The 115,343-nt window shown below is 70.9% G+C and carries 98 protein-coding genes and 3 pseudogenes (2 of these 101 running past the window's edge); 67 read left to right on the forward strand and 34 right to left on the reverse strand.

Annotation, left to right across the window (positions count from 1 at the left end; genetic code table 11):
• Both NYF13_RS13685 and NYF13_RS13690 read left to right on the forward strand, forming a co-directional pair.
• Positions 1–449 carry the 3' portion of an AAA family ATPase gene (locus NYF13_RS13685; protein WP_315656727.1) on the forward strand. 2,422 nt of this gene lie to the left of the window's left edge, so the window shows 449 of its 2,871 coding nt (coding positions 2,423–2,871); its start codon lies beyond the left edge, outside the window; its stop codon occupies positions 447–449.
• A 99-nt stretch (positions 450–548) separates the two neighbouring features.
• Positions 549–1,460: a LysR family transcriptional regulator gene (locus NYF13_RS13690; protein ID WP_315656728.1), complete on the forward strand. Its 912-nt coding sequence runs from the start codon at positions 549–551 to the stop codon at positions 1,458–1,460.
• 4 nt (positions 1,461–1,464) lie between these two features.
• Here NYF13_RS13690 and NYF13_RS13695 read toward each other — a convergent pair whose 3' ends face one another.
• Positions 1,465–1,884: a tautomerase family protein gene (locus NYF13_RS13695; protein WP_315656729.1), complete on the reverse strand. Its 420-nt coding sequence runs from the start codon at positions 1,882–1,884 to the stop codon at positions 1,465–1,467.
• Between the two features lie 173 nt (positions 1,885–2,057).
• Here NYF13_RS13695 and ligA point away from each other — a divergent pair, with 173 nt between their 5' ends.
• The gene (ligA, locus tag NYF13_RS13700; protein WP_315656730.1) at positions 2,058–4,049 is read left to right on the forward strand and encodes an NAD-dependent DNA ligase LigA; all 1,992 of its coding nucleotides are present in this window, start codon (positions 2,058–2,060) and stop codon (positions 4,047–4,049) included.
• Between the two features lie 864 nt (positions 4,050–4,913).
• Here ligA and NYF13_RS13705 read toward each other — a convergent pair.
• The gene (locus NYF13_RS13705; protein WP_315656732.1) at positions 4,914–5,447 is read right to left on the reverse strand and encodes a DUF4232 domain-containing protein; all 534 of its coding nucleotides are present in this window, start codon (positions 5,445–5,447) and stop codon (positions 4,914–4,916) included.
• Between the two features lie 377 nt (positions 5,448–5,824).
• A complete protein-coding gene (locus NYF13_RS13710; protein ID WP_315656733.1) occupies positions 5,825–6,316 on the reverse strand; it encodes a MarR family transcriptional regulator in 492 nt (163 codons plus the stop codon).
• A gap of 54 nt (positions 6,317–6,370) precedes the next feature.
• On the opposite strand from NYF13_RS13710, the gene NYF13_RS13715 reads away from it, so the two are divergent.
• The gene (locus NYF13_RS13715; RefSeq protein ID WP_315656734.1) at positions 6,371–7,219 is read left to right on the forward strand and encodes a DNA-3-methyladenine glycosylase 2 family protein; all 849 of its coding nucleotides are present in this window, start codon (positions 6,371–6,373) and stop codon (positions 7,217–7,219) included.
• A gap of 128 nt (positions 7,220–7,347) precedes the next feature.
• The gene (locus NYF13_RS13720; RefSeq protein WP_315656735.1) at positions 7,348–7,830 is read left to right on the forward strand and encodes an Asp23/Gls24 family envelope stress response protein; all 483 of its coding nucleotides are present in this window, start codon (positions 7,348–7,350) and stop codon (positions 7,828–7,830) included.
• Between the two features lie 211 nt (positions 7,831–8,041).
• On the opposite strand, the gene NYF13_RS13725 is transcribed toward NYF13_RS13720, so the two are convergent.
• From NYF13_RS13725 to NYF13_RS13735, 3 genes are all read right to left on the reverse strand, one after another.
• The gene (locus NYF13_RS13725) at positions 8,042–9,787 is read right to left on the reverse strand and encodes a CocE/NonD family hydrolase (protein WP_315656737.1); all 1,746 of its coding nucleotides are present in this window, start codon (positions 9,785–9,787) and stop codon (positions 8,042–8,044) included.
• Positions 9,788–9,956: 169 nt separating this feature from the next.
• Complete coding sequence (locus NYF13_RS13730) at positions 9,957–10,544, reverse strand: TetR/AcrR family transcriptional regulator C-terminal ligand-binding domain-containing protein (protein ID WP_315656739.1); 588 nt, start codon at positions 10,542–10,544, stop codon at positions 9,957–9,959.
• Between the two features lie 92 nt (positions 10,545–10,636).
• Entirely contained in the window at positions 10,637–11,668 is a 1,032-nt protein-coding gene (locus tag NYF13_RS13735) for a S1 family peptidase (RefSeq protein WP_315656740.1), read from the reverse strand.
• 316 nt (positions 11,669–11,984) lie between these two features.
• On the opposite strand from NYF13_RS13735, the gene NYF13_RS13740 reads away from it, so the two are divergent.
• Both NYF13_RS13740 and NYF13_RS13745 read left to right on the forward strand, forming a co-directional pair.
• On the forward strand, positions 11,985–12,362 hold the full coding sequence (locus tag NYF13_RS13740) for a MerR family transcriptional regulator (RefSeq protein ID WP_315656741.1): 378 nt from the start codon (positions 11,985–11,987) through the stop codon (positions 12,360–12,362).
• A 106-nt stretch (positions 12,363–12,468) separates the two neighbouring features.
• Complete coding sequence (locus NYF13_RS13745) at positions 12,469–13,392, forward strand: NADP-dependent oxidoreductase (RefSeq protein ID WP_315656742.1); 924 nt, start codon at positions 12,469–12,471, stop codon at positions 13,390–13,392.
• A gap of 36 nt (positions 13,393–13,428) precedes the next feature.
• Here the strand turns inward: NYF13_RS13745 and NYF13_RS13750 are convergent, their stop codons facing one another.
• The 3 genes from NYF13_RS13750 to NYF13_RS13760 form a co-directional block, all read right to left on the reverse strand.
• A complete protein-coding gene (locus tag NYF13_RS13750; protein ID WP_315656744.1) occupies positions 13,429–14,148 on the reverse strand; it encodes a hypothetical protein in 720 nt (239 codons plus the stop codon).
• 184 nt (positions 14,149–14,332) lie between these two features.
• Positions 14,333–15,031 (reverse strand): ceramidase domain-containing protein, encoded by a 699-nt coding sequence (locus NYF13_RS13755; RefSeq protein ID WP_315656746.1) that lies wholly within the window; start codon positions 15,029–15,031, stop codon positions 14,333–14,335.
• A 184-nt stretch (positions 15,032–15,215) separates the two neighbouring features.
• Positions 15,216–16,094: a C1 family peptidase gene (locus tag NYF13_RS13760; protein WP_315656748.1), complete on the reverse strand. Its 879-nt coding sequence runs from the start codon at positions 16,092–16,094 to the stop codon at positions 15,216–15,218.
• 328 nt (positions 16,095–16,422) lie between these two features.
• On the opposite strand from NYF13_RS13760, the gene NYF13_RS13765 reads away from it, so the two are divergent.
• The 7 genes from NYF13_RS13765 to NYF13_RS13795 all read left to right on the forward strand — a co-directional run bounded on the left by NYF13_RS13765 (position 16,423) and on the right by NYF13_RS13795 (position 22,911).
• A complete protein-coding gene (locus tag NYF13_RS13765; protein ID WP_315656750.1) occupies positions 16,423–18,447 on the forward strand; it encodes an alkaline phosphatase family protein in 2,025 nt (674 codons plus the stop codon).
• A 55-nt stretch (positions 18,448–18,502) separates the two neighbouring features.
• A complete protein-coding gene (locus NYF13_RS13770; RefSeq protein ID WP_315656752.1) occupies positions 18,503–19,150 on the forward strand; it encodes a TetR/AcrR family transcriptional regulator in 648 nt (215 codons plus the stop codon).
• A gap of 36 nt (positions 19,151–19,186) precedes the next feature.
• Positions 19,187–19,693, forward strand: coding sequence for a VOC family protein (locus NYF13_RS13775; protein WP_315656753.1), 507 nt, complete (start codon positions 19,187–19,189; stop codon positions 19,691–19,693).
• Positions 19,694–19,798: 105 nt separating this feature from the next.
• Complete coding sequence (locus tag NYF13_RS13780) at positions 19,799–21,652, forward strand: GAF domain-containing SpoIIE family protein phosphatase (protein ID WP_315656754.1); 1,854 nt, start codon at positions 19,799–19,801, stop codon at positions 21,650–21,652.
• A gap of 88 nt (positions 21,653–21,740) precedes the next feature.
• On the forward strand, positions 21,741–22,274 hold the full coding sequence (locus NYF13_RS13785; protein ID WP_315656755.1) for a hypothetical protein: 534 nt from the start codon (positions 21,741–21,743) through the stop codon (positions 22,272–22,274).
• 3 nt (positions 22,275–22,277) lie between these two features.
• Positions 22,278–22,619, forward strand: coding sequence for a DUF3253 domain-containing protein (locus NYF13_RS13790; protein ID WP_315656756.1), 342 nt, complete (start codon positions 22,278–22,280; stop codon positions 22,617–22,619).
• A complete protein-coding gene (locus tag NYF13_RS13795; protein ID WP_315656757.1) occupies positions 22,612–22,911 on the forward strand; it encodes a hypothetical protein in 300 nt (99 codons plus the stop codon). The genes NYF13_RS13790 and NYF13_RS13795 overlap by 8 nt, the downstream gene beginning before the upstream one ends.
• A gap of 65 nt (positions 22,912–22,976) precedes the next feature.
• Here the strand turns inward: NYF13_RS13795 and NYF13_RS13800 are convergent, their stop codons facing one another.
• Positions 22,977–24,185: a DUF1501 domain-containing protein gene (locus NYF13_RS13800; protein WP_315656758.1), complete on the reverse strand. Its 1,209-nt coding sequence runs from the start codon at positions 24,183–24,185 to the stop codon at positions 22,977–22,979.
• 6 nt (positions 24,186–24,191) lie between these two features.
• A complete protein-coding gene (locus tag NYF13_RS13805) occupies positions 24,192–25,493 on the reverse strand; it encodes a DUF1800 domain-containing protein (protein WP_315656759.1) in 1,302 nt (433 codons plus the stop codon).
• 119 nt (positions 25,494–25,612) lie between these two features.
• Here NYF13_RS13805 and NYF13_RS13810 point away from each other — a divergent pair, with 119 nt between their 5' ends.
• The 3 genes from NYF13_RS13810 to NYF13_RS13820 all read left to right on the forward strand — a co-directional run bounded on the left by NYF13_RS13810 (position 25,613) and on the right by NYF13_RS13820 (position 28,357).
• Complete coding sequence (locus tag NYF13_RS13810) at positions 25,613–26,293, forward strand: response regulator transcription factor (RefSeq protein WP_315656760.1); 681 nt, start codon at positions 25,613–25,615, stop codon at positions 26,291–26,293.
• Positions 26,290–27,597 (forward strand): HAMP domain-containing sensor histidine kinase, encoded by a 1,308-nt coding sequence (locus NYF13_RS13815; protein ID WP_315656761.1) that lies wholly within the window; start codon positions 26,290–26,292, stop codon positions 27,595–27,597. The genes NYF13_RS13810 and NYF13_RS13815 overlap by 4 nt, the downstream gene beginning before the upstream one ends.
• A 94-nt stretch (positions 27,598–27,691) precedes the next feature.
• Positions 27,692–28,357, forward strand: coding sequence for a maleylpyruvate isomerase family mycothiol-dependent enzyme (locus NYF13_RS13820; protein ID WP_315656762.1), 666 nt, complete (start codon positions 27,692–27,694; stop codon positions 28,355–28,357).
• Between the two features lie 303 nt (positions 28,358–28,660).
• On the opposite strand, the gene NYF13_RS13825 is transcribed toward NYF13_RS13820, so the two are convergent.
• On the reverse strand, positions 28,661–29,581 hold the full coding sequence (locus NYF13_RS13825; RefSeq protein ID WP_315656763.1) for a winged helix-turn-helix domain-containing protein: 921 nt from the start codon (positions 29,579–29,581) through the stop codon (positions 28,661–28,663).
• A 73-nt stretch (positions 29,582–29,654) separates the two neighbouring features.
• Here NYF13_RS13825 and NYF13_RS13830 point away from each other — a divergent pair, with 73 nt between their 5' ends.
• On the forward strand, positions 29,655–30,113 hold the full coding sequence (locus tag NYF13_RS13830; RefSeq protein ID WP_315656764.1) for a nitroreductase/quinone reductase family protein: 459 nt from the start codon (positions 29,655–29,657) through the stop codon (positions 30,111–30,113).
• A gap of 112 nt (positions 30,114–30,225) precedes the next feature.
• On the opposite strand, the gene NYF13_RS13835 is transcribed toward NYF13_RS13830, so the two are convergent.
• Complete coding sequence (locus tag NYF13_RS13835; RefSeq protein ID WP_315656765.1) at positions 30,226–30,585, reverse strand: EthD domain-containing protein; 360 nt, start codon at positions 30,583–30,585, stop codon at positions 30,226–30,228.
• A 369-nt stretch (positions 30,586–30,954) separates the two neighbouring features.
• Between NYF13_RS13835 and NYF13_RS13840 the strand changes: the two genes are divergently transcribed.
• The gene (locus tag NYF13_RS13840) at positions 30,955–31,590 is read left to right on the forward strand and encodes a DUF1684 domain-containing protein (protein WP_315656767.1); all 636 of its coding nucleotides are present in this window, start codon (positions 30,955–30,957) and stop codon (positions 31,588–31,590) included.
• A 24-nt stretch (positions 31,591–31,614) separates the two neighbouring features.
• Here NYF13_RS13840 and NYF13_RS13845 read toward each other — a convergent pair whose 3' ends face one another.
• The gene (locus NYF13_RS13845) at positions 31,615–32,520 is read right to left on the reverse strand and encodes a hypothetical protein (RefSeq protein ID WP_315656769.1); all 906 of its coding nucleotides are present in this window, start codon (positions 32,518–32,520) and stop codon (positions 31,615–31,617) included.
• A 307-nt stretch (positions 32,521–32,827) separates the two neighbouring features.
• On the opposite strand from NYF13_RS13845, the gene NYF13_RS13850 reads away from it, so the two are divergent.
• The 4 genes from NYF13_RS13850 to NYF13_RS13865 are packed head-to-tail and all read left to right on the forward strand — an operon-like array spanning position 32,828 to position 37,911.
• Positions 32,828–35,245: a HAMP domain-containing protein gene (locus NYF13_RS13850; protein WP_315656770.1), complete on the forward strand. Its 2,418-nt coding sequence runs from the start codon at positions 32,828–32,830 to the stop codon at positions 35,243–35,245.
• Positions 35,242–36,420: a poly-gamma-glutamate synthase PgsB gene (gene pgsB, locus NYF13_RS13855; protein ID WP_315656771.1), complete on the forward strand. Its 1,179-nt coding sequence runs from the start codon at positions 35,242–35,244 to the stop codon at positions 36,418–36,420. Before NYF13_RS13850 ends, pgsB begins: the two co-directional genes overlap by 4 nt.
• Entirely contained in the window at positions 36,420–36,902 is a 483-nt protein-coding gene (locus tag NYF13_RS13860; protein WP_086857797.1) for a poly-gamma-glutamate biosynthesis protein PgsC/CapC, read from the forward strand. The genes pgsB and NYF13_RS13860 overlap by 1 nt, the downstream gene beginning before the upstream one ends.
• Before the next feature lie 7 nt (positions 36,903–36,909).
• On the forward strand, positions 36,910–37,911 hold the full coding sequence (locus NYF13_RS13865; protein WP_315656774.1) for an NlpC/P60 family protein: 1,002 nt from the start codon (positions 36,910–36,912) through the stop codon (positions 37,909–37,911).
• Between the two features lie 62 nt (positions 37,912–37,973).
• Here NYF13_RS13865 and NYF13_RS13870 read toward each other — a convergent pair whose 3' ends face one another.
• The gene (locus NYF13_RS13870) at positions 37,974–38,591 is read right to left on the reverse strand and encodes a TetR/AcrR family transcriptional regulator (protein ID WP_315656776.1); all 618 of its coding nucleotides are present in this window, start codon (positions 38,589–38,591) and stop codon (positions 37,974–37,976) included.
• 1,187 nt (positions 38,592–39,778) lie between these two features.
• Between NYF13_RS13870 and NYF13_RS13875 the strand changes: the two genes are divergently transcribed.
• From NYF13_RS13875 to NYF13_RS13925, 11 genes are all read left to right on the forward strand, one after another.
• Positions 39,779–42,694 (forward strand): BTAD domain-containing putative transcriptional regulator, encoded by a 2,916-nt coding sequence (locus NYF13_RS13875; RefSeq protein ID WP_315656777.1) that lies wholly within the window; start codon positions 39,779–39,781, stop codon positions 42,692–42,694.
• Between the two features lie 423 nt (positions 42,695–43,117).
• On the forward strand, positions 43,118–43,906 hold the full coding sequence (locus NYF13_RS13880) for a class I SAM-dependent methyltransferase (protein ID WP_315656778.1): 789 nt from the start codon (positions 43,118–43,120) through the stop codon (positions 43,904–43,906).
• Between the two features lie 13 nt (positions 43,907–43,919).
• A complete protein-coding gene (locus NYF13_RS13885; RefSeq protein ID WP_315656779.1) occupies positions 43,920–44,633 on the forward strand; it encodes a 7-carboxy-7-deazaguanine synthase QueE in 714 nt (237 codons plus the stop codon).
• A gap of 37 nt (positions 44,634–44,670) precedes the next feature.
• Positions 44,671–45,033, forward strand: a complete 363-nt coding sequence (locus NYF13_RS13890) for a 6-pyruvoyl tetrahydropterin synthase family protein (protein WP_315656780.1) — start codon at positions 44,671–44,673, stop codon at positions 45,031–45,033.
• A 43-nt stretch (positions 45,034–45,076) separates the two neighbouring features.
• On the forward strand, positions 45,077–45,661 hold the full coding sequence (gene folE, locus NYF13_RS13895; RefSeq protein WP_315656781.1) for a GTP cyclohydrolase I: 585 nt from the start codon (positions 45,077–45,079) through the stop codon (positions 45,659–45,661).
• Positions 45,662–45,695: 34 nt separating this feature from the next.
• A complete protein-coding gene (locus NYF13_RS13900) occupies positions 45,696–46,679 on the forward strand; it encodes an aspartyl/asparaginyl beta-hydroxylase domain-containing protein (protein ID WP_315656783.1) in 984 nt (327 codons plus the stop codon).
• Between the two features lie 84 nt (positions 46,680–46,763).
• On the forward strand, positions 46,764–47,453 hold the full coding sequence (locus NYF13_RS13905) for a 7-cyano-7-deazaguanine synthase (RefSeq protein ID WP_315656785.1): 690 nt from the start codon (positions 46,764–46,766) through the stop codon (positions 47,451–47,453).
• Positions 47,450–48,475, forward strand: a complete 1,026-nt coding sequence (locus NYF13_RS13910; RefSeq protein WP_315656787.1) for a 2-oxoglutarate and iron-dependent oxygenase domain-containing protein — start codon at positions 47,450–47,452, stop codon at positions 48,473–48,475. Before NYF13_RS13905 ends, NYF13_RS13910 begins: the two co-directional genes overlap by 4 nt.
• Positions 48,476–48,509: 34 nt before the next feature.
• The gene (locus NYF13_RS13915; protein ID WP_315656788.1) at positions 48,510–50,330 is read left to right on the forward strand and encodes a BTAD domain-containing putative transcriptional regulator; all 1,821 of its coding nucleotides are present in this window, start codon (positions 48,510–48,512) and stop codon (positions 50,328–50,330) included.
• 52 nt (positions 50,331–50,382) lie between these two features.
• On the forward strand, positions 50,383–51,651 hold the full coding sequence (locus NYF13_RS13920; protein ID WP_315656790.1) for an ATP-grasp domain-containing protein: 1,269 nt from the start codon (positions 50,383–50,385) through the stop codon (positions 51,649–51,651).
• 51 nt (positions 51,652–51,702) lie between these two features.
• Complete coding sequence (locus tag NYF13_RS13925; RefSeq protein WP_315656791.1) at positions 51,703–52,557, forward strand: hypothetical protein; 855 nt, start codon at positions 51,703–51,705, stop codon at positions 52,555–52,557.
• Positions 52,558–52,698: 141 nt separating this feature from the next.
• Here NYF13_RS13925 and NYF13_RS13930 read toward each other — a convergent pair whose 3' ends face one another.
• The 6 genes from NYF13_RS13930 to NYF13_RS13955 all read right to left on the reverse strand — a co-directional run bounded on the left by NYF13_RS13930 (position 52,699) and on the right by NYF13_RS13955 (position 61,854).
• Positions 52,699–57,627 (reverse strand): non-ribosomal peptide synthetase, encoded by a 4,929-nt coding sequence (locus NYF13_RS13930; protein WP_315656792.1) that lies wholly within the window; start codon positions 57,625–57,627, stop codon positions 52,699–52,701.
• Positions 57,628–57,640: 13 nt separating this feature from the next.
• A complete protein-coding gene (locus NYF13_RS13935) occupies positions 57,641–58,378 on the reverse strand; it encodes a thioesterase domain-containing protein (RefSeq protein WP_315656794.1) in 738 nt (245 codons plus the stop codon).
• Positions 58,375–58,572 (reverse strand): MbtH family protein, encoded by a 198-nt coding sequence (locus tag NYF13_RS13940; RefSeq protein WP_315656795.1) that lies wholly within the window; start codon positions 58,570–58,572, stop codon positions 58,375–58,377. Before NYF13_RS13940 ends, NYF13_RS13935 begins: the two co-directional genes overlap by 4 nt.
• A gap of 5 nt (positions 58,573–58,577) precedes the next feature.
• Positions 58,578–59,597 (reverse strand): 2,3-diaminopropionate biosynthesis protein SbnB, encoded by a 1,020-nt coding sequence (gene sbnB / locus NYF13_RS13945; protein ID WP_315656796.1) that lies wholly within the window; start codon positions 59,595–59,597, stop codon positions 58,578–58,580.
• Positions 59,598–59,620: 23 nt separating this feature from the next.
• Positions 59,621–60,637, reverse strand: coding sequence for a 2,3-diaminopropionate biosynthesis protein SbnA (sbnA, locus tag NYF13_RS13950; protein ID WP_315656797.1), 1,017 nt, complete (start codon positions 60,635–60,637; stop codon positions 59,621–59,623).
• Positions 60,638–60,708: 71 nt separating this feature from the next.
• The gene (locus tag NYF13_RS13955) at positions 60,709–61,854 is read right to left on the reverse strand and encodes a hypothetical protein (RefSeq protein ID WP_315656798.1); all 1,146 of its coding nucleotides are present in this window, start codon (positions 61,852–61,854) and stop codon (positions 60,709–60,711) included.
• Between the two features lie 225 nt (positions 61,855–62,079).
• Between NYF13_RS13955 and NYF13_RS13960 the strand changes: the two genes are divergently transcribed.
• From NYF13_RS13960 to NYF13_RS13980, 5 genes are all read left to right on the forward strand, one after another.
• Positions 62,080–63,480, forward strand: coding sequence for a hypothetical protein (locus NYF13_RS13960; RefSeq protein WP_315656799.1), 1,401 nt, complete (start codon positions 62,080–62,082; stop codon positions 63,478–63,480).
• Positions 63,481–63,489: 9 nt separating this feature from the next.
• Positions 63,490–64,776 (forward strand): MFS transporter, encoded by a 1,287-nt coding sequence (locus NYF13_RS13965; RefSeq protein ID WP_315656800.1) that lies wholly within the window; start codon positions 63,490–63,492, stop codon positions 64,774–64,776.
• An 88-nt stretch (positions 64,777–64,864) separates the two neighbouring features.
• On the forward strand, positions 64,865–65,731 hold the full coding sequence (locus NYF13_RS13970; protein ID WP_315656801.1) for a hypothetical protein: 867 nt from the start codon (positions 64,865–64,867) through the stop codon (positions 65,729–65,731).
• A complete protein-coding gene (locus NYF13_RS13975) occupies positions 65,722–66,165 on the forward strand; it encodes a nuclear transport factor 2 family protein (protein WP_315656802.1) in 444 nt (147 codons plus the stop codon). The genes NYF13_RS13970 and NYF13_RS13975 overlap by 10 nt, the downstream gene beginning before the upstream one ends.
• Before the next feature lie 37 nt (positions 66,166–66,202).
• A complete protein-coding gene (locus NYF13_RS13980) occupies positions 66,203–67,606 on the forward strand; it encodes an aldehyde dehydrogenase family protein (RefSeq protein WP_315656803.1) in 1,404 nt (467 codons plus the stop codon).
• Between the two features lie 141 nt (positions 67,607–67,747).
• Here the strand turns inward: NYF13_RS13980 and NYF13_RS13985 are convergent, their stop codons facing one another.
• From NYF13_RS13985 to NYF13_RS14005, 5 genes are all read right to left on the reverse strand, one after another.
• Positions 67,748–68,425, reverse strand: coding sequence for a DUF1345 domain-containing protein (locus tag NYF13_RS13985; protein ID WP_315656804.1), 678 nt, complete (start codon positions 68,423–68,425; stop codon positions 67,748–67,750).
• 99 nt (positions 68,426–68,524) lie between these two features.
• The gene (locus NYF13_RS13990) at positions 68,525–68,989 is read right to left on the reverse strand and encodes a vitamin K epoxide reductase family protein (protein ID WP_315656805.1); all 465 of its coding nucleotides are present in this window, start codon (positions 68,987–68,989) and stop codon (positions 68,525–68,527) included.
• 36 nt (positions 68,990–69,025) lie between these two features.
• On the reverse strand, positions 69,026–70,855 hold the full coding sequence (locus tag NYF13_RS13995; RefSeq protein WP_315656806.1) for a hypothetical protein: 1,830 nt from the start codon (positions 70,853–70,855) through the stop codon (positions 69,026–69,028).
• Positions 70,856–70,913: 58 nt separating this feature from the next.
• On the reverse strand, positions 70,914–71,276 hold the full coding sequence (locus NYF13_RS14000; RefSeq protein WP_315656808.1) for a hypothetical protein: 363 nt from the start codon (positions 71,274–71,276) through the stop codon (positions 70,914–70,916).
• A 177-nt stretch (positions 71,277–71,453) separates the two neighbouring features.
• Positions 71,454–71,744: a hypothetical protein gene (locus tag NYF13_RS14005; protein ID WP_315656809.1), complete on the reverse strand. Its 291-nt coding sequence runs from the start codon at positions 71,742–71,744 to the stop codon at positions 71,454–71,456.
• Between the two features lie 706 nt (positions 71,745–72,450).
• Here NYF13_RS14005 and NYF13_RS14010 point away from each other — a divergent pair.
• Positions 72,451–73,239: a thioredoxin domain-containing protein gene (locus NYF13_RS14010; RefSeq protein ID WP_315656810.1), complete on the forward strand. Its 789-nt coding sequence runs from the start codon at positions 72,451–72,453 to the stop codon at positions 73,237–73,239.
• Between the two features lie 166 nt (positions 73,240–73,405).
• Here NYF13_RS14010 and NYF13_RS14015 read toward each other — a convergent pair whose 3' ends face one another.
• Genes NYF13_RS14015 through NYF13_RS14025 form a run of 3 tightly spaced genes read right to left on the reverse strand, consistent with a single transcriptional unit; the run spans position 73,406 to position 76,131 of the window.
• Entirely contained in the window at positions 73,406–74,059 is a 654-nt protein-coding gene (locus NYF13_RS14015) for a cutinase family protein (protein ID WP_315656811.1), read from the reverse strand.
• 60 nt (positions 74,060–74,119) lie between these two features.
• Positions 74,120–75,232 carry an alpha/beta hydrolase-fold protein gene (locus NYF13_RS14020; protein WP_315657335.1) on the reverse strand — a complete coding sequence of 371 codons (1,113 nt, stop codon included), beginning with the start codon at positions 75,230–75,232 and terminating at the stop codon, positions 74,120–74,122.
• A 32-nt stretch (positions 75,233–75,264) separates the two neighbouring features.
• Complete coding sequence (locus NYF13_RS14025; RefSeq protein ID WP_315656812.1) at positions 75,265–76,131, reverse strand: hypothetical protein; 867 nt, start codon at positions 76,129–76,131, stop codon at positions 75,265–75,267.
• A 461-nt stretch (positions 76,132–76,592) separates the two neighbouring features.
• On the opposite strand from NYF13_RS14025, the gene NYF13_RS14030 reads away from it, so the two are divergent.
• The 6 genes from NYF13_RS14030 to NYF13_RS14055 all read left to right on the forward strand — a co-directional run bounded on the left by NYF13_RS14030 (position 76,593) and on the right by NYF13_RS14055 (position 83,638).
• Positions 76,593–78,968, forward strand: coding sequence for a helix-turn-helix domain-containing protein (locus tag NYF13_RS14030; protein WP_315656813.1), 2,376 nt, complete (start codon positions 76,593–76,595; stop codon positions 78,966–78,968).
• A 470-nt stretch (positions 78,969–79,438) separates the two neighbouring features.
• Complete coding sequence (locus NYF13_RS14035; RefSeq protein WP_315656814.1) at positions 79,439–79,687, forward strand: hypothetical protein; 249 nt, start codon at positions 79,439–79,441, stop codon at positions 79,685–79,687.
• Positions 79,688–79,784: 97 nt separating this feature from the next.
• The gene (locus tag NYF13_RS14040) at positions 79,785–81,185 is read left to right on the forward strand and encodes a DUF4331 domain-containing protein (protein WP_315656815.1); all 1,401 of its coding nucleotides are present in this window, start codon (positions 79,785–79,787) and stop codon (positions 81,183–81,185) included.
• A gap of 87 nt (positions 81,186–81,272) precedes the next feature.
• A complete protein-coding gene (locus NYF13_RS14045) occupies positions 81,273–81,620 on the forward strand; it encodes a hypothetical protein (RefSeq protein ID WP_315656817.1) in 348 nt (115 codons plus the stop codon).
• A gap of 66 nt (positions 81,621–81,686) precedes the next feature.
• A complete protein-coding gene (locus tag NYF13_RS14050; RefSeq protein ID WP_315656819.1) occupies positions 81,687–82,025 on the forward strand; it encodes a Sec-independent protein translocase TatB in 339 nt (112 codons plus the stop codon).
• Positions 82,026–82,582: 557 nt separating this feature from the next.
• The gene (locus tag NYF13_RS14055; RefSeq protein WP_315657336.1) at positions 82,583–83,638 is read left to right on the forward strand and encodes a HoxN/HupN/NixA family nickel/cobalt transporter; all 1,056 of its coding nucleotides are present in this window, start codon (positions 82,583–82,585) and stop codon (positions 83,636–83,638) included.
• A 1,194-nt stretch (positions 83,639–84,832) separates the two neighbouring features.
• Here the strand turns inward: NYF13_RS14055 and NYF13_RS14060 are convergent.
• Positions 84,833–86,140: a lanthionine synthetase LanC family protein gene (locus NYF13_RS14060; RefSeq protein WP_315656821.1), complete on the reverse strand. Its 1,308-nt coding sequence runs from the start codon at positions 86,138–86,140 to the stop codon at positions 84,833–84,835.
• A 1,456-nt stretch (positions 86,141–87,596) separates the two neighbouring features.
• Here NYF13_RS14060 and NYF13_RS14065 point away from each other — a divergent pair.
• From NYF13_RS14065 to NYF13_RS14115, 11 genes are all read left to right on the forward strand, one after another.
• On the forward strand, positions 87,597–87,998 hold the full coding sequence (locus tag NYF13_RS14065) for a hypothetical protein (RefSeq protein WP_315656823.1): 402 nt from the start codon (positions 87,597–87,599) through the stop codon (positions 87,996–87,998).
• Entirely contained in the window at positions 87,965–88,225 is a 261-nt protein-coding gene (locus NYF13_RS14070; RefSeq protein WP_315656824.1) for a hypothetical protein, read from the forward strand. The genes NYF13_RS14065 and NYF13_RS14070 overlap by 34 nt, the downstream gene beginning before the upstream one ends.
• Before the next feature lie 469 nt (positions 88,226–88,694).
• Positions 88,695–88,847, forward strand: coding sequence for a hypothetical protein (locus tag NYF13_RS14075; RefSeq protein ID WP_315656825.1), 153 nt, complete (start codon positions 88,695–88,697; stop codon positions 88,845–88,847).
• 431 nt (positions 88,848–89,278) lie between these two features.
• Positions 89,279–89,950, forward strand: coding sequence for a DUF2637 domain-containing protein (locus NYF13_RS14080; protein ID WP_315656827.1), 672 nt, complete (start codon positions 89,279–89,281; stop codon positions 89,948–89,950).
• A 51-nt stretch (positions 89,951–90,001) separates the two neighbouring features.
• The gene (locus NYF13_RS14085; protein ID WP_315656829.1) at positions 90,002–96,850 is read left to right on the forward strand and encodes an RHS repeat-associated core domain-containing protein; all 6,849 of its coding nucleotides are present in this window, start codon (positions 90,002–90,004) and stop codon (positions 96,848–96,850) included.
• Positions 96,847–97,143 carry a hypothetical protein gene (locus tag NYF13_RS14090; protein ID WP_315656831.1) on the forward strand — a complete coding sequence of 99 codons (297 nt, stop codon included), beginning with the start codon at positions 96,847–96,849 and terminating at the stop codon, positions 97,141–97,143. Before NYF13_RS14085 ends, NYF13_RS14090 begins: the two co-directional genes overlap by 4 nt.
• A gap of 268 nt (positions 97,144–97,411) precedes the next feature.
• Positions 97,412–97,618, forward strand: coding sequence for a hypothetical protein (locus tag NYF13_RS14095; protein WP_315656833.1), 207 nt, complete (start codon positions 97,412–97,414; stop codon positions 97,616–97,618).
• A 591-nt stretch (positions 97,619–98,209) separates the two neighbouring features.
• Positions 98,210–98,443, forward strand: coding sequence for a hypothetical protein (locus NYF13_RS14100; RefSeq protein ID WP_315656835.1), 234 nt, complete (start codon positions 98,210–98,212; stop codon positions 98,441–98,443).
• A 38-nt stretch (positions 98,444–98,481) separates the two neighbouring features.
• Positions 98,482–98,886 carry a hypothetical protein gene (locus NYF13_RS14105; protein ID WP_315656837.1) on the forward strand — a complete coding sequence of 135 codons (405 nt, stop codon included), beginning with the start codon at positions 98,482–98,484 and terminating at the stop codon, positions 98,884–98,886.
• Between the two features lie 132 nt (positions 98,887–99,018).
• Positions 99,019–100,101, forward strand: coding sequence for an XRE family transcriptional regulator (locus NYF13_RS14110; RefSeq protein WP_315656839.1), 1,083 nt, complete (start codon positions 99,019–99,021; stop codon positions 100,099–100,101).
• Positions 100,098–101,258 (forward strand): hypothetical protein, encoded by a 1,161-nt coding sequence (locus NYF13_RS14115; RefSeq protein ID WP_315656840.1) that lies wholly within the window; start codon positions 100,098–100,100, stop codon positions 101,256–101,258. The genes NYF13_RS14110 and NYF13_RS14115 overlap by 4 nt, the downstream gene beginning before the upstream one ends.
• On the opposite strand, the gene NYF13_RS14120 is transcribed toward NYF13_RS14115, so the two are convergent.
• On the reverse strand, positions 101,233–101,811 hold the full coding sequence (locus NYF13_RS14120) for a hypothetical protein (protein ID WP_315656841.1): 579 nt from the start codon (positions 101,809–101,811) through the stop codon (positions 101,233–101,235). The two genes, NYF13_RS14115 and NYF13_RS14120, sit on opposite strands and share 26 nt — an antisense overlap.
• A 492-nt stretch (positions 101,812–102,303) precedes the next feature.
• Here NYF13_RS14120 and NYF13_RS14125 point away from each other — a divergent pair, with 492 nt between their 5' ends.
• From NYF13_RS14125 to NYF13_RS14140, 4 genes and pseudogenes are all read left to right on the forward strand, one after another.
• A complete protein-coding gene (locus NYF13_RS14125; protein WP_315656842.1) occupies positions 102,304–102,432 on the forward strand; it encodes a hypothetical protein in 129 nt (42 codons plus the stop codon).
• A gap of 75 nt (positions 102,433–102,507) precedes the next feature.
• Positions 102,508–102,948: a hypothetical protein gene (locus NYF13_RS14130; RefSeq protein ID WP_315656843.1), complete on the forward strand. Its 441-nt coding sequence runs from the start codon at positions 102,508–102,510 to the stop codon at positions 102,946–102,948.
• Between the two features lie 222 nt (positions 102,949–103,170).
• Positions 103,171–103,398 (forward strand): three-helix bundle dimerization domain-containing protein, encoded by a 228-nt coding sequence (locus tag NYF13_RS14135; protein ID WP_315656845.1) that lies wholly within the window; start codon positions 103,171–103,173, stop codon positions 103,396–103,398.
• A 240-nt stretch (positions 103,399–103,638) separates the two neighbouring features.
• Positions 103,639–103,842, forward strand: a pseudogene (locus NYF13_RS14140) (YybH family protein); the annotation flags it as partial.
• A 51-nt stretch (positions 103,843–103,893) separates the two neighbouring features.
• Here the strand turns inward: NYF13_RS14140 and NYF13_RS14145 are convergent.
• Positions 103,894–104,646 (reverse strand): hypothetical protein, encoded by a 753-nt coding sequence (locus NYF13_RS14145; protein WP_315656846.1) that lies wholly within the window; start codon positions 104,644–104,646, stop codon positions 103,894–103,896.
• Positions 104,647–104,980: 334 nt separating this feature from the next.
• On the opposite strand from NYF13_RS14145, the pseudogene NYF13_RS36690 reads away from it, so the two are divergent.
• From NYF13_RS36690 to NYF13_RS14170, 6 genes and pseudogenes are all read left to right on the forward strand, one after another.
• Positions 104,981–105,115 (forward strand): annotated as a pseudogene (locus NYF13_RS36690) (hypothetical protein); the annotation flags it as partial.
• A 140-nt stretch (positions 105,116–105,255) separates the two neighbouring features.
• Positions 105,256–106,542, forward strand: a complete 1,287-nt coding sequence (locus NYF13_RS14150) for an MFS transporter (protein ID WP_315656847.1) — start codon at positions 105,256–105,258, stop codon at positions 106,540–106,542.
• A gap of 5 nt (positions 106,543–106,547) precedes the next feature.
• A complete protein-coding gene (locus NYF13_RS14155; protein WP_315656848.1) occupies positions 106,548–107,288 on the forward strand; it encodes a class I SAM-dependent methyltransferase in 741 nt (246 codons plus the stop codon).
• Between the two features lie 45 nt (positions 107,289–107,333).
• On the forward strand, positions 107,334–108,242 hold the full coding sequence (locus NYF13_RS14160; protein ID WP_315656849.1) for a phytanoyl-CoA dioxygenase family protein: 909 nt from the start codon (positions 107,334–107,336) through the stop codon (positions 108,240–108,242).
• A 454-nt stretch (positions 108,243–108,696) separates the two neighbouring features.
• Positions 108,697–109,137, forward strand: a pseudogene (locus tag NYF13_RS14165) (IS701 family transposase); the annotation flags it as partial.
• Between the two features lie 647 nt (positions 109,138–109,784).
• Positions 109,785–111,125: a cytochrome P450 gene (locus NYF13_RS14170; protein WP_315656850.1), complete on the forward strand. Its 1,341-nt coding sequence runs from the start codon at positions 109,785–109,787 to the stop codon at positions 111,123–111,125.
• 7 nt (positions 111,126–111,132) lie between these two features.
• Here NYF13_RS14170 and NYF13_RS14175 read toward each other — a convergent pair whose 3' ends face one another.
• Together NYF13_RS14175 and NYF13_RS14180 are read right to left on the reverse strand one after the other, a co-directional pair.
• A complete protein-coding gene (locus NYF13_RS14175; RefSeq protein ID WP_315656853.1) occupies positions 111,133–112,188 on the reverse strand; it encodes an IS630 family transposase in 1,056 nt (351 codons plus the stop codon).
• A gap of 520 nt (positions 112,189–112,708) precedes the next feature.
• Positions 112,709–115,343: the 3' portion of a BTAD domain-containing putative transcriptional regulator gene (locus tag NYF13_RS14180; RefSeq protein ID WP_315656855.1), read on the reverse strand. The gene runs 221 nt beyond the window's last position; only the last 2,635 of its 2,856 coding nucleotides appear in the window; its start codon lies off the right edge, out of view — the gene reads right to left on this strand; it ends in the stop codon at positions 112,709–112,711.

Consider the following 115,343-nt stretch of genomic DNA (forward strand, 5'->3'; position numbering starts at 1 on the left):
ACCGGGGTTCCCTGCCGGAGGCGGTCCAGTCCTTTGAGGACGCTCGCGCCCGGTACGAAGGACTGCCGGCCCCGTACCACGCGGCACTGGTGGCGGAACGGATCGCCCGCTGCCGGCTGTCCTGCGGGGACGGTGCGGCGGCGACGTTCAGCGCACTGGCCGCCGTTTTCGACGCACTCGGCGCGACCCGGGACGCGGCCCGCTGCCGGCACGCGTTCCGTTCGACGGGTGCGAAGGCGCCTTCGCGCCGAGGCCGCCGGGGCTACGGCGACGAGCTGTCGCCGCGCGAACGCGACGTCGTCCAATTGCTGGCGGACGGCCACACGAACCGGGAGATCGCTGAGGTGCTGTTCCTTTCGCGCCGCACGGTGGAGCAGCACGTGGCCAACGTCCTGCGCAAGCTCAAGGTGCGCTCACGCGGGGAGCTGATCGGCAGCCCGCGCGGCTGAGGCACCGGCAGGCGGGCCGGGACCGGGGAGAGGGCCCGGCCCGGTACTCCCCGCTGTGCGGAAACCACGTGGAGCGGGCGGTGGGTATGTTGTTCGCTCATGGAATGGTCTTCGACCACGCTGCGGATGTACCGGGCGCTCGCCGAGACCGGCTCGTTCACCGCCGCCGCGGCCTCCCTCGGCTACAGCCAGTCCGCGGTGTCCCGGCAGATCGCCGCCCTCGAGCGCGCGGCGGGGGAGCGGCTGGTCGAACGGGGAGCCGCCGGGGCCCGGCTGACCGCGGCCGGTTCGGTCCTGCTGCGGCACGCCGCCGCGGCGCTGGACGAGCTCGACCGCGCCGAACGCGCGCTGAGCGGGACCGCGCCCGGCACCGTTTCGATCCGCCTCGGCGTGTTCACCAGCGTGGGCGCGGCCCTGATCCCCGAGACGCTGGCGTTGATGCGGCGCCGCGCTCCGGAGGTGGAGGTGACCACCCGGGAAGGGTCCACGCCGGCGCTCACCCGCAGCGTCCGGGCCGGGACGATGGACGTCGCCGTCCTCTCCTCCCGCCTGCCCGCGAGGCCGCTCGACGACCAGGAGCCGCCGCTGGCGGTGGAGACGCTGCTCGAAGGCGACCTGCTGGTCGCGGTGCCGGCGCGCGGGGACCTCGGTCTCGGCGGTTCGGTCACGCTGGCCGAACTGGCCGCCGCGCCGTGGATCGCGAGCCCGTCGACGGCGGGCGAGCCGGCCATGGGGGTGTGGCCGGCGCTGCCCCGCCGGCCCGTGGTCAGCCACGTGGCCCGCGACTGGCTGGGCAAGCTCGCGCTGGTCGGCTCGGGCCACGGGGTCACGACCATCCCGCCCTACCTCGTGGGGACGGCCCCGGCCGGGGTGCGGTTCGCGCGGGTCGCCGACGGCGACCCGGTCACCCGGCGGGTGGTGATGGCCCGCCGGCCGGGCCCGGCCGGCGCCGCGACGTCCGCGCTCGGCGAATGCCTGCGGGCGGCCGCGGCCGGGCTCCCGCTGGCCTGAGGTCTCAGCCCGGGATCTTGTCCGCGGCGATGCGTTCGTCGAAGCCGGTCTCCGGGTCGAGCACCCGGCCCTCGATCCACCAGTTGGCCGAGGGCGACTCGATCACGTTGAGGGCGAGGTCGCGCCGCTGCAGGCCGGCGTCGCGGGTCAGGTTGGTGACGATCGCGGAGTACAGCGCCCGCAGGGTTTCCACCGGTCGCGGGCCGAAGTGGAGCTGGAGCGCGATGGTCTCGCGCCGTCGTTCGAGGCCGAACATGACGGGTTCGGTGACGAGGTCCTCGTCGGCCAGCTCGTGGAAGACGTGGAACCGGTCGTCCTCGGGGATGCCGAGCACTTCGACCAGGGCCGCGTGCACGGCGTCGGAGATGGCTCGCTTGTCCTCGGGCGTACGGCCCGAGCGCAGGTAGATCTTGGTCATCGGCATGGTGGGCCCTCTTTTCCTGGTACCGCGGCCGGTTTCCGGTGGCCGCCCGGCCACCGTAGGCCCGGGTTCACCGATGGGTCCAACGCATGATGTTCATGGTCGGTATGCAATTTGCGCATGGTTCGGTCCGCGTCGCCGGGTTTTGTCGGTGGCGGTGGGTAACGTCTGGTCCCGTGAACGTCGGGGAGCGCATTCAGGAGCTGGCGGACCGGATCGTGGTGCTGCGGGACGGGTACTACCGGGGTTCGCCGGTGGTGGCGGACGCGGAGTACGACGCGATCGAGGACGAGCTGAGGGGGTTGATCGAGGCGAATCCGGGGCTCGCCCCGGAGCCGAACCCGCTGGACCAGGTGGGTGCGCCGGCGGTGCTGCACGCGCCGATCCGGCACTCGCGCCCGATGCTGTCGCTGGACAAGGCGACCCGGCCGGAGCAGGTGGCGGCGTTCTTCGACCGGTTCCCCGGGCAGCCGGTGGTGGTGATGCCGAAGCTGGACGGGCTGTCCCTGGCCTTGGTCTACGAGGACGGCCGGCTGGCCCGGGCGGTCACCCGCGGTGACGGAACGACCGGCGACGACGTGACCGTGCTCGTGCGGGCGCTGGCCGAAGGGGTCCCGGAGCGGGTCGGCGCGGCCGGGCGGGTCGAGGTGCGGGGCGAGGCGGTGATGCTGCGGTCCACCTTCGCCGCCTACAACACCGCGCACCCGGGCAAACCGCTGATCAACCCGCGCAACGCGGCGGCGGGCACGCTGCGGGCCAAGGACCCGGCCGCGGTCGCCGAGCGGCGGCTGCGGTTCTTCGCCTTCGACCTGGACACCGAGCCCGACAGCGCCGAGACCGATCTGAACCGTGCACTGGACGCGCTCGGGTTCACCGCCGCCGACATGCGCCGCTGCGCCGACGCGGAGGGGGCGCAGGCGGTGATCACCGCGATCGAGCAGCGGCGCCACGAGCTGGACTACGACCTCGACGGCGCGGTGCTGCGGCTGGCCGACCGGGGCGCGTACGCCGCGGCGGGCACCCGGTCGAGCTCGCCGCGGGGCGCGCTGGCGTACAAGTTCGCCGCCGAGGAGAAGACCACGGTGCTGTCCGATGTGGTCTGGGACGTGGGCAAGACCGGCAAGATCGCCCCGGTGGCCCGGCTGGAGCCGGTGTTCGTGGGCGGGACCACGGTCACCCGCGCGACCCTGGCCAACCAGGAGGTGATCCGCGCCCGCGGCGTCATGATCGGCGACACCGTGCTGGTGCGCCGCGCCGGTGACGTGATCCCGTTCGTCGCCGGGGTGCTGGACGCTTCGAAGCGCACGGGCGCGGAGCGGGAGATCGTGCCGCCGTCGGCCTGTCCCTCGTGCGGGCAGCCGTCGACCGAGCAGGGCAACAGCCGGGAACTGTTCTGCACCAACGTCTCCTGCCCGGCCCAGACCGTGCGGCGGCTGATCCACTGGGCGTCGCGGGCGGCGGCGGACATCGACGCGATCGGCGGGGTGTGGATCGAGCGGCTGGCCGAGTCGGGCGATCTGGAGCACCCGTCGGACTTCTACCGGCTGACTCAGGGGCGGCTGCTGGAGTTCGACCGCATCGGCGAGGTCTCGGCCGCACGCATGGTCGAGTCGATCGCCGCGAGCCGCCAGGTCGGCCTGCGCCGCGCGTTGATCGGCCTGGCCGTCCCGCTGGCCTCCGACGGCACCGCGGCCCGGTTGTGCCGGGCCGGTTTCGGTTCCCTGGAGGAGGTCGCCGCCGCGGGCGTGGACGGGCTGGTGGCGGTGGAGGACATCGGCCCGAAGGTCGCCGCCTCCCTGATCGAGCACCTCACCCGGCTGCGCCCCGAGCTGGAGCGCCTGCGCGAACGCGGGGTCTCCCTGGACGTGCGCGAGGAGGACCTGCCCCCCGTGGTCGCGGCGGGCGCCCCCCTGGCCGGCCGGACCGTGGTGGTCACCGGCGCGATCAGCGACCCGAGATCGGGCGAGAAGGTTCCCCGCCCCACTTTCCAGCGCCTGTGCGAAAAAGCCGGCGCCACCATCGCCTCCTCGGTCTCGGCCGCCACCGACCTGCTGATCACCGGCGCCGAGGTGGGCGCGAGCAAACTGGCCAAGGCCGAGAAGTTCGCAGTGGAGGTGGTGGACCAGAGCACGGTCTGGGACCAGCTGATCGCCGCCGGGGTCGTCTGAGCCATCCGACCGCCCCGGGCCTGCGGTGGACCTGCTCGCCGAACCTGCGGCGGACCTTGCCGCCCCGGGTCTGCGGAGGGCTTGCGGCGCCGGGCCTGCGGAGGGCTTGCGGCCTTGGGTCTGCGGTGGACCTAATGGTCCGGGCCTGCCGCCTCAGGCGCCCGAAAGACCTATCGCTCCCGGCGTGCGGCAGACCTGCCGCCGGAGTCTGTTACCCCAGGTCTGCGGAGGGCCTGCCGCCTTGGGTCTGCGGAAGCCCTGCCGCTCCGGGTATGCGACGAGCCTGCCGCTTTAGGCACGCGAAAAACCTATCGCTCCGGGCGTGCAGCGGACCTGCAGCCGGAGTCTGCGGCGAGCCTGTTGCCCTAGGTCTGCGTTGGACCTGGCGCCTTGGGTCTGCGGTGGACCTGCCGCTCCGGGTCTGCGACGAGCCTGTTGCCCCAGGTCTGCGTTGGACCTGCCGCCTTGGGTCTGCAGAGGACCTGCCGCTCCGGGTATGCGAATAGCCTGCCGCTTTAGGCGCGCGAAAGACCTATCGCTCCGGGCGTGCGGCGGGACCTTGCTGCGCCGGGTTCGCGAAGGGCCTATTGCTCGGGCCCACGGAGGATCTGCCGCTTCGGGTGTGCGGTGGAACTGCTGTCCCTAGCCGGTGGGCGGTCTATCGCCCTGGCCGCCTGGAGCCGATTCCCGGGTGCGCTCCGGCCGGGTGGCGCGGCAGCGGGAGCCGGCCGTTCGGGCGGTTTGCTGTGCCGAGGACGCCGGAGCGGGGCGCCGCGATCGTCGTCCGGCTGGTGGTGCTGCCGGACGACGGACCGCGGGGCGGATTTTCGACGACGACGGGGTCGTCGCCTGGTGAACCGGGGATCAGGCGGCGTCGGTGCTCGCAACGTCGGTGACCTCGGCCGTGGTGCCCTTCAGCGGGGCGTCCGCGGGCCACGCGACGGTGGTGGAGTCACCGTTCGGCCCGGTCGGCAGGTTGAGGTTGACCACGGTGGGCTGGAAGGTGGCCGGCGCCGCCGAGTCCTGCAGGATGCGGGATTCGGCCGGGTGCCCGGCGCGCAGGTTCACCGGCTGGGCCGGGCTGCCGTCGGTGCGGTCCGGGGTCACGACGGTGTTGCTCGCGTCACCTTCACCGTGGCCGCGCGTGAAGGTGACCGCGGTGGGCACGCCCTCCAGCTTGCAGTTGGTCGTGGGGTTCGCGGCCGTGTAGTTCAGCACGAACGCCTCCTGGCCGGCGGAGTGCGACTGGTCCGGCGTGACCGTCACGACGACGTCGCCGGAGCCGCACGGGGTGTCGGAGGGCATGGCCGAGGCCGCGCCGCCGGTGAGCAGCAGGCCGCCGGCCGCGATCCCGCCGGCCACGGTGATCGAGGCGAGGGTCTTCAGCTTGGTGTTCATCAGCTCTCCTTCAGGTAGGGGCACGGCGGTGGTGCGGCCGCGCCGCTCGAACTGCCGGATGGTGCACCGTCTCGGCTCTCACTGGTAGAGATCCCTGAACGGGGCCCGGCGATGCGTCATCGTGGTATGGACCTCTCCGACGCAACCTGGAGCCGCCCCGCACGTCCGTACGGGCGGAACCCGGACGATCAGCCGGTGCCGCACCGGCGAATCGCCGATGCAGCTCGAAACGGACACCGATGCCCGCGCCGCATTGTCCAAAATGGACCCTTGCTGTCGGGCTTCGTCACCCGGCGCCGCTTGTGGGCCGCGCGATCAGGGGAGACCGGCGGCAACGCTGCACCGCCGCGCCCGAGCGTGAGCGCTCCGGTCTTCGCCTACTCCCGCTCCATCCGGGTCGGCCCACCCGGCGACCGGCCGGGCTCCTGCGGGGTGAGCGCGGCGGCGCACGAGGTGAGGTCGTGCAGCAGCCGGCTCTGCTGGGCGGCGGAGAACGGTGCGAGCATCCGCTTCTCGACCGCCCGCACCGCGGTGCTGGCGGCCAGCAAGTGCGTCCGGCCGGTGGGGGTGAGCCGGCTCGGCCGGGCCCGGCCGTGGTCCGCGGTGGCCGGGCGGGCGACCAGGCCACGGTCCTGCAGTCCGCGCAGCACCAGGTTCATCGACTGGCGCGTGACGAACGTGGCCCGCGCCAATTCCGCGTTCGACAGCCCCGGCTGCTGTGAAAGCACTTCGAGGCAGGAGTACTGCGGGACGGTCAGGTCCAGCGGGCGCAGGGCGGCGTCCATGGCCGTGCGCAACGCGGTCGCCGCTTGTTTCAGCACGTAGCCGACCGCCTGGTCCAGGTGTCCGACCGGTTCGCCTTGACTCATGTCAGCAGCATGACATACTTTCTGTGTGTCAGTATATTGACATCGAGGAGGGTCATGACCCGCCATGAGGTGACCGTCGAGGTGCTCGGGCCGTGGACGCTCGAGACCGGCAAGCGGTTCTGGGAGGGTTTCGCGCCCGCCGCGCTGCCCGTACGGGACGATCCGGGCGAGCTGCGGACGACGTTCCGCGTCGAGGGCGACTGGAGCCGGGCCGAGGTCGTGGTCACCCAGCAGGACGCGGCGGCGCGCATCGTCGTGACCGGTGACGGTGATCTCGGCCGGGCGGCCGCGCAGGCCGGCCGCTTCCTCTCCCTGGACGTCGACGCCCGCGGCTGGCCCGGCCTCGCCCGGCGCGACCCCGTCCTCGCCGATGCCCAGGCCCGGTGGCCCGGCCTGCGGCCCTGCGGTTTCCATTCGCCCTACGAGGCCGCGGTGTGGGCCGTGCTGTCCCAGCGGGTGCAGATCGCCCAGGCCGCGCGCCTGCGCGAAGACCTGATCAGCCGGCACGGCGAGGACGGCGCCCTCCCCGCCCCACACCGGTTGCGCGCCGTCGAACTCGATCTGCCCGGACGCAAGGCCGAGTACCTGCACGCCGTCGCGGAGGCCACCTTGGACGGTCTGCTCACCACGGAGTCCCTCCGGGCCGAAGAGGCCGGGGAAGCGGTCCGCCGGGTCCAGCAGGTGAAGGGCCTCGGGCCGTTCGCCGCCGAACTGGTCGTCCTGCGCGGCGCCAACGCCCCGGACGCCGTCCCGGCCCACGAGCGCCGGCTGGCCCAGGAGGTCGCTCATCGTTACGGCGCGGGTCGCACGCTCGCCGAGGTGTCCGAGGCCTGGCGGCCGTTTCGCACCTGGGCCGCGGTGCACCTGCGGATCCTGCGCGAGGAGCGCACCCACGCCCGGTAGCGGAAGGAGACGGGGAACACAGAAGCGGCCCGTGACGATCTCCGGTCGGCCGGGTCCTAGGGGGTGTGGAAGCGAAACGGGACACCGCGAGCTTCCACCCCTGAACCCCGAAGAACCGAGGAGGCGTCATGACGAACCCGAACCCGAGCCCGGCCGCCGCCAAGACCCCGGCCCACTCGACCGAGGTCGAGAAGGCCACCACCGGTGCCCTCGTTTCGAAGCAGGGCACGACGACCATCGCCGACAACGTCGTGGCCAAGGTCGCGGGTCTCGCCACTCGTGAGGTTTCCGGGGTGTACGACCTCGGCGGCGGTGCGGCGCGGGCGTTCAGCGCCCTCCGCGAGCGCATTCCGGGTGCTTCCGCTTCGGTCGCGCAGGGGGTTTCGGTCGAGGTCGGCGAGAAGCAGGCCGCCATCGACCTGCAGATCCTGGTCGAGTACGGCGTCTCCATCGCCGACCTGTCCCGCTCGGTGCGCAAGAACGTGATCGGCGCGGTGGAGCAGATCACCGGGCTCGAGGTCGTCGAGGTCAACATCAACGTCTCCGACGTGCACATCCCGGGCGACGACGAGGGCGACGAGCCCCGGGTCGACACCGGCCGCGTGCAGTGACCCCCGGCGTCGAGCCCGACGCCGATCGCATCGCCGGTGCGGCGACGGCCCTCCCGGACGTGGCGGGCCTGCCCCTCGGCCGGTTCGCCGGGGTCAGGGCCTGACCTCGGGGGGCACGCCACCCTCGCCGCTCGGCGGCGGCCGCGGTCGTCCGTGCCGAGCCGGACGGCGAACTCACCGCCCTCCGCCACCGGCCCGGCACCGAGGAGCCCTACCGAGCCGGAACGACCGGCAGCAGCAGTACCGGCCGCTGCCCGTCCCGGCTGGTCAGTGTGCTCACCCCGGAGTAGGCCGGCCGGTCGCGGTCGCCCGGCAGCTCGTGCCAGTAGGCGCCGCTGCCGCGCAGCTCCCGCCCGTAGGTCCGCTCGTGGGGGCCCGGGAGGTGGTGGGTGTAGTCCTGGCCTCGCACCGAAAGCCCGATGCGGTACCCGGCCGGGGCGACGATCGAAAGCGGCCAGATCTCCACGTCCGCCTCGTAGACCTCCCCGGGGTTCACCGGTGCCGCAGCGGTGTGGGCGTGCCACGGGCGGTACGGCCGGGAGCGCTCCGGGTCCGGCGCGCGCTGCGAGAGGCGCAGCCAGCCCTGGCCGAGCGGGCCGTGGGGTTCGAACGCGGTGGGGAAGAGCACTTCGTCGCCGTCCGGGGCGAACAGGTGCATCGTCACGAAGAGGTCCGCGTCCTCGGTGGTCGAGGCCACGAACAGCTTCACCGCGGCGGGGCCGGTGATCTCCACCTCGTGCTCCAGCGCGGGCAGGGTGAACAGCACGCCTTCGGACCGGGCCTCGAACGAGATCTCCTGCTCCCCGCCCGGCGCCGACCCGGTCAGCGAGCCCTCGTCGAGATCGAGGTGGTAGGGGGTCCAGCCGGTGCGGGCGAGCGGCCACTCCTGCTCCGGGCGGACGAAGAAGCCGTCCGGGGTGCGGACCTTGAGCTGGACCGGGGGCCGCCGGTCCCAGCCGTTGTCCTCGCCCTTGAGGAAGTGGTCGAAGAACGCCCGCTGCAACCCGACCCCGTAGTCGGTGTAGAACTCGGTCCAGTGCTCCAGTCCGTGGACCTCCAGCCACTTCCGGGGCGAAGCGATCCGGGAGTACGCCTCGAAGTTGCCCCGTGAATGCAGGCCCATGCCGCCCCAGTTCGAGGCCGACAGCGTCGGCACGGTGATCTTCTCCAGCACCGCGGACCGGCGGCGGTAGTAGTCGTTCTCGTACGGGTTCGCCCGCAGCACGTCACCGATCGCGATGGCGTTCGCCGCCAGTTCCCCGGGGGTCCGCACCGGTTTCCCGGACACGCGGCGGCCGGTGTGCGGGTTCAGCGGCGCCGCACCGCGGCCGTGCTGGACCCGGGTGACCTGGTACGGCATCCAGCTCGGCAGGAACTCGGTCGGGATGCCGCCGTGGTGGGTGTACTCGCGGTAGTAGTCCGAGGCGCCTTCCCACGGGCAGATCGCGGCCAGGTGCGGCGGCGCGAGCTCGGCCACCTGCCACTGGTTGCTGGCCAGGTAGGAGATGCCGAGCATCCCCACCTTCCCGTTGCTCCACGGCCGGGTGCCGGCCCATTCGACGCTCTCGTACAGGTCCTGGGTCTCGCGCGGTGAGAAGAAGTCGATCGCGCCCTCGCTGCCGCCGGCCCCGCGGGTGTCGATCCGCACGCAGGCGTAACCGTGGGGCACCCAGCGCTCGGGGTCGGGGTACTCCCACACCTGGTAGGCGTTGGTCGAGTGCTCGCAGACCTCGGGGTGCTCGGTCAGCAGAGCTTGGAACTGCGAGGGAAAGCCCTCCTGGAACGACAGCCCCTTGCCGTACGGGCCGGCCGCCAGCAGCACGGGGTGCGGCGCGTCGTCGTCGGGGCGGAAGACGTCGGCGGCCAGGGTCACGCCGTCGCTCATCGTGATGCGGACGTCCCAGTCGACGCGCATACCGTCGCGCAGCTCGCTCCGGGGTGGGTAGTGCTCGGTCACGAGAGGTCCTTTCGTCGGGCTCGAACGACTCGGCGGGCCGGGAGGCGATCAGGCCGCCGTTCGATCGGCGGGGTCCGAGCCGCATTTATGTAAGAAAACTTGCGTTAAGCGAGTATGGGCGCGCGGAAGCCACTAACGCAATATTTCTTGCAGAACTGTGGTGCGGGGCTCAGTGCTGCCCGAGCAGGCGGTCGACCAGCACGTCCAGGGCTTCGCCGGGTGGCTGGTACCCGAAGATGGCGCGCAGGTAGATCGGCGCGAGCACGACGTCGAAGACCTCGGCGACCGTCGGCGGGTTCGCGCGGCGGGTGGAGTCGTGGTCGATCGCCCGCTGGATCTGGCTGGTCCGCTCGAGCAGGTAGGCCGCGGCTTCCTCGCGGTGGGGGGAGGCGTTCGGCTGCTGGAGGGCCGAGCCGGCCGCGGCCAGCGCGCGGTAGAGGGCGAAGCCTTCGTGGGTGCTGACCTGCTCGGCCACCGACCGGGCCCAGTCCAGCAGGTCCGCCCGCAGGTCGCCGGTGTCCGGGAACGGCGACTCCTCGTTGAGGTGCGTCACGGCCACGTCGAGGACGAGGGACTCGATGGTCTTCCAGCGGCGGTAGACGGTGACCTCGTGGACGCCCGACCGTTCGGCCACCTCGCGCACGGAAATCGGGTCGCGCCCCTCGCCCAGGAGCGTGCGCACGGCCGCGTGCACGGCGAGCCGGGTGCGCGCGGTACGCCCTCCGGGCCGGGCGCGGTCCCCGGATGCCTCGGTCATCCCGGCAGATTAGCCGAGGTGGGCAGGAGGAGGTGGGTACAGCACTGAGGCCGCCTCCGGTTTCCCGGAAGCGGCCTCAGCCGATCTTCAGCTCACGCCAGGGTGAGGCCGTAGGAGGAGAGCTCGCGGGTCAGCGGGTAGAAGTAGCTGACCGACGGGCTGCCCCCGGAAAGGGTGCCGAGGCCCTTCGAGCCGTCGTAGGCCGGGCCGCCCGAGTCACCGTGGTCGGTGTGGGCGGTGGTGCCGAACTCGTGGTTGAGCACGCCGACGTCGAAGTTCACCGACTGGTCGACCGAGGTCACCTGGCCGGTGCCGCCGCCGGTGGTCGAGCCCTGCTTGGAGATGCGCTCGCCCACCTTCGGGGCCGCGGCGCTGGTGATGGCCTGGCCGGTGTTGATGCGGCCGGGCCCGCTGCCGTTGGGCCGGGTCAGCAGGCCGGAGTCGGCCCCGGGGCAGTCGCTTTCCACGACCCGCGCACCGCTGACGTCGCCGCCGCTCCAGGTGCCGCCGAGGTTGGTGCAGTGCCCGGCGGTCAGCAGGTAGGGGGTGCTGCCGCGCTTGACGTTGAAGCCGAGCGAGCACCGGGCCTGGCTGTTCTGGATGGCGTCGCCGTCGGCGATGTAGAGCTCGAGCTTGCCGGTCCGGTGCTCGATTCGCACGCTGTCGCCGTACTGCTTCGCCGCGGTGGTCACCTTTTCCGCGGTGGCCGGAGTGGCCGCCGAATAAACGGTCACCACGACCTGGTTGGTCGAGGTGTCGATGCCCCAGGCGGTCTGCGGGACGTCACGGACGGAGTCGAGCTTTTCCTTGACTCCGGTCAGCGCCGCGAAACTGTGGCTGACCTTTTTCGCGGTGAGGCCGGCGGCCTGGACTTTCTGCGCTCCGGCGTCGTTGAGCACCGTGACGACGGCTTTACCGTTGTCGAGGTAGTAACCCCCGGACGCGTCCCCCAGCGCGGCCAGCACCTGGTCGGCCTGCGCGATGGCGGTGTTCTGGGCCTGGGCGAACGCGGCCTCGGCCGACATCGGCGCGGGGGCGGCGCCGGCCGGGGCGGCGCACAGCGCGCACGCCAGCGCGCCGGCGGCGAAAGCGGTCAAACCGGCGAATTTCTTCCGTGCGGTCATCAACATCCTCCGAGCAGGGTTTGGGAAGACGAAAGAGAGCTGCGGTGCGCACACTGGGGGAAGCGAGGAGAACTATCCCCAGCATCGGAGTGGGACACCACCGACGAAAGTCGGCTTTTCACCGGGATCTCACATTGTTTTTCCGGTGACCGGAATCATCGGTGAAGACTCAGCCGGTAACGGAATGCAGCCGCGATTTACCACGGTCGGCGGAATGTTGGTGCATTGGCGAGCCGGCCGTTCACTACCGGTGGCCGGGAACCTCGCGGTGCCCGTTCGCCGGTTCACGCCCGCGCGCGGGCGTAAAGTTCCCGGTATGCGGATCGGCGAGCTGTCCCGGCGCACGGGGGTGAGCGCGCGCTCCCTGCGGTACTACGAAGCTCAGGGCCTGCTGGCCAGTTCGCGCTCCGAAACCGGCCAGCGGCACTACTCCGACGCCGGGGTCGAGCGGGTCGCGCTCATCCGCCGGCTGTTCGACGCCGGCCTGTCCAGCCGGGTGATCGCCAGTGTGCTGCCGTGCGTGGACACCCCCGGCGACGTGGACGTGGTCGAGTCGGCGTTCGAGACCATGGTCCGCGAGCGCGACCGGATCGACGCCGACATCGCGCACCTGGTCGAAACCCGCGACGCGCTCGACGGGCTGATCCGCGCCAACGGCCGGCACCAGGCGCACCTGTCCGCCCAGCCCGCTTAAGACGGTGACCCGCGTCTCAGCGGCTTGCCCCTGACACCGGTGTCAACGCCCAGCATGGCCACAGCGCCCGGGAACCACCGGGCCCGGTGCTCCGGGAGGACGTGAAATGGGACAGGCGTGGGGTTTCCGCCGTTACGGCGGACCCGAGGTGCAGGAGTCGTTCGACCGGCCCGATCCCACCCCCGGGCGCGGTGAGGTGCTGATCCGGGTCGCCGTCGCCGGGGTGAACCCCCTAGACCACCTGCTGCGCGCCGGGCTGGTGCCCGGGCTCGACGGCGGGCGCCCGTTTCCCCGGGTGCTGGGCATGGAAGCCGCGGGAACCGTGCTCGCGCTGGGCGAGGAGGTCGACGGGCTCGAGGTGGGTGACGCGGTCTTCGGCTTCGCCCTGACCGGCGGCGGCACCTACGCCGAGACGACGGTGCTGACTGCGGAGAACACCGCCCGCGTCCCGGCCGGTCTGTCCACGACCGTGGCGGCGGCGCTGCCCGTGGCCGGGACGACCGCGGTGGACGCGCTCGACCAGCTCGACCTCCCCGGCGGCGCCGCGCTCCTGGTCAACGGGGTCGGCGGCGGGGTCGGCCTCGCCGTGGCCCGGCTGGCCGTCGCGCGCGGGCTGCGGGTGACCGGCACCGGGAGCGCGGGCAAGCGCGAGCCCGCCGAGGCCGCCGGGGCCCGGTTCCTGGACTACCCCGCCGCCGACGTCGTCGAAGCGGCCCGGGAGCTGGTCCCGGACGGGTTCGACGGGATCGTCGACCTGGTCGGCGGCGCCTCGCTGCGGGCGGTCGCCCCACTGGCCCGCGATCCCCGCACCGTCATCTCCGTGGGTGACGCGTCGGTGTCCGGACTCGGCGGTCGTTTCGTCGAACGCCGTCTCGATCGCGGCAACCTGGAGCGCTCCGCCCGGCTGGCCCTCGAAGGGGACCTGGCGCCCGTGATCACCGCGGTCCACCCGCTTTCCGACGCCCCGGCCGCCCTGGCCGCGGTCGAGCACGGTCACCCCTCCGGCAAGGTGGTGATCAGGGTGTCCTGAGCGGTCCTCCCGCCCCGGCGGCCGCCCGGCCCCCGGTCAGTGGGCGAGGACGAACTGGTGCCCGTCCCACCGCCACGACTTCTTCACCGCGCTGGTCCCGCATTCGGCCAGCGGCTGGTCCGGGTTGCAGTCCTCGGTCTGCAACTGCCCGCCGGTCAGGGCCAGGCCGTGGGAGACGCCGCTGTTGCGGCTGTCCACGGTCGGGCCCGCCGGGGCGAGGTTGCCGCCGGGCTGGGCGGTGATGATGCCCCACCCGGAAGAGCCGTCGGTGTAGGCGATGGCGTTGCCGGTGCTGTCCTCGCTGAAGGCGCCGTTCAGCACGAAGGTGGCGTGCTTCATCCCGGACAGCACCGCGCCGGTCGCCTTGGCCCCCGGCGGGGCGTGGTGACCGGGGGTGTAGGGGTAGGAGCCGGTGCTGTCCTTGTGCCAGCCCTCCGGGCTGTCGGTCCAGAAGCCGACGTGTCCACTTTGGTCGTAGGTGATGGCCTCGAACCCGGTGGGGACGGCCACCACGAGGGCCTGCTGACCGGGCACCTTGGCGAGCAGCTGCGCCTTCGACTGCTGGGCCGGCGCCGAATCCCCGGTGGGCGTGGAACTCGGCGTGGGCTGGGTGGCCGCCGACGAGGCGGTCGGCGCGGCCGGCGTGGACGGGGCGCCCGCGGAGGCGTCCGGACCACCGTTGCCGCACCCGGTCAGGACGACCCCCGCCGCGGCGAGCAGCACCCCTGCCGTCGTCGCTTTCCTCGCGTGCCTCATGAGCTGACTCCTCCCGTTCCGCTTGGCTTGCCTCTACCCGGGAAGACGTGCAGCGAGTCTTCAGGTTGGCCCGCTTGCCCGAAAGGGCCGACCGGCGTCCTCCGTCCACTGAGGACCCCGCCGGGCCGCCGCGCGCGGTGATCGTGGGCCCCGCGGCGCGCGGCGACCGTCCGGTGGCACCCGATCACGCCGGCCCGGGGCCGCTCCCGGTCCGGCTGGTGACCTGCCGCCAGCGCCGGGTCAGCGCCCGGCCCAGCACGAACAGCACGGCACCGTTGAGCAGGTGCCAGAGGAAGTGGGTGCCGAGCGGGAACCAGGCGCAGATGCCGGTGTCGACGCTGCGGAACACCAGGGCGCCGGCGAACAGGATGGCCGCCGAGGCGAACGCGGGCCAGTGCTCCGCGCGTTCCGGATCAGCGGATCGGGCGAGGGCCACCGTGAGCCCGGCGAGGGTGGCCAGCACCGGGAGGTAGGGCAGCGAACCGTTGAGGCTGTGGCTGCCGAACCCGGCGGCGGTCACCCCGCAGAACGTCGCGAACCCCAGCACCGCCAGCCCGGCGCGCCGCCACCTCCACTGCCAGAACCAGTGGAAGTACGCGGCGAGGTAGCAGCAGACGAAGAGGCCGATCGGAGCCACGTCCAGCCCCTGCGACCACCGGGTGGCCAGGGTGTGGAAGACGAAGCTGCCCACCCCGATCGTGGCCATCAGCCCGGTGAGCACGGTCAGATCGACCGGAACCGGCGGCCCGGCCCGGCGTTGCGCCCGCCAGAGCAGCACGGCCGCGAGCAGGAACACGGCGTTGCTCAGCGCGTTGACCGGTTCGGCCCAGAACGCCGGTGAGACCCGCTCGCAGTAGTCGTCCAGGTGGTCCGGCCAGGGCATTCCGTCGGCTTCCGTCCTCGGTGGTCTTCCCGGCCAGGCTACGGGAGCGTTCCGGGGGCGGGTTCACGCGGATCGGCTTTTCGCCTCCACCGCTGGGCCGGGCCGGCGCGTTTCCGGGGCGGAAACGCCGGAAACCGTGGTGCGCCCGGCGATCGGTGCGCACCACGGTCCACGGTCGCGGGTATCAGCTCTGGGAGAGCGCACCCATCGCGTTGATCTCGTCGACGTCGCCGGTGCTGAAGAAGTCCCACGGGACGGTGACGAAACCGCCGTCGCCCCAGCTGTTGCCCCAGCTGTTCTCGATCTTCACGCCCTGGGAGTTGTAGGCCACGATGGTGACCTCGTGTCCGCCGACGACCGGGTCGCTGGAGGAGTCACCGGGCAGGTAGGAGTAGTCGCTCGCGCTCGAGCTGTCGAGGTCCATGAAGCTCTGGTGGACGTTGAACCCGATGGCGACGGGCTGGCCCTGGGAAATGGCGTTCTCGATGGCCTTCTTGGCGGAGCTGCCACTGGTGGGGAGCTCGGTGAAGCCGGAGATCCGGTAGTGCGCGGCGTTGGTCCGCTCATTCCGGTCGGGCTGGGTGGTGTAGTCGAAATCGCCCTGCCAGTAGTCGGATTTCGTGTCGATTCCCTGCTTCTGCTCCATCGGCAGGGCGACCGAGGCATTGGTGCCCTCGTCCTGGCCCTTGGCGATCTGGGAGTAGATGAACATCGGCGCCATCGGCTTGCCGCTGATCTTCTGCTCGTTCATGAGCACGCCGTAACCGGTGTAGCCGGTGGCCCAGGTCACGCAGGAGCCGACCTGGCCCTGGTCGCCCGGCGAGAGCGCGTACTTCGTCAGGTCGTAGCTGGTGGGCGCGGCCCCGGCCCGGTTCCGCACCGGGAGCGCGGCGGAGTGCGCGGTGGCGCTGTGCGCCGCCTTGGCTTCCCGCAGTCCGGCGAGGTTGAGTCCCATGCCGTGCTTGACGCCGTGGTGCGGGGTGGCGGCCGACGCCGGGGCCGCGGCCGCGGCCAGCCCGGCCGCGAGCACGACCGCAACAACCGACGCTTTTTTGATCTGCATCCTCGACTCCTTCGGACATGCAGAAAATAAAATGGGGGTTTGGGGAGAATTCGCGTTCAAGTGAACAACGCGTAGACAATGTAGGACCAGCGATCTGAGCGCTACCACCTACGAACGGATGGTCTGGATCATGGGACCCGCAGATCGCCGGGAATATCGAGTAACCCACCAAAAAGGACTTAGGGGACGGGTGCCCGCGATCCGGTCGGCGCCGGGTGGCGCGTGCGCACGATCGTCGGTCTCCGGCCGGGGGAAGTTCACGCGGAGTTGGTTTCGGCTGGATTGGATGGGCCGGACCCCACCACCGGCGCCGCACCGAGGAGCACCCATGCCCACCGATCCCCCCACCCCGGCCCCCGGCCCCTCGCGCCGCCGCTTCCTGCAGGGCGCGGGCGCCGCCGCCGGGGCGCTGGTGCTCGGCGGGATCGCCGAGCCGGGCTCCGCGAACGCCGCGGCGGACCCGCGGTACCGGCTGCCCCGCGGATTCCGGGGCGACCTGTCCGACCTCCGGCACGTGGTGATCCTGATGCAGGAGAACCGTTCCACCGACCACTACTTCGGCACGCTGCCCGGCGTCCGCGGGTTCGGCGACCGGCAGGCGCTGCGGTTCCAGGACGGCACCAGCGTGTTCCAGCAGAAGGACGCCTCCGGCGCGATCGTGACGCCGAAGGTCGACGACGGCCGGTGGGGCAACGACCACGGGGCGTGGGGCGACGCCGAGCACCGCAAGTGGGACCTGTGGGTGCAGCACAACGGTCCCAGTTGCATGAACTACCACAGTGACGCGTACATGAGCTTCTACCACTCGCTGGCCGCCCGGTACACGATCGCCGACCAGAACTTCTGCTCCGAGTTCGGGCCCACCGACCCCAACCGGAAGTACCTGTGGAGCGGCACGTCCGGCACCGAGACGGGCAACACCGACGAGTCGAACTACAGCCGGCCCTGGATCACGGTGCCCGAGCAGCTCCAGGAGGCCGGCCTCGGCTGGCGCCTGTTCTCCGACAACAGCGGCAACGGCCGCCAGGGGTACCTCAGCTCGTGGATCGGCGACTACGGCGACAACGAACTCAAGTACTTCAAGGGTTTCGACCCGCGGGGCCTGCCGGCCGACGACCCGAAGCTGCGGCCCGGCACGGGGCTGATCTGGCGGGGCAACGCCACGTACTACTCCGGCGCGACCTCGCCGGACGACGACTCCGAGGCCAACCTCGACGCGGTCCTCGCGGACTTCCGCGAAGCCTGCCGCCCGGGCGCGGAACACCCGCTGCCCGAGGTTTCCTGGCTCGTCGCGCCCTACGGCTGGTCCGAGCACCCGGACGCGGACACCCGCCACGGTGAGCGCTACACCAAGCGGGTGCTCGACATCCTGCAGGGCAACCCGGAGATCTGGGACCACACGCTGTTCATCCTCGACTACGACGAGAACGACGGGAAGTTCGACCACGTGCTGCCGCCGTTCCCCGAGCCCGGTACCGCGGGGGAGTACGCGGGCTCGTACCCGCTCGGCTTCGGCCCGCGCGTGCCGATGCTGCTGGTCTCCCCGTGGACCCGGGGCGGGTACGTCGCCTCGGAGGTCTTCGACCACACCTCGACCATCATGTTCCTGGAGAAGTGGGCGGCGCACCTGGGAAAGCCGTTCCGCTGTCCCCACATCACCGGCTGGCGCCGATCGATCTCGGGCGACCTGACCAGCGCGATCGACTTCGCCCACCCGAGGACCGGACCGGTGCCCCTCGCGGACCCGGCCGCCGAGCAGCCGGTGCGGATCGAGGCCGGCCACCTGAAGCCGCGGCCGCTGGGCTTCCACCCGCACGCGACCGTCTCGGCGGACCGCCGGGGCCGGGTCACCGCGAAGATGACCCTGGCCGGCGGTCCGGCGGGCAAGGCGGTGAGCTTCCAGGTGTTCCCGGACAAGCACAAACCGTTCTCCAGCACGCCGTTCACCGTCTCCGGGACCGAGCCCCGCGAGTACACCTGGGACACCGGGGAAACCGGCGGCGAGTACGCGTTCTCCATCTACGCCAACGACGGCTTCGTGCGCTCGTTCGCCGGGAAGGTCTCGCCCACCGGCCGTGACCCGCGGGTGGACGTCGACCTGCTGCGGCCGAACTTCCTCGAACCCGAGGCGCGCGTGCGGTTCATCCTGCACAACAACACTTTCAAGCCCCTGCGCTACCGGCTGACCGCGAACGACTTCGGCGGCGGCCCGCGCACCGTCACGGTGCCGGCCCTGCTGCCGGCGATCCTGACGTGGCCCACCGAAAACGGCTACTACGACGTGATCGTGACGGTCGAAGGCGACGACACCTGGCAGCAACGCTACGCAGGCCGGATCGCCACAGCCCGCTGACGCCCGGCGATATCGATACTTGCCAATATCGATATCGAGCAGTATCGTTTTTGGCATGGCACCGAGCGAGGCCGGGAAGGACCCTCCGGCGAAAGCGGGACGCAGGCGGGACCACGCCCGGGACGCGGTGATCCTCGACGCGGCCCTGGAAGTGCTGGCCGAGACCGGGTACGAGGGCATGACCATCGACCTGGTGGCCGCGCGGGCGGGGATGGCGCGGGCCACGGTGTACCGGCGCTGGGCGAGCAAGACGGACCTGGTGCTGGCCGCGGCGGCCCGGTTGAGCGCCACCGACGCCGACCCGGACCGGTTGCCGGACACCGGCAGCTACCGGGACGACGCGATCGCCGCGTTCGTCCCGGACGGCGCCGGGGACCAGCGGCTCCGGCTGCAGGTCGTGTCCGGTCTGCTCGCGGTGGCCCGGACCGATCCGCGGTTCGCCGAGGCCGCGACCCTGGCCGGGATCGAGCCCTGGATCGAGCTCAACCGGAGGCTGATGCGCCGCGCGGTGGACCGCGGGGAGTTCCCCCCGGGCGACATCGACACCCTCGCGCAGGTCATCCCCCTGCTGTGCCTGAGCCGCGCGCTGCAACAGAAGCCCATCACCGCCGAGTTCTCCCGGACCCTGCTCGACGGCGTGATCATCCCGGCGCTGCGGGCCGGGAGCCGACCCGCGCAAGACCGGCCGGGGCCGCACCGCTGAAACGATCGTTTTCCCTTCCACACCAGGAGATCTCCGATGAGCGTCACCACCACCACCCACCTCAACTTCCGCGGCGAAGCCCGCCAGGCGCTGGAGTTCTACCAGTCCGTGTTCGGCGGCCGGCTGATGATCGCCACCTACGGCCAGTTCGGCGTCCCCCAGGACGACCCGGACGGCGGCCCCTCCGGGTTCGCCCCCTTGCCGCCCGGCGCCCCGGACGCGGACCGGGTCGCCTTCGGGGTCGTGACCGGTGAGAACGGCTTCCGCGTGGCCGCCTACGACGTGTTCGGCAGCACCGGCGAAGGGCTGGCCGGGACCGGCGCGGCCACCGGGCGCCGGGCCGGCGGGCTGACGCACGACGAATCGCTGTTCCTCATGCTCAACGGCGACACCCTCGAAGACCTCAGCGGGCCGTGGAAGGCGCTGTCCGAAGGCGGCACCGTCATCGCGCCGCTGCCGTCCGCCGGCGAGACCTCGCCCTACAGCATGCTCACCGACCGGTTCGGCGTCACCTGGATCTTCGGCGTCACCCCGGCGCACTGACCTCGCCGCACCGGCTCGCGCCCAGGCCCGGCGCTGGTGGCCGGGTCGGTCGATTAGTCTGCCGTCACCATGGTTGACGGCGGGTGGATGGCGAGGGGTGCCCGGGTGCCCGAAGGTGGGAGCCCCCGGGCCGGCGAGGCGGGCCGGCTGGCGGCGTTGCGGGACACCGGGCTGACCGCGGCGCCCGATCCGGGCATGGAGCGGTTCGCGCGGCTGGTGGCCGGGGTGCTCGGTGTCCCGGCCGCCCTGGTTTCGCTGGTCGAGCCGGATCGGCAGGTGTTCCCCGGTCTGGCCGGGCTCGCCGGTCCGTGGGCCGCGGACCGGAGCACCCCGCTGACGCACTCGCTGTGCCGGCACGTGGTCCGGTCCGGAGAACCGCTGGTGCTGCCCGACACCCGGCGCGACGACCGCTGGTGCGCCGACCCCGCCGCCGGCGACCTGACCGTCGCCGCCTACGCGGGGGTACCGCTGACCGACGCCGACGGCCACGTCCTGGGATCGTTGTGCGCGATCGACACCAGTCCCCGCGAGTGGAGCGCGGCGGAGCTGGACTACCTGGAGGACCTGGCCGCGGCCTGCTCGGCCGAGCTGCGGCTGCGGATCGTGTCCCGTCGTTCCGCCCTCGCCCAGCGGCACGCGCAGGAGGCCGGGCGACGGGCCGACGAGTCGACCGCCCAGGCCAAGATCGCGCTGAGCCGCTCGGAGCTGCTGCTGCGCGCGGCGGAGGACCTCGGCGGCACCTCGAGCCTGGCCGATGTGCGCAGGCAGGTCCGGGATCTGGTCACCAGCGACCTCAAACCCAGCTACGTCGGCCTGATCCTGGTCGACGGGCACCGGCTGCGCCGCCTGGTCGACCTCGACCACGAAGCCGGGTCCGCGGTGGAGCACACCTACGAGCACTACGGCCTCGACGACGCGTGGCCCACCGCCCGCGCCGCCCGGGACAACACCACCGTCATCGTGCAGGGCGCCGACGACCTGATCGAGAGCGGTTACAGCGCCGAAGCGGCCGCCGCCTGGGCCGCGCTGGGGCTGTGCACCGCGATCTGCGTCCCGCTGCCCGGTACCCACATCCCCCTCGGCACCCTGGTCATCGGCTGGGACACCAGCCACGAACTCGACGTGGTCGAGCGGGCCGTGGTCACCGCGCTGGCCGGCTACACCGCCCGCGCGGTCGAACGGGCCCAGTTCCTCGACGATCGCGTCAGCGTCGCCCGGCAGCTGCAGGAAGCCATGCTCACCGAGCTCCCGGAACTGGAAGGGCTCGACGTCGCCGCGCTCTACCGGCCCGCGGCCAGCGGGGAGCTCGTGGGCGGCGACTGGTACGACGCCTACCCGCTGCCGCCCGCGGCCGGGGACGGCGGGGCCGCGGCGACGGTGGCGATCAGCATCGGCGACATCACCGGTCACAACATCCGGGCCGCGACCCTGATGGGGCAGTGGCGCAGCATGCTGCGCCAGGCCGACCTCGACCACCCCGGGGCCGGGCCCGCCCGGATCGTGTCCGCGCTCGAGCACGCCAACCGCGCCCTCGGCCTCCACGCCTCCGGCACCCTGGTCCACGCCCACCTCCGGCCCGCCGGGGACGGGAGCTGGCTGCTGAGCTGGACCGCCGCCGGGCACCCGCCGCCGCTGCTGCGCCACCCGGACGGCACCGTCGAGCAGCTCGACCGCGGCGACCTGATGATCTTCCCCGACTTCCGCACCCCCCGCCGCGGCGAGCACCAGGCCGTCCTGCGGCCGGGGGCGACCCTGTTGCTCTACACCGACGGCCTCGTCGACCAGCGCGGACGCGACCTCGACGCCGGCATCGCCCGGGCGGGGCAGCTGCTGGACTCCCTGCGCCGGCGGCCGCTCCCGGACCTGCTCGACCTCATCGCCGACGAGGTCGGCGGCCGGGCCCCGGAGGACGACGTGGCGCTGCTGGTCATCCGGGTGCCGGCGGCGTTCGGGCGGTAGGCTGAGGATTCCCCTGCCGCAGCGGCAAGGGCCTGCCGTTCCGCCCGGCCCGCCGGGGGCGGGACGCACCCCGACGGAAGGCCCTCTTGTGCCGACCCCCGCCGCGCACCCGTGGCACACCCGCATCGACCAGCTCCACGAGCAGGCGAGCGCGTTGTGCGCCGAGCTCTCTTCCGCCCCGATCGCCGAACGCCTCACCGCGCTGGCCCACGTCGACCGCACCTTCACCCACCTCTACCTCGACGCCCTCCGCGACACCGCGATCGAAGCCCGGTCCGCCGGGTGGGGCCTGCGCCGCATCGGCGCCGCCACCGGCCGCTCCCACGAGCGGATCCGCATCCTGACCACCCGCACCCGGCACCACCCCGCTCCCGGCGGTGGTGCCACGGGGGCCGGACCGGAGCGGGGCCCGGGGGCGCGGGCGCCCGGTGCGGAGCCGGGGACCGGCCCGCAGCCCCTCGCCCAGGAAACCGGTGGCGCGGTCCCGGACGGGGTCACCCTGGCCCGGACGCCCGGGCCGATCGGCGAACCGCCGCGGCGGACCCGGACGAAGGCCGGTGCGAGCCCGAGCCGGCCCGGCCCGGCGCCGGAGTGGCCGGTGTCGCCGCGGGGAAGGGCGTAGGCGATGGCTGCTCAGTCCGGGCCCAGACGGGAGCTGGAGCGGATCGGGGAGGGCAGCGGCCCCGGTGCGGACCAGGCCCGGACCGCGCTGCGCGCCGGGCCCAGCGCCGAACGGCTGCGGTCCGCCATTCTCGCGTTCGCCCGCGCGCGCGGCGCGGACAGCAGCACCTGTCCCTCCGATGCCGCCCGGGCGGTGGCCGACGACTGGCGCCCGCTGCTGCCGCGGGCCCGGGAGCTGGCCCGGCAGCTCGCCCGAGCCGGTTCGGTGCGGCTCACCCAGCGGGGCCGGACCCTCGATCCGGACGGTGCGTGGCAGGGCCCGATCCGGATCCACGCGGATGGCTGAGCCGGAACGCACGGCGGACGGGCACTTCATCGTGATCCGCGGCCGCCGCTGGCGGGCCACCGACCCCGAAATCCCGGAAGAGGCCGCCGCTCGGCTGCGAAGCCTGCTCATGCACGCCCGCCGCGACGTCGGCGCCGCTCTCCGGCACGAGGACAGCGAAGCCGAACGGGACGCCCGGGCTCGCGTGCACGCCGCGAAACTCGCGCTGGGCGAGCGCGGCACCCCGTGGTGGGAACAGAGTTCCGCCGAGCGGCGGCAGCGCTGGCAGCAGGGATTGGACGCCTTGGACTGAACCCGGACCGGGCGCGGCCCAGGCGGCTGCGCGGCCGCACCGGTGCTTGCGCCGCCGGGCCCCGCTCAGGTGAACAGGCCGGTCATCCGGCCGGTGTGGCCCGGCAGCACCTGGCCCGCGTCGGTGCCCAGCACGTCCTCCACCAGGGAGGCGTAGACGTCGCGGAAGTCGGTGGTGAGCTTGAGGTCGCCGTCGTCGAGGTCGGTCAGGCTCGGCTCGGCGCCGTGGAAGCCGCCGCGGACCCGGGTGCCCAGGACGAACACCGGTCCGGCCGTGCCGTGGTCGGTGCCCTGGCTCGCGTTGGCCGTCACCCGGCGGCCGAACTCCGAGTAGACCACGACCGCGGCTTGGCGCCCCCGGTCGGTCCGGCCCATCCGCTCCACGAACGGGGACAGCGCGCCGTCCAGCTCGGCGAGCAACCGCTGCTGGGTGCCTCGTTCGTCCGCGTGCGTGTCGAAGCCGCCCAGCGACACCGAATAGACCCGGGTGGGCACGCCGGCCTCGATCAGACCGGCGACCACGTCGAGCTGGGCCGCCAGCTCGCCCTGGCGCGGCTCGGCCCGGTCCCCGTCCGCCGGGGCCCCGACCAGGGTGTGCGCGGCGCGGTGCAGGTCGTCGACCGACCGCGCCGCCCGGGCCTGCCAGACGCCCTCCCCGGGCTGGACGGCCCCGAGCCCTTCGAACCCGGTGCCGAGCGCGCCGGAGGGCAGGTGCAGCCCGCCGACCGGCAGGGTCGCGGCGGCGGTCCGCTCCCCGGCCAGCAGCGGCGGCAGCACCGGCTCGACCGACACCGCCCGCAGCGGGTCCTCCCCGGTGGCGTCGAGCCAGCGGCCGAGCCAGCCGGAGGGCACGGCGGTCTCCGGGGAGGCGGTCTGCCAGATCGCCATCGAGCGGAAGTGGCTGTGGTCCGGCTTCGGATAGCCGACCCCGCGCAGCACGGCCAGCCGGCCGCTGTCCCACAGGCCCTTGAACCCCTTCAGCCCCGGGTTCAGCCCCAGTCCCTCGCCCAGGTCGAGGACGTCCTCGGCCCGGTAGGCGAGATCGGGCCGCGCCTTCTGGTAGGCGGGGTCGGCCGCGGGGACGACGGTGTTGAGACCGTCGTTGCCGCCGTAGAGCGTGACCACGACGAGCACCCGGGAGCCCGGGTCGATCGGGCGGTCCTGCGCCGCCGACATCAGCCGGCCCCAGTCGACCTGGGTGGCCCCGGCGGCGAGCGCCGCCGCGGCGGTCACCCCGGTCGCGGTCAGGAAGCGGCGTCGGTTGAGCTGCTGCACGATCGTTCACCCGCTCACTACGTATTCGGGGGCACAGGCGGCCAGTGCGGACAGCTCACGAACGTCTCCGGTGACGTGCGCGAGCGCGGCGCGGGTCCGGTCGGACCAGCGGTCGACGCCGAGCCGGTCACCGATCGCGGCGGCCCGGTCGTGCGCCGTGGCCACGGCGGGGAGGTCGGCGTGGGCGGCCACCAGCCGGGCCAGTTCGAGCCGGGCGACGCCGGAGGAGGAGGTGAGCCAGGCCCCGCCGGCCGCCCAGCCGCCCACGCTGGGGGGCTGGAACGGGATCTGGCCCATCGCGCGCAGTCCGGACAGCAGCCGGGCGCGGGTCTTGGCGTCGAGCGAGCCGGGACGGACACCGAGCGCGCGCAGCAACCCGGCCAGCCATTCGACCGGCTGCTTGACCAGCGACGTCGCGCTGTCGTGGAACGCCGGTTCTTCGGTGATCGCGCGCAGCAGCGAGCGGATGTCGCGGGCACTGCCGTAGGCGGCCACCAGCCGGTTGAGCGTGTCCGCCGGCGGCGGGGCGGCCGACACCAGCCGGAACCAGATCCGCCCGGCCACGAACGGCGCGGACTCCGGCCGGTTCAGCACCAGGTCCACCAGGGACTCGGCGGAGAGGTCGCCGCTGACCCCGAGGACCTGCTTCACCCCGTCGTCGTGGCGCTTCGGGATCAGCCGGGCGCCGGTGGCGCCCCGCGCGGCGGTCCAGCCGGTGAGCGCCCGCGCCGCCTCGCGGACGTCGTCCTCACGGTAGTGCCCGACGCCGAGGGCGAACAGCTCCATGAACTCCCGCGAAAGGTTCTCGTTCGGGCTGCCGGTCCGGTTCTTGTTGCCGTCCAGCCACAGCAGCATCGCCGGATCCACCACCATGGCCCGGGCCAGGTCGGTGAAGCGGCCGAGCGCGTGCTCGCGCTGGGTCCGGTTCTGGGCGAGCATCAGCCACGGGCTGCGGACCTTCTGCTCCCCGGTGGCGAAGTGCCCGTGCCAGAACCAGGTCAGCCGCTCGACCGAAGCGAGGTCGGCGGCGGCCATCCGGTCGAGCCACCAGCCCGCCGCCCGGTCGGCCTGGGCCCGCACCTCGGCGCCGTCCTGCTTCTTCGCCATCGCGTCGGCGTTCTGCCCGGAGGATCCCGCCGGGGGCCCGAGCTCGGGCGGGGGCGTCCCCGCGGCCCCGGCGTCCGGTCCGCCGCCCAGCAGCCGGTCCCGGGTTTCGGTGAACCCGCGATCGAGGTCGCCGGGCCGCGGGCCGAAGCCGAGGCGGTCGTGCAGCCGCCGGACGGACGCTCGCTCGGAAAGCACCACCATGACCTCGATGCTGCCCGCCCCGGTCCGGTTCGGACGATGCCGGCGCGGGCTTCTTAAGCCGATCCACAGGGAGGCGGACCGCGAACCCGGCCGCGAACCGGTCCCCTAGTCTGGGCCGCGTGGACGAGCCGGGCGCTCCGCGCATCCTGGTGATCGAAGACGCGGAAGCGATTCGCGTGTCGATCGAATCGGCGCTGACCGGCGCCGGCTTCTCCGTGCGGACCGCGCCCGACGGCAGCGGGCTCGAGACCGAGCTCGGCCGGAACCGGCCCGACCTCGTCGTCCTGGACATCATGCTGCCCGGCCGCGACGGCTTCGCACTGCTGAAGCTGATCCGGCGGCACTCCGCCGCGGGCGTGGTGGTGCTGACCGCGCGGGACGGCGTGGAGGACCGGTTGCGCGGCCTCGGGGACGGCGCCGACGACTACGTGGTCAAGCCGTTCGTGCTCGCCGAGCTGGTCGCCCGGGTGACCGCGGTCCTGCGCCGGACCGGCCGCATCCGCCCGGTCGTCGAGATCGGCGAGCTGGCCATCGACTTCGAAGGCGGCCTCCTGCGGTACGGCGCCGCCGAGATCGAACTGACCTCGACCGAGTGGAAGGTGCTGAGCTACTTCGCGCTCCACCGCGACCGGGTCGTCAGCAAGACGCAGGTGCTCACGGCGGTGTGGGGCTACGGCGACTACGCCCCGAACCTGGTCGAGGTCAACGTCAGCACCCTGCGCCGCAAGCTCGAAGCGCACGGCCCGCGGGTACTGCACACGGTGCGGGGACAGGGCTACGTCCTGCGGGGCGGCCCGTGACCGGCCTCCGCACCACCTCGCTGCGCCGCCGGGTCACCGCGGCCGTCCTGGTGGTGCTGGTGCTGCTGCTGATCGCCATCGGTTTCGTCGTCGACACGGTGTTCCGCGCCCAGGCCGAACGGGACGTCAACTCCGTGCTCACCGCGCGCGTCCAGCTCGCCCAGCAATGGGCGAAGCAGAAGGTCCCGCCGCGAAACCTCTTGCGGCGCCTGGGAACCCGTGGTGTGCAGGCGGCGCTGGTGCTGCCGGACGGCACGGTCCTCGGGGAGCCGGACCCGCCCCCGGACGCCCGGATCCGGCAGGTCCGGGCCACGCTCACCGGCCCCGCCGGCATCGACGGGGCCCGGCTGACGCTCACGGCGGACGAATCGCTCATCGCGACCGCGGAGCACAGCCTGCGCTGGGTGCTGGTGATCAGCAGCCTCGCCGCGCTCGTCGTGGCCGCGATCGCGATCCTGCTGGCCGTCCGCTTCGCGCTGGCCCCCCTGGACGCGATGACGCGCCTGGCCCGCTCGATCGTCTCCGGCGGACGCGGCGGACGCCTGGCCCCGGAGCGGACCGGCACCGAGCTGGGCCGTGCGGCGGCGGCGTTCGACTCGGCGCTGGATGCCCTCGAAGGGGCCGAGAAGGCCGCGCGAGCGTCCGAGGCGCACCTGCGGCAGTTCGTCGCGGACGCGGCCCACGAGCTGCGCACCCCCCTGGCCGGGGTGCAGGCCGCGGCCGAAGCCCTGCTGCAGCAGTCGTCGGCCACCTCCGTGGCCCAGCGGGAACGGCTCCAGCTCCTGGTGGTGCGCGAATCGCAGCGCGCCGGGAAGCTCGTGACCGATCTGCTGGACCTGGCCCGGCTCGACGCGGGCGCGGAGCTGGAGCGGGTCCCGGTCCCGCTGCGGGAGCTGGTGCAGGCCCAGGCCGACCAGGTCCGGCTGACCGCCCCGGACGTCATCGTGGAGGTCGGCGGGCCACCGGCCCGGGTGCTCGGGGACCCGGCCCGGCTCACGCAGATCCTGGCCAACCTCACCGGCAACGCCGTGCAGGCGATGCACGGCCGCGGCCGGCTCACCCTGGTGGTCGCGGGCGACGGGGTGACGGTGACCGACACCGGCCCGGGCGTGCCGGACGCCGAGCGCGAGCGCGTCTTCGACCGGCTCGTCCGCCTGGACACCGCCCGCGGCCAGCACGCCGGATCAGGTCTGGGCCTGCCCATCGCCCGCGGTTTCGCCCGGGCCCTCGGCGGCGATCTGCGGTGCGAGCCCGGCCCCGGGGGCGGGGCCCGCTTCCGGCTGGACGGCCTGCCGCCCGCGTGAGGGGCCGGACCCCACTGCGTGGACGACGCACCCGGTGCCGGTCTCCGGGCCCGCACAACGAGCGGCGGCCGGGCGGGCGTGGTGCACTCGACCGGTGGAACCGATCGAAGAGTGGACGAACGGCCGGCACCGCGTCGCCGAGCTGACCGCGGGCATCTCCGGCGACGAGGCCGGGCGGCCGGTGCCCGCCTGCCCCGACTGGACCGTCCGGGAACTGCTGGCGCACATGATCGGCCTGAACGCCGACGTGCTGGCCGGCGACGAGCCGGACGACCACAACCAGGAGTGGACGCAGGCCCAGGTGGACCGGCGCGCGGACCGGACGGTGGCCGGGCTGCTGGCCGAGTGGCGGGAGCTGGCCGGCCCGATGCGGCAGTGGATGCGCGAGAACAACACCCGGCCGCTGGGCGACCTCCTCATCCACGAACAGGATCTGCGCGGCGCCCTCGGCGTCTCCGGCGGGCAGGAGGCGGCCGGACTGGCCGCGCTGCGCGAAGACTTCGCCGAACGGTTCCGCGCCGCGGTGCGGGAGCAGCCGCCCATCCGGCTCGACGGCGACGGCTGGCAGTGGACCTCCCAGGGACCGGCCGAGGCGGCGGCGGTGGTCGTCGAGGCCGGTACCTTCGACCTCACCCGCGCCCTGATGTCCCGCCGATCCCCCGGCCAGCTGCGGTCCTGGACGACCCGCGGCGACGTCGGCCCGTACCTGGCCGGCTTCGCCTCCCTCGGGGACCTGCCGGACCGGGACCTCACGGAGTAGCCGACGCCGGTCCGCCGGATGCGTGATCACGGGTGGACGGGTTTTCGCCGGGCCTGCCGACCTCTCCCTGACCATGGTGGTCGCGCCGTGCGGCCGTGGCGTCGAGCCCTCCGCGCGTTCACCGTGGACGACATCTGAGCCGTCATCGAGGCCGCTGCTGAGCGCGTGCTGCCGGAGGACCGCGGTGCGCCCGGCCGCGGCGGGGGGTCAGCAGCCGTGCCCCGCCTCCGTCGTTCATCGCGTCCTGTGCGCTATCCGGCGAAGGCCCTTCCACGGGCGCGGTCGGGGCGGTGCTGTGCTAGGTCAGGTGATGCCGTCGAGCAGGGTGGTGAGGCCGGTGTGGAAGATCCGGTCGAGATCGTGGACGTAGGGTCCGGCGCGTCGCAGAGCCGGTCCGGCGAAGCGGTGCATCTCCCGCCGCAGCCGGGGATCGTGGTCGACGAAGTGCTCGGCGTCGACGCCGGTGTCAGCTCGGGCCTCCTGTTCCGCGGCGAGGGTGACGGCCATGCCCCGTACGTAGCCGAAGAGGACCAGGTGCAGGTCGAACCGCCGCTCGCGGTCGGTGACGATCTCTTCCAGGGCCGAGAGGTTCCACTCAGCCAGGGCGAGCAGGGCCGGTACCGGGTGTGGCCGGTGCAGCGACACCGCCCGGGCGGCCCACGGATGGGCCGAGTAGATCTCCCACTGGTGGCGGGCCGCTGCGGCGAGCTGGTGCCGCCAGCCGGTACCCCGTGCCGGTCGCGGTCGAACTTCGCTGAACACGTGCTCCAGCATGGCCGTGAGCAACTCGTCCTCGCCTCCGGCGATCCCGCGCACGGTCGTGGTCGCGAGCCCCAGATCGGTGGCGATCCGGCGCATCGACACCGCAGCCAGTCCGTCGACGTCGGCGAGTTCCACCGCCAGCGCCACCACCGTCTCCCTCGACGGGTTCTCCCCGCTCCGTCGTACCCGCTGCGCTGCGCCGCGCCGGGCGACGACGGTGCCGACGCGGGGCATCGACTGGACCAGCCCTTCCGCTCGCAGCAACGCCACCGCCCGTGACGCGGTCGCCGACGCGACCCCGAATTCGCCGACCAGAGCGCGGATCGAAGGCAACCGCTCGCCAGGGGCCATGCCTGCGACGCGGTCGCGCAGCGCCGCCGCGATCCGCCGGAACGGCGCGCCGGCGCCCGCGTCTTCCGCGATCCGGCCGGTGCCGGTGCCGGTGCCGTCCTGTCCTGCCACAGGATTGTCCTTCCGATCGTCTCCGGGCACGGTCTGCGGTGTTCGTACACCATCCACGGAAGCGGGGCCCGACGTGCAACGGTTCATCGACCGGGATCGACGGCGGCGATGGGTCACCGCGGTCAGCCAGGTCCTGCCCGTCCTGGCCAAGCTCGGCATCACCACCGGCCGGGCGCAGGTGCTCACCACGACCGGGAGGCGTTCCGGGCAGCCGCGCACCGCGATGGTCGGAGTGGTCCCCATCGGCGGGCAGCGCTACATCTTTCAGGCCTACCCCCGATCGGCCTGGGTGGCCAACGTCCGTGCCGACCCCCACGCCACCTTGACCCGCGGGCGGCGCTCGTCGGCGGTGCTGCTGATCGAGGTACCCGTCGGGCCACGCCGGGGGCTGCTGCTGCGGCAACTGCGCAACGACCCCGGCACCGGCCGGCTGCTCGTGGCGAGCGGCCTGGTCACCGGCCCCGCTCCGGAAACCGTCGCCGCGGCCGCCGACCGCATCGCGGTCTTCCGCGTCGAGCGGCAGCGGCGGTGACGGCCGCGGGACCCGGCTCCACCGGGGTGGTCCGGTCACCCACGACCAGGTCTGCGCCGGGCCGTCCGGGATGGCCGATCCGGTTCCGGCCCACGGCGGCCGCGGCCCGCTCCTACGGTGCCGCCGGGACCGGGCTTCCCGTAGTGCCGGTGAACTCCCGGACGGTCCAGGAACGGGTGCGGCCGCGGTCGAGGAAGCGGGCCTCGTCCTCGGCCACGCCCGAGTCTTCGGCCAGGACCAGGTCCAGCCAGCTCCGCCGGGCCTCCTCGTCGGCGAAGGACACGGTGGTCACCACGTCGAAGTCCGCTTCGTCCTCGCGCTGATCGCGCGGGGGCAGGTAGTGGCGCGTGTAGCGATCGGGCGCGGGCGCCCGGCTGAGGACCAGCGGGACGTGGTGGTGTTCGTAGTGGTCGACGAACTCGTCGTGACCGAGGTCATCGCGGCGGGTCAGCAAGGTCACGGTGGTGATCACGGGGGTTTCCCTTCCGGGCGGTCGTGGGCCGTCCCGCCGTCCGGTTTCGTTATTGTCCTCAGTGGACAGTGCGGTTCGGGTCTGGGTTTTGCCGTATTCGCAACGAATTTTGACGATGGGACGGGTGGGGGCCGATCCTTCACGGGGGCAGGGAGGGTCTCGGCCCCGGAAGGGGAGGTTACCGTGCCGGGTATCGGGGCCGAGGGTGGCGAGCGGGGTGAGCACGGCCGGTGGTGCCGGCGCCGGTGGGCGGAGGTGGCCGGGCCGGAGGGGAGAGCGGGTGTGGTCGCCTATCGGCCGGTGACGGGCCGGGACCAGCGGTTTCCCGAGGTGGGGGGCCGGTGGAGGCCGGCCGGTTCGACGGGGGGCGTGATCGTGACCGCGGCGCGGGCGGAGGGGGTGTCGGTCGGGGGACGGGTGGTGGACGGTGAGGTGGAGGTGGCGCGGGCCGGTCGGGTGGTCTTCCCCGGTGGGCGCTGGGTCAGGGTGGAGGAGCTGGCCGGTTCGCCTGCGGTGGTGGTGTGGGATCCGGGCGCTCCCGCACTGGCCGGGCTGCGGGGGATCGGGGTGTGGCCGTGGGATCCGGGGTGGGTGGTCGAAGCGGAGTACCGTCCGGCCGAGCCTGGGCGGGTTCTGCCGGTGCGGCGGTTGACGGTTCCGGTGTCGCCGGACCGGATGTCCGCTGCGGGGGACGTCGTGGTCGATCTCGACGGGGAACGGTGCACGCTTGCGGCGTTCGATGTGGGCAGCGGTGTGGTGCTGGTCGCGTTCACCGACGAGACCAGTGGCCGGGGCACCCCGGCGATGGGCCGGTGGCTGATCCTGCCCCGGCCGGTGGGGGCGCAGGCCCGGATCCGGGTGGACTTCAACCGGGCCACCCTGCCCCACCACGTCTTCTCCGCGGTCTTCCCCTGCCCCCTGCCGCTGCCGGGCAACCACCTCCCCCGGCGGATCGAAGCCGGAGAACGGGCCCCGATCACCACCGGCCGCGCCGGAACCACCTGAGACGGCCCGGTTAGCCCGATGGGCTCAGGGGCGGCGGAGGTCGGCTTCCGCCAAGGCCCGGACCACCTCCGCGCGGCGTTCGGGTGACTCGCGGATCGTGCGGCTCATCTCGACGTGCAGGAACGCCGTGCTGTCCGTGGCAGCCGCTTTGCCCTGGACGTTCGTCGTCCCCTCCAAGCCCTCGCAGCGGTCCTCCCAGCCCACGCAGACGGCGAATCCGGCCGCGGTGAGGCGCTGGGCGGCGCGCCGGGCCGCGCCGCCCGCCGGCGTCGCCCCCGAGGAGAGCACGATGTCGGTGTCGGGCTGGTTCTGGTCGTGGAAGCCGTGCAGCTGAACCTGCGTGAGGCCGCGCGCGGCCAGCACCGTGGCGATCACGTGGAACACGGAATTCACTTCGTGGGCGACGTCGGCCTGGTCGTCGTCCGCCTTCCGGTGCGCGCCCGCGATCAGCAGCACCGCGCCGGGCACCCGGTGGAACAGGTCGACCCCGAACAGCTCGGTCCGCAGGTCGAACGCCGGGTGCGGCACCTCGACCACCAGCGACGGCGGCGCCGACCGGTCGATCACGTACATCCCCCACGCGCGGCCGGTGCCGGGCTCGTTGGTCGCGATCGTGTAGGGCCGCCCGGTCGCCGGATCGACGCCGTCCCGGACGGAAAACCCCAGTTTCTCGAAATCGGCCGGGCCCCGGCCGTCCACGAGCGCGGCGAAACCGTTCGCGGCGGTACGACGTTCGTCGGGTTTCGGCGGGCGGTAGTCCTGGTCCGCGGACAGTGCGGACGTGAACTTGGTTACCACGGAATCGAGGGTCGGCCCGGGTGCGGGCGGCGATGACTCGTCGTCACCGAGGACCAGCACCAGCGTCAGGACCAGGGCCAGCGCAACGACGGTGCTGATCACGCTGAGCAACATCTGCGGGCGCTTGATCATTACGCGGAGTGTACTAGTACCACCTTGTGGCCTCACTTACTTCAAGTTTGTCACTCGATGGACGTAGTTGTAACGTGACCGACTGCTTCGCTGATAGCTACACGTGACCCGAACGGGTTGATATTTCGCCACCGGCCTTACCGGGCCGGCGACCCCCCGGGGTCGTGACACCCGAAAGGGCCTGGGGGAGCGGTTGAACCGGCCGAAACAGCACGACCTGCCGGCCGCGCGATTGCGCGAGCAGATTCCGGAAGCGGGTTTCCCCCGTGGCGCCGGTGTCGCGTCCGCGACGGTTTTCGTTCTGCTGTTGTTCATCACTGCCTTTACCGCTCTTTACCTTTCGACGGCCGGGCCGCTTTCCCTGCTCCGGGCGAACGACAGCTCCGGGCGCGTTCCCGACGAAGTCGCCACCGGTCAGCAGCGGACCACCGCCGGCCTCGCGAAGAGCATCGCGCCCTCGGTGACGGGTGCCGCCAGCGACCTGCGGGTCGCGGACGGCTCCGGGGTGTTCGACACCGCGGACGACACCGCACTGCTGACCAGCCTCAGCGAGACGTACCCGGACTGGCGCGGCGTCGCCGTGTACGACCCCGTCGCGCGGAAGGTCGTCGCCACCCGGGGCGAACCCGTGCCGGTGCAGAACCTCGGCGGCGTCGCCGTGGCGAACCTCACCGTCCGCCCGGTCGCCCGCACGGGCGACACGCCGCTGGTGCTGACCGCGGTTCCGCTGACCGGCGCCCGCGCCGGGAAGCTCCTGGTCGTCTCGACGGCGTTGCGCGGCACGCGCGGCGAACTGAACGAAGCGACCCGGCAGCAGATCCGGCTGGTCACCGCCGACGGTGCCGTTCTCTACTCCCGCGGCGCCGACGTGCCCGCGACCGACCGCGCCGCCCAGGACCTGTTCGCCCGCGCCGCCGCCGCGGCCGCCGCCGCGCAGACCGGTGTGCTCACCGGCGACGCCGCGGCCGACCCGGCCAAGAAGGGGCAGCAGCTCGCGCCGGTCGTCTCGTACGCGCCGGTCACGCCGTCCGGCATCGGCGGCAGCCTCGGCCTGTCGGTCGTCTCGTTCAGCCGGGTCCCGGTGGAAGCGGTGCCGCGCCGCTGGCCCGGCCTGATCCCCGCGGCCGCGTTGTCCGCCCTGGCCGTCCTGGGGTTCGTGCTGCTCCGGCGGACGATCGTCGCGCCGATCCGCCGGCTGCGCACCGACGCACTCGCCGTCGCGGCCGGCGCGCTCGACGAGCCGGTCCGGCAGTCGCGGATCCGCGAGGTGAACCGGGTGACCGGCGCCGTCGAGCGGTTCCGCGCGAAGCTGCGTCGCCGCAAGCCCGCGGCGAAGGTCCGTGCTCTCGTGTCGGCCCAGCTCGTCCTGGCTCTGGTCACCCTGGCGCTGCTCGGCTGGTCGGTGGCGGTGGCCGCCACGCTGGGCCGCCAGTCGGCCGAGGTCTCGCCGACGATGCTGAGCGAGCACGGTCTCCGCGTCACGCGTTCGGCCGACACCTTGCGCCGCAGCCTCGCCGAAGGTCTGGCCGACCTGCAGTCCGTCGCGCGCCTCGCCCGGGGCAAGCAGCCGGACCAGCTCAGCGGCATGCTCGACCGGCTCACCGGCGACGGCAGCCGGTTCCGCAGCGTCTACGTCGCCGACGCGCAGGGCGCGGCGGTGCAGCAGGCCGGGCGGGAATCGCTGCGCGACTTCGGGAAGCTGCCCGGCGGCGAGGGACTGCGCCAGGGCAACACCAGCGGGCGCGTCCCGGTCGTCTACGCCTTCACCCCGCTGCCGGGTTCGAAGAACGTCCTGGTCGGCGAATACGACGTGCCGCGGATGGCGGAGCTGCTCGACACCGGGGGCGGGCGCGTCCGGGTCGTCGACGAGGGCAAGCGCACCATCGCCGACACCGAGGGCTACCTCGCGTTCAGCCCGCTCACCGACCCGGCCCTGGTCGGGAACGTCGAGGCGGCCCAAGCGGGCAAGCCGGCCCGGGAGACGACCCCGGCGGCGCTCGTCGCGGCGCAGCGGCTGGCGGACAAGGGGCAAGCGGCCACGCTGAAGTGGGTGGTCGTCGCCGAGCAGCCGATCGAGTCGCTGGGGGCCGCGGACAACACCGTCCGCTCGGGGGCCCGGGTCGCCGCGCTGCTCACCGCCGTCGTGGCGCTGCTGCTGTTCGCCTGGCACTTCCTGCTCGTCCTGCGCCCGCTGCGCCGGATCGGCGACGAGGCCGAGCGGATCGCCGGCGGCGCCACCGGTGCCGTCGTCTACCCGCAGCGCCAGGACGAGCTCGGCACGATCGCCTCGTGCGTCGAGATCTGCCGCCAGGCCTTGACCGACGGACACGGCCGCCTGGGTGAGGTCCGCCGCCCGGTGGGCGCGGCGACCGACCAGACGGTGCTGATCCAGCGCGTGGAGGACGAGCCCGGTTCGCCGGTGCGCGACCGCCCCGCCGCGCACCGGGCCGCAGAGCCCGAGAGCCCTTCGAAGCCGTCGATGGAACGGCGCGGGCCGGCGCGGCGATCCGCGGAACCGGCCGGCGCCCCGCGGAATCCGGCGGGACGGCCCACCGGCCGGCCGGAGCCCGGTGAGCGATCCCGGCCGCAGACCCCGTCGCGCCCGCCCGTCCACAGCGCCGGGGGACACAGCACCGGGGAACACAGCACCGCAGAACACAGCGCCGGGGAACGAGCCGAGGGCGAACTGCCGGAATTGGCCGGACGGGGCCGGGGCCGGACGTGACGTTCCTCTACGCCGTGCTGGTGGTGGCCGCGGTGGCGATGCTGGCCGCCGGGATCGCCGAGCAGCGCCAGCACTACCGGCACCTGCACAGCATCCCGACCCGGGTGCTGGTCAACGGCATCCGCGGCAAGTCGTCCATCACCAGGTTGTGCGCGGGCGCGCTGCGGGGCGGCGGCCTGGTCACCACCGCGAAGACCACCGGCACCGCGGCCCGCTTCATCCACCCGGACGGCAGCGAGGAGCCGGTCTACCGCAAGTTCGGCATCGCCAACGTCGTCGAGCAGATCGGCATCGTCCGCCGCGCCGCCGCCTACCGGCCGGACGCCCTGGTGATCGAGTGCATGGCCGTCATGCCGGACCTGCAGGAGATCAACCAGAGCAAGCTGATCCGCTCCACCATCGGGGTCCTGTGCAACGTCCGGGAAGACCACCTCGCCGAGATGGGACCGACCCTCGACGACGTCGCGCGGTCGCTGTCGCGGTCGATGCCGGTCGGCGGGATCTGCCTGACCGCGGAGAAGGACCGGCTGCACATCCTGCGCGAAGAGGCCGCGAAGCGGGACTGCGAACTCATCGCCGTCGACCCCGAGACGGTCACCGACGCCGAGATGCGCGGCTTCGGCTGGATCACCTTCAAGGAGAACGTCGCGATCGCCCTGGCCGTCGCGGACCTGCTCAAGGTCAACCGGCAGCTGGCCCTGCAGGGCATGTGGGACGCGCCGCCGGACCCGGGTGTGCTGCAGGTCCACCACTACCGCACCGGCCGCCTCCACCTGCGCTTCGCGAACGTCTTCGCCGCCAACGACCCCGAATCGACCCTGATGAACATCGACCAGCTCCGCCGCCAGGGCGCGATCGAGGATCCGCTGCACGTGGTCATCAACTGCCGCCCCGACCGCGTCGAACGCAACGGGCAGATGGGCGCGCTGATCCCGAAGATCGCCCCGGAGCGCGTGGTGCTGATCGGCGAGCCGACGCGCAGCGCCCGCGCCGCGATCCCGCCCGAGTGGCACGACCGCGTCGTCGACCTCGGAGGATCGCGCCCGCCGCGGGACCTGCTGAGCGGGATCGTGGCCGGGATCGAGCGGAGCGCGTCGCTGATCGCCATCGGCAACATCCACGGCCAAGGGGAACTGCTCATCGAAGAACTCGCGAAACTGGAACCGGTCGCCTGATGCTCACCACCTCCCTCGCCCCCGAGGTCGCCACCGTCGGGCTGGCCATCGGCCTGCTGCTGTCGCTGGTCTGCTACCTGACGACCAACCTCTCGCCCGGCGGCATGATCACGCCCGGCTGGATCGCGCTCACCATGGTCGAGGACTACCGGCGCGCGGCGATCATCGTGCTCATGACGGCGCTGACCTTCGGCGGCACGAAAGCGTTGCAGCGCATGGTGATCCTCTACGGCAAGCGGCTGTTCGCGGCGGTGGTGCTGCTCGGCGTCGTGCTGCAGACGACATTGCTGATCTTCCTGCAGGCCGACTTCCCGCTGCTGTTCGTGCACCAGACGCTCGGGTTCGTCGTGCCCGGACTGGTCGCCTACCAGCTGGTGCGGCAGAAGCCGGTGGCCACGATGCTCGCCACCGGCGGTGTCAGCCTGGCCAGCTACGCGATCCTGATCAGCGGCGTGCTGGTCGGGCTGGTCCCGACGGTGTGAGGTGAAGATGCGCAGAGCGGTCCGGATCGGTGTCCTCGCCGCGGTCATCGCCGTCTCCGGCACGGCCGCGGTGTACGTCGCCACGCAGGAAGGGCCGGGGATCACGGCCGTCTCCGCCGCTCCGACCGGCGCCGCGGCCGTCGGCGGCTACCGCTACGAGCGCCAGCGGAACCCGGCGCGCACGATCGTGCGCGACGGGGCGGGCGCGCAGCTCGCGTCCTTCACCGACGGCTCCCGCACGGTCATGCTGACCGGCCGCTCGCGGACGTTCACCGAGCCGAAGTTCACCACGGCCGGCGTCACGACGACCGCGTGGATCCGGCTGGCCCCGCAGGAGTGGCACCCCGGGGCGGAGCGGGAGAAGTGGTTCACCGACTGGTTGCCGAAGGTCGTCGGCGACACCGAGCCGGACGTGCTGGCCATTGCGTTGCAGTACACCGACGGCGCGGCCGACCTGATGGCGAAGCAGCTGCGGATCGGCGGTGACGCCAGCTTCGGCCCGGACAGCGCGGAAGGCCGGCTGGAGAAGTCGGACTTCTACGACTACCTCGGCATCGGCTGGGACTTCCCGGACGGCACCCACGAGAAAGCCGAACCGGCCCGCGCCCGCTCGCTGGACTGCTCCGGGTTCGTGCGGATGGTCTACGGCTACCGCTCGGGCTACCCGCTGCTCGGCACCAACGTGCGGGGACCGGGCCTGCCGAGGCGGGCGTGGGCGCTGTCCGAGCTGGGCCCGGGCACCTCGCTCATCCGCGACGAGAAGCGCCCGGTGACCGACCTCAGCGCGCTGCAGCCGGGCGACCTGCTGTTCTTCAACCTCGAGCCGCAGCTCGGGACGCAGGTCTCGCACACCGGCATCTACCTGGGCATCGACGGCGACGGGCACCACCGCGTGCTCTCCAGCCGCAAGGTGGCCAACGGCCCCACCTTCGGCGACGCGGGCGGCACGTCCCTGATCGACGGTTCGGGGACCTACGCCAAGGCGTTCCGCGCGGCCAAGCGGCTCTGACCCGGCTCACCACCGGGTTTCGGTGGGGTGGCGGCAAATCGCGGCGCTGCGGCCCGCGCCAGTCACGGCTGGGCCAGCAGGGCGTGAGTGGCGGCGTCGAGGAGCCAGGGTTCCGCCTGGTCGAAGCTCCAGCCTCGTTCGATGATGAGGCTGTGCCAGGAGTTGTGCCCGAAGTAGTACCAGAGGGTGTCGGTGGCGTGAGCGGTGTCGATTCCGGGGGCGAGTGCGTCGAGGCGGGTGAGGTGTCGTGCGATGCGCGTGAGGGCGGTGAGGCATCCATCGGCGATGTCGGCCACGGCCTGGCGGGCCGGTTCGTCCTGTGGCGGCTGGCGCAGGAGGGTGGTGACGAGGTCCCAGTTGCGTTCCTGTCCGTGTCGGGCGGCGGCGGCGCAGTGGGTCATGACTTCGCGGGGATCGCCGGCCTGGAGGGCGGCGGACGCCTCCTGTGCGGCCAGGGGGTCGCGGATCGCGGGTTGGAGCAGTTCGGCGAACATCGCGGCTTTGCCACCGGTGCTGGAGTACACGGTGGGGGTGGCGACCTGGGCGGCGTGGGCGATGTCGGACACGGTGGTGGCGCAGTATCCCTGGGCCAGGAACAGGGTGCGGGCGTGCTGCAGGATCGCCGCGCGGGTTGCCTGGGCGGCGGCTTCGCGCCTCGGGGAGTGGTACCGGCCGGCCATGGGGACACCCTCTCACGTCTTCCGGCGCATGTTGACCATGGGCCGGTTCAATGATTAGGTAGCCAACTGACATCGTCGAGTAGTCCGGGGATCACCATGAGCACATCTTGTGGGGCTCAGGCCGCAGACCGTCAGCGACTGTGTTGGCCGGGCAGGGGGGCGGCGCCTGCGCAGGCCCGGCCCGGTCCGAACCCGTACCCGGCCGGGATCTCGCGGTACCGGATCGCCTCGGACGGGCCCGGCGGCCCTGGGGTGCCGGCGTCCGCCGGGCCGGCCCGCAAGCCCGGATCCGGCCGCGAGGCGTTGGCCCGGATCCTCCATCCAAGCGGGTAGAACGTTCGTTCTTGATCTCGGGCTCGTCGTGCGGCTACATTGGGACGGTAGGGAGCGTCCACTTCAGGAGGTCGATGTCCTGGCTCGGCAGGGCGGGCAATATCCGTTCCGGAGATGGTCCCGATGTAGTTTCGAGGCAATTTCCGGCCGGCCCAACGGAATTCCTCAGCACACGAAAATGGGATGTTCGATGAGTCCGTTTGCGCTGCCGGCCGGCCGCGGCTTCGGGGCGTTCGGGGAAACTTCGGCGAATTTCGGTATCGTGGTGGGCCTGAGCGCGGCAATCGCGGCGCGGCTCGGATCGGTGGTGTCCGGTTGTCCGGTGTCCAGTTGCTTAGGGTGGCTTCGAATTCGCTGGTCAGGGTCAGGTCCGGCGTTTCCCGAACAGGCAAGGGCGTTGCCTGATTTCCCCGATCGGTGTCCGGTTGGTCGTATCCGTCGCCTTCGTTCGCCCGAAAACTGCTTGAGTGCCGGGGTGAACTTCAGTCGGCCGGTGGCCGGGCCGGGTCGGCCCGGCCGTGGTGGTCCGGTTCGGTAAATTATTCCGGAAAAATTGTCCAGCGGCCTTGAACGGTGCCTCGGTGCCATCGGTTCTTCTTCCCTCGAGGAGTCGTCATGGACTCGTCCTGACCGGCCAACCCGATACCCCGGTGGGGTTCATCCACAAGTGTCGTCACCGCTATTTCTCCCATCGTCGCCAGGGAAAGGAACTGAGCGGCCGGCCCGGTGAGCCCGTCGGCCGGAAGGCGCGCCGCCGGATTCGGCCGACGTGGCCTGGAATGCGGTCACATCCTGGCCCGGCCTCGTCGGGCGGTGGGCCAGGAACTGTTCCATAGCTGGGGAGCTAAGTGGGTGTGAGCGTGGCAGTTCAGGCGGGTGAGGAATGCGGTCGCGTCGTGGTGCCTCCGTTCCGGGTGCTGGGGCCGCTCGAGGTGAGTGGTGAGCGGGGGCCGGTGTCCGTGGCGCACGGACGGCAGGAGATCGTCCTCGGCGCGCTGGCGCTCGAGCTGAACCGGGTGGTGGAGACCAGCTACCTGGTGGATGTCATCTGGTCCGACCACCCGCCGAAGACCGCGCGCGCCCAGGTGCAGATCTGCGTTTCGCGGCTGCGCAAGGCGTTGTCGGACGGCGAGGTCGACGCCTCGATCGAAACCCGTCCCCGCGGGTACGTCCTGCGGGCACCCGCGGACGCCACCGATCTCGGCGTCTTCGGCCGGTTGGTGGCGGAAGCGGATGCCTTGGCCCGTACCGAGCTGAAGGCGGCCGCGGTCGACAAGCTGCGCGCGGCGGTCGGGCTGTGGCGGGGCCGGTGCCTGGCCGGTCTGCCCAGTGCGGTCCTGACCGGCACGGCGGCGCGGTGGGACCAGAGCCGGCTGGAGGCGCTGGAGACCTGCGTCCGGCTGGAGCTGGAACTCGGCCGCCACGAGCGCCTGATCGGCGAGTTGCAGCAACTGGTCGCCGAGCACCCGCTGCGGGAGCGGCCCCGGGGGCACCTCATGCTGGCGCTGTACCGTTCGGGCCGGCCGGCCGAAGCCCTGGAGGTCTACCACCAGGGCCGCGCGCTGTCCACGGAAAAGCTCGGGCTGGACCCGGGGCGGGAGCTGCGCCGCCTGGCGCAGGCGATCCTGACCGACGACGCCGGCCTCACGCTGGCCGGCTCGGCCGGAGCGGACCCCGCCGGGGTGCCCTCGCCGCCGGGCCCGGACGTCCGCGCCGAGCCCGAGCCCGCGGTCGTGCCCAGGCACCTCCCGGCCGCCATCGGCGACCTGGTCGCCGACGACACGCTCGTCGCGGAGATCTGCGACGCCGTCACCGAAGGGCGGGACAAGGGCTGGTCGAGCATGGTCCTGCTGCTGGGGGGACCGGGGGTCGGCAAGAGCACGCTGGCCGGGCACGTGGCGCACCGGGTCGCCGCCGAGCACTTCCCGGACGGGCAGCTCTGGTGCGTCCTGCGCGGGCCGGACGGCCAGCCGGAGGACCCGGCCCAGGTGCTGGGACGGCTGCTGCGCGCGCTGGGCGTGCCCGGACCGGCCCTGCCCGACGCCCTGGACGAACGAGCGCAGATGTATCGCAGCCTGCTGGCCGATCGCCGGGTGCTGGTGCTGGTCGACGACGCGGTGAGCGAGTCGCAGCTGAGGCCGCTGCGGCCCGGGGCCGGGGCCAGCGGCGTACTGGTCACCAGCCGCGGCCAGCTCACCGGGTTGCCGGGCGCCCGGCGGTTCGACCTGGAGCCGCTGAACCCGGACCAGGCCATCGAGCTCCTCGGGCGGATCATCGGCGAACCGCGGGTGAGCAGCGAGCGGGAGGCGGCGCGAGGACTCGTGCGCCTGGCGGGCGGGCTGCCCCTCGCGCTGCGGATCATCGGTGCGCGCCTGGCCGCGCGCCCGCACTGGTCGCTGGCCTCGATGGGACACCGGCTCGAAGACGAGCAGCGCCGGCTGGACGAGCTGACCCACGGCGAGCTGTCGATCCGGGCGAGCCTGTCGGTCAGTTACGACGGCCTTTCGAGTGCCGACCGGCGGCTGTTGTGCTTGCTCAGCCTGGCCGAGGGGGCGCAGATCCCGAGCTGGCTGGGGGCCGCGCTGGCCGACGACCGCACCCCGGTCCCCGCCGACCTGCTGGAACCGCTCATCGAGACCAGGCTGCTGGACACCGCGGCGATGGACCAGGACGGGGAGTTCCGCTGCGGGCTGTCGGAAATCGTGCGGACGTTCGCTCAGGAACGGTTGCGGGCGGAGGTTCCCGAGGCGGAACGCGTGGCGGCGGTGCGGCGCATGGCCGGTGGCTGGATGGCGCTCGTGGAGCGGGCGCACCGGGAAATCCACGGCGGCCCCTACACCATCGTGACGGGGGCCGCCGAACGGTGGCAGCCGCCGGAGGACTACGTCCGGCGATGCCTGCGAGACCCGCTCGGCTGGCTGGAGAGCGAGCAGGCCAATCTGCTGAACGCGGTCGAGCTGGCGGCCCGGTACGGGCTGGACGAGTCGTGCTGGGAGCTGGCCACCGCCCTGGTGACGCTCTTCGAAGCCCGTGGCTACCCCGAACTGTGGGAACGCACCCACCAGATCGCCCTGGCCGCCGTGCAGGCGTCCGGCAACGAACGGGGCCGCGCGGCGGTGCTCGCCTCGCTGGGAACCCTGCACCTGTACCGGGGTGAACACGAAACGGCGCGCCCGTACCTCAGCACCGCTCTGGCGGTCTTCGAACGACTGCAAGAGCTGAGTGGCCAGGCGCTGTGCCTGCGCGACCTGGCGTGCATCGAGCGCTACCACGGTGACGACGATCGGGCGCTGGCGCTCTACGAAAGCGCCGAGCGCGCCTTCGTGCGGGCGCAGGACGCCGTGGGCCGGGCCTACGTGCTGGGCGAGATGGCGGACATCACGATGCGGCGGGCGGACTTCGGGCGGACCCGGCGGTACCTGGACGAGGCGCTCGGGATCTACCGGGCCGCCGGCTTCGAACGCGGCCAGGCGCTGGCCCTGCGGCGGCAGGGCCAGATGCTGATGCACCAGCATCGGGACGAGGCGGCGGAGCGGACCCTGCTGGAGGTCCTCGCCATGGTCGGATCGAGCGGGGATCTGGTCGGGGAAGGGTACGTGCTACACGATCTCGGCCGGCTGAACGCCCGGCTGCACCGCGTGGAGCAGGCCGTCCGGTACTACTCGCAATCGGTCAGGATCCGGGAGCGAATCCTGGACCACCACGGGGCCGCCGCGGTCCGGGCCGACCTGGAGGCGGTGCTGGGCCGGCCGGTGAAGACGGCCGGCTGACCTCCGGCCCGCGTCCGTCCGGCCCGCGTTCGACGCCGAGGTCCAGGGCGTGTTCCGCGCCGCGCCGAAAACCGCTGCGCCGGCGGCAATCGCGACATTCGGTGATTTCGTGACGATCATCGGAAATCTGTCCTCTCGCCGGGGGCCGGGTCGACCGGTCCGCTGGTTCGGACCAGTCTCGCCCCCGGGTCCAACTCGGGCCCATGCCCGCCCTATTCCCGCCCTATCCCGGACCGCCCCGGTGGCGGATGCCCTCGTGATGGCGGACTGATAACCCACCTCTGGAAGGTGGGTCGTGTGATCTTGTGCCGCTTCGCAGGCCGAATCCCGATACGCATCTCGGTGCGGTGGAAAGACGGTGCGGAAAGACCCGGTGGCGGAAAGACTCGGTGCGGGAAGTCCCACGGAAAGGGTGCACGGCCGATGACGATGGACATGGACGCGGAGTTCTACTCCCGCGTGGCCGATCGGTTCGGTGGTTATTTCAGCGATGCCCGGAGCACCGACGTCTTCGCCGACGGCCGCCCGGAGGACGTCTTCGACGAATGGGTGCTCGCCTTGGGCGGACCGCAGGCCCGGCTGCTGGACGTCGGCTGTGCCGACGGCCGCAGCCTGCTGCGCACCTCGGGTGCCTACGGGTTCGTGAAGGGGGTGGACCTGTCGTCCTCGATGCTGGAGAGCGCCGAGCGGCACCGGGCGGAGGCGGACGCGTCGCACGTGACGTTCGAACTGTGCGACGCGGCCGAAACCGGGCTGCCCGACGGTGGGCTGGACGTGCTCACCTCCCGTCGAGGACCGCTGGTCCTCGGCGAGTTCGGGCGGGTGCTCCGCCCGGGCGGCACGCTCCTGTACATGGGGATCGGGGAACAGGACGCGCGTGAACTGAAGGAGCAGTTCGGCCGCGGGCAGAACTTCGGGAGCTGGCACGGCGAGCCCCTGTCCGGAAAGGTCGCCCGGGAAATGACCGAGTCCGGTTTCACGGTGACCAGGATCCGGGAATTCCGGTTCGATGAGTTCTACCACCGCGCGGGCGACCTGGACACGTTCCTCCATTCGGTTCCCATTCTCGACGACTACGACTCGGCTGCGGACCGGGCGGCGTTCGACCGGTACGCCGCCTCCGCGACGGCCGAGGCGGGCATCCGGCTGGCCCGGCACCGGTTCATCGTGCAGGCGCGGACGCCGGAAGCCGTCGAAACCGCTCATTCCTAGGGAACGGTGTGGCATGGAACAAGGACTCGTGGTCAACGAAATCTTCGGTCCGACCGTTCAGGGTGAAGGGCGGTCCTTGGGGCGTCGCTGCGCTTTCCTGCGGCTCGGCGGGTGCAATCTTTCCTGCACCTGGTGCGACACGCCCTACACCTGGGACTGGACCGGATCCGGGGAGAGCGGAATCGCCCACGATCCGGGCAAGGAACTGCACCGGCGCTCGGTCGAGGAAGTCCTCGCGCAATTGCTGGACTTCGGCACGGACCTGATCGTGATCTCCGGCGGGGAGCCCCTGGGGCAGCAGAAGCGGCTGATCCCGCTGGTGGCGGAGCTGACCGGCCGCGGCCTGGAGATCGAGATCGAGACCAACGGCACGCACGCCGCCGCCCCCGAACTCGTCGAAGCCGGCGTCCGGTTCAACGTTTCGCCCAAGCTGTCCCACTCCGGCGACACCCGCCGGCGCCGGATCGTCCCGCGCGCGCTCGCCAACCTCGCGAAACTGCCGGGCAGCACGTTCAAGTTCGTCTGCCGCAACACCGGCGACCTCGACGAGGTGGCGGAGCTGGTCGACGCCTTCGACCTGCCCTCGGTGTGGATCATGCCGATCGGGCGGACCGCCGACGACGTCACGAAGCACATGGGCGAGCTGGCCGACGCGGTGGTGGAGCGCGGCTGGAACCTGACGACCCGGCTGCACACCCTGTTGTGGGGCGACAAACGCGCGGTGTGACCCACGGCGCGCACTACGGATCAAGGAGCTTGGATCGATGGCGTTCAGAATCACGAAGAAATTCGAATTCTCGGCCAGCCACCAGCTGACGGGTCTGGCGGCCGAGCACCAGTGCGCCCGGATGCACGGGCACAACTACGTGGTCGAACTGGAGCTGGGGGCCGAGAACGCGGACCTGCTGCCGGTGGGGTTCATCCGGGACTACGGGGAGCTTTCCACGTTCAAGGACTGGATCGACAAGAACCTCGACCACCGGCACCTCAACGAAGTGATGGACGAAAACCCGACGGCCGAGCACATGGCGGCGTGGGTGTACAAGACCTGGCTGCCCGAGTACCCCGAGCTGACCTGCGTGCGGGTCTCGGAGACCCCCAAGACCTGGGCCGAGTACCGGCCGTGAACGCGGTGACCCCGAATCCCGGACGAAAGGTGATCGAATGTCGATGACAGAACTAGGGATCAACGGCGAACCGGCTGCGACGAAGGCCACCGAGGATCCGCTGGTCGAGATCGCCCGCCGGCTGCTGGAAGAGATCGGCGAGGATCCCGCTCGCGACGGGCTGCGCGACACGCCCGGGCGGTTCGCCCGCTGGTGGCGGGAGTTCATCGACTACGAGCCGGGTTCGCTGGACACGCTGTTCGAGTCCATCGGCACGAGCCAGCTCGTGGTCGTCTCCGACATCCAGGTCTGGTCGCTGTGCGAGCACCACCTGCTGCCCTTCCGGTGCTCGGTGACCATCGCCTACCGCCCGACGGGCAAGCTGCTCGGACTGTCGAAGTTCGCCCGGGTGGCCCACCAGTACGCGCACCGCCTCCAGGTCCAAGAACGGCTCGTGGACCAGATCGCGCTCGAGATCAGCACCCTGAGCGGCACCTCGGACGTCGCGGTCATCGCGAAGGGCGAGCACCTCTGCATGACGATGCGCGGGGTCAAGGCCCCGGCGCAGATGACCTCGACCGCCTACCGCGGGCAGTTCGGCACGGATCCCCAGCTCCGCGGCGAGCTGTTCGACCTGATCCGGGCGTGACGGGTCTGAGCCGGGGCGATGGGAAAGGACGACGATGAGCGCGACGGATTCCTCGACGCCCGCGGAAGCGGCGCGGCTGCTGCCCGAGCTGGACGCCGAGCGGCTGCTGGCCGACCTCATGACCGCCCGCGACCACCTGTGGGACGAGCAGAGCGCGCACGCGAACGGCCGGGTGATCAAGTGGGACGAGCAGCAGGACTGGCGCTGCCTGCCGATCCGCAGTCCCGGCGGTGACAAGACGCGCACCGACGCGGGCGGGGCCGGCAGCGCGGAGTTCGCCGACACCGAGTGGCTGGACCACATGCCCTACGTGCGGGAGATCCTGCGGTCGATCCCCGGTCCCCTGCACGCGGCCCGGTTCCTGGACCTGGGGCCCGGGGTCGTCGGGTACCCGCACACCGACGCCAAGTTCGCCCCGGACTGGGGCCTGGTGCGGCTGCACGCCCCGGTCACCACCCACGAGGCGGCGATCCTGGACCTCGACGGGGCCATCCACCGCTGGCAGCCCGGGGAGTTCTGGTTCGGTGACTTCAGCCGCAGGCACCACATCCAGAACCTCGGCCCCGAGCACCGGGTGCACCTCGTGGTGGACGTGCTGGTCACCGCGGAGCTCGCCCGGCTGTTCCCGGCGGACTGGGCCGGGTACTTCGACGGTCCGGAGGTGCTGTGCAACCGGCCGGTCGTGACCACCACCGCCCCGGAGCGGGAGGCCGCGCGGTGCTCGTTCGACGCACCGGCGCACCTGCTGGAGACCGAGGCGTTCGGGTCGCTCACCGGGCCGCAGCCGGAGTCGAGCTTCAGCATCGTCGACACCGGCACGGAACTGGCCGTCCGATCCCCGGAGAACCACCTGTTCCCGCTGGCCGGCCTGGGCGGCAACGAGTACCGCCTGGTCGGGTGGAGCGAGGAGCGGACGGTGACCACGAAGCTGGACGGCCCGCGGCCCGAAGTCGAGCTGACCTACCGCAAGGGCCGCCGATCGACGCGGCTGAGCGTTCCGGCGACGCCGGCGGCCTGACCGGACGCCGAGCGCCGCCGCGGTCCCGCCGCGCCGCCGTCCTGGTCCGGCCACCTCGATCCCTAGGCACCGAAAGGCACACCCATGCCCAAAACCATCGCCATCGTGTCCGGGGGCCTGGACTCGGTCACCATGGCCTACCACCTCCGGTCCGAGGGACACACCCTCCACCTGCTGTCCGTGGACTACGGGCAGCGCAACCTCGTGGAACACCGGTTCGCGGCGAAGGCCGCCGAGGCGCTCGGGGCGCAGCACGACGTCGTCGACCTCCGCCCGGTCGGCAAGCTCATGCACGGTTCCTCGCTGACCGACCCGACGGTCGAGGTGCCGAACCGGAAGCGGGCATCGCCCGGGGGGAGCCCGAACGTCGTGCCCAACCGCAATGCCCTGCTGCTGTCCGTCGCGTTCGCGCTCGCCGTCGCCGAGAAGGCCACCGCGGTGGCCATCGGGGTGATCGACGACCCGCAGGCCGCACCGGACAGCAACGTCGCCTTCCTCGACGCCTTCTTCGCCATGGAGAAGATCGCGACCGACGGCTACGCCCACCCCGGGCTGGTCCTGACCGCGCCGCTGGCCGCGCTGCCCAAGAGCGGGGTGGTGGCGCTCGGCGAAGGGCTCGGCGTTCCCTGGACCGAGACCTGGACCTGCATGCGCGGCGGCGAGCTCCACTGTGGAGAGTGCGCTTCCTGCTGGGACCGGCAGGAAGCGTTCGAGGGCGCCGGCGTGACCGACCCGACGGCCTATCAGACCAGCGCTTCGAAGGAGCTGTTGTGACCGACACCTTTCCCGTGCTCGACCTGCGCGACGCCGCCGGTCCGGCCGAAACCAGGACCGGGTTCCTGCACCGGCTGCGCGAGGCCGTCCACGAGATCGGCTTCTTCCAGCTGGTCGGCCACGGGGTCGAGGACACCGAGGACATGCTGGAGCTGTCCCGCCGGTTCTTCGCCCTGCCCGAGCCCGACCGGCTCGCGCTGAACATCCTCGACTCCCCGCTGTTCCGCGGCTACTCGGAGCTGGGCCGCGAGCACACCCGCGGGGTTCCGGACCAGCGCCGGCAGCTCGACATCGGGCCGGAGCAGCCCGCGCGCAGGTTCGGCCCCGGCGATCCCGCCTACCAGTGCCTGATCGGCCCGAACCGGTGGCCCTCGGCGATGCCCGAGCTGCGCCCGGCCATCGAGTCGTGGATCGCCCGGCTGACCGAGCTCTCGCACCGGCTGCTGCGGCTGATCCTCGAATCGCTCGAGGCCCCGGCGGGCTTCCTGGACGACGTGGTCGACCCGGACCCGCAGATCCACCTCAAGCTGCTGCACTACCCCGGGCCCGCGCGGACGGGCGGGGACGACGGCTCCGGCCAGGGCACCGGGGCGCACAACGACCTGGGCCTGCTCACCCTGCTCGTCCAGGACGGTCACGGCGGCCTCCAGGTCGCGGTGGAGGACGGCCGGTTCATCGACGTGCCGGTGATCCCGGGGGCGTTCGTGGTCAACCTGGGCGAGCTGCTGGAAGTGGCGACCCGGGGCTACGTGCGGGCCACCCAGCACCGGGTGGTCCGCCCCGCCCCGGGCGTCGACCGCTACTCCATCCCCTTCTTCTACAACCCCCGGCTGGACGCCACGATGCAGCCGCTGCCCGGACCGTACGTCGAGCGCGCCGGGGGAGTCATCGACGTCGCCGGCAACCCGTTGTTCGCCCTCTACGGCGACAACGTGATGAAAGGGGTGATCCGCTCGTTCCCCGAGAACGTCGCCCGGCACCACCCGGACCTGGCTGCCGCAGCCGAGCCCCGGAGCTCCTGACCGGGCCGGACGACCACGAGGCAAGGCGAACGTCATGAGAGTCAACCTGCTCGGGCCGCTGCAGGCCTACGCCGGCGACCACGGCGCCGAACTGGCGCCGGCCGCCCAGAAAGTCCGTCAGACGCTGGTGATGCTCGTGCTGAACGCGGGCCGGGTGGTGTCGCTGGCGCGGCTGATGGACGAGCTGTGGAACGGCGAACCGCCGGCCAGCGCGCACACCGCGGTGCAGACCTACGTCTACCAGCTCCGGAAGCGGTTCTCCCTCGGCAATCCGAGGATCGGCGGCGCGGCCCCGGCGGAGGAGGTGCTGCTGGCCACAGTGGACGATGGCTACCAGCTTTCGCTGCCGGCCGACCGGGTGGACGTCTTCCGGTTCGAGCCGCTGCTCGACCGGGCCGGGGCGCAGTTCCGTGACGAGGACTTCGCCCGGGCCCGCGAGACGGCCGCCGCGGCGCTGCGGCTGTGGCGGGACGAGGTCCTGGTGGACGTGCGCAAGGGACCCGCGCTGGAGGCCGAGGCGGCCCGCCTGAAGGGACTGCGCACCAGCGCGCACCACCTGCGGGTCGAATCCGACCTGCACCTCGGCCGGCACCACGAGGTGCTGGGGGAGCTCGCCTCGATGGCCGGGCGGGACCCGACCGACGAGCGGGCCCAGGGCAATCTGATGGTCGCCCTCTACCGCGCCGACCGGCGGGCGGAAGCGCTCCAGGCCTACCGCCGGGCCCGGGAACGGATCGCCACCGAGCTGGGTCTCGACCCTTCGCCCCGGCTCCAGGCCCTGCACGCGGCGGTGCTCACCTCCGACGAGGCGCTGCTGCGGCCCGGCCGGAGGATCAGCGCCGTGCCCGCCGTCACCCGGGCGCCCTCCCACCTGCCCGCGCCGCGCGAACGGCTGACCGGACGGGACGGCCAGCTCGCGCGCCTCACCGCGGCGCTGACCGGCCGGGACCGGGCGGACCGGCCGGTCGTGGTCGTGGAGGGCGCGCCCGGCACCGGCAAGAGCGAGCTGTGCCTGCACGTCGCGCACCAGGTGAGCGACAGCTATCCCGACGGGCAGCTGTACGCGCGGCTGCGCGGTGACGCCGGCCGGCGGGTGCGGTCCGCGGGGATCCTCCGCTCGTTCCTGCGCGGACTGGGCGCGACCCCGGAGCAACTGCGGCTGGGCGCGACCGACCTCAGCCTGCTGTTTCGCACCTGGACCGCCGATCGCCGGGTCCTGGTCGTGCTCGACGACGTGAGCGAGGGGAGCGACCTGACTCCGCTGCTGCCCTCGGGCGCCGGCTGCGGGGTGGTGGTCGGCAGCCGGCGGCGGCTGTTCGTGTCCTCCTCCGCGGTTCACCTGGAGCTGTCCGGACTGTCCTTTCCCGACTGCCTCCGGCTGCTGGACTCCGCCGTGGCGGGGCACCGGATCGCCGCGGACCAGGAGGGCCTGCGGCGGCTGGCCCGGCTGTGCCGGGGGCTGCCGGGCGCGCTCTTCGCGGTCGCTTCGCAGTTGCACCGGCGTCCACACTGGACCGCCCGGCAGGCCTCGGCCTGGGTCCTCGCGGCCGCGGGCGCGCCGGACGATCCGCTGGGCGTGCGCGCCGGCTTCGACCGGACGCTCGCCACGCTGCCCGCCGATTCGCGGCCCCTGGCCTACGAGCTGCTGGCTCCCGGCGTTCCCGACCGGTTCACCCCGACCTCGGTCGCGGCGACCCTGGGCATCAGCGACCAGAAGGCCGAAGACCTGCTGGAGGAGCTGGGGGAGCGCTACCTGGTGCGCGCGCGGCACCCCGCCGCGGACAGCCGGTTCTCCTACGAACTGGAGCCCGGGGTGCGCCCCCTCGCCCCGGGCCCGGTCCGGCGCTCGGCCTGACGGCCGTGCCCGGCCCGGACCCGTCCACCCAGCCCATCCTTGGAGAGACCTGATGCCCTCACGCCCGAAGCTCGTCCTGGTCGGTCAGCTGTCGAAGTTCCCCTGGGTGTTCGAGGCCGCCGAGCGGGCCGGCATCGACCTCATCCTCGTCCCCCGGGGGGACGACACGATGGAGGCCGCCGCGCGGGCCCGCGCCGTGGTCGAACTCCTGCCGCTGGACGTGGAGGGAGACCCCGACGGCGCACTGTCCCGGCTCGTCGCCCGCTACCGGCGCGAGCCCTTCGGCGGGATCATGGCGGCCAACGAACAGGCCGTGCCGTTCACCGCGCGCGCCGCCCGGGAGCTGGGCCTGCCCGGACTGTCCGAGGAAGCGGCGGTGGCGGTGCGCGACAAGCGAAGCATGCGCCGCCACCTGCTGGAGGCCGGTCTGGGCACCCCCGGCTTCGTGGTCCTGGACGACCCGGACCACTGGGCCGAAGCGTTGTCGCTGCGGTTTCCCGTGGTGGTGAAACCGGTCAGCGGCCACGCCAGCTTCGGCGTGATCCGGGTGGACAGCAAGGACGGTCTCGAGCCGGCGGTGGTCCGCACCTGGCAGCTCGTCGAAGCCCACCGGGGCGCCGACGACGGATTGGCCGCGCAGACCGGCGTGCTGGTCGAGGAATACCTGGACGGGCCGGAGATCTCCGCCGAATCCCTGGTGTACCGGGGGCAGGTGCGGGTCTGCGCGATCAGCTGGAAGGGGGAGCTGACCGGGCCCTACTTCCAGGAGACCACCCTGCGGGCCCCCGCTCAGCTCCCCGCCGAGATCCTCGCCGCGACCGAGGCGGAGGTGATCGGCGCCCACCACGCCTTCGGCGTCACCGAGGGCACCACGCACACCGAGCTGCGGCTGGTCGGCGGGGTGCGCCCGGTGCTGCTGGAGATGGCCGCGCGCATCGGCGGCGGGGGCTACATGGCCCACTTCGCCCACGTCGCCGGCGGGATCGACCTGGCCGCCGAGGCGCTGCGCATCCACCTCGGCCGGGCACCGCGGTGCTGGGGACAGGAGGCGGTGCCGGCCGGCCACGTGGCGGTCTACCAGGTGCCGGTCGGCACCGGCGGGCGGGTCGAGCGGATCCACGGGCTGGACTCGGTGCGCGCCGACCCGCGCGTGGACTACGTGGTGCAGACCGCGGGTCCCGGCACCCGGCTGCCGCCCTTCCCGGACTTCGCCGGCTACCCGGTGATCGTGATCTCCCGCCACGGTTCGGACGCCGAGGCCGAGGCGTACCGCGAACACCTCGCCCGCACCTTGTACGTCGAGTACGAGGACCAGGGGTGAGGGACCGGACCGGCTTCCCAGTCTCTGCTTCGTGAGAGCAGTGGTGTACGCGTGAAAGAGAGGGAACAGATGCAGCAGGGCAAAGCACGGCTGAGCGGGCAGCAGGCCGATCCGGGCTTCTTCCGCTTCGAGGAGCGCGACGAACTGGACTACGAGCTGGTTCTGGACGTGCTGCACGGGCGCCGGCTGGGCGTGATCTTCCGGGACGTGATCCCGGTGGCGGCGCGCAAGGACCTGACCGAGCGGTTCTGGGCGAGCCCCGCCCGCCAGCACCGTGAAGGCGAGCCCTCGCACTACGTCGGCGCCTACCACTGGAACAAGGACACCGCCACCTACCTCGACGAGTCGGCCGCGGTCGCCGAGCACGTCCGGCGGGTGATCGACGCCCCGGATTCGCCGTGGAACGCCTTCCGCCAAGGCGTCGACGAGGTCCTCGGCAAGGAGGGCGCGTCCCTGCGGCTGGCGGAGCAGGACGGCCGCCCGGCGTGCGCCGCGCTGATCCGCGCGTGGGACAAGGAAGGCGACTTCTCCCTCGACCCGCACGAGGACCAGGCGCAGTGCCAGGACCCGCGCCAGCGGGGGTTCGAGATCCAGCGGGTCTGCGACCACCAGATCTGCGCGGTGAACCTGTGCACCGAGCACACCGCCGGCGGGCGGCTGGTGCTGTGGAACCTCCGTCCCGACGACGAGACCCGGCGCGCGCTCGGCCTCGAGCTGACCGGACTGCCCTACCCGGCCGACGCCCTGGCCGACTTCGAGGAGCTGCGCCTGGACATCCGGGAGGGCGACGTCTACGCCTTCAACGGTGCCTTCGTGCACGCGGTGGACGCCAGCTCCGGCAACCGCACGACGGTGTCGTTCATCATGGGGTTCACCGATCCCCAGACGGTCGTGAGCTGGACCTGAAACCCGTCCGCGGGATCGCGGCCAGGGCCCGTTCTCCCCGCCCGGAAACCGTTCCGGCGCGGGGAGAACGGGCCCTTTCGGCGTCGTGCGGCGCCGGAGGGCGGACCGGCCACAGTGGACGGATTGGCCGGTCCGCCGCGCTCACGGACGGCCGTCGGCTCCCAGCGCCTGGGCCAGTCCTTCGAGAGTGGGGTTCCGGAAGACCAGGGCCGGCGGGACCCGGCGCCCGAGCCGTTCGCCGAGCCGGACCGCGACCGTGGTGATGGTCAGCGAGGTGCCGCCGACGTCGAAGAAGCCGTCTTGTGGTCCGAAGTCGTCCTCGACGCCCAGGCACTCGCGCCAGACTTCGGCGACGAGGAGCTGATTCTTGGTCGCGGCGCGGTGGGTGCCCGGACGCGCGGCGGGCGCCGGGCTCGGGTCGGGTAGCGCTTCGCGGTCGACCTTGCCGTTCGGGGTGAGGGGGATCCGGCTGATCGTGGTGTAGCTCTGGGGCAGCATGTACGGCGGGAGCTGCGCGGCCAGGTGCGCGCGCAGTTCGGCCGGGCCCGGGGCGGGCCGGCCGGTGTGCTCCGGGATCAGGTAGGCGGCCAGCCGGTCCGCGCCGCCGCCGCGCACGGCGACGACGCATTCGGCCACGGCGGGATGGCGCTGCAGGGCGGACTCGATCTCGCCGAGTTCGATGCGGAAGCCGCGCACCTTGACCTGGTGGTCGTTGCGGCCGAGGAAGACCAGGTTGCCGTCGGGCAGCAGCCGGACCACGTCGCCGGTGGGGTACATCCGGGACCCGGGCTCCGCGGCGTACGGGTCGGGCAGGTACGCCGCCGCCGTGCGGGCGGGCCGGCCGAGGTAGCCCCGGCCGACCGCGCTGCCGCCGACGTACAGCTCACCGCGGCAGCCCGGGGCGACCGGGCGCAGCCGCGGGTCCAGCACGTAGAGGCGGGCGTTGTCGGTCGCCCGCCCGAACGGGACGCTCGGCCGGTGGCCGTGCCGGTCGAGCAGCTCCTCGGTGATCGGGCAGAAGGCCGAGGTGATGGTCGCTTCGGTGGGCCCGTACTCGTTGAAGACCCGGCACCCCGGCGCGGTGACGGACAGGAGGCGCCGGGCCACGTCGTGCGGCACGGCTTCGGCCCCGGTGAACACCAGGCGCACGGAAGCGAGCCGTGAGGCGGGGTCGGCGCCGGAATCCAGCAGCACCCGCATCTGCGAGGGGGTCGCGTTGAGCGTGGTGATGCCGCGTTCGGCGACCTCCCGCAGGAATTCCCCGGGGTCGTAGGCGGCGGTGGGGCCCGCCAGGTGCAGTTCGGCGCCGGACACCAGGCACTGGAAGATCTCCCAGACCGAGTTGTCGAACGCCACCGAGTGGTTGAGCAGGGCCCGGTCCTGCCCGGTGAGCCGGCTCAGCCGCTGGTTCCAGGCCAGGAATCCGGTGATGTTGGCGTGGGTGATCGCGACGCCCTTGGGGTCGCCGGTGGAGCCCGAGGTGTAGATCACGTAGGCCAGGTGGTGCGGTTGCGGCTCCTCGATCGGCCCCGGGTCCGGCCCCGGGTCCGCCCCGGGCTCCTGGTCCACCGCCACGAGCCGCACGCCGTCGCCGAACAGGGCCGAGGTGGGGTGGCGCGGGTCGGCCACGACCAGGCGGACGCCCGAGTCGGCCAGCAGGTAGCGCAGCCGTTCGGCCGGGTAGCCGGGGTCGAGCGGGACGTAGGCGCCGCCCGCCTTCAGCACGCCCAGCAGGGCGATCACCAGCTCCACCGAGCGTTCGAGGCCGACCGCGACCAGGCTTTCCGGGCGCACCCCCTCGGCCCGCAGCTTCCGGGCCAGGGCGGAACTGCGGCGGTCGGTCTCGGCGAAGGTGAGCGACCGCCCGGCCCCCACCACGCAGAGCGCGTGCGGGGTGGCCCGCACCTGCCGGTCCCAGAGCCGGACCAGGGTGCTGGGCCCGGGCAGCGGCTCGGCCCGGCCGGTGGCGGCGCGCAGCTCGTCGGCCGTGACGAGTTCGAGTTCGGACAGCGGGGTGGCGGGACCGGACACCATCTGCTCGATCACCCGCAGGAAGTGGCGGCCGAGGCCGCGCACGAAGTCCGCGTCGAACAGGTCGGTGGCGTACTCGACCGAGACGCCGAGGCCACCGGCAACGTGGTCGGTCACCTCGACGGCCAGGTCGAAGCGGGCGGTGCCGAGCCGTCCCTCCAGCTCCCTGCGGTCGCAGAGCTCGGTGAGGTGCCCGGCCGCCGGCTCTTCGTGCAGCGCGAACAGCACCTGGAACAGCGGGTTGCGGCTCAGGTCGCGCTCCGGGCCCAGCTCCGCCACCAGCTTCTCGAAGGGCAGCTCCTGGTGCGCGTACGCCTGCCGCGCGACTTCGCGGACCCGGGCCAGCAGCTCGCGCCAGGTCGGATCGCCGTACAAATCGGTGCGCAGGACGACGGTGTTCACGAAGTAGCCGACCACCTCGTCCAGCTCGGGGCGCGTCCGGCCGCCGACCAGGGTACCGACGGCGACGTCGCGCTCATCGGCGTAGCGGCCGAGCAGCACCTGGAGGGGAGCCAGCAGGCCCATGAACAAGGTGATGCCCTCGGCCCGGCACAGCGCGCGCAGCCGGTGCGCCAGTTCGTCCGGGACCCGCAGCAGCTCGCGGCGGCCGTGGTGGCTCGCGACCGGCGGCCGGGGGCGGCTGGTCGGCAGCTCCAGGGCCGGTACGCCGGACAGCCGGGCCCGCCAGTAGCTCAGCAGCCGCTCCAATTCGGCGCCGCTCAGGCGCGCCCGCTGCCAGGCCGCGTAGTCGGCGTAGGTCACCGGCAGCGGCGCGGAGCTCGGGCGGCGACCGGCGGCGAGGTCCACATAGGACTGGCCCAGCTCGCGCACGATCAGGTCGACCGACGCGCCGTCGCAGACCAGGTGGTGGATGGTCAGGAGGGTGAGGTCGCGGCTCGGGGTGCGCAGGACCTCCGCGCGCAGCAGCGGCGGGTGGTCGAGGGAGAAGGGAGCGCGGATCAGCTCGGTCATCAGCGCGTCGAAGTCTTCCTCGGTGACCTCAAGAAGGCGCAGGGGCACCGGGGCCGGTTCGCGCGGTTCGGGCCGGGCGTGCCCGTTTTCGGTGGTGAACGCCGTGCGCAGCGCGGGATGCCTGCGCACCAGCGCGGACAGGCTCTCCCGCAGCAGATCCGGGTCGACGCGTCCGCCGGGCGGGCCCAGGACCACCGGCAGGTGGTAGGCGGGCACCGAATCGTTGAGCTGCTCGAAGATCCAGATCCGCTCCTGGCCGAAGGACAGCTCGGCGGTCGCCGCCGGCGGGATCGGCTCTTCGGCCGGCGGGGCCACGCCGTCGAGCGCGGCGGCGAGCGCGGCGGGGGTCGGATGGGCGAAGACCGACTGGACGCCGACCGCCACGCCGAGTTCCGCCCGCAGCCGGGCCACGGCCCGGACCGCGGCGAGCGACTGGCCGCCCAGCCCGAAGAAGTCGTCGTGCGGCGAAACGGTTTCGAGTCCGAGGACCTCGGCCCACACCCGGCCCACCGCCGCGGTGCGCGGCGGCAGCGGCTGGTCGCCCGGGGCCGGCCCGTCCGCCCGGACCGGGTGGTACGGGATCCGCCGGGCGGCCTCGCGGTCGGCCTTGCCCGCGGGGGTGCGGGGCAGGGCGTCGAGCACGGCGTAGCCCTGGGCCACCATGTGCGCGGGCAGCCGCCGGGCGAGGTGGTCGCGGACCATGCGGGGCAGGTCCCCGGCCGCGTCCCGCCCGGCCGGCGCGGGCACGAGGCAGGCCACGAGCCGGTCGCCCCCGGCCGCCTCGCGGTCGACGACGGCCACCGCGTCCGCGACCAGCGGGTGGCTGCGCACACCGGCCTCGACCTCGCCGAGTTCGATGCGGAAGCCGCGCACCTTGACCTGGTCGTCGGTGCGGCCCAGCACTTCCAGCGCGCCGTCGGCCGACCACCGGGCGAGGTCGCCGGTCCGGTACAGGCGTCCGGGGGTGTCGCCGAACGGGTCGGGCACGAACCGGTCGGCGGTCAGCGCGGGCCGGTTGAGGTACCCGCGCGCCACGCCCGCGCCGCCGATCCACAGCTCCCCGGTGACCCGGGGCCCGGCTTCCCGGCCGTTCTCGTCGACCACGTGCAGCCGGGTGTTGGCCAGGGCCGTGCCGACCGTGACGCGGCCGGCCACGACATCGATGCGGGCGGCGGTGGACCACACCGTCGCCTCGGTGGGCCCGTACAGGTTCCACAGGGCGCCCCCGGTGGCGAGCAGGTCGCGGGCCAGGGGCGGGTCGAGCGGTTCGCCGCCCGAAAGCAGCACCCGGCCGTGCCCGGCGGTCCAGCCGGAAGCCAGCAGCATCCGCCAGGTGGTGGGGGTGGCCTGGACGACGCTCACCCCGGTCCCGGCGATGGTGGCGGCCAGCAGCTCCGGGTCGGTGTTGGCGCCGGGCGGGGCCAGCACCACCGTCGCCCCCCGGGTCAGCGGCAGGAACAGCTCCAGGATCGAGATGTCGAACGACAGCGGGGTCAGCGCGAGGACCCGGTCGCCCGCGTCGAGACCGGGGCGCTCGGCCACGCTCCGCAGGAACGAGGCGACCGCCGCGTGGCTGACCGCGACCCCCTTGGGCACGCCGGTCGAACCGGAGGTGTAGATGACGTAGGCCAGGTGCTGCGGGTGCACCGCCGCGGGGCGGGCCGCGGCGGGCCCCGTGGGGAAGTCCTCGGCCGGCAGCACACTGTCCACACCGGACTCCAGGGCCTGGGTCCGCCGGTCCGCGTCGCACAGCGCCAGCGCGACCCCGGCGTCGGAGGTCATGTGCCGCAGCCGGTCGGGCGGGTAGCCGGGATCGAGGGGCAGGTAGGCGGCGCCCGCCTTCAGGATGCCGAGCAGGGCCACCACCAGCTCGACCGAGCGGCCGAGGCAGACCCCGACCAGGTCCTCCGGGCCGAGGCCACGTGCCCGGAGTTCGGCGGCGAGCGCGGTGGCGCGGCGGTCCACTTCGGCGTAGGTGGCGCGGCGCGCTCCCGCGACGACGGCGACCGCGCCGGGGGCGGCGGCGGCCTGCTGCTCCCAGAGCGCGACGAGGGTGGTCGGCGTCATGGACGGTCCTTTCTCAGCCTCGGGCCGGGAAGGCGCGGGTGATCGTCTCGGCCAGCTCTTGCTCCGCGCCGCGCACGTACAGGTGGGGGGCACCGGGGAACAGGTGCAGGGCGAAGGCCGCCGTGGTGTGCCGGCGCCAGGCGAGCAGCTCCGGTTCGCTCACGGTCTCGTCCGCCGAGCCGGCCAGCACCGTCAACGGGCAGGGCAGGGGCGCCTCGTCCCGGTGCGCGTGGGTTTCACACAGCGTCAGGTCCGCGCGCAGCAGGGGCAGCAGCAGCTCCTGCAGCTCGGGATCCACCCCGTCGAGCTCGGCCGTGGCGAGCAGTTCGCCGTCCGGCAGCGCGTGCCGCGGGTCGCGGTCCGGCAGGCCGGGGGCGCGCATGCCGGACAGGAACAGGTGCTCGGGCAGGCGCGTGCCCAGCCGGCGCAGCCCCCGGGCCGTCTCGAAGGCGATCAGGGAACCCATGCTGTGCCCGAAGAAGGCGTACGGCAGGTCGGTGTGCTCCGCGACCAGCGGGGCGAGCGTGGCCACGGCCTCGTCCAGGCAGGTCAGGGCCGGTTCGCCGAAGCGGCCCTCGCGGCCGGGTAGCTGGACGGTGCACACCTCCACGGGGTCCGGCAGGTGCGGCGCCAGCCGGTAGGCGGAGGCCCCGGCCCCGGCGTGCGGGAAGACGAACAGGCGCCGCTCGGCGGTGGGGGCACCGCGGCCGAGCCCGCGCAGCCAGGCCGTCGCGGGGTCCGCGGTGGTCATCGGGACGTCCGCACCGAACGCGGGGCCAGGTCGGTCCACACCCGCTCGATGTGGTCCAGGCACTCCTGGCGGGTGCCCCGGGCGCCGGTGGCGGTCCAGCCGGCGGGCAGGGCGCGGCCGGCGAACCAGACCGAGTACTGCTCCTCGTCGTTCACCACGACGACGTACTGGTCGGAGGCGGGTGCGGCGCTCACGGGCCTCAGTCCTCCGCCCCGGTGAAGAACCCGCTCTCGCGGTGGCCCCGGCCCGCGGCGACGACCCGGTCGTGCACCCACTGGCCGACGGCGAGGTCGAGCACGCCGAGCCCGAACGGCGAGAAGACGGCCGGGCGTCCGGGATCCCGGCGCCGCCGTCCGCGCAGCAGGTCGCCGAGGGTGCCGTCGATGAAGTCCCGGTTGCCCGTGCGCTGCTCGGTCAGGTGCAGCGAAGTGCGCTCGCGCACGGCGTGGTCGACGTCGTCGGTGAAGTTCTGCGCGGCCAGGATCAGCTCGGGGGCCAGGTCGCGCAGGGACAGGTGCAGGACCACCGGGTGGTGGGCCAGCAGGCAGGGGTCGTGCACGTGCGGCTCGCCGGCCACGGTGGTCAGCAGCACCAGGTCGCAGTCGGTGAACGCGTCCTCCACCCGGTCCGCCACCACGATCTCCGCGTCGGCCGCCCCAGCCGCGCTGCCGATCGCGGCGCCGAAGCGGTCCGCCGCCGCCGGGTCGAGGTCGAAGAGCCGGAAGCCGCCGATCTCCCAGCCGAGTTCGCGCAGGAACCGCCACACGTGCCGGGCGATCAGGCCGGTGCCGACGATGCCGACCCGCCGGGCCCGGCGGGTGCCGAGCAGCGTCTGCGCGCCGAGCACCGCCGAAGCCGCGGTCCGGGTGGCCGAGACGATCGAGGACTCCAGGCAGGCGAACGGGTAGCCGGTGGCGCAGTCGTTGAGGATCAGCGTGGCCGAGGCGCGGGGGAGGCCGCGGCGGGTGTTGTCCGGGAAGCTGGCGATCCACTTGTTGCCGGCGACCTCGAACTCGCCGCCCAGGTAGGCGGGCAGGGAGATGATGCGGGAGCGGTCCCGGTGCGGGAAGCGCAGGAACGAGCTGTGCGGGTTCGAGCTGTCCCCGGCGTCGTGCACGAGGTAGGCCGCCCGGACGACCTCGGTCAGCTCCGGGCGGTGGCGGTCGATCTCGGCGGCGATGTCGCCCGCGCCGATCACCGTCATGAGCGGTGGGGCCATTGTGGACACTGGATGGTCCTCCTTCAGCTGATGGCCAGGGCTCCGGCTTCGGTGGTTCGTGCCGCTTCGGCGCGCAGCGCCCGGACCCAGTCGGGGTCGTAGACGGTCCGGGCGTAGGCGTGGCCGCGGTCGGCGGCGATGAAGGCGACCCGGGGGCGGTGCCCGGTGGGCCGGTGCCGGGCGAAGTAGTCCTGGACGGCGGCGTAGGCGCTGCCCGTCGAACCACCCGCGTACAGGCTGTGCCCGGCGGCCATGGCGGCGCAGGCCTCCACCGCGCGCACCTCGGGCACGATCTCGATTTCGTCGATCAGCGCCTGGCCGGCCAGCGGCGGCTCGATGCTGGAGCCGATGCCGGGGATCCACCGCTTCTTCGGCGGGCCCCCGAAGATCACCGAGCCCTCGGTGTCGACCGCGACGACCACGCAGCCGGGATAGGTCTCCTTGACCCGGTGGGAGAGCCCGGCGATCGTGCCGCCCGTGCCCACCCCGACGAACAGGTAGTCGAGCGGGCCGGCCTGCGCGATCAGCTCGGCCGCGGTGAACCGGTAGTGCGCGTCGCGGGCGTCCGGATTGGCGTACTGGTTCGGCCAGTAGGCCAGGTCGAGTTCGGTCATCAGCTCCCGCACGCGCGAGAGCCTGGTCTTCAGGTAGCCGCCGGCCGCGTCGGCGGCGGAGACCTTCTCCACCCGTCCGCACAGGAGCCGGAGCTGGGTCTCGGTGGCCTCGTTGCAGTTCGGGTCGATCACCGGCACGAACCGGATCCCGAGCGTCCGGCAGTAGAAAGCGAGGGCCAGCGCGAAATTCCCGGAGGAGGACTCGACCACCGTGGTCTCCCCGGTGATCTCCCCGCGGCCGATGGCCTGTTCCAGGATCCACATCGCCGAGCGGTCCTTGCTGCTTCCGGCCGGGTTGCAGAACTCCAGTTTCACGAAGAGGTCGCAGTCGTCCTCCGTCAGGGAGATCAGCGGGGTTTCGGTGAGACCCGCGCGGATCTGCCTGGCCCGCTCGACCAGGACTCGCTCAGCACGCCTAGGGGGCATGGACCGATCCTGACACGGTCGCGCCCGGGACGGCTCAACCGCGACTCAAGCGCGGTCTCCTCGCGCGGGCCTCAGCAGTACGGCTTCCAGAGCTCGTGGTCCAGAGCTTCGGCCACGGCGGGCGAGGATTCGCCCAGACCGGCGAGCTGCGCGCGGTTCTGCCGTCGGATCTCGGCTTCGTGGCCGGCCAGCGGGCTGTCCTCGGACAGGTCCAGCAGCCACAGTGGACGCAGTGTCGCGCCCCGCAGCACTTTCCCCTCCGCCGAGCCGGCGCCCGCGTGCATCCGGCGCACGCCGGGGAGCCGCGCCCCCATGTAGTAGGTGAGGTTGAAGTACTCGCAGGCGGAGACGAGCCGGTCGTGGTCGAGGCCGTGCGCGCGCAGGTAGACGGTGTCACCGCACCGGTAGTACAGGCAGAACCCGACGGGCGGCTCGCCCGGGCGCGCGCACAGCGCCACCTGGGCGCGGGAGCCGGCCAGCTCGCCCTGTTCGCGGAAGGATTCCGCCAGCGGGGCCAGATCGACGGACCGGCCGTGGTGGAGCAGCGAACCGGCCAGCAGCCGGGCGGCGTCCGGCCAGCACTCGGCGAGCGTCCGGTGCTCCACCTGGTATCCGGCCTTCTCGAACTTCCGCGCCTCGCTGCGGATCCGGCGGGCCCGGTGCGCCGAAAGCGATTCCAGCCATTCTTCGTAACCGCCCGGCGGAACGTCGATCCAGGCGTCGGTGGTCAAGGCGACCGGAACGGTCTTCGCCCCCGCCGCGCGCAGCGTCCGGACGTCGTCCGTGGTCAGGTGCATCGCCACGCGGGCGATCGGCTCGTCGTGCCGGGGCGGGCGCAGCGCCCGGACCGCGGCGAGCACCTCGGCGGCGGCCTCGACCCGATCGGTGCCCTCCTCGGTCAGCAGGTGGGCCAGGTAACCGCGGCGCTGGCCGACGAGCAGTCCGGCCGGGCCGGGGGCGGGCAAACCACGCGCGGCGAGGATCTCGTGCCACCGCATGTCCGGGGTGGCCGCCTCGGTCACCGCGGCCACGGGGACCGCGGCCCGGCCCCCGTCCGGGGTCGCCACGCTCAGCCCGCCGGAGACCGCTCCGGGTTCGAGGGCGCAGATCCGCAGCCACAGCGCCGAGGAGTAGAACCGGTCGCCGGCGAGCCGATCCCACTCGGCGTCGCCGATCCCGCCGACGGCGTCGGCGAAGGTGTCCGTGATGGCGGGCATGGGGCCTCCCGTTGAGTCCCGGCTGGATCGGGCCCGTGCTTCGCGACCGCAGAAGCGTTCTGCCCCAGTCCTTCGAGCCGCCCATTGATAACACAGATCCGGCGGGCCCACGGCGGCGTCCGGCCGGCGGTTGAGCCGCAATTGAGTGGGGTCGCCAGGTGCGGTGCGACGATGACCGCGGTGGGCCGCCGGGCCCAGTCGTGATCGGGCGGGGATGGAGGATTCATGTCGGCGGAGCGGGTGGCAGCCCAGTACAACGAAGATTTCCGGGCGCCGGGCAGCGATCTGCGCGAGGTCGTCCCGCACGTCCGGAAATTCCCGACGCTCGCGGTGTGGAACGGGAAGTACCTGGCCCGGCCCCTGTTCGTCGACGAGGGTGAGATCCGGCGGTTCGACGAGGACCTGCGGCACCTGATCGAGCTCACGCTTTCGCTGCCGGAGCGGGTGTTCGGCGGCGACCTGGACGGTTTCCGCTCGCTGCTCGGCATCGGCGACGGCCGCTGGGAGGCGATCCGGCGGTTCGGCGATCTGCGCCCGCCCTGCTTCGGCCGGGCCGACATGTACCACGACGGCACCTCGTTCAAGCTGCTCGAAACCAATCTGGGCAGCGAATCCGGCGGCTGGGCACTGGCGAGCGAGATCTCACAGGCGATGATGGAGGTCGAGGCTTTCGCCGGTTTCGCGCGCCGGAACCGGCTCGGCTACGTGCACCCCATCCGCGCCGTGGCGGAGACGCTGCGCCGTTTCGGCGCCCAGGTCGCCCCCGGACGTGAACCGGTGGTGGCCCTGCTGGAATGGCGGGGCGGGCTGGAGGTCTACGGCAAGCTCTGGCTCAACTTCCAGGCCGCGCTGCGCTCGGCGGGCCTGGACATCCTGGTGGCCGAGGTCCCCGACGTGCACGAACGCGACGGGGCGCTCTACCTGGGGGATCAGCGGATCGACGTGGTCTACCGCGCCTTCGTCCCGGACCAGATCGCCGAGGAGCCGGGGGGCTGGGAGCTGGCCGCCCCCCTGCTGCGCGCGCACCGGGCCGGCCGGATGCACCTGTGGACCCCGCTCTCGACCAACGTCTTCGCCAACAAAGCCTGCCTGGCGCTGCTTTCGGACCCGGTGCGGCGGCGCGGGCTCGGCGCGGACGAGTGCCGGCTCATCGACCGGGTGCTGCCCTGGACGCGGCTGATCACCCCGGACGTGCTGCGGACCGACCGCGCACTGCTCGGCGAATGCCTGGAGCGGCGCGAGGAACTGATCCTGAAGGTCAACTCGCGCGGCGGTGGGGTCGGTGCCGTGGTCGGCTGGGAGACGGACGACGCGAAGTGGCGGCAGGCTCTGCACGACTCCGCCGGCGAAGGCTGTGTCGTGCAGCAGCGGGTGCGGCCCCGTCCGGAACTCGTGGTGGACCCGGTGTCCGGGAAAACCGAGGAATGGCACGCGGCCTACGGACTGTTCTACACCCCCCAGGGTTTCGCCGGACTGCGCGCGAAGGCGGTGCCGGCCGGTTCGGGCAGCATCATCTCCTTCACCTCGCACGAGGACGCGCACGCCGCGGCCGTCTTCCACCAGCGCGAGCCGTCCGCCGGGGTGGACCCCCGGCCGCACGAAGCACCCGCCGGCGCGGCGAAGTAACGAGTAGCCGTGACCGGGCAGCACTCTTCGGCGTGGCAGCGGATCCAGGCGGCCTGGGGCCTGCCGGACCTCGCGGGGAAGGGCCGTTTCGTCTCGGCCAATCTGATCGACAGCCTGGGAAACGGGCTGGTGATGGCCTTCACCGTGGTCTTCTTCGTGAAGACGACGTCGCTGTCGCTGGTCGCCGTGGGTACCGCGCTGACCGTCGGCCAGCTCCTCTGCCTGCCCGTCGCGCTCTGGATCGGGCGGATGCTGGACCGCCACGGCCCCCGCGTCGTGGTCGCCGCGGGCAACTGGATCTCGGTGGCCGGGTTCACCGGTTTCCTGTTCTCGCACGAGGCCTGGCAGATCGTGCTGGGGCAGTTCGTGGTGCAACTGGGCTCCACCGCCTTCTGGATGGGCAGCAGTCCGCTCGTGGTGCTGGTCGCCCGGGGCGGTGAGCGGGCTCGCTGGTTCGGCTTGGTCCGGGCGCTGCGCAATGTCGGCGTGGGGTTCGGCGCGGCCGCGTCCGCGGTCGCCCTGAGCCTCGGGAGCACCGCCTGGCTGCGGGCGATCATGGTGGTCAACGTGGTCACGTTCGCCCTCGCCGGCTGGCTCGTGCTCACCGTCCGGGCCACCGGTGCCGCGCCCGCCGGGCCGCGGCGGGCGGCGGCGGAAACCAGCGCACCGGCCTCCGTCGGCAGCGTGCTGAAGGACCTCCGTTACCTGCGGCTGGTCGCGTCGAACATCGCCTTCGCCTTCGCCTCCGCGGTGCTGAGGGTGCTGCTCGCGGTCTACCTGGTGGACGAACTGCGCGTCGGCTCCTGGATCGCCGGTGCGCTGGTCGTGCTGAACACGGTGATGGTCGCGCTGCTCCAGACGCTCGCCAGCCGGTGGATCGAGACCCGCCGGCCGGGGACGGTGCTGGCGCTGGCCCTGCTGCTCAACGCGGTGGCGTTCGCCGTCTTCGGCGTGCTGCTCGTGCTGCCCGGCTGGGCGGTGATCGCCGGGCTGCTGCTCGCGATGGTGCTCTACACCGCGGCCGAGATCCTCGGTTCGCCGCCGACCAGCGAGCTGAGCGTGGTGCTGGCGCCCGCGCACCGGCAGGGCCGGTACCTGGGGGTCTACCAGCTCTCCTGGTCGGTCGGCAGCGCCGTCGCCCCGGCCCTGCTCACCGCGCTGCTGGCGGGCGGCGCGGCGCTGCCCTGGGGGTTCCTCGCCGGGATTTGCGTGCTGGCCGTACCGCTCGTGGCCGGACTCGGCCGGCCCCCCACCGGCGCCACGCCCCTCACGGTGAACCACTCCGAGCCGGCGTGAAGGGAGCCCCCACCGTGACCCGTCCGTCCGATGAGGACACCCGGAGCCCCGCACCCACCACTGCCGACCCACTTCGAAGGAGCAGGACGTGACCTCCACCGCGCAGACCCAGACCACCGTCGAGCCCGTCACCGGCTGGAGCGGTTCCCCGGACTACTTCACCGTCCGTGAGTGCTCCGGGTTCGACCCGCGAGCCGTCGTGGACGTGCTCCGGGGCAGGACCGCGGGGGTGATGTTCCGCGGCATGATCGACCCGCAGACCTGCGCGACCCTCGCCGGCCGGTTCTGGGACAGCCCGCACCGCCGCACCCGCGGGGTCGAGGCCCCGGGGTACTTCCTGGGCGCCTACCACTACCACAAGACCACCCGGGCCTACCTGCAGGAATCGGCGGCGGCGGCCGAGGCCGTCGACGCGGTCCTCGACGGCCCCGGAGACCCGCTCCGGCGCTTCTACGACGGACTGGCCGACGTGCTCGCCGCGGACGGTGTCGACGTGCGCCGCGCCCGGCACGACGGCGCCCAGGCCTGCCGGGGGCTGCTGCGCTCCTGGCACGGCCAGGGCGAGTACGCCCTCGCCCCGCACGACGACCGTTCGCAGTGCACCGAGCCGCAGCAGGCGGACTTCGAGATCCAGCGGGTGGTCGGCCACCAGGTCGCGGCCCTCAACATCTGCCTGGAGAACGGCAACGGCGGGCGGCTGGCCTACTGGAACATCCAGCCGGACGACGCGAGCAAGCGCCGCCTCGGCCTGCACCACACCGGCTCGCCGTATCCCCTGGAATCCCTCCGGGGGATCGAAATGAAGTGGATCGAGGTCAACCCCGGTGACGTGTACGTCTTCAACGGCGCCCACGTGCACGCCGTGGAGCCCAACACCGACCCGGAGCTGCGGCGCACCACGCTGGCGGGCATGTTCGGCTTCGCCGACGACTCGACCGTGGTCTCGTGGACCTGAGCGCAGCCGCCGCCGGGGCCGCCGCCCGGCCGGACCAGCCCGATCGGAGGACCCGCACCGTGACCACCCTGACCCCCGCGCCGCGCACGCCGCAGCGGCTCATCACGGACCTGTTCAGCGTCATCGACGAACGCCGGTGGGACGAGCTGGCCGAGGTCTTCGCCCCCGGCTGCGTCTACGAGCGCCCCGGCTACCGGCCGCTCTCCGGCCTCGCCGACATCGATCACTTCTACCGCCACACCCGGATCATCTCCTCCGGCCGGCATCTCGTCGACCGGGTCGTCGCCGACCACGGCTCGGCCGCCTGCTGGGGCCACTTCACCGGCCAGGACCGCTCCGGGCGCCCGCTGGAGGAAGGCTTCGCGGACGCCTACCTGGTGCAGGACGGGAAGATCGTCCGCCGCACGACGTACTTCTTCCGCGCCGCCATCTGAAGCGGCGGTTCCCGCACCCGAGCAGAGGGGATGTCCCATGGAAACCGCCCAGTCCGCCCCGGCCCCGCTCACCGACCCCAGGACCGGAGCACCGCTGGCCCGGCCGCCCCTGCTGCCGCTGACCGCGGTCGAGCCGGTGGCGCGCACGGCCGCCGCGGCCTTCCCCGGATGGGCGCGGACCCCGATGCCGGAGCGCTGCGCCCGGGTCCTGGACCTGGCCGGCCACTGGGAAAGGGAGTTCGGCGACCTCGCGCCGGCGTTCAGCCGTGAACACGGCAAGACCGAGGCGGAGGCCGCCGCGGAGCTGGCCCGGGCGGTCGAGATGCTGCGCTGGAGCGCCACGGCCGCCCCGGAGCTGACCCGCGCGTCGCCGCTCACCGATCGCGCGGGGGCCGAACGCGAGGTCCGGGTCGAGCCCGCCGGGCCGGTCCTGGCGATCGTCCCGTGGAACTTCCCGGCGGTCGTGCTCGCCCGCAAGCTCGGCCCGGCCCTGGTCCTGGGGTGCAGCGTCGTCGTCAAGGCCCCGGACGAGACCCCCGGGGTGGCGTCGGCGCTCGAGCGGGCCGTCACCGCGGCCGGGCTGCCCCCGGGCACGGTCCAGATCGTGCACGCGAGCCCATCGGTGTCGAACGCCCTGGTGCGGCGCCCGGAGTTCGCCACGGTGAGCTTCACCGGCTCGACCCGGGCCGGCCGGGAGGTGGCCGCCGCGGCCGCCACCCAGCTCACCCCCTGCGTACTGGAACTCGGTGGCCACGCGCCCGCCATCGTCACCGCGGACGCCGACCTCGATGCCGCCGTGGCCGCGCTCGCCCCGGCGAAGTTCGGTTCGACCGGGCAGAGCTGCGCCGCCCCGAGCCGGTTCCTGGTCGACCGCCGGGTTCACGACGCCTTCGTGGAGAAGCTCATCCGATGCGCCCCGCTGTGCGACAACCTGCGGACCCCCTCCGGAGCACGGGGCACGATGGGTCCGCTGAACAACGCCCGCCAGCGGGACCGCGTCCACGCCCTGGTGGTCGAGGCCGTGCGCCGGGGAGCCCGGCTGCGGCTCGGCGGGGTCGTCCCGGACGGGCCCGGCCACTACTACCCGGCCACGGTCATCACGGACCTGCCCCGCGACGCCCGAGTGCTCGAAGAAGAACCGTTCGGCCCGATCGCGCCCGTGCTCGCCTACGACGACGAGGACACCGCCATCGCCTGGGCGAACAGCACCGACTACGCGCTGTCCGCCTACGTCTTCGGCGACCCCCTGCGCACGGAGCACCTGTGCCGCTCGCTCGAAGCCGGCAGCGTGTCCCTGAACTGCGCCGCGGGCGCGGCCCCGGACGCCCCGCTGGGCGGCCGCGCGGCCAGCGGCTACGGCTACGAGGGCGGTCAGCAGGGTCTGCTGGCGTTCGGCCGGCTGAAGATCCGGCAGCAGCAGGTGGCCCGCACGCCGTCGTGACCGGGCTGCGACCCGGCGGAGGCCGCGCGCTGCCGGTGAAGCCGAGCGGTACGTGGTGGCGTCCGGTGTCGCCGGGACTGTCCACTTCGGACCGAGGCGGAATTCACGGCAGGCGATGCGGCCGGGGCCACCGGCCCGGGTTCACTGCGTGGCGAAGGTGGTCACGATGGACACGGCCGCCGCCACGATGAGGGTGTTGAAGACGAAGGCGTAGAGGCCGTGCACGAGGACCTTGCGGCGCATGGCCCGGCTGGTGACTTCGACGTCGGTGGTGCCGAAGGTGGTGCCCACGGCGACGGCGAAGTAGAGGATGTCGTCGGTGGCCCATTCCTCGTCACCGGGGAAGCGCAGGCCGCCGTGTTCGGCCTGGGTGGTGAGGTAGACGACGGTGAAGCTGGCCTGGACGGCGACCCACCCGGTGACGACGGCCGCCAGGCCCAGGATCAGCACCGGCGGGCTCAGGGTGTGCTGGCGGATCGCCGAAGGCAGCACGCCCATCGAGGCGACCAGGGCGATCACCGCCGCGCTCTGCGGGAGCACCTGGGACGTGCGTCCCAGCAGCAGGTTGGTCATCTTGCCCGGCTGCAGCGCGGCGGTGAGCGCGCGCACCTGGGCGGCATCGCGGTGCCGGTAGGTGAGCCAGGTCAGCACCAGGTAGGTCGGCGCGAACAGGTCCCACCCGATCAGGTACTGCATCGCGAGGCTGTCGAAGGCCAGTGCCCCGAGGACCCCCGGGACCAGCGCGATGACCTGCCGGCACCATTCCCGGTGCCACCAGCGTGGTCCGCTGTCCCGTCGCCGGTCGGATCCGCCGTGCAACCGAAGGCCGCCTCTCTCGGAGCCGGTACCCGTCGAGGCACCGGCCGCTACCCGTGGCGTACCACGGTAAGGCGTGCACTCCGGCCGGGGCCGGGAGGGTCAGGCCGGAGCCGACCGGGCCCTGAGGTCCAGCGGGAGGACGAGCACGGCCAGGGCGACGGTGATGACGTGCACCGCGGTGCACCATTCGCAGATCTTGCCGATCACGCCCAGTTCCACCGTGACCAGGTACGCCACCGTGAGCAGGCCGGCGATGAGCGCGCCCGTCCGCAGCCGGCCCACCAGCGGCCACCGTGATCGCCACGCCCGCGGTGTGGTGAGGGCGGCCATCGAGGCGAAGAAGGGCAGTCCGAGGACCGCCACCGGGATTCCGGCGACCACCGATTCCGGGCTGGAGGTCACCGCCGCGCAGTCGACGACGCGGTTGACCGAGCAGGCCAGCGTGGCGTTGGCGGTGTAGTGGTTGACCGTCATGTACGTGGCGATGGCGAGGCCCGCCACCGCCAAGCCCAGGGCCGCCGTCGTGCGCCAGGTGGCCGGTGGTGCGGTGCTGGTGGCGATCATGCGCGAGAACTCCTGGGGAAGAGGGCGGGGTGGGAGTCAGGTGTGGCAGAGGGACAGGAGCACGAACAGGCCGAGCGGTCCGCAGTCGGGGGAGGTCCGGGTGGCCGGTGGCGTCTGGGGCTGCTGGGCCGGCGGGCCGGTCGAGGGGCTGGCGGCCGGGGGCGGGGTGGTGCGCTCGTCGGCCGGGGCGGCCGGGCGATGAGCGGTGGAGTGCGCCGGTTCGTGCGCAGCGTGTCGCTCGGCCGAGCCCGGCGGCTTGGTCGAAGCGGGTGGCTGCGCGTCCGCCGGTTCGGGCGGGTGGACCGGGGAGGAGGTTTCGGTGGTGGGGACCGGACTCGGGCGCGAGGGAAGGGTTTGCGTAGGAGCGGTCAAGCCCGAGGCCGGGTGGCTGGGCGGGGTGGAGTCGCCCGGCAGCAGGATCCAGAACGACAGGGCCGCCACGACGGCCACGGCCCCGGACCAGATCACGACCAGGCCGGCCGGTTGCGGGTGGGTGGTGCTCCAGTCCCGCAGCAGCCGGCCGGCCCGGACGACGATTCCCCGGGCGAGCTGGAACAGGACCAGCGCGATGCCGATCAGCGGCAGCAGCAGCAACAGGATCCGCACGGTCGTCGAGATGGCGTTCAGCACCGGTGAGCCACCGTCGGCGGTACCGACCAGGGCGATGATGGTGACCCAGTCGGCGCGGACGAGATCCGGTAGCTGCCAGAAGATGTAGCCCAGTTGCAGTGCGAGGGCCGGTACGATCAGCAGAACCCACGCGGTCACCAGGACCTGGGGCCAGCGCTTGAGCGCGGAGAGCTGCTCGTCGGCGGGGCGGCGGAGCACGGTGCGGCTGATGATCGGCCGGATGAACTTGAAGAGATCGGGGATTCCGACGAGGTCGGACACGATGTAGTAGCCGTCGAACCGCAGGGTCGGCAGCAGCTGCTGGATGATCTCCAGGTTGACCGTCAGCACGGCCACGAGCAGGGGGGCGTAACCGGTCGAGGCGTACAGCCCGGTCAGCACGAGCAGGCACAGCCCGTTGAAGTACACGCCGCCCAGGTCGGTGCGGATCCGCCCGGCGCGCGAGAGCCGGTAGGAGTTGGTGACGTCGGTGAAGAACGCGGGCCAGACGAGGTACAGGCCGCACCCCATCACACCGGGGGCGGCGCCGCTGTAGCGGCAGGCCGCCGCGTGCCCGAACTCGTGGATCGCGGTGGAGACGATGGCCAGCACGACGATGACCAGGATTCCGGCCGGTTGCGCGATCGTGTCCCGCATCGCCCCGGACAGGTCCTGGGTGGCCAGGGCCCACGCTTCCGCGGCCACGATCGCGAGCACCATCAGCACCTGCACCAGCGGCTGGAACAGCCAGCCGAACAGCCCGCCGATCACCCACGTGCCCCGGGCCGAGAGCAGGGTCATGCGCACCCGCAGGCCCAGCGCGGGGGTGGGGCGCTCCAGCTCGATCGAGGTCCCGTCGGAGAAGGTGGTGATCCCCAGCGGCGCGAGCTTGCGATCGAGCAGGAACACGATGTGGTCCCGGCCCAGCAGCAGCCCGCTGGCCTCGCCGACGCGCTGGGCGACCTCGGCCAGCACCCGCTCGGTCCCGCCCCCGGCCGAGTTCTCCGGCTGGGCCTTCTCGTACGCCTCGGCCAGCACGACCACGACCAGGTACAGCAGTTGCGGCAGGCGGACGATCTGGCCGTCGGACCGGGCGACCAGCTGCGGTGGCTCCCGGTACCCGGTGCCCTGGAACTGCCCGACCAGTTCGGTGCCGGTCAGGATTCCGACCGGTCCGTGCTCACCGAGCGCCCCCACCTCGCCCGAGCGGAGAGCGGCGGTCGGCTCGGCTGCGGCGAGCGACGGCGAGGGGCACATCGATGTCCTCCAAAAACCTCGGGCAGGCGAAGCTCACGGCCCCGTCCGCGGAGGCTGATCAGTAGCGAGTGGTGATGGCGGCGGGCGTGCACGTGGTGGTCGTGTAGGCGGGCTGCCCGAGGCCGATGAGCCCGATCACCCCGCCGGTGCCGGAGCTGTGCGTGGTGGCGCACGCGTAGTACACGGTCGAGCCGTGCCCGTCGGAGACGGCCAGCCGGCCCGGATCGGGCTGCGCCGAGAAAGCCTGGGCGACCGCGGACGAGGAGGAACCCCCGCCGGCCGGGTGACCGGCCGCCGGGACCGGCTCCCCGAGGCCCGGGATCACCGAAGTCAAGGCCGACAGCACTTCCCTGACCGGCAGTACCTCGCCGCTGAGCGCGTCCAGGAAGGCGTCGTCGAAGGGGGCTGCGGACGCGGTCATCACTACTCTCGTTTCATGGGGCGGCTTCTCCGGCCCGCGGCCCGCGGGGGCGCAGGGTCTTCAGCCGGCGGAACGGATCAGGCTTGGGGGTGCGGGACGGGGCAGGGAACCGCGGAGGGGCGAGTCTCGCCCCTCCGCGGCTTGTTCATCCCATGCTGGGCGTTGAGCGCAGCGCTATCAGAAGCTGGTGACCGCAGACGGGGTGCAGGTCTGGATGTCGCTGGCGTTGTCGGTGTGCAGACCCACGAGCTCCAGCAGGCCACCGTTGGGGACCTTGTGGTCGGTCGAGCAGGCCGAAAGCACGGTGGAACCGTGGTTCGGGGCGATCAGGCTGTTGCCGCCCGACGCCGCTGCCGCCGCCGAGGAGGCGTCGCTGCCGACGCTGAGCGGCAGCGTGCCGAGCACGGTGCGCTCGGGCAGCACCTCGCCGGCCACCGCGTCCAGAGCCTGCACAGAAATAGCCTTCATTGACTTACCTTTCACCTGTCTGTCATCGAAATATCCGTTCGCCGTACCACGCAACCAGGCCGATCATGAACTAACCGGGAAACCGGATGCGAGCGAAACGGACACGGGAGAACTCATGTCTCCCAAGCACTCCGGTGAGTGCGCCACAGGTGTACCGGAACCGTCCGGGAAAAGTCCAGCCAGATCCGCGGCCGGAAAACCTAACCACTCCAACGAGTGATAACCGAAACCAGCCTCGAAGATCGATTTTTCCGCCGTTTTTTCGTGCATTTCGAGACCGTCACCTGCGCCGATGTCGCCGGCCGGGCGCCCGGGTGCGGGGCGGCCCCCGCGGTGCGCGTCGTAGAGCGCCCCCAACGGCTCTTGAGTCTTCAACCACTCCCGGGGCGACGTTGGCAACTTGACAGCAAATCCGGACGGAATTCCCTGCCTGCCAAGGAATATTCGAATCGCGGTGCTCGAACGGCGGCCGTGGGACCGGACCGGGAGTCGGCGCCCGGCCCGGATCGGGGGCCGGGTACCGTACCCCCGGAACACTCCCGGACCACCCCCGGACCGCGCGGGCCGATGCCCGCGCCGATCCGGTTCGGGTCCCGTCCACCGGACCCCGTCCGCGCTTGTTGTCCTATCGCCGGGATGTGGTTCGACAACACCCGTGTCCACCGTTTCGCAGGTGTATCCGATTCTTTTCCAGGAGGCTGATCCCATGGACACCGAGCAGAAAGAAACTGGCCAAAACCTTCCGCCGCGCCGCGCGGGCGGGGGCAACGGAGTCATCGGGGGCGCGCGTCCGATCGCCGCGGCCAACCCCGGCCGGCGTCGCCGCCCTCTGGTGATCGGTATCGGCGTGGTGCTGGTGGCCGCCGCCGCCATCGTGGTCCTCACCCTGAAGAACAGCCGGGCCGACCAGCACCAGGTGGACGCGATCGCGGTGCAGCGGGCCGGCGGGCACTACTCCGCCACGGTCTCCGCGGACGGCACCATCGTCGCGGGCCCGGACGAGGCCACCACCAAGCTCGACGTCTACGAAGACTTCCTCTGCCCGGTGTGCGGCCGGTTCGAGAAGCAGTACGGCGCGCAGATCGACACCGCGATCACCGTAGGCGCACTGCAAGTCCGCTACCACATCGTGAACATGCTCGACGCCAACTCCGCGCCGGCCGGGTACTCCACCCGCGCCGCCAACGCCGCGATCGCGGCCGCCGAAGCCGGGATGTTCGCCGACTACCGCACCAGCCTCTTCGGCTCGCAGCCCGTGGAGGGAAAATCCGGGTGGACCGACGACCAGCTCATCGATCTCGGCCGGCGGCTGGGCATCCGTGGCGATCGGTTCGCCCGTGACGTCACCACCGGCGCGTACCGGAACCTGACCACCGCCCAGTTCGACCGGGTGAAGACCCTGGACTGGTACAAGGGAACACCGACGGTCCGCAACGGCGGCACCACCATCGACGTCCTCGGCGACCCGCAGTGGCTGGACAAGCAGCTCCGCTGAAACCGGCACCACCGGTGACGGAGGCGAAAACCGAATCCGCCACCACGCCCCCCTTCGATCCGAAATGCCGTGAGGGCCAGGGAAAAGCCCGCCCCCGGGAGCCGGTCGGCCACCCGGGGGCGGTTCCCCGCGAGGAAGCTGCCCGCGGGGCTGGAGCGTGCTCGTCCTACCAGGGGTACCGGGCGCCGTTGTACCACTGTTCGTCCGCGAAGTCGTCGTGGTGGTCGGCGTTGAAGTCTTCGGGATAGTCGACCTGGTGGTTGTGCGGGTAGGTCCAGATGCCCGCGGACTCGTCGCAGACGTAGTCCCAGTGGCAGATCGACTTGACCGGCACGTTCCCGAAAAACCGGTCGGCGCCGGCCAGCGGAGGACCGACTATCCCGCCGAAGGGCACGCTGCCCCCGTCGGCGCCCGGCGGGGCCTTGCGCTTGGGGTCCGCGACGAGCACGGCGTTGACGTTGCCGAAGGTCGGCCAGTTCTCGGTGACCCAGGTGTGCACCACCGCGGCGCCCAGCGAGTACCCGATCGCCTTGACGTGCTGGTCCGGGCAGGCGCCGCGCTGATCGCGGACCAGCCGGTTGAGCTCGTCGACGCCCGCGCGGGCGCTTGCCCCGTCGGGGATGTCGCTCGGGTAGCCGACGTGCTGCTGGATGTTGCCGGTGAAGCCGTCGTTCCACCAGCGGCTGCCCGTCCCGCCGACGACGATGGTGTAGGTGCCGTCGCAGGAGGCAGCCGCCTGCGCGGTGGTCGCTCCCGCCGACAGCAGCCCCGCGGTCAGCGTGAGCCCGGCCAGCAGAGCCGGTGTCCGCCGTTTCCTCATTTCCCTCTCCTTTTCTCGTTCGCGGGCCGCCCGTGGCGGGCCCGGTTGTTTTCCCGTGGGTCAGGCGGCACCGGCGAAGGACCGCTCCAGGCGCGGCACGTAGTCCACCAGGTCCTGGGCCCAGCACCCGGAGGCGTGCTTGCCCTGGCAGTTCGGTCCCCAGCCCTGGCCGTTGCCGTAGTCGACCGCGTAGGCGGGGTGCCCGAGCCGGTCGAGAGCTGCTTTCATGCCGCGCTGGGCGGCTTCGGTGACGGCCTCGGCGAACGCGGGCTCGTCCCGCAGGAGGTTCAGGAGGTTGCCGTCTCCGGCGCCGGTGTAGAGCGAGATGCCGACGCCGGCGAGTCGGTCGGCCTTTGCGACCGGGCTGTGCGCGAGGACTGCGGACAGGTCACCGGCCTCGTCGAGGGAGCCGAAGACGGAGTCGGTGGGGACAGCGGGGCCGAAAGTGCTGCCCCCTGGGGTGTCGCCGGAACCGGAGGTGCCCGACAGGGCGAAACCCGAGTTGGACAGGGTGCCGCGGATCGCCGTGCGAACCCAGTAGAGGCCGAGGTCGAGGGCGCCGGAGAGCGACACGGCCTGGCTGAACAGCTCAGGGTGGTTCTCGGCGTAGTTCAGCGCGCCGAAGCCGCCCATGGACAGCCCGCCGACGGCTCGTCCCGTCCGGGCCGTGACGGTGCGGAAGTTCGCGTCGATGAACGGCACCACCTGACCGAGGTGGAAGGTCTCCCACTTCTGGGCGCCGGCGGCGGTGTCCTGGCGGGCCCAGTCGGTGTACCAGCCGCGCAGGCCGCCGTCCGGGATCACCGTGATCATCTGCCGGGCGGCCAGCAGCGCCGGGTAGGCCAGTCCCGGCCGGCCCGGGTCGTCCCCGACCCCGGGCAGGAAGTAGAACACCGGGAAGCGGCGGCCGGGATCGGTGTAGTAGCTGCCCGGGACGACGATCCGGATGTGGTGCGGCCCGGAGACTTCCGGCGTCGTCACGGTGACGACGAAGTTGGTGGGGCTGCCTTCGGCCCGGCCCACCTGGGTCAGGCCGTAGCCGTCGGTCAGGGCGGGCGGGGAGCCGGTTTCGGCGTGGGCGGTGGGTCCGGTGAGCAGGCTCGCCGCCGCCAGGCCGGTCGCGGCGGCGGCCAGCCGGATCCGGATGTTCAGGGTGGAGGAGAAGATTCTCATGCGTTTCACGGCTCGCTTTCTCGGTGGCGTGGTCACGGGTTGGCGGTCACGTGGAAGCCCGCGCCGTAGACCCCGGGACTGACGGCGTCGCGGGCGCGGAGGTCGGCGAGGATGTTCGCGGAGCTGGTGTAGACGTAGGGCGGGACACCCAGGACGATGGCCTTGGTGATGCCCGCCCACGGGCCCGCCGCCGTCAGGCCGTTGCCCGGGGTGGGATAGGCCGTCCCGGGCTCGTGCCAGATCGCCGGTCCGCCCGAGTCGCCGCGCTTGTGCTGGGCCCAGGACTGGTAGATGCCGGATCGGTTGGCGGTGACGCGGCCGTAGGAGACGCCGAGCTGGCCCGACACCACCAGCTCGTTGGTGTCGTTCAGGGCCGTTGCGAGCAGGCGTTCGCCGTCCAGCGGCGGGTTCAGCGCGTTGGGGCTGGGCTGTCCGCCCGGAACCTCCAGTTCCCCGGTCTCGGTCAAGTACGGTCCTCGGGCGGACGGGGTCACCGACGGGACCAGCTCGATGATCATGTAGTCCTTGACCGGGTCGCCGGTCATCGAGCCTTTCCGGTCCTTGAAGTACCGGACGTACCCGATGGGGCCGAAAGCGGGGTCGGCGCGGTCGTAGACCGGCTGGACGTTCTCCGGGATGTCGCGATCGCCGTACCGCCCGGTGGGATCGGTCAGGCAGTGCCCCGCCGAAATGGCGATGGTCCGGACGTACCGATCGGTGCCGACCGCTCCGATCGTGCAGAAATCGTCGGGCCGGTCCGGCTCGAAGATGATCTGCAGGGAGTTGAAGACGCGCTTCGCGGGCGCGGTCCGGGCGGCGGCCGCACCGGCGGTGCCGGTGAGGGCCAGGGTGATCGCCAGCGCGGCGGTGAGCACGCGGGTGGTCGTTCGGTTGCGCATGTCGCTGATCTCCTTCGGGTGGTTGCCGGTGGGTCACCGGCTGCCGCAGAGCGCGGAATCGACCACGTCGGCGGGCGAGGGCCGGAGGTTCGTTCCCTCGAAGGCGTCGGTCACCATCGAGGCGTAGCGGCCGTCGTCGGTCCACGAGCTGTAGCCGGACGCGCGAGGCCGTGGATCACCCCCCTCCTTTCGGTGACCGGGAAGGCCCGGATGGTCCTTCCACCGGTCGTGGACGCGCGGCCGATGCCGGGACCCCGGCCGGATGGACCCCCACCCACCCGGCCGGGGAGTCTTCGGACATCGATCCGCTTCCCCGGCGGGATCGGCCGCCGAGGTGCGGTGCTCCCTCAGGATGGTGTCGGCGCAGCTCAGCGCGACAGAGCAGCAACCGGTCAGAGCTGACCGGTGACCGCGGTAGGCTTCCGGTGACGAGATCCGCACTCGGAGTGGGGGGCATCGCGGTGTCCAGTCGGGCGGGCGTTCTCCTGCGGGCGATGCGCCGTCAGGCGAGGCTGACGCAGGAGCAGCTGGCCGAGCGCTCCGAAGTCAGCGTGAGCACCATCCGGCGGCTCGAGAACGGCAAGCCCATCGACCCGCGAATGGGCACGGTGAAGCTCATCGCCGACGCCCTGGGCACGACGGCCGCCGAACGGCGTCGGCTGCTGGCCGAGTTCGGCGCGCCCCCGGACCCCGCCGACGCCGACGACCCGGCCGGTCCGCCCGCCGCACCGGCTCCGCCCGTGGCGGATTCGCCGGTGTCGCGGGCCCTGGCTGACGCCGCAGGCCGGCTGGCGCACCTGATCGGCTCGCGCTGGCGGCGGGAAGAGGAACAACGCCGGCTCCACGACCCCTTTCCCCTGCCCGTGCGGTGGCAACCGGCTCCGGCGGAGCTGACCGACGGCTGGGACAACGTCTGCCGCGTCCGGCCCGGGGGCACCGCGGCTCCGGTGGACCTGGCCGGTGACCCGGACGAACTGGTGGCCGTCTACCGGCGGATCCCGTCGGGACGGCTGGTGGTGCTGGGTCGCGCCGGCTCCGGGAAGACGATCCTGACACTGCGGTTCGTGCTGGACTACCTGCAGGTCCGCACCGGCGCCGACCCGGTGCCGATGGTCGTCGGCCTCGGCTCGTGGGATCCGGCCTCCGCCACGCTGCGGGACTGGCTGATCGAGCGGCTGCCGCACGACTACCCCGATTGTCCCGACCTGGCCGAAAGCCAGCCGGGCCGTCCGACGCTGGCGGCGACGCTGGTCGAAGGCGGGTACATCCTGCCGGTTCTGGACGGGTTCGACGAGATCGCCGCCGGCCTGCGCGCCGCCGCGATGGAGGCTCTGGGCGCCACCGCGCTGCCATTCCTGCTGACCAGCCGGGTCGAGGAATACGCGAGCGCGGTCGCCGCGACCGATGTGCCGAGCGCGGCGGCCGGGATCCAGCTCGTCGACCTCACCCCGGGAGACCTGGCCGACTACCTGCCGCGCACCACCCGCCGGACGCGCGGGGCGGCCGGCACCGGCACGGTGTGGGAGCCCGTGCTGACCGAATTGCGTGACCGGCCGGAGAGCCTGGCCGCGGTGAACCTGGCCGCAGCGCTCACGACGCCGCTGATGGTGGCCCTCGCCCGGACCGCCTACAGCGACGGACCCGGCCGGGATCCGGCCGCGTTGCTGGACACTGCCCGGTTTCCGGTCCCGGGGGCGCTGGAACACCATCTGCTGGCCGCGTTCGTGCCCGCCGTCTACCGGCGGCGCCCGCCGCACCTGGGCGCCGGTGCCCGCCCGCTCCTGCGGCCGGGCTGGGACCCGGAGCGCGCCGCGCGGTGGCTGGGCCACCTCGCCCGGCACGTCGACCGCAGCGGGGGCCGGGACCTGGCGTGGTGGCAGCTGGGCCGCTCACTGCCCCGTTCGTCCCGCGTCCTCGCGGTCACCTCGGCGGCCACGCTGGCCGTGGTCCTGGCCAGCTGGCTGGTTTTCGTCCCGGCGGACCTGATCGGCTCCGGCCTCGCGGTCGCGATCCGCGAGGGCGTGCTGGACGGACTCCTGATCGGGCCGACCGCCGGGCTGGCCTTCGGGCTGGCGTACGGGCTCTTGGCCGTGCGCGGCGGTCTGGTGTTCCAGCCCTCCCGCGTGCAGCTGCGGCTGCGGGGCCACCGCAACCGCACCGGACGGCGGCTCGCGCGCGCCTACGCCGCCCGGTTCGGCACCTGCCTGCTGGGCGGATTCGTGGTCGGGCTCGGCTACGGGCCGGTGAGCACTCTCCTGCGCGGGCTGTTGTTCGGCTTTCCCGCCGACAGCACCGCCGTGATCGAGAAGACGCTGGTCAACACGATGTTCTTCGGTCTCATCTTCGGCCTCGTGGCCGGCTTCGTGTCGTGCCTCGCGGCCACCCTGGAGACCCCGCTGGACGTCGGCTCGGCCGCCACGCCGCTCGGTCTGCTGGCCGCGAACCGCCGGACCACGCTCCGGCAGCTGCTCATGCTCGTCCCCACGATCGCCCTCGGCATCGCCTTCGGCGGGCGAGCCGTCGTCGAACTGCTGCAGGCCCCCTTTGGACCCCTTCGGTGGCCGTTGTCCACCGGACTGCTCATCGGCGCCGTGAGCGCACTCGGTGGCGGCCTTTCCTACGTCCTGGCCTTCACCGCCTGGGGCCAGTGGTTGCTGCTGACGCGGGTCTGGCTGCCGCTGACCGGCCGGCTGCCCTGGGCCGTGACGGCTTTCCTGGACGACGCCTACCACCGCGGGGTGCTGCGCCAGGCGGGCGCCGTCTACGAATTCCGCCACGCCCGGCTCCAGGACTACCTCGGCCAGGCGTCCCGGACCCAGCCCGCCGAACTGCCCTGACCGCCCCCCGCCCCGCGAGCGGGTTCCGGATCACCGGCTCGGCCAGGGCGCCGGGCCCATCGGTCGACAGCGCACATCTCGGTGCGAGCACCGGCCAGTGGTGGGCTTCTTTGGATATAAATGCTTTCTGCGCGACCGCATGCCTGAAAATCGAGGTGAATGCCTTGTTCGAGGCAAATAAGAGGTTCGTCCTGCTGCGGTGACCGAGGAGGGAGTGCTACCTTCGTGAGACCTGTGATGTCGCCGACTGGCGGCATACCGTGCGAGTAGCGGTCGGGCACACGGTGACACACCGTGCTGATTGTGGGCGTGCGATCAGTTTCGTCGAAGTCAAGCTTCCACGTGAAGGGGCGGCAAGCTCGATGAACGCACACAGTCATTCCGGACGACGACAGAGCTCTCCCATACCTCCGCCGGCCGGAGAAGATTTAGCCACGCCCGGTCTGTCGCGGCGTGGTGCATTGCAGCGAGTGGCCGGACTGGGCGCACTCGGCATTGCGTCCGGGCTGGCCGTGAACTCGTTCACGAGCACTGCGGACGCGGCACCGGCCACGGCCACGGCCACGGCGACTCCCGCGCCGCACTCGGGCCCGGTCGTCGCGCATCTGGCCGACGCGCGCACCGGCGCGGTCGATCTCTTCATCGGCGAACGGCAGTTGCGCGTGCACGATCCCGCCCTGGCCTCGGCTCTGGCGCACGCCGCCACTCTGGGTTCCTGACCGCTGCTGCTGCCGCGCAGTCCCACTGTCCATCAAGGACTACCGACTGCGCCTTCATCGTCGTTCCCGTGCTTGATTCTGCGTGAGGTGTGCTGCCTTGTCGTCCCATAAAGAAGCTCCCGGCATCGTCAACGACGCCGCGGCCGACAATACTGATGTCTACGCGTTCGTGTCCCCGGACAAACCGGATACCGTCACCCTGATCGCCAACTTCATCCCGCTGGAAGACCCCGATGGCGGGCCGAACTTCTTCGAGTTCGGCGACGACGTGCTCTACGAGATCCACGTCAGCAACTCGGGCACGGCCACGGCCGACATCTCCTACCAGTTCCGGTTCCGCACCGAGATCCGCAACGAGAAGACGTTCCTCTACAACACCGGGCCCATCACCTCGCTCGACAGCCCGAATTGGAATCGCCGTCAGTTCTATTCGATGACCAAGGTCGATCGCCACGGCACCCGCGTCCGCGGCGGGGTGAAGAACGCCGCCTGCCCACCCTGCAACATCGGGCCCGCGTCGACTCCGGACTACCCCGCACTCGCCGCGGCGGCGGTCACCAGCACCGAACTCGGCGGCCAGGTGTTCGCCGGGCAGCGGGCCGAAGGCTTCTACGTCGACCTCGGAGCGATCTTCGACCTCGGCGACCTGCGGCCCTTCCAGAACCTCAACGTGCTCAACAAGATGCCCGCCGCCCCCGGCGTGAACTCGACCGCCGCGAAGAACATTCACTCCATCGTGCTGCAGGTACCGAAGACGCACCTGTCGGAACACTGCTCGGATCCGGCGAACCCGCAGTCGACCATCGGAGTGTGGGCCACCGCGAGCCGCCAGAAGACCCGCCTCTACAACACGCCGTTGCCCGGTGAGGTGCTGAACGTCGGCCCGTTCGAGCAGATCTCGCGGCTCGGCAACCCGCTGGTCAACGAGGTCCTGATCCCCCTGGGCAGGAAGGACCTCTTCAACTCCCAGCAGCCGCACGACGACAAGCAGTTCGCCGACCGGATCGCCCACCCTGAGCTGGCGACGCTGCTCCCGGTCCTCTACCCGGGGGTGTTCCCGAATCTGGACAAGCTGAACAAGTCCGGTGCGCCGCGAGCCGACCTCGAGGCCGTGCTGCTGACCGGAATCCCGGCCGGGCTGATTCCCGGGTTCCAGAACTACACCGGCGCGACCCAGGCCGACATGCTGCGCCTGAACCTGGCCATCCCGCCCACGACTCAGAATCCGTCGAACCTGGGCCTGATCGGAGGCGACGCGGCGGGCTACCCCAATGGGCGCCGGGTGTTCGACGACGTCACCACCATCGAACTGCGCGCGATCGCCGGGGCCATCTACCCGCTGGTCGACAAGACCTACACGCCCGACGCGGCGGCCGGCGCGATCACCCCCGGGCTCACGTCGTCCAACACCGATGTGACCGCCGACAACACCGTGCACTACCTGCCGTCGTTCCCCTACCTCGGAACGCCGCACTCCGGTTACGAAACCAAGCCCTGATGACAGCATCGCTGCGCTGCGGGTGCCTGCCAACGGCGGGCGCCCGCAGTTCGGCGAGGTATCCGACGCTGCAGAGGAACGGGAGTCATGACCGAACAATCACCGCACGCCGCGCAGTCCGCGGTGATCCTCGACATCGGCGGCGACATCGGAGCACTGGTGCTCTACACCAGTGCGGCCGACGACGAAGCCGAGATCGAGATCAGCCCGGGTCATGATCCGGGCGCACCGCGCACCCACAACCAGGTCCACCCCCGGCGCATCCAGGACGGCGTCGTGTACAGCGCGGTCTACCCGTCGCTGACCGAAGGCCAGTACACCCTCTGGCGGGATGGCCACACCCCGGAAGCCACTATCACCATCCGCGGCGGGTACGTCACCGAGCACCACCTGACCAAGCCGCTCGGCCACCACCACGGACACGGTCATCGCTAGCCGGGCATCCACCGGTCGGGTCTACTGCCCGGAGCGAACCGGCAAGGCTGAGGTGGGGTACGGGCCGTGTTCGGACTGAGTGCGGAGCACCTGCTCGTTCTGCTCGTCGCGGGTCTGTTCATCATCGGGCCCGAGCGGCTCCCGGGCGCGATGACGTGGCTGACCGGCACCTTGCGCAAGGCCCGTGCCGTCGTCGGTTCGGCTCGCGACCAGCTCGGCACCGAGCTGGGTCCTGAGTTCGAGCAGCTTCGCAAACCGCTGCAGGATCTCCGCGCCCTCCGGAAGGCTGACCCCCGTGTGGCGATGAGCCGCTTCCTGCTCGAAGACGAGCCTGCGGCCCGGCCTCCTCGCCCCACGCAGCCGGCACCCGGTACCACGGCTGGCGTGGACTTGGAGGCGACCTGACTCGCCGGGGCACTCGAAAGCGGGAAATGAACCACTCCACCGAAATTAATGGCCTGCCCGACCACTCCGGCACCGATGGGGCAACGAATCCCTCACAGCACTTCGGAGGCCAACCAGCCGGAGTGCCGGTAGTCGGAGCCGCGCCGGCGATCATCACTACTACGCCCGGTAGTGACCGCTGGCGCGACTTCGCTGTCCCGGGGAGACCGGCAGCGGCTTCCCCGGGGCAATCCGGCGATCTCCTCGACCGGGCCGGCGTCGATGCGGATTGTTGACGATGCGACAGAAATCCCTTTGTCCATTCAGGAATTTCGAGGCCGGTCCTGGTCGTGCGCGTCGAGCTGCGTCGAAGGCCAGCGCCGGAGTTCGGGATTGCCTGGCTGCTCTGTCTATCGCCTTTCACCTGTCCATAGCTTTACCTTCACTCATCTCGCCGGGATGCGCCGACGTGTGAGCCCCCATCGCGAGGTCGCCCCATGCAGGTCGTCAGCACTCCCGGCCGGATCACCCGTCTACGGCGATCGCTCAGCCGTGCCGAATGGGCGTCGGTCGCCGGGATGGCCGGATTCATCCTGCTGCTCAACATCATCGGCTGGGGCGCGTTGGGTTTCCTGGTCGTCCCCCAGCACTACGTTCTGGGCACGACCGGGGTGTTCGGGGTCGGGCTCGGCGTCACCGCGTTCACCCTCGGCATGCGTCACGCTTTCGACGCCGACCACATCGCGGCGATCGACAACACCACCCGCAAGCTGATGGCCGAGGGCGAACGCCCGCTGTCGGTCGGGTTCTGGTTCTCCCTCGGCCACTCCACCATTGTCTTCGGTCTTTGCCTGCTGCTGTCGCTGGGCGTGCGCGCGTTGGCCGGGCCGGTCGAGGACGACACCTCCTCGCTGCACCGGGCCACCGGCCTGATCGGCACCACGGTGTCGGGGGTGTTCCTCTACCTCATCGCGATCCTCAACCTGGTCGTGCTGGTCGGGATCATCAAGGTGTTCCGCGAAATGCGCGGAGGCACGTTCGACGAAGCACAGCTCGAGCGTCAGCTCGGCAACCGCGGCTTCATGAACCGAATGCTGAAGGGAGCGACGAAAGCGGTCCGCAAACCGTGGCACATCTACCCCGTCGGAGTGCTGTTCGGCCTCGGTTTCGACACCGCCACCGAGGTCGGGCTGCTCGTCCTCGCCGCCGGCGCGGCGGCGTTCGCCCTGCCCTGGTACGCGATCCTGGTGCTGCCGATCCTGTTCGCCGCCGGGATGAGCCTGTTCGACACCGCCGACGGCTGCTTCATGAACTTCGCCTACGGCTGGGCCTTCGCCAAACCCATCCGCAAGATCTTCTACAACATCACCATCACCGCGCTGTCGGTCGCCGTCGCCCTGATCATCGGCACCATCGAGCTGGCGTCCATCCTCGCCGACCGGCTGGCCATCACCTCGGGCCCGCTCGCCGCAATCGCCGGCCTCGACCTCAACTACGTCGGCTTCCTCGTGGTCGGCCTGTTCGCCGTGACCTGGCTCGCCGCCCTGGCCGTATGGAGGTTCGGCCGGATCGAGGACAAGTGGTCGGCCCACCTCGCCCCCGCGCCCGATGACGAGGATGGTGTCATACCGTGAAAATCGAAGCTGGTCAGCGACTGGTGGTCTGGCGGTAACGGTTGACCAAAGGGCGCCATGAACCGGGCGATGCGCTCGGCGGGCCCGAGGGCGGTGGAGAACGCCGAGTGCTGAGCCGGCCTGGGGGAGTGTGGCCGAAACAGGGTTGGCGAACAGGGACCGGCTTGTGTTGGCCAGTGTGGTGATCGGGTTCCATTCCGCAATCGTGGCCAGGGTTCGAGCATGGCGTTGAACATCACGGCCTCGCGAAGATGCCGCCCACGATGAACTTGCGGTGGGCGCCACCGCCGAGGATGTAGCCTGTCACGCGCGACCCGGGTCAGGGTGGTCACGCACTCACCTGCGCCGGCCGACCAGCGCGTTGCGCGGCTGGTGGCAGCCACGTTCGGGTGAGGTCGGAGGCCGTACCGGTCCGCAGGCACGGGGGCGGTGCCGGGTGGCTGACGGTCGAGAGACTTCAGGGTGTTGGCGGAGGTGGCGAGCCAATTGCGGGCGATGGGCCTCATGGCCGCGAGACCGGCTTGAGCATGTTCTCCATTTGGGCTCCGCTGTTCCCCAGCCACCCGATCAATTTCTACGCGCGCCCAGTGGTGCAACTGGCTAAAGTGCCGCTGGGCTGCGGAGAATGGAGGCAGGAAACGGCTCGAATCCCGGACCCGAGGATCAAGTGCCTGTGCGTCCTTCCGCGGTAACCTTGAAACAATTTTCAATTTCAAATTTCGACAGAGATCTCAACGCCTCCAAGATCGTGTGTGCAGTGCGAACGGATAGTCTGGACTCCGTTATGTCTTTGCTTCTCCTGCTATAGCTAAGCGGATCCGCAGCGCGGATTGACACGGCGCGAGCCGGTTGCCCGGAGGCACGGCGCGGTATCTCAAGGCGCCAGCGGTGCTGTAGTCCGAAGCCGGAGGCTCCGGTGCCGGCGATGCGTCGCTCTTCACTGTCACCATCACCGTTGTGGAACGCGCAAGCATCGAATAGTGCTGGTCCGGGACGGAATAGAATCTCAAGGAGGAGCCGGGCTGCTGTGCGGTACCGGTCCGGCTCCTCGAATAGGAAATTTTGGTGATGGCAAACCTGGCCCTTCGAGTTCGGGTGAAGCTTTCGGGCGGACCGGCAAGCGGTGAGAGGCTGCTTGCGGTCCTGTTCGCGCATATCCCGCGCGCGTGCTTTCTGGACCGTTCGGAATCACGCCTATCCGGTTTCTGCACTTTCGTGATCTGTAAAGTCGGTTACGGGACGGGCGATGGGGTGGCCCGGCCAGGCTGTGGCGTAGGCCGGATCTCGACCGGAACTGATGCGGGAAAACCTCAGCAGCTCGCGGATGATCCCGGCGTTGCCCATCGCCCAGCCGGTGCGAGGTTCCAGGACGCTGGGCGTCGCCCGGTGTTCGTGGTTGGACCAGCAGACGCCCCGGGCATCGGTGATAGCCCGAGCGGCGAGGTCATCGACCAGCCCAGCACCGAAGCCGGACTGTTCCCGCCGTTCGACGTGCCGATCGCAGGCCAGTGCGAGCACTCCGGCGGTGCCGCAGCACGAGCCGTTGTTGTCCCAGAATCCTGGGCTGATGCGGCGCGGCAGGCCGGATTGGGTGATGGTGTGCCAGCAGCGGTCGGCGAGTGCGGCCCACGTCGGGTCGTCGGTGATTGCGCCGAGCAGGCGGAAGGCTTGGGCGTCTCCAGCGGGGCCGTTGCACCAGCCGTAGCTGTAGCGCTCGATCAGGTCCGGCCGGTGTTGTGGGTCGGAGTGTGGAACGAGGAAGCCGTCCGGCCCGGCCTCGTCACGGGCCACCACGTCAGCGGCACCGGCCAGCGCCAGGTCGATCAGATCGCGGCGGTCAGTGGCGATTCCGATCGAGGCCAAGGCGACCACGATGCCGAGGGTGCCGTGGGCCAGGTGGTGAGATCGTGGCGGGCTGGGCCGGACGGCCCAGTTCACGCCGCCGGGGGTTGGATCGGCGGAGCGGAGATAGGGTTCGACGGCGAGAATGGCCAGGTCGTGATCACCGCACGATAGTGCGCCCAGGCCGATACCGGCGTTGCCCGCCAGCAGTTCGAACATGTCGCCCCACCGCTGCCCGTCGAAGCGGGAACGCACGTGGCGCAGTGCGGACCGTGCGGCGGTCGCCGCGGAGGCGTCGTTCAGCAGAGTGCCGACGGCGTGGAGGGCGAACGCTATGCCGGTGACGCCGAAATAGAGCGAGCAGTCCTTGTCGCGATCGACCGCAGCCGCGATAGCACGCGCACCTCGTTGGGCGGCGTCGCCGTAGCGGTCGTCGCCGAAGTGGTGCTGGGCTTCCAGCAATGCGAGCACGATCCCCGCCGCTCCGCTGTAGAGGAACGGGTCCACCTCGTCGTCGGTCGCGGTGCTTCCCCAGACTAGGCCGGCATCGGTGGTCCGAGCAGTGTTCAGCAGCCACTCCAGAGCGTTTCCGGCGAGTCCTTCGGCCATCGCGGTCTGGGAGGCGTCAAGCGAATCAGCGGGCCTACGCTGCATCGTCATACCTTAGCCTTAAGCTGTCGACGGAGCGATCGCTCGTGGGCCGCCCGGGCCTTGGGCCTCATCGAGGTGCGTGGCTACGGTTTCACTCAGGGGAGCTGACCGGGAGAACATCCTCGACACTGACGATGTCGCCGAAGCGTGGGACCAGGCCACAACAGACGCCCCGTATCAGGACCATCCGATGGCCGCGCCGGAACAGCTCCCCATCCCGGGCGACGAGGAGTCGCCCGTCCCGACCTGGGATTCTGCGTGGATTTGTCCAGCGGTGGGCATCTCGGCGGATTGATTCCGGACGGTCGAGCCTGGCACGCCTTGCGCGAACCGGTGGCCGTGATCGGTGATAAGAGACTGCTTAACCCCGGAATGAGCCTCGTGTCGAAGAGCGACGCAGTAACGCTGAAATTTCTTGTCCTCCGACAGTTGTAGTGTTGCGATCACCCTGACTTCGGATGGTATCGCCGATCCAGGCGAAGGTCAGACCACCGAAAACCCTTCGGGGTCGCGGGACGGGGGACGGACTCGGCCGGAGGTGGCCGCGCAGGATGTGGGTGGGACGAGCCAACTCATCGGGGCATGGAAGGTCTCAGATGCTTGTCCTACCGGTACTTGTGCACGTGACCGATGAAGCATCTGCGAATACTGCCGACCTAGGTCGGGTCAGAATCCCTGCAAGTATCGGAGCGAAATTAGAAAACTTCACCAATGGCGACATCTATTTTTGACTTTGGACAGTGGTCGCGCTTGCCGCTGGCTAATGATCCACGAAATATTCCTAATTTCGAACCAACCTGCGAGATGCGTCGGAGTTGCGATCTAAATTTTCAGATAGCCGTACCAATGATAATAATTTCGCTTCTTCTGGGTCGCTTTGTCTGAATCTTTCAGTTCGCCGAGGTGAATTTTGTGAAAACGGGAAATTTCGTTTCAACAGCGATCTCGCGGCCGAGTGGGCGAAGCCAGAGCGGATGATCGCCACTACCATCTCCGCTGCTTCCTCCGCAGGTCCACTAGCGCCACGACGGGAGTCGCGGCGGTAGAGCTGGGCCGGCGGTACCTCGGGCTCGGTCTGGACCCGCGGTGGGAGAGCGTGGCTGCGGCTCGTTTGGCGGAGGCGAGACGGCTACGACGGCGCAGCGAGATGAGTCCAAGACCATGACTCTCGCGGAAGCCTCGGCGCTCCCGTCCGTGGTCGACCTGTTGACCGCCGCTCGTGCGCTGGGCATCCGGCGCACGATGGCGTATGGGCTCGCGTAGGCGGGAGAGTTCCCGTGCCGCGTGTTGAGGGTCGGTCGTGCGTACCGGGTCCCGACGGCTGAGCTGTTGCGGGTGCTGGGTCTCGATCGTCACATCGGATGATCTATTCGGGTCTCGGGCTTCCCTTCGCCCTGGTCGCGCCGCGAGCATGCGTGTCCCGGCGAACCGCTGGTTACACGAGTGAAGGGACGGAAGCCTCGTTATGACCGTGGGGACGACGTTTCGGCGGTGTTCCTGCCGTGGCGAGAAAGGGACTCAGCTTGGGGCGGACTGCCCGAAGCTGAAGAACAGCCGGCACGGGCAGTGGTACTTCCGGGTCGAGTTGCCGAAGGACGAGGCCGGTCATCGACGGCCTCGCCGGCGCGGTGGGTGTGAGTCTGCGACGGATCCGCAGGCGGGGCTGCAGCAGGTTCGGCAGTTGCTGGCCTTCGCGGACGAGGACGACGAGGGGACGCACCGCAGGATCAATGACTCGATCGCGGTGGCGATTGCGGCCAAGGAGAAGCTGCCCGACGTCGAGGAGACGAGCCGTCTGGTGAAGGTCGGTGCCGACGTTCTCATCTGGATAGCATGTTCGACGCGATCGTCGAGCACAACGATGTGATTGCCGAGTACCGGGCCTGTGGTGATCCGCGCAAGGTCGCGGCGGTGAAGTGGAAGCGCCCGGTCGGACCGACGTCGATCCGCCGGATCCAGGAGACGTTGCGCGCCGTTCTGGGCCCAGCGGTGAAGGAGGATCTGCTGACGGTGAACGTGGCCTCGTTGGTTGAGCTGCCGCCGGCGAGCCGGCCGACGCCGAAGGTGTGGACTGAGGAGCGGGTGGCGCGCTGACGGCTGATTCCGTCGCCGGTGATGGTGTGGACCCCGCAGCAGACCGGCCAGTTCCTCGACGACGCGGTCAACGATCCGTTGTATCCGTTGTTTCACCTGATCGCTCATGTCGGGCTGCGTCGTGGCGAGGCGTGCGGGCAGCGACGCGCCGACACCTACCTCGACGCCGCCACGATCGAGGTAGCGAACCAGATCGTGCAGTACGGGTGGGGGACCGCTCGGGCCGCCCCCAAGACCACCTCGTCGGAAGGTCTGGTCGCCTTGGACGGCGACACGGTGCTTGTCCTGGGTCGGCATCTGGCGAATCAGGACCTAGCCCGCGCACGCCTCGGCCCGGATCGGATCGACAGCGGTCTGTTGTCCGCTCGGCCTGACGGCAGTCCCCTGCACCCGGCTGACGTCACCGCGCGGTTCCAGAAGCTGGTACGTCAGGCAGGGTTGCCGCCGATTCGCTTCCACGATCTGCGCGGTGACGCTGGCGCTCGCTGCCGGCGCGGACATGAAAGTCGTGCAGAACATGCTCCGGCATTCCTCGATCACAGTGACCGCCGACACCTACATCACCGTGCTGCCCGAAGTTGCCGAGGCGACGGCCAAGATCATCCCTCGGGCGGCATCATGACAGCTAGGGCTCGTTGTCGACCATTGTGGACACTTATCAAGTGGAGAAAAACCTGCGGAAATCAAAAAATACAGTTCGAAGAGATTTTCAACCTGGGGAGTGAGGGTGCGCCATCAGGGACTCGAACTCCGAAAACGCTGGTTAAGAGGGCGCAACCTGGTCTGTCGGATGGTGTCGCGTGATGCCGTCGAAGGTTGTGTTTCCTGGTCGGCGCGGCGGTGGGATGTCGGCGTGTGTCGTCTGGTGTCGGGCTGTTCCGAAGCTTTCGGGCGCCCCCCGGGCTCACATCTGCCGGGTGGCGTCGCGCAGTTCCGGGCGGCGGCTTGATCTGACGCATTGCCCTCGGCGCAAGGAATTGGGCAGATTGGCTGTCCAGCCGGAGAGGTGGCCGTGACGAGGGACGGTGCGGCGAGCTTGTTCCGTGACCGGACTTGCTCGTTCGGCGCGCGTGCACGGGGCTGGTTGCCCTTGGAGCGACGCACGCCTCGTACCGTCATGGTCGGGAGTTCGCTCTGCGTTTCGACGCGGATGCGTCGACAGCGGCGATCTGGCCGTCGGTCGTGGACGGCATGCTGACGATCGCGACGGTCGAGCTGTGGAGGAACCAGGTTCAGCAGGCTGACGGTCAGTGGACGGCGTGGTTCGCGTTCGGCTTCGGTATCTCACTGTCTCTGCTGGCGAACATCGGCTCGACGGCGGAGCTGAGTGCGTTTGGGGTGACGATGGCGGCGTGCCCGCCGCTGGCGCTGTTGCTGGCGCTGGAACTGCTGAACCGGGCGTTGAAGCGCCGCGAGTCCGAGACTTGCTCCGAGACCTCCACTCAGCGTGGAGGACCTGTTCGTGCTGGTCTCGGAGAATCCGAGATCGACGAGGCAGGGAAGACGGCGTTGGATTTGGTGCAAGCCTTGAGCCTTGCTGGCCAGGAGGCTGCGGAGCAACGGAGGTGGGCGCACTACGAGAAGGAAGCTGCGGCCGGCCGGTGTTCGACGGGCGCTGAGCTTGATGTGCTCCGAGTCATAGCGCGGATTGAGCGAATAGATCCTGCTTGTCGCATTTTCGGGGCACTTTTCGTCCGAAAGGCGGGATCCCCGACGAGGGCGTGATCCCTACTGTCCCTCTTGGCGCGCAGTCCTGCGCGTGGAGGGGGAATCAGGATGCCTGGCTTCGGTCGGTTCGTGCTGCGCGTACGCAGAGCTTCGGTGGCGGCGCTGGCGATTTCGGTGCCGCTCGTGGCGGTGGCGGTCCCGGCGGCGGCCACCCCCGCACCGTCCGCGATCCCGGCGGTCCACTCCGGTGCCTCGCCTACCGACTTCGGCCCCGGCGCGTCCGCGTCCCCCGATGTCATGCTCGACGGCTGGGGCGACGGCACCGGCTACCATCTGCAGGTCGCGCGCGAGAAGTCCGGGTTCACCTGGCAAAGCCTGGCGCTGTTGCGACCGCAGGGTCTCGACGACACGGCGTGGACCGGCTACCAGTGCGTCTCAGGGGACGGCAAGTACGCGGCCATCGCGATCCTCCCGCAGTCCGCGGTGAACCTGTCGGCGGCTCGCGACCACGGTGCCTTCGCCTACTCGGTCGACCTCGCGTCCGGTGTGGTGCGGCCGGTGGCCAGGGGCGTTGGGCTCAAGTACCACTCACCGGGCTGCGGCACCGGTCACGACGCCGTGTTCGGCCTGAGCCTCGGCACGGATCAGGAGAAGACCGAGCTGCTCACGGCCGACCTCTCGACCGGCGCGATCACGGCCAAGTCCACCGTGGACGGGCAGGTGACGTCGGCCGTCCCGGTCGGCGAGGGTGTCCTCGGAGTTGCTGGGGCGTCGCTGGTTTCCGTCGCGGCTTCGGGCAAGGCGAAGCGCGTGGCGGCGCTCGACGCACCGGCGTACGACCTGCGTCCGTCGGCTGACGGCGGGGTCGACTTCCTGACCCTGAGGTCTGGTGCACCGGCCGCTACGGTCCGGCACGAGAAGGCGGGCGTGGTGCGCGCGCTGGGTTCGGGGCCGGCGACCGCGGTGCACCTGTTCCAGGGGCGTGGTGGGCACGCCGTTCTGAGCGGGGTCGAGCGGCTGGAGCCGGGATCAGGGATGAGGAGCGTCCGGACGGTGCCGTTGCCGCACGGGGTCACGGCGACTTCACTGGACGGCGACGCCGCACTCGGCCCGGACGCGGACCCGGCGCAGGAGGTCCCGGTGGTCCTGGCCACCGGCTCGGGTGCCCTGCTCGCGCGGCCACGCCCGGGTAGCGCGGTGGCGGCCACGACCACGGTCTCGCCGCTCGTGCCGGACGGTGTGGGCTCCGCGCCGGTGGCCACCATGCCGGCGGGGAAGCCACAGGCGCACGGGGATGCCGCGCCCGCGGCCGCTCAGCCAGGTACGGCGCCTGCCTCGGGCCAACCGGGCACGGCGCCCGCTTCCGGCCGGCCGGCCAAGGTGCCCGCGGCCGCCCAGCCGCAGACCCAAGCCACTACCGCCGCCCAGACCCCTACCTGCTCCGTCCCACGGCTGGACCGCGCGCGCCAGGTTCCGCAACCCTCGCCCGCGCAGGTCGGCTGGGCCGTGCAGATGGCCGAGCAGAACCTCCTCACCGGTTCCCTCGGCCGTCCTGCCGGGTTCGACAACCTCGGGCTGGCCGCCTATGCGTCCAATTCGGACTTTCCGAAGATTTCGCTGAAGCACCCGGCCGGCGACAGCTGGGACTCCGTGCCGCGCTCGGTGATGCAGGCAATCCTCGCGCAGGAAAGCAACTGGAGCCAGGCGTCCTGGCATTCCTTGCCCGGCATGACCGGAGACCCGCTGATCGCTGACTACTACGGCGCCGGCGGCGACATCGTCTCCATGAACTACGCCGGCGCGGACTGCGGTTACGGCGTCGCGCAGGTGACCACCGGTATGCGAGCGGGTGACCACAGCAGTTACTCGGTCAACGGGCAGACCAAGATCGCCGTCGACTATGAAGAAAACATCGCTGCAGGCCTGCAGATCCTCGAGTCCACCTGGAACCAGCTCTACGACGCCGGCGTCCTGGCCAACAACGGCAGCCCGCGCTACCTCGAGAACTGGTACTTTGCGGCCTGGGCATACAACACCGGGATCCAGCCGACCAAGGCGTACAACTCCACCGGCTGTGTGCCGAGTCCGACCTGCACTGGCCCGGACGGCACCTGGGGCCTCGGCTGGACCAACAACCCGGCCAACCTCGACTACCCGCCGAACCGCGATCCTTTCCTGCAGGACACCTACGACGATGCCAAGCATCCCGCGAGCTGGCCGTACGAGGAGCGGGTCATGGGCTGGATGGCCAGCCCGATCATCCGCGGCGGCACGCGCGCCTACGCCAAGCCGATCTACCACGGTGGCAGCAGCTGGCTGAAGATCCCGCCCACCACGGCGTTCTGCAGCATGGACAACCACTGCGATCCGAATGCCACCAACCCGAGCAACCCTGGCGCCAGCCACTGCATGCTGGACGACTTCGCGTGCTGGTGGCACCAGCCGGTTACCTGGGTCCCCGACTGTGCGACGACCTGCGCGACAAGCGATTACACCGCAAGTGCGGGTTCGACCGAGCCCGGAGTCGCCGACCCGCACCCGCCGACCTGCACGCTGGTCTCCGACGTCGTACCCAGTGGTCCTGCCGGCGCACCGATCGTCGTCGACGAGCAGCCCACGCCGGGGCTGAATCTCGTCGGCTGCGCGCCCTCGAACTGGTCCAGCGATGGCTCCTTCACCTACTCCTACGGCACGAACGCCGCCGGTGACCCGATCGGCGCCATCGACACCCACCAGCTCGGCTCCGGCTTCGGCGGCCGGACCCTGTTCACCCACACCGAAGACGGCAGCAATCCGGCGCTGATCAACACCGGCACCTGGACACCCAATCTGCCCAAGCTTCAGTACTACAAGATCAAGATCCACATCCCCGCACTGGGCGCGTCGGCGACGAACGTCGTCTACCAGATCAACCCCGGTGGCGGCGCGAGCCCGTGGAAGATCCGCGTCAACCAGCACTGGGACTCCGAAGAGTGGGTCACCATCGGGACGTTCGCCATGCAGAACGGCGGGAACGTCCAGCTGTCCAACGCGAGCACCGCCGTCGGCAGCAACGGTGACCTGCTCAACTACGACGTCGCCTATGACGCGCTCGCGTTCCTGCCCATGGGAGGCACGCCGGGCACGCCGATCGGAGGACCACCCGGAATCATCGACGCGCCCAAGGGCAGCAACCCCGCGTTCGTGCAATGCGGGTGCGTGCGGCGCACCGTCGGCGACCCGGTCGACACGTCCACCGGCTACTTCGGTGACGAGTTCACCGACCTGAGCACGCCGGGCCGCGGCGCCGCGCTGGACTTCTCCCGCAGCTACGCCTCCGCGCTCGCCGATCCCAACGGCCCGAACAAGGCCTTCGCCTCCGATGGCCCGTTCGGCTACGGCTGGACGTTCTCCTACAACCTGTCCGCCACCACCGATGGTGCTACCGGGAACGTGACCGTCCGCCAGGAGGACGGCTCGGCAATCACCTTCGTCAACTCGTCCGGGACCTACACCCCCTCGGCGCCCCGGTACGACGCCGCGCTGGTGAAGACTGGTTCATCCTATGTGTACACCCGGCGCGGCAAGGATGTCTTCACGTTCGACACCGCCACCGGGCACCTGCTCGCCGAAACCGACTTGGCCGGAACGAAAGCGAACCCGCCGTACGCCACAAACCTGGCTTACGACGGCGCCGGGCACCTGGCCACGATCACCGATCCCGCGCAGCGCACATACACCCTGGCCTGGACCGGCAACCACATCGCCGGCCTGTCCGATACCGCCGGCCGGCAGGTGACCTACGGCTACAGCGCGGCCGGAGACTTGACCGACGTCTACGGTGTCGGCACGACCCGGACACCGTCGTCGAAGGACGACGACCACGCGGTGTACGGCTACGCGACCGGCACTCACTTGCTGACGTCGATGCGCACCCCGGCGAACTTCGGCAGCACGGCGACGCCGGACCCGGTCACATCGATGGTCTACGACAGCTCCGAACGCGTGCGCACGCAGACCGACGCGACCGGCAAAACCACGACGTTCACCTACGGTCCCGACGGCGGGCTGCAGGCCGGGCAGACGCAGGTGATCGATCCGAGCGGGCACCACACCGTCTACACCTACAGCAACGGGCTGCTCGTCTCGGAAACCCGCGGTGCGAGCACGGCCGACGCCGGGACGTGGACCTACACCTACGACCCGGTGACCCTGGGCGTCTCAACACTGTCCGACCCCAACGGGCACGTCCAGACCTTCAGCTACGACGACCACGGTAACCGGATCTCCGCCAGTGACGCAGTCGGGTTCGCGACGGCGTACCGCTACGACGACCACGGGAATCTGCTCAGCACCATCGATCCCCGCGGCGTCCAGACGGTCAACGGCTACGACGAGGCCGGGCACGTCCCGGCCGGCGCGATCGGCGAGCACGTGCTTACCTCGACCACGGTCACCCAGCTCGGCCAGTCCGCCGAGGTCAAGGACGGCAACCCGACCACCGCGGCGACCCGGGCCGAGAACTTCTACTACGACGACGCTGCCCACCCCGACGACCGCACCCGGGCGGTCGACGCCGAGGGCCGAACCACGTCCAGCACGTTCGACGGCTTCGGCGACCTGACATCCACGGTGGACGGCGCCGGGGCGAAGACTCAGGCGGGGTACGACACCGCGCGCGGCTGGCCGGTCACCAGCGTCAGCCCGTCGGGCAGCGCCGCCGGGGTGGGCTCGAACTGCGCGCCTCCGCAACGGGGCTGCACTGTCATCGGCCACGACGCCTGGGGCAACGTCACCGAGGTCAAGGACGCCTTCGGCCACAGCACCACGGCGGTGTACGACGCCGACGGCAACCAGCTCACCACGACCGACCAGAACAACCGGATGACGACCCTGGTCCATGACCCGATGGACCGGCTGATCCGGACCGTCCGGCCTGACAAGGTCACCACCGTGACCGACTACAACTCCGACGGCACTCTCGCCGACGAGCTCGACGGCGCGAACCACAAGACCTCGTACGGCTACGACGGCCAGGGCCGCCGGACCAGCCGGACCGACCCGGGCAACCGCACCACGACCGGGCACCTCGACGGTGCGGGCAATGTGCTCACCTCGACCGACCCGGCTGGGCGCGTCACGACCTACGGCTACGACCCGGCCGGCCGCGTCATTTCGGCCCAGTACTCCGACGGGACGACCCCGAGCGCGACCTTCGCCTACGACTCGGCCGGCACCCGGGTCTCGATGACCGACGCCACCGGCACCACGAAGACCGATGTCGACGCCTTCGGCGAGGTCGTCGGCGTGACCAGGGGTTCAGGCGCGCACATCGGCTACGGCTACGACCGGACCGGCCGGGCGACCTCGATCACCTACCCCGGCGGCGCCGCGCAGACCGTCGTCCAGTCGTTCGACGCGGCCGGCCGCCTGGCCACCGTCACGGACTGGAACACCAACAAGACCACATTCGGCTACGGCGACGACGGCAACCTGCACACCACGACTTACCCCAACGGCACGGTCGTGACCAACGGCTTCGACGACACCGACACGCTCACCTCGTCGACGCTGTCGGCGGGGACGGCAACGGTGGCCTCGCTGGTCTTCGGGCGCGACAACGCCCACCAGCTCAGCTCGTTCACCCCGACCGGGCTGCCCGGAGCAGCGAAAACGTTCGGGTACTCGCCGCGAGAGCAGCTGCAGTCCGCGACAAGCGGCGGGGTCTCGACCGGCTACACAGTGGACGCCGCGGACAACCCGACCGGTCTCGGCGCCGGGACCCAGTCGTTCGACGGGGCCGACCGGCTGTGCTGGGCGCTGCCCTCGGGCACGGTGACCGCGCCGGCGTGCGACACCGTCCCGGCCGGGGCCACGAAGTACGGCTTCGACCCCCAGGGCAACCGGACGTCGGCCATCCCGGCAACCGGCACCGCCACTACCTACGGCTACGACCAGGCGAACCGGCTCACCTCGGTGAGCGGGACGGGGTCCTACCGCTACGACGGCGACGGGTTGCGGACCGCCAAGACCGTCGGCGCCGCGACCACGACGTTCACCTACGGAGCCGGTTCGGAGCCGAACCTGCTCAGCGACGGCGCCACCAGCTACGTCTACGGACCCGGTGGCGCGCCGATCGAGCAGATCGGCGGCGGCGCGACGTTCTGGTACTTCCACGACCAGGTCGGGTCCACCCGCGCACTCGTCGACGCGGCTGGGCACGTCGCCGGGGCATACGCCTACGGCGAATACGGTGCCGGCACGCACACCGGTACCGCGTCGACACCGCTGCGCTTCACCGGCCAGTACACCGACGACGAGACCGGCTTCGTCTACCTGCGGGCGCGCTACCTCGACCCGGCGACCGCCCAGTTCCTCACCGTCGACCCGCTGGTGAACGCGACGCACACCCCGTACGCGTACGTGAACGGGGATCCGCTCAACGACACCGACCCGACCGGGTTGTGCGGTTTCTGGTGCAAGGTCGGCATCGGCGCGGCGATCGTGGGCACCGCCGCCTGTATCATCATCGAGCCGTGTGGGCTGGTCGAAGGCGGCGCGGTGGCCGTCGCGGGCGGTGCGGTGGCGATCGGCGGCGGGGCGGTTACGTTTGTCGGCGGCAGCGTCGTAGTGGCGGGTGCGGCGGCTGGGGCGATTGGTGGCGCGGCCGTCGCGATGGCGACGAACCCGAGCAGCAGCAGTTCGAACAGCGGCAACTCGAACAGCAACAGTAACGCAAGCGCGGAGTCGTCGCGGCAGAAGTCGATCAACTCGTTCGAGCGGCTGATCCGAGAGCACCAGCAGAAGCTCGAGGAGTACCGCAACGATCCGGACGCGTTCGACAACAAAGGTATCCTGCAGGGTAAGAGTCCGGAGATCAGGGAGCGCATCATCAGCGGCAGGATCAAGCACTTGGAGACCGAAATCCGCGGGTTCCAGGAACAGCTCAACAAGCTGCTCGGGCACTGCCCGGGATGAGCGACGGCCCGGAAATCCCGCTGGCTCGCCTGCGCGAGGTGGCCCTCCTACTCCTGGCGCATGTGGCGCGCGAAGGCGGCTCGGTCACGCTCGACCACGAACTGTTCTGGGAGCTGACCCCAAAGCAGCGCTACGACCTCGACCACGAACCCACCGAGCACACGGTGGGGCAGCTGAGCGAGTCGTGGGCTCAGCTGGAAGCGATGACCGACGACCCGGACCGGGTCGTCGGCTATGGGCTGGTCTGGCTGGCCGACGTGCTGCGCGCGCTCGGCCACCAGTCACTCGGCTGACCAGCGAGCCGCCGTAAATCACGCTACGTTTCCGTCGACGCGGAGAGCCTGGCGCAGCCGGTGCCGGACGAGCCGTTAGCTGCCAGAAAGCCAAGACCGGGCCGAGCCGTTCCTGGAGTCCTACTGGCTAGCGGCCCGGTCGGTGATCTGGCCACTAGCCGGCTGTCCCGCTTACGCCTTCCCGTTGGACTGCTGGACTGCCACTTCTGAAGGCCGTGCGACTTGCTGGTCTTCCAAGGCCTGCGACGACTTCGACGGCGTCGCCCGGTTGACGTCGATCGAAGAGTGGCTCGAGCTGACCGTCACGGTGGCGAAGTCCGGCCGGGTCGAAGTCGCAGGCGAGGCCATCGACGGGGACGCGACGGGCAACAAGCTGTCCTTCCGCATCGGCGGGCTTGACCAGTCCGAACTACCAGCGATCCTGGACGACCTGTCCTCGATCGAGGCGAAGTTCCCGGTGCTCGGCAAGCGCTGAACGCTGACGTAGGACGAGGAAGGCCTTCCCGGCTCACCGGGAGGGCCTTCCTCGGGTGCAGAACCCGAAGATTTGATCCAGGACGGCACCTGGAACAAAATCCTCGGCCGGGTGACCGTCGGAGACGACGACCCCGACGAGGTGATCCAAGAGCCGGAGCAGCCTTTCCGTAACGACGGCGACGATCATCCCCAGGCAGTCGGCCCGCGGTCTTGAGCTCCTTCGGGCTCACAACAGACCACGAAGGATGGTCGGAAGACGAAGGAAATTTTCCAGAAATCACAAAACCCCAGGTTGAAGAGATTTTCAACCTGGGGAGTGAGAGTGCGCCATCAGGGACTCGAACCCCGAACCCGCTGGTTAAGAGAACGCGTTCTGGGGTGTCAGGTGATGCCGAGTGATGTCGGACAAGACCTTTTCGGCTGGTCAACGGCCATCACTTGTGTCGGACTATACCGCGTACTGTCGACGTGTGCGAGACCTCTCGGGCACTTCTCGGGCTCGTTCGTGCCGGATTCTGTCGAGGCATCCGTGCAGGTCAATTGCGGAGGGCGCGGGGACGGGCGGGAACTGCCGGGCAGGGTGGTTGCTGTGTTGAGCCCGAGCGAGGACCGTGATCCGGTGCTGTCGGCGGTGACGCTGATCGTCGGGGTCATCGTGGCGCTGACGTTCGTGTTCGGTTTCGGGAACGTGTTCACGTTGGCTCTTCGGCTGGGGGTGCCGGTCTGGGTTGCACCGCTGGTGGCGCCTGCGGTGGATCTGTCGGTGGTCGGGCTGCTGGTCGCCATTAGGTCCCTGTCGCTGCGGGCGCTCCTGTTGAGGTGATCCGGCCGGCTCGGCGGCTGCTGTTGGCGTCGAGCGTGGTGACGTTGGCGCTGAATGTGGCTGAGCCGTTGCTTGCTGGTGAGGTGGGGAAGGCGTTGTTCGATGCGGTGGGGCCGTTGTTGCTGATCGGCTGGGCGGAGGCAGGACCGGTCCTGCTACTGGCGCTGTCCTCCGCTCCAGCTCCCGAGCGCCAGACTGTCGTTGCCCAGGCCACAGGCTCAGAGGGCACTTCGGCGGAGCGGTCGGAAGGCGTGAAAGTGGACGCCGACTTGCTGGAGCGGGCACGAGATGAGGATCGGCGGCATCGAGAGCAATATCAGCGCCCGGTCTCCGCTGAGAATCTTCGGAAGGCGCTTGGAATAGGCGCAGAGCGGTCGCGCGCCTTGATGCAGCTGGTAGGTGCGGACCACAACATCTCTACGTGCCCGAAATACTACCCATAGTAGCACTTGTTGACTTTCTGTGACGCTGTATGCGCAGCTTCGTCCAGGGCGTCGACTGATTCGGTGTAGCGTCGGAATATTTGCGAACGCTTTTGGTAGACTTTGGTGGTTGAAGATCGAAAGCGAGATGCGATGCCCGACACGGCTGCTGTAGCGCACATGGTGCGCCTGGTCCGGGAGACCAGGGGGTGGTTCCAGCGTGATCTTGCGACGGCCGCCGACATCTCGCAGGGTTTCGTCTCCAAGATCGAGCAGGGACTGCTGCCCCTGACAGCCGAATACCTCGACAAGGTAGCCACCGCGCTCGCGGTACCCGCAGACCTGCTCCTCACGTCCGGCCCGGTCGGCGGCGTCGAAACCACCTGCCTGCACCATCGGCGCCGAGCCAGTGTCATGTCGGTGAACTCCATGCGCGCTATCGAGGGGTTGACGCACCTGACCCGGCTGTCCGTCGACGGCCTGTCGGCTGACGTCGACAGCGTGCCGTCGAAGCGCGAGCTGCGCAGGATGCCGATCGCCGCACACGGAACAGCCGCCGCGGTCGCGGCCGCCTTGCGTGCCGAGTGGGACCTGCCCGAAGGCCCGGTCGATAACCTGGCCGGATTGCTCGAGTCCGCCGGCGTGCGGATCATGCGCCGTGAACTCGGCACCGCCGCGCAGGACGCGGTGAGCACGTGGCCCGCCGGGCAGCCGCCTCTCATCCTGATCAACCGGGATCTGACGCCCGACCGGGAGCGGTTCACCCTGGCGCATGAAGTCGGCCACTTGGCCATGCACGAGCTGCCTTCGGAAGATCAGGAAAAGGAAGCCAACGAGTTCGCCGGCGAGTTCCTCGCCCCCGCGAGCGACCTGGAGCCACTGCTGCGCGGCCTGACCGTGCGGCAGTTCCCGAAACTGGCCGAGTTGAAGATGACCTGGAAGGTCTCGATGGCGATGCTGATCCAGCGCGCCGCCGACCTCGACTGCATCTCCGCGAGCCAGTTCAAATCCTTTCGTATCCGGCTCAACCAGTACGGCTGGACCCGCTACGAACCAGGTGACCTCCCCGCCGAGACGCCGCGGCACATCACCGGCTTGGTCACCGCCCAGCTTGACCGCCACGGACACGACGTCGACGCCGTCGCCGGCCAAGCTCTGATGCTCCCGGAGCCGTTCCGGCGCCACTACATGCCCCTTGTGGTGGACGAACCCGACACCACGGCGGTGCGATCATGAATCAAAACAGCCTGGGACCCGAGGGGGTCAGCGTGGTCAACCCCAGCTCCATCGCGTCGGCGCAAGGCGCGCCGTTCGGCCGGCTGAAGACAGCGCTGGCCGACGTCCTCCTGGTCCAGGCCGATGCGGACGACGCTCACTCCGACATCGTCATCGCGCGTGCCGACCGCGCGGGCGGCGGCATCGTGCTGACCGGAGAAAAAGCCCTGCAGAAGGCCGAGCACTTAATCCGCACTCAGCGGTACCAGCGGCCGGTCGTGACCGATCGCGCCAGGTACACGGGCAAGAACCGGTTGCTCGCGTCGCATTCATTCGACCCGGTTTGGATCCAGCGGCAGCGGGACCTGGGCTTGCCCGCGGTGCTTCCTGATGGCGGCTACGTCGCCGAGCACGATGTACCAGGCCTGCTGAGTGTGCTGCGCCGGACCGCGGACCTGGGCCCGGATGTCGTGGCGCCGCTGTTCCTCGCTGCGAGCTGGCTGCAGCGGGACAAGCTTCCCTGCCTGGTCGAGGCGGTCAGCGATGCCGGCGTTCCGATCGCGGTCGCCTTCGAACACAAGAAGGACCCGCTCGCCAAGAAGGCCGCGGTCTACGGGCTCGTGGCGCTCCTGCAAGTGCCCGTGCCAGTGCTGTTGCTCCGTTGTGACACCGCGTCCATCGGCGCGTTGGCCTACGGAGCTGTCGCGGCCGCAGTCGGAACACGCTCGAGTCTCCGGCACTTCTATCCCGTGACGGACGGAAGCGGGCCGATCCGGCCGCCGAAACCTGCAGCCGTCGTCGAGCGCCTCTTGTCCTACGTACACCTCGACAAGATCGACCAGACCGCGCAGCTGGATCCCGATCATCCCGACTGGCACTGCTCCTGCGACTGGTGCAACGGCCAGTCGCTCCAGTCCCTTGCGTCGGCGCCCGATCCCGAGCTCGCCGCGTTTCTGCACTCGATCGAGGTCCTCTTCCGCATCCGAACAAACATCCTCCTGGCTGGCGACTTGACGGCTCGACGCGAAGCCTGGAACGAACAGTGTTCGTCCGCTCAGTTCAACCACATGACTATCGATGACACGCAGTTCAAGTGGGATGTTCCCCAGCACCTCGCCCACTGGCGCGAGCGCGGAAAGGACCCGAGCGACCTCAGCGCGTCGGCGACGCCTCGATGAGGCAGTCCTGGACGAGGCGGGCGTAGACCAGCTCCTCGGTCCACCTCGTCACCGTGGTCGGTCGTGACGTCGCCACCGGGCCGACGCGGCCGTAGTGGTCGATGACGGCTCCCGAACGGCCTGTCCGCACCATCCAGACCCCATAACGCTCTGCCATCGCCACGCATGAGCTGGGTGCAGGCGCGTCTTGGGGCAAGATCAAGACTGTCGAGCTGAAGCCCGCGAAGCCGCTGACAGCCTTCATCGCGGATTGCCAGCGAGCGCCGATCGCCATGATCGCCACCATTCTGACTACGGAAGGCGGGGCTGTGAACTCGGGCCACTCCCACAATGCGACCGACGGGCGGTCCACAACCGGCGGCGTGTTCGTCTGCTGCCGGAGCTCGTGCGCTTCGTGGTCTACGTGCGCAAGGACCGAAACACGGCTGCCGAAGAGGGTGATGTCCTTCACCAGCGCGCCGCTCCAGCCGAGGGCGTCGACCGCGAGTTGTTCGGGATCATGGTGGTCGCATGAGGTTGAGATGAGCAGGCCGCCCCGCCGCTCACTGGACATCGGTCGTGCCTACTTCCTGGGTTCGTGCTGACGGCCGATCGGAGAGCCTAGACGGGTCACCCGATTGCGCACCAGAGGGAGGGGCCTCATCGCGCTCTGAGTAGCGACGGTGCACCTTCCACTCAGCCACGATGGTGAGCTCGCCACTCGTCCCGTCGCGCAGCTCGAAGTACACAGAGTCACCAGGGGCTAGGCCGAGTGCGCGCAGCAGCTTGACCGGAATCGCCACCTGGTTGACCTGCGAGATCTTCCGAGGTCCTGTCAAGTCCAGCATTTTGTAACTTTACAAAAAATACAACGCGCAGTCGATGGTAAGGCGCAAAGCGCGCGGGTTCGAAAGAGTGGCGGGAACTTCGGCTGAGCGGGTCACGGCGGCGACGGCGGCGTCATCGCCAGCAACTGGGAACCGTCGCGCATAGCCCGCACACCGTCTGACGGTCAGGAGGGACACTAGGTCGGGGCACCGGAGAAATCCGGTGCTGCTTTCTGTGTGTGGCGTCAGTCGCCGAGCACCAGGCCGTCGCCCAGGAGGCCGCCGTCGCAGTCGCCGTCGTGATCGCCGTGGTCGTGCCCGGTGATCTGCAGGCCGAGTACCAAGCTGAGTTCAACGCGAGGCCGTAGTGGTGGTGATGGTGCCCGTGGCCCTCTTCGGAGCTTTGCGCGATCGCCGGCGCGGGTGCGGTCGAGGCGGACGCCGTGCCGGGGTCGGCGAGCAGGAAACCGAGTGCCGCGGCGGGCAGCGCGGCGGTCACCAGCAGGCGACGGCGGGCCTGGCGCGTCCCGGTTGTGGTCGTTGCCGGGGCGGTGCCGTTCGCCTTCCTGCTGGTCACCAGGGAACTGGTCCCCGCGCTGGTGCTGCTCGCGGTGACGGGTTCGTGCTGGGGGCCGTACTTCGCGGTCGAGCGCACCCTGGTGCAGCGTTTGACCCCGGAAGTGGCCCGCGGCAGTGTCATGGGTGCCCGTACGGCGATCTCATCCCTTGGGTTCCCAGCGGGTAGCGCGGTCGCGGGAGCGCTGTGCGCGAGCCTCGGCCCCGTCTCCGCGGTCGCGGTGACGACGGCGGGGTATCTGCTGGTGGCCATGATGCTGGTGTCGGCCACCCGGTGTGCCGAGCCGGGCACCATCCTTGCCCGGTGAGGACAGGGCCCTTTCTGCGGCGGTCACCCCGCGTGAGACCGGCCTGTTTTCTCCGGGCTGTCCATAGTGGCGGCCGCACGAAACCGGTCCATCCTCGTTGTCAAGATTGATTCCGTCGACCGCATACTGCGTCCCCAGCGTCGGTCAGGGCTTCTTCGGGTTTGACTTGCCGTCCTGCTGGACAGAGCCATCCACAGGAACGAGTGTGAGCGGAGGGCCGGTATGACTCAGCAGATCGGTATGGACGAGTTGACTGCCCGAGAGGAAGACTTCGGCTTCGACGCCCTCGTCGCCCGCCTCGTCGAGGAGTACGGCGAGGGCCGGCGTCGCGACATCGAACGGGTGGTCACCGCCGAACGGGAACGGCTTTCCGGCGCGGAGGTCCGCAGCTTCCTGCCCGTGCTCGCCGAGCGCGCCGCCCGGGACCATCTCGAAATGACCTCTGCCTAGGTCACGGAAAGCCGATATGACGAACCCCGAACAAGACTCCACGAGCTGGTCGCCGAGCGGGTCAGGGCCATCCACGCCACGGACCTGGCGCCGCTCACCGCACGGCTCGCCGACAACGTGGTCGCCTTCAACGTCTTGCCGCCACTGCTGCTGCACGGTCCGACCGAGGTGATCGAGCAGACCAAGACGTGGTTCGGCAGCTACCCGGGTCCCATCGGCTACTAAGTCGAACAGCTCACCGCACACGCGGACGGCGATGTCGGGTTCTGCACGTTCCTCTACCATGTCACCGGCGAACTGGCCGATGGCAACCAGGTCGACATGTGGGTCCGCGCCACCCTCGGCTGCCGCCGGATCAACGGGACGTGGCGCATCGTCCACGACCACGAATCGGTCCCGTTCGACCCGGCCACCGGCGCGGCGCTGCTCGGCTTGACGCCCTGAGGTTTGGCGACGTCGGTTGCCCGTTTCTGAGTCGTGTCATTGGTGTAATTCCTATAAGCCAAGAGTCTTTTCCATCTGAGTGACGGCGTTCTGATGAGTTTCGTCGGCGGGATCCATGATCCACAGGCGGCCGGTGGCGGGGCGGAACCCGAGCGCTGCCCAGGTGCGGCGTACCTGCTCAAGGGCCGGTTCGAAGGTCGAGTCGTCTTTGAGTAGTGCGCTGTCGAGGCTGATGGGGAACGGCAGTACGGCGACGAGCCGAGGGTCGGCGCAGACCCAGCGCAGCAGGCGGCCGGCGAGGAGCCGTCCGACTCCGCCGAGGCCGCGCCAGGCCGGCGCGAGCCGTACTCGATCGATGATGACGACGTGGGTGCCGAGGGACTCGATCTGATCTTCCAGATCGTCTTGGAGTGTGACGAATCCGAACTGGTCACGGCCGCCGAAGAGGGGGATGAATTTTGCGTAGTCTTCGCTGCGGGCATCGAGTGCGTCGTGCACGTCCTCGACGTGCTGGAGGTCGATGGTCAAGCCGTTGGCTTCGAAGATCGTGACATCGCTGCTTTCCTCGTCGAGTTGTTTCGTCGAGAGTGCCGTGCCTTCTGCCTTGTACCAAGGTTGGATGCCGTCAGCTTCGTCCTCGTCGGGAAGGACTCGCACGGTGGCGCTGGCCCACCAATCGCTGGTGCCGGGGTCGGTCTCGTCGCTTCCGGCGAGGCTTGCCTGGCTGCTGTGATGAAGCTCAACCCACTCCAGCTGGGCAAGCAGCTGTCGCGAGAGGTCGGAGTCCCTGCGGCGTGCGGCCATAGGTCCGTAGTACTCGGATTTCTCGATCTGCTCAAGATGGGCGCACTCTGATCCGACGGGACAGTCGGCGGCAGGGAGTCGTGATGGCGGAGCATGGTGTGTGGAAGCGGTGTGGGTGTGTCGATCCGGAGACAAAGCGTCCGTACGGGCCTCGGTGTCCCAGGCTGGCTGCGCGGGGGCACGGAAGCTGGTATTCACGGTGGAGTTGCCGGGGCAGCGCGACGGTGGACGGTGCCGGCTGCGGCGTGGTGGGTTTTCGTCTCGGGCGGCGGCGGTGCAGGCTCAGCGGTATTGGCGGGGTGAGGATGTCGAGCCTGATCTGAGTTTGGTGACGGTGGGTCAGTGGCTGGATATCTGGTTGGCGACTCGGCACGGGATTCGTCCCGCGACGCGGAGGATCTACACCCAGCTCGTGCGGGACTACCTCAGGCCCGGCCTCGGGAATGTCGCACTGGCGGACCTGACGATAGGTCGGGTGCAGGCGATGTCCACGAGCCTGCTGCGAGCGAACGCCGCCCGGGTCCGGCCGTTGTCGCCGACGACGTTGCAGCGGATACGTGAGGTGCTGCGTGCGGCGCTGAACGGGGCGATCCGGCGTGAGTTGAAAGGATGGAACAAGTGCGGTCAGCCACCGAGGGTGGGGTCCCGGAGGAGGTCGAGGTCCTGCGGGTCCCGGCGTTCCGGTGGCTTTGGGCCGCGAACGGCTTCCGGTACTCGGCGGCCCAGGTCGCCGGGTTCGCCCTCCCGATCACCGCGGTCTTGCTGCTCGGTGCCGGTCCGCTGGCCATGAGCCTGGTGTTCGTCGCCGCCCGCTCGGGTTACCTGCTGGTCGGGCTGCCTGCCGGGGTGTGGGTCGACCGGTGGCCCAAGCGCCGGGTACTGATCTCGGCCGACCTGGCCTACATCGTGGCGTTCGGCAGTGTCCCGGCGGCCTATCTGCTGGGCCTGCTGTCAGTGGCACAGCTCGTCGTGATCGCTTTCGTGGTGAGCGTCGCGAGCGTGTTCTTCGACGTCGCGCACACCAGCGTTCTGCCCTACCTGCTGCCGAAACGCGCTATCGCAGACGCGAACGCCCGGCTGCAGACGTCGGAGAGCACCATCCAGGCAGTGGCGCCCGGTGTGGCGGGCGCCCTGACCCAGGCCGTCGCCGCACCGTTGCTTTACCTGTTCGCCGCGCTGGGCCACCTGTGCTCCGTGCTGCTGGTGAGCCGCGTCCATCCCGAGAATAAGAGCCCGGCGCCGCCCGTCCAACGCGGCTTCCGACGGGAGATCGTCGCCGGGATCCGGATGCTGTTCGGCCACCCATTGCTGCGGACGTTCCTCACACAGGCCGCGCTGATCAACCTCGGGGCCGGGATCATGCTGTCCCAGTTTCCACTGTATCTCCTGCGCGACATCGGCATCCCGCCGTGGGGTTTCGGCCTGCTTTCGACGGCGGGCGCGATTGCCGGCGTGGTGGCCTCACTGGTGGCACCGGGACTGCGCCGCCGGTTCGGCGAAGTCCGGATGACCCTGGTGTTCTCGGCGCTGGCGCCGGTCGCCGTGCTCGCGGCGCCCCTGGCCGGGATCCTGCGGTCCGCGGCTATTCCGCTGGCCGGGCTGGCGGAAGTCCTGATCGGCTTCGTCATCGTAGGCCGGTCCGTGGCCGCAGCCGGTATTCGTGCCCGGGTGACACCAAACGAATTCCTGGGACGCGTCTCGGCGGCCAACAGCGTGGTCACTCAGGGGGCGACTCCGCTGGGCGCGCTGCTTGGCGGCCTCGTCGCCAATGCATGGACCTTGCCCGCCGCCCTGTGGTTCGGCGTACTCGTGATGACCGGCCCGCTGGTCGTGCTGCTCCTATCGCCGCTGGCCGGGCACCGGGCCCTGCCTGAAGAGTGGGAGGTCGAACGATGACGTCTTTGCTGACCGAGCTGGAAATCGGGGACGCGTTCGGGAACGCGGTTATTCGGGCGTGGCGGGATCGGCCGGTCGTGCCCGGGGTGGGCCACGAAACTCTCGAACGCGATGACGGACTGCTCATCGTGAACGACCTGTCGGTGTACTTCGCACCGTTCGACAGCTGGGGAACACCGGACCGACTTGCCGCCGAGCGCGCGACCGGGCGGGTACTCGACGTGGGCTGCGGCCCCGGCCGCCATGCGCTGCACCTGCGAGAACGTGGGCTTGACGTGCTCGGCATCGAACCGTCCGCCGGTGCGGCGGCAGTGGCCCGCGAGCGCGGGGTGGACGTCCGCGAGCTGGCCGTGCACGACGTCGACTCCACACTCGGCTCCTTCGACACCATCCTGCTGGGCGGCCAGAACATCGGTCTGCTGGAGAGTCGGCAGAAAGGGCCGGACCTGCTCAACAGACTTGCCGCGATGACGGCCCCCGGGGGCACGCTGCTCGGCGTCGCCAACGACCCGCACTCGCTGCGCAGCCCCTGGCACCGGGCCTATCTCGACCGGAACCGGGCACTCGGGCGTATGCCCGGCCAGCAACGCTTCCGGCTGCGCCACGGTGTCGTGGCGAGCTCGTGGTTCGACTACCTGACGCTGTCGGTCCCCGAGCTGGAAGACCTCGCCAGGCCGACCCCATGGCGGTTGACCGACGTGGTCAGATCTGGACATCAATACTTGGCGCACTTCGTCCTCGAATGAGGCGCTGGGGAGGAAACCACCATTTCACAAGCCAAGGAGTCATCGTTGAATACTTTGGAGAAAACCGCAACCGAGTATGAAGAGCAAGGTTTCAGCATCATCCGGAACGCGGTCCCGCGCGACCTGCTGGAAGAGACCAAGGCCCATGTCGCCTGGCTTACTGAGCGGTATCCGAATCTACGCCCTGAGCATTTTCACCATCCGCTGATCCGTAACGATGCTTTTTGGGTGCGGCTGGTCTCCGATCCCCGGCTGGTGGACATCGCCGAGTTCTTCCTCGGGCCGGATATCGCCTGCTTCACCGCCCACTACATCTGCAAGCCACCGTTTGACGGGCAACCGGTGCTGTGGCACCAGGACGGCGCCTACTGGAAGCTGGACCCAATGCGGGCGCTGACAGTATGGGTCGCCGTCGACGAGTGCACAAGGGACAACGGTTGCCTGCGCGTGATCCCTGGCAGCCACCGCTTGCCTCTCTATCAGCCGACGCGAAGGACGGACTCGCCGAACATGCTGTTCTCGTCCTCCGATGAAGACCTGGTCCACGAGTGGTCCGAGCGTGCGGGAATCGTCGACGTCGAGCTTAATCCGGGGGACGTCGAGATTCATCATCCGAACATCCTGCACTGCTCGGAGCCGAACACCTCGCCGCGTCGCCGTTGCGGCCTGGACATTGGCTACATCCCGGCGAGCACGCGGATCCGCAGTGACGGCCTGTACCTCGACCCGATCCTCGTCCGCGGCAGGCCCACCGACGGCACGAACACCTATCGCCCGTACCCGGCCTACGTCCCCGACGAAACGATACCGTTCACCGGCCAGGACGAGTGGAACGAGCAGATCGCTGTGCGCAACCGAGCGCTTGCCCCGGCCGGTGACACCGCGGCCGACTCCCCGCTGGACGCCACGCGACGGATGATCGACCGCCTGCGCGAAGGCACGGTCAATCGGTGATAAGCGTTCGCCATCCGAGCCCGAAGCGAACGGAGCGGAATCCATGAACGACAGGAGCGCCGCGTCGGACGGCTTCGCCTGAAATCCGGCATGGCCGAGCACGTCACCCGTAATCTGGCGGACGGCGCAGTGCCAGGGCGGGCTTCTACGCTTTTCAAGCGGCGGATTCGATCGATCCGCCCGAGGTCCTGATCGGGTGGTAACCCGGCCCTGAACAACCTGTTTCCGGCGTGCCGGAGCGCCGGAAACAGGATCCGGACAACTTTTCTTGCCAAGGAATGTCCCGCAACCCGGTGCGAAGCCGGCTGAGCCGGTAGCCGGAGGACCGGTCGACCGGCCTCAGCCGCGGGGCCGATAGCTACCTGACCGACCCGGTCGACCCGGCCGTGCTCATCGCGATCGTCGAAGCGGCGCTGCGCTACTACCACGCCCGGTCGGCCGCCGAGGACGCCTGGAACGCCGCAGTTGCGGCGACGGCGCGAAGGGGCCACGGCTGTTCGACTGGGCGGTCGCCTGGTTGCCGGCGTACGAGGACACCACCCCACCAGGCTGGGCACGATGGCGGCTGGTGCGCCGATCCCTGATGCCTAACAGCAAGGGCGAACTCGAACTGGCTTACTACGTATGCTGTGCCCCAACGGGAACGACCGACGACGATCTGATCCGGGTCGCCGGCGCCCGGTGGGCGGTCGAGGAGTGCTTCCAGACCGCCAAGAACGAGGTCGGCCTGGACCACTACCAAGTCCGCCGCTACGACGCCTGGTATCGGCACATCACTCTGGCCATGCTCGCCCACACCTACCTCGCCGTCACGGCCGCGATCGCCCCAAAAGCCCTGGCAGCGGCCTCATCCCCATCACGCTTGGCGAGGTCAAGCGTCTCCTGGCACACCTGATCACCACCGTCCCCCAACGCACCGTGACCTGGGCCTGGTCCCACTGGCGCAGACACCACCACCACCGCGCCAAACAAGCCCATTACCAACGACGACGCACCAAAAATCACGAAGTGCTGCTGGAGTACTAGGCCAAGGGAGGCCGAGCGCGAGCTGGCCGCGGATGTCGGTCATAGCGGTGTCCTCGACGGAGTGCGTGCTCCGCCTACGTATGAGCGGATTACGACGGTTCGGAAGATACGCCGGTAGGTTCCTGACCAAAAGCTGGCATGTCATCCCAATAGTTGGGACGACAGCTGCTTGCCTTCCGAGCCGGAAGACACGTGGTCGTGCAGGGCAGCGCTCCCGTCCGCGGCCGACGAGTATCGCAGCGCCGGGCTGCCGTTCGTTGATGGCAAGGTTGTACTGCGGCGCCGGCCGCCTGAGGGAGCCTTGCGGCACGTCGAGCACTCTTACTGTGGCCTATCGGCCAGAACGGCCGCGCGACTCGACGGCAGCATGCCCGCGCAGCTCGTGGGCCTGTCCCGGCGCGGGGCAGGGTGCTTCGTAGCTGCAGATAACAGTCTACGGCTCTCCTGGAGCGTTGGCAGAGCCTTTGGCATCCAGTTGATTGCGCACAAGGGCACACCACTCGGCCCAGGCTTGCCATGAGGGCGGGCGGTGGCTTAGAACCGGGCATGAACTCCGACTGGCGAGAGATTCCCGGGCCGGTACCGGTGCCACCGAACGGCAACCTGGCCGCCATTGCCGAGGCTGGCGGTCTGCACACGTTTCAGCTGGCGTTGCACGAAAAGTATGGACCCGTCGCGAGGTTCGAGCTGCCCGGAACGTCGGTGGTTTCAGTCGCGGACCCAGAACTGCTGAGCCGGACTTCGCGGATCAACGAGCGGCCGGATGAGCTGTTCGAGTTTCTGTCTCCCCTGTTCGAGGCAGGAAACCTGCAGACGATCCCGGAGCGGGAGCACGTGCCGTGGCGGCGGCTGCTGCTGTCCGCGCTGGGCAGCCACCGGTCCCATGAGGCGCACTTCTCGGCGTTCACCCGGCTGACCCTGGAGCTGGCGGATCGGTGGGCGGGCGAGCGGGAGGTGTCGCTGCAAGAGGAACTCAGCGACCTGTCGTTGCGGATCATCTGCGAGTTCGCCCTGGGCAGTGCGGACGGCGCGGCAGAACGGATCGGCCCGGCGTTCCGGGAGTTGATCGCCGAGTACCTGGCACGGCAGTTCGGCCTGCCCTCGGCGATTCCCGAGGCCGAGCGGGCAACCAGGGCCGAGGAGGCGCTGGCCCGGGTTCGCGGAGCCATCACCAGGACGCTGGAGAGCCAGTCACGAAGTGGTGGGTTGGTGGGCATGCTGGCCGAGTCGGGCTGGAGCCCGGCCCGGATCCGGGACACCGCGGTGGCGGTGCTGCTGGCCGGTTACCACACCTCCGGCGTGGCGGTGTCCTGGGCGCTGCACCTGCTGGCCGGCCATCCCGAGATCACCCGGCGGCTCCGGGAGGAACTGGATCGCGTGCTCGGTGATCGACCGGCACCGACCTACCGGGAACTGCGCTCTCTCGACTATCTCGAACGGGTCGTCAAGGAAGCGATGCGCCGGTACCCGCCCGGCCCGTACGCCGCCAGGGAACTGACCGAGGACCTGGTGCTCGGCGACCATCTCGTCCCGGCGGGTACCACGTTGATGTATCCGATCTGGGCGATACACCTGAATCCGGTCCACTGGCCCGACCCGGAGCGCTTCGATCCGGAGCGGTTCACGGCGAAAGCCGCCGAGGGGCGGCCGAAGTTCGCTTACCTGCCGTTCGGGTTCGGCCCGCGCAGCTGCGAAGGTGCCGCGCTGGCCATGGTCGAGGTCAAGCTCATGCTCGCGATCCTGGTGAAGCACTTCGAATTCGCTTCAGTGCCCGGGCACCGGGTCACACCGGTCGAGCGATTCGTGCTGTGGGCACGTGACGACATCCGGCTGAACCTGACTCCCCGCGACCGCTAGTGCCTCATCAAGCAACGTTGGGTAGGTAATCGGGGCGGCGGATCTTGGAGTTGACGGCGAAGTGGCGTTTGGGGTGGCAGTGTCGGTTGCGCCAGCGCAGGTAGCCGGCGATCGCTGTCTCTTGGGCGGCGTGGCTGGGGTAGTCGCTGCCATCGAGGGTGAAGTAGCGGATCGCGGTGAACTCGCACTCGATCCAGTTCAGCCACGACGCGTTGGTGGGTGTGTAAACCAGCTCGATGTCGTTGGCCGCGCACCAGGCCCTGACCTCGGCTTTGCCGTGCGGGCCGTAGTTGTCGCAGACCAGGTAAAGCTTCCCGGCCGGGAAGCGGCGGCGGAGCTGCTTGCAGAAGTCGAGGAACTGGGGCCAGCGTTTGCGGTCACGGAACCGGTAGAACATCTGCCCAGTGGCCAAGTCGAGCGCGGCGAACATGTGCCGGATGCCCTTGGTCCGGGTGTAGGTCGCGCGCAGCCTGGCCGGACGACCGCGCGGGAACCAGCCGCGGCCGGGGCGGGGTTGCAGGTTCAACGGCCCGAACTCGTCCACGCAGATCACCCGCCCGTCGGCGGGCGGATGGTCATACAGGTCGAGGATGCGGGTCTTCTTCGGTATGAAGTCCGGGTCCTTGCTGGCTTTCCAGGTCTTCGTCGCCTGCCACGACACGCCCTCCGCACGGAGGATCTGCCGGACGGTCTCGGTGCTCACCACCAGCCGCGCATGCTCGGCCAGATACTCGACCAGCTTGGTCAGGCTCCAGGTCGTCAACGGCAACCCCGGCTCGGCGGGCTGACACGCAGCGATGCGGCAGATCTGCTCACGGGCGGCCGACCCGAACTTACGAGGTCGGCCGCCCCTCCATTTTGGGGACAACGCCGCGAACCCGGAGTCGTTGAACGCGTGGATCACCTCGCGCACATACCCCTCGCTTGCTGCGAACATCGCCGCGATCTCACCTGCGGACCGGCCTTGGGCCGAGGCCAGCACGATCCCGGACCGCCGCAGCCGCACCCGATCCCGGGTCGACTTGGTGATCTTGACCAGCCGCTGGGCCTCCTCCGGCTCCAACGACCGCGCGAACACCTCGGGCTGACGTGCCATGGCTCACCTCCACCGGGCAGCCTCGTGGTCACCGGCCCGGATGTCCACGCGACACAGTTACCGCGTCAACGTTCCTTGCCGAGGCACTAGTGTTCCTTGATTCCCTTTGCTCTGCGTCGGGTTGATTGGTCGTGCGGTTTGCTTGCCGGGTGGCGTTGACGGTGGGCCTGGAGCACGGCGGTCGGGGCCTGAATTCTGGCTGCGATGCGGGTGAGCCGCCGGTGGAACCGGGTTGACGTACTGGTGGAGCCGAGTGACAGCCGCGAAACTATGGCACGAAGAACTTGTTCGCCGCGGTGAACGTGAGCACAGGCGAGGTATACGGCGAATGTGCCCCCGCCCGCGACGGCGCGCACCGGGAATCCACGCGGCAAGGTTGAATGACGCCCCTCGCAGGTCTACTGCGCTGCTGTCACCGTCCACTGTGTCTTCGCCACGCCTGTACGTGCTTGTGGTTGCCCGGTAACGATAATGGCGGTTGGTCCGGTCAGCTTCCGGGCCGGCCGAGGGTGTCGAGCTGCCGCTGGACGCGGTCGGCGGCCTCGTCCTGCCCGTTCTGCCGGTAGAGTTCGAGCGCCCTGTGCCAGGTTGTGCTCGCTCGCTCGCGGTCACCGAGCGCGGCATAGGGGTGGCCGAGGTTGTCGAACACTCCGGCGGCGTAGACGTAGTGGTCGATATCGGCGAGCAGGCCGAGCGCTTCCTGGTGGCGCTCGATGGCTTGCCGGTGGTGACCTGTGCGATGGAGGATATACCCCAGATCGTCGAGTGTCGCCGCCCGGATCGTCTGTCCCGGCAGGTCGTCGAGGCTTCGCTCGAGGGCGAGTGCGGCTTCGCCGCAGGCGCGGGCGGCGTCGAACTCGCCCAGCTTGGCCAGGGCGTGGCCCATGGCGGTGAGGTATCGGCCTTCCCCGGTCGGTTGTCCGGTCGAGAGGTGGAGGTCGCGCCCGCGCGCGGCGTGTTCCAGGGCTTGCCGATAGTCCCGTTGCCCTAGCCGGGTTCGGTAAAGCATCAGCTGGATTCGGGCTTGCTGGTCGAGGTCGTGGTGCCGTTCGGCCAGGGTGAGGGCTTGGTTCAGGTGTTCCAGCGCTTCGTTGTCTCGTTCGAGGTCAACGTATGCGCTGCCCAGGTGCCGGTGCGCGTGGATGCGCGCGGTGGGCCCGGGCAGGTGCCCGCTGGCCTCCATCGCGGCCTGCCACGCCGCGAGCCGGCCGGAGCGGTCCCCCCACCAAAGCTGAACCGTGTTGAGCGACCAGGCCAGCTGCCACACGGAGAGGTGCCAGGCGTGGCTTACCGCGACTTCCTGGGCCGCGAGCAGGTTGGGATGTTCGGAGTCGAGCCAGGCGGACGCGTCCTGCGCGGTGCCCAGGGCTTGCGGGTGTACTCCGGGGGCAGGCGGGCCGAACTTGATCGGGATCGCCGTGCGGGCGGTGTTCATGAGTTCTTCGGCGTGGCCGGCGGTGTGGGTATAGAAGTCGAGTAGGCGTTTGAGCGCGGTCTGTGTTTCGGCCTCGTTGTGGTGAGTGTGGACTTCTTCGGTGGCGTATGCGCGTAACAGGTCGTGAAGGGTGTAACGGCCGGGGGTGGGTTCAGTGACAAGGTGTGCCCGGGCGAGTTCATCGAGGGCGTTGCGGGTGGTGGTGGGGCCGTCACCGGTCAGGCTGGCGATGGCGAGGAGACTGAGCTCAGGGCCTCGGTGCAGACCCAGGAATCGGAAGATCCGGGCGGTGCCGGGCTCGAGGGTGCGGCACGACCAGGAGAAGACGGCGCGTACGTCGGCGGTGGTATCGCCTGTGGTGAGGACGTCCAGTCGTCGGTGGGTGTCGCGTAGTTCTTCGGCGAGGGCGGCGAGGGGCTGGGTGGGGTGGAGTGCGGCTCGTGCGGCGGCGATGTTCAGGGCCAGGGGGAGCCGTGCGCATGACCGGATCAGGTCGTCGGCTGCGGCTGGTTCATCCGCGACGCGGTCTTCGCCCAGCCTGCGGGCCAGCAGTTCGCGGGCTTTGTCGTGGGTGAGCAGTTCCAGTCCGAGTGGCGTGGCGCCGTCGAGGGCGATGAGCCCGGCGAGCTGGTCGCGGCTGGTTGCTATGACGACGCAGCCGGATGCGCCGGGCAGCAGCGGTCGTACTTGCGCGGCGTCGCGTGCGTTGTCCAGTATGACGAGCATGGTGCGGTCTGCCATCCGGGTGCGGTAGAGCGCGACCCGCTCGTCCGGATCGGTAGGAATGCTGGGGCCGGGGACGCCGAGTGCGGTGAGGAATGTTCGTAGCGCGTCCGGGGCGGCTATCGGTTGTGTGGTGGGGTGGTAGCCGCGCAGGTTGATGTATAGCTGGCCGTCGGGAAATTGGTGGGTGTTGTGGTGGGCCCAGTGCAGGGCCAGCGCGGTCTTGCCGATTCCGGCCATGCCTGCGATGGCGGAGATCACGATGATGGAGGTGTTTTTCGTGGTGGCCAGTTGGGTGTCGAGGAAGCCGAGTTCCCTGGTACGGCCGACGAAGTGCACGCTGGCTGGTGGAAGCTGCCGCGGGATCGCCTGCCTGGCCGATGGCACCGATGCGGGAGCCGGTTGCGCCGGCATCGTGGCGGCCCGACCGGCTCCGCCGGCCAAGCCGGGGTCGTCGGTCAGGATGGCGTGGTGCAGCGCCTGCAGCTGTGGCCCGGGGTTGATGCCGAGCTCTTCGGCGAGGATCGTGTTGGCCTTGCGGTAGGCCGCCAGCGCTTCACCAGCCCGCCCGGATCGGTGGAACGCCAGCATCAGCTGGGCCCAGAACCGTTCCCGCAGTGGGTGGACGGTGCTCAGCTCGACCAGTTCGGCGATCCGCTCCGCATGCCGGCCGTGGACGAGGTCGAGGTCGATACGCTGCTGTAGCGCGGCCAGCCGCAGTTCGACCAGGCCCGGTACCACCTCGCGGTGCAGGACGTCGCTGGGCACGTCGGCCAGCGGTTCTCCCCGCCACAGAACGAGTGCTTGGTCCAGCAGCGCCTCCGCCTGCTCCGGTTCGGCGGACCTGGCCGTGCGCACGAGGGAACGGAAACGGAGCACGTCCACCACATCGGGATCCACCTCGAGGCGATACCCGGCCGGCGAGCTGACCAGCACACCCGGCCCGGCATCGGCGGCCACGATC

It is taken from the genome of Amycolatopsis sp. PS_44_ISF1 (assembly GCF_032335455.1).
GTDB lineage: Bacteria > Actinomycetota > Actinomycetes > Mycobacteriales > Pseudonocardiaceae > Amycolatopsis.

Excerpts from the sequence above, each read along its gene's own strand:
- NYF13_RS13690 (WP_315656728.1), top strand. The coding sequence starts at position 549 with ATGGAATGGTCTTCGACCACGCTGCGGATGTACCGGGCGCTCGCCGAG.
- NYF13_RS13695 (WP_315656729.1), bottom strand. The coding sequence starts at position 1,884 with ATGCCGATGACCAAGATCTACCTGCGCTCGGGCCGTACGCCCGAGGAC.
- NYF13_RS13705 (WP_315656732.1), bottom strand. The coding sequence starts at position 5,447 with ATGAACACCAAGCTGAAGACCCTCGCCTCGATCACCGTGGCCGGCGGG.
- NYF13_RS13710 (WP_315656733.1), bottom strand. The coding sequence starts at position 6,316 with ATGAGTCAAGGCGAACCGGTCGGACACCTGGACCAGGCGGTCGGCTAC.
- NYF13_RS13715 (WP_315656734.1), top strand. The coding sequence starts at position 6,371 with ATGACCCGCCATGAGGTGACCGTCGAGGTGCTCGGGCCGTGGACGCTC.
- NYF13_RS13720 (WP_315656735.1), top strand. The coding sequence starts at position 7,348 with ATGACGAACCCGAACCCGAGCCCGGCCGCCGCCAAGACCCCGGCCCAC.
- NYF13_RS13730 (WP_315656739.1), bottom strand. The coding sequence starts at position 10,544 with ATGACCGAGGCATCCGGGGACCGCGCCCGGCCCGGAGGGCGTACCGCG.
- NYF13_RS13735 (WP_315656740.1), bottom strand. The coding sequence starts at position 11,668 with ATGACCGCACGGAAGAAATTCGCCGGTTTGACCGCTTTCGCCGCCGGC.
- NYF13_RS13740 (WP_315656741.1), top strand. The coding sequence starts at position 11,985 with ATGCGGATCGGCGAGCTGTCCCGGCGCACGGGGGTGAGCGCGCGCTCC.
- NYF13_RS13745 (WP_315656742.1), top strand. The coding sequence starts at position 12,469 with ATGGGACAGGCGTGGGGTTTCCGCCGTTACGGCGGACCCGAGGTGCAG.
- NYF13_RS13750 (WP_315656744.1), bottom strand. The coding sequence starts at position 14,148 with ATGAGGCACGCGAGGAAAGCGACGACGGCAGGGGTGCTGCTCGCCGCG.
- NYF13_RS13755 (WP_315656746.1), bottom strand. The coding sequence starts at position 15,031 with ATGCCCTGGCCGGACCACCTGGACGACTACTGCGAGCGGGTCTCACCG.
- NYF13_RS13760 (WP_315656748.1), bottom strand. The coding sequence starts at position 16,094 with ATGCAGATCAAAAAAGCGTCGGTTGTTGCGGTCGTGCTCGCGGCCGGG.
- NYF13_RS13765 (WP_315656750.1), top strand. The coding sequence starts at position 16,423 with ATGCCCACCGATCCCCCCACCCCGGCCCCCGGCCCCTCGCGCCGCCGC.
- NYF13_RS13770 (WP_315656752.1), top strand. The coding sequence starts at position 18,503 with ATGGCACCGAGCGAGGCCGGGAAGGACCCTCCGGCGAAAGCGGGACGC.
- NYF13_RS13775 (WP_315656753.1), top strand. The coding sequence starts at position 19,187 with ATGAGCGTCACCACCACCACCCACCTCAACTTCCGCGGCGAAGCCCGC.
- NYF13_RS13790 (WP_315656756.1), top strand. The coding sequence starts at position 22,278 with ATGGCTGCTCAGTCCGGGCCCAGACGGGAGCTGGAGCGGATCGGGGAG.
- NYF13_RS13795 (WP_315656757.1), top strand. The coding sequence starts at position 22,612 with ATGGCTGAGCCGGAACGCACGGCGGACGGGCACTTCATCGTGATCCGC.
- NYF13_RS13805 (WP_315656759.1), bottom strand. The coding sequence starts at position 25,493 with ATGGTGGTGCTTTCCGAGCGAGCGTCCGTCCGGCGGCTGCACGACCGC.
- NYF13_RS13845 (WP_315656769.1), bottom strand. The coding sequence starts at position 32,520 with ATGATCAAGCGCCCGCAGATGTTGCTCAGCGTGATCAGCACCGTCGTT.
- NYF13_RS13860 (WP_086857797.1), top strand. The coding sequence starts at position 36,420 with ATGCTCACCACCTCCCTCGCCCCCGAGGTCGCCACCGTCGGGCTGGCC.
- NYF13_RS13865 (WP_315656774.1), top strand. The coding sequence starts at position 36,910 with ATGCGCAGAGCGGTCCGGATCGGTGTCCTCGCCGCGGTCATCGCCGTC.
- NYF13_RS13870 (WP_315656776.1), bottom strand. The coding sequence starts at position 38,591 with ATGGCCGGCCGGTACCACTCCCCGAGGCGCGAAGCCGCCGCCCAGGCA.
- NYF13_RS13880 (WP_315656778.1), top strand. The coding sequence starts at position 43,118 with ATGACGATGGACATGGACGCGGAGTTCTACTCCCGCGTGGCCGATCGG.
- NYF13_RS13885 (WP_315656779.1), top strand. The coding sequence starts at position 43,920 with ATGGAACAAGGACTCGTGGTCAACGAAATCTTCGGTCCGACCGTTCAG.
- NYF13_RS13890 (WP_315656780.1), top strand. The coding sequence starts at position 44,671 with ATGGCGTTCAGAATCACGAAGAAATTCGAATTCTCGGCCAGCCACCAG.
- folE (WP_315656781.1), top strand. The coding sequence starts at position 45,077 with ATGACAGAACTAGGGATCAACGGCGAACCGGCTGCGACGAAGGCCACC.
- NYF13_RS13900 (WP_315656783.1), top strand. The coding sequence starts at position 45,696 with ATGAGCGCGACGGATTCCTCGACGCCCGCGGAAGCGGCGCGGCTGCTG.
- NYF13_RS13905 (WP_315656785.1), top strand. The coding sequence starts at position 46,764 with ATGCCCAAAACCATCGCCATCGTGTCCGGGGGCCTGGACTCGGTCACC.
- NYF13_RS13915 (WP_315656788.1), top strand. The coding sequence starts at position 48,510 with ATGAGAGTCAACCTGCTCGGGCCGCTGCAGGCCTACGCCGGCGACCAC.
- NYF13_RS13920 (WP_315656790.1), top strand. The coding sequence starts at position 50,383 with ATGCCCTCACGCCCGAAGCTCGTCCTGGTCGGTCAGCTGTCGAAGTTC.
- NYF13_RS13930 (WP_315656792.1), bottom strand. The coding sequence starts at position 57,627 with ATGACGCCGACCACCCTCGTCGCGCTCTGGGAGCAGCAGGCCGCCGCC.
- NYF13_RS13935 (WP_315656794.1), bottom strand. The coding sequence starts at position 58,378 with ATGACCACCGCGGACCCCGCGACGGCCTGGCTGCGCGGGCTCGGCCGC.
- sbnB (WP_315656796.1), bottom strand. The coding sequence starts at position 59,597 with ATGGCCCCACCGCTCATGACGGTGATCGGCGCGGGCGACATCGCCGCC.
- sbnA (WP_315656797.1), bottom strand. The coding sequence starts at position 60,637 with ATGCCCCCTAGGCGTGCTGAGCGAGTCCTGGTCGAGCGGGCCAGGCAG.
- NYF13_RS13955 (WP_315656798.1), bottom strand. The coding sequence starts at position 61,854 with ATGCCCGCCATCACGGACACCTTCGCCGACGCCGTCGGCGGGATCGGC.
- NYF13_RS13960 (WP_315656799.1), top strand. The coding sequence starts at position 62,080 with ATGTCGGCGGAGCGGGTGGCAGCCCAGTACAACGAAGATTTCCGGGCG.
- NYF13_RS13980 (WP_315656803.1), top strand. The coding sequence starts at position 66,203 with ATGGAAACCGCCCAGTCCGCCCCGGCCCCGCTCACCGACCCCAGGACC.
- NYF13_RS13990 (WP_315656805.1), bottom strand. The coding sequence starts at position 68,989 with ATGATCGCCACCAGCACCGCACCACCGGCCACCTGGCGCACGACGGCG.
- NYF13_RS13995 (WP_315656806.1), bottom strand. The coding sequence starts at position 70,855 with ATGTGCCCCTCGCCGTCGCTCGCCGCAGCCGAGCCGACCGCCGCTCTC.
- NYF13_RS14000 (WP_315656808.1), bottom strand. The coding sequence starts at position 71,276 with ATGACCGCGTCCGCAGCCCCCTTCGACGACGCCTTCCTGGACGCGCTC.
- NYF13_RS14005 (WP_315656809.1), bottom strand. The coding sequence starts at position 71,744 with ATGAAGGCTATTTCTGTGCAGGCTCTGGACGCGGTGGCCGGCGAGGTG.
- NYF13_RS14010 (WP_315656810.1), top strand. The coding sequence starts at position 72,451 with ATGGACACCGAGCAGAAAGAAACTGGCCAAAACCTTCCGCCGCGCCGC.
- NYF13_RS14015 (WP_315656811.1), bottom strand. The coding sequence starts at position 74,059 with ATGAGGAAACGGCGGACACCGGCTCTGCTGGCCGGGCTCACGCTGACC.
- NYF13_RS14020 (WP_315657335.1), bottom strand. The coding sequence starts at position 75,232 with ATGAGAATCTTCTCCTCCACCCTGAACATCCGGATCCGGCTGGCCGCC.
- NYF13_RS14025 (WP_315656812.1), bottom strand. The coding sequence starts at position 76,131 with ATGCGCAACCGAACGACCACCCGCGTGCTCACCGCCGCGCTGGCGATC.
- NYF13_RS14045 (WP_315656817.1), top strand. The coding sequence starts at position 81,273 with ATGACCGAACAATCACCGCACGCCGCGCAGTCCGCGGTGATCCTCGAC.
- NYF13_RS14055 (WP_315657336.1), top strand. The coding sequence starts at position 82,583 with ATGGCCGGATTCATCCTGCTGCTCAACATCATCGGCTGGGGCGCGTTG.
- NYF13_RS14060 (WP_315656821.1), bottom strand. The coding sequence starts at position 86,140 with ATGACGATGCAGCGTAGGCCCGCTGATTCGCTTGACGCCTCCCAGACC.
- NYF13_RS14065 (WP_315656823.1), top strand. The coding sequence starts at position 87,597 with ATGACCGTGGGGACGACGTTTCGGCGGTGTTCCTGCCGTGGCGAGAAA.
- NYF13_RS14070 (WP_315656824.1), top strand. The coding sequence starts at position 87,965 with ATGTTCGACGCGATCGTCGAGCACAACGATGTGATTGCCGAGTACCGG.
- NYF13_RS14085 (WP_315656829.1), top strand. The coding sequence starts at position 90,002 with ATGCCTGGCTTCGGTCGGTTCGTGCTGCGCGTACGCAGAGCTTCGGTG.
- NYF13_RS14090 (WP_315656831.1), top strand. The coding sequence starts at position 96,847 with ATGAGCGACGGCCCGGAAATCCCGCTGGCTCGCCTGCGCGAGGTGGCC.
- NYF13_RS14110 (WP_315656839.1), top strand. The coding sequence starts at position 99,019 with ATGCCCGACACGGCTGCTGTAGCGCACATGGTGCGCCTGGTCCGGGAG.
- NYF13_RS14115 (WP_315656840.1), top strand. The coding sequence starts at position 100,098 with ATGAATCAAAACAGCCTGGGACCCGAGGGGGTCAGCGTGGTCAACCCC.
- NYF13_RS14120 (WP_315656841.1), bottom strand. The coding sequence starts at position 101,811 with ATGTCCAGTGAGCGGCGGGGCGGCCTGCTCATCTCAACCTCATGCGAC.
- NYF13_RS14135 (WP_315656845.1), top strand. The coding sequence starts at position 103,171 with ATGACTCAGCAGATCGGTATGGACGAGTTGACTGCCCGAGAGGAAGAC.
- NYF13_RS14145 (WP_315656846.1), bottom strand. The coding sequence starts at position 104,646 with ATGGCCGCACGCCGCAGGGACTCCGACCTCTCGCGACAGCTGCTTGCC.
- NYF13_RS14150 (WP_315656847.1), top strand. The coding sequence starts at position 105,256 with ATGGAACAAGTGCGGTCAGCCACCGAGGGTGGGGTCCCGGAGGAGGTC.
- NYF13_RS14170 (WP_315656850.1), top strand. The coding sequence starts at position 109,785 with ATGAGGGCGGGCGGTGGCTTAGAACCGGGCATGAACTCCGACTGGCGA.